Genomic DNA, 115,343 nt, shown 5'->3' on the forward strand with positions numbered 1-115,343 from the left:
GAATTTCTGCCTGTTCTTGCTGAAGGAAAAGCCCTATGTTTAGTTTTATGCCTCGGGAAAGCGGATTCTTTGATTTATTTGAGCAAGCGTCCCAAAACGTGGTGGAAGCAGGACAATGTTTGAAAAATTTAATGAAATCCTTTAACGAACCCCAAAAACAAATTCAACATATTAAGGACTTGGAGCACAAGGGAGACGGATTTACCCATGACATTGTCTTTAAATTGAATAAAACATTTATCACGCCATTGGATCGTGAAGACATCCATGAGCTTGCCAGTGCGCTTGATGATATTCTTGATGAAATTGATGCAGTGGCCGAGTTGTTCCTGGTATTTAAGATTCAACGCCCCACTCCTACGGCATTAAGGCTTTCGGAGATTCTCCATGAGTCGGTCTTGGAGGTCGGAAAGGGGATTTACCTAATGCGACAAAAAAAATGGGATATGAAGGAGTGTGGCATCCGGGTGAATACTTTGGAAAATGAAGCCGATCGGGTTCTTCGGGAAGCGATCTCGATATTGTTTGAAGAGGAGGAGGATCCCAAAACGGTGATGAAATGGAAAGAAATTTATGAGAATTTTGAGAAGGGAACCGATTCCTGTGAAGATGTGCTGAATGTCCTGGAACGCATTGCCCTGAAACACGGATAAAACACTCAAATCCTCGCCCCTCCTAAGTTATACCAGTAAATCTATCATTTGTTGGGATTTGTGGCTGATTTCAGCATCCTCCTCATTTTGGTCATCGGGCTCGCCCTCCTGTTTGATTTTTCAAATGGCTGGCATGATAGTGCCAATGCTGTGGCTACTGTCGTGTCGACTCGGGTCCTGAGCCCTGTCTCGGCTGTCCTTTTTGCCGGGGTCCTGAATGTCATCGGGGCCTTTATGTCTACCGCGGTAGCCAAGATGGTGGGGAAGGGAATTATCGATCCTGCCGCAATCAATGATGTGGTCATTATTTCGGCGTTAGGGGGAGCGATTGTTTGGAATTTTATTACCTTGCGTATGGGGTTGCCTTCCAGTTCCTCCCATGCCCTGATTGGAGCCATGGTCGGCGCAGGATTTATTCATGGTGGGGTTGAGGTTTTGCAGGGTGAAGGATTGATGAAGGTCATGGAGGCCATGGTCTCTTCTCCTTTATTAGGGTTTCTTGTGGCTTTTTTTCTCATGGTTGGATTGAGCTGGGCTTTCTTCCGGACTTCGCGAGGAAGGGCTATGAGGTTATTCCGCCGTCTTCAATTATTATCAGCCGGGTTTATGGCGTTGAGTCATGGAGCAAATGACGCACAAAAAGCGATGGGGATTATTACCTTGGCTTTGCTTTCCGCCGGACATATTCCTTCTGCTGAAGTGCCCAAATGGGTTATTATTTCCTGCGCACTTTCTATGGGGTTGGGGACGGCCCTGGGTGGGTGGAAGATCATTCGAACCCTGGGGATGCGAATCGCCAAATTAGATCCTGTCCATGGGTTTGCCGCCGAAACCGGGGCCGGCGTGGTATTGATGGTTACAGCCCATATTGGGTTACCTGTCAGCACGACTCACACGATTACCTCTTCGGTCATGGGCGTGGGGGCGGTGAATCGGTTGTCGGCGGTTCGTTGGGGAGTGACCAGACGAATTGCCTATGCGTGGATCTTTACACTTCCCGGTTCGGCGCTCTTAGCCGTTGCCTTTTACCTCCTGCTGGCCGCATTCCTCTAGTTGTCCTGTGTTTCGTCATTCTCTGTGATTTTCAAGAATCTGTTGCCGCCTCGCATCAGGAAGCTGTTGTCGTTCCCGTATATCCCCGTTGCTTCTTTCCTCTGTTTGCTCTCCTTTTGTAGAACGGTTGATCTGATCGTTTTTGTGGATTTACTTACATCCGATTCGGTTTAAAGAACTTGGTCGCCTGGGAGGTGGCTGTATGGTCCCTCCAATTGGGAATGGTTCCCTTCGCATCGCTCCCTTTAGTCTGACGTGTTCAAAGGTTGTCTCGCTGGGTCCCACTCAATTCATGGCATTGTAACCACAAGGAGGAGTTATGGCAGAAACCTATCAAACAGGCGCATTGCAGGTTTCCACGGCTGGGCTTGAGGAGGAAGGGTATCAAATGTATTTAGGTCAGAAGTGCCGATTGAGCGGTGTGTTGAAAGTCCAGGGGATGGCGCGGATCGATGGATTTGTCGAAGGGGAGATCTATGGAAACGATTTGATTCAAGTGGGAAAAGATGGAAAACTTGAAGCCACAGTGAAAGCTAAAGACATTGTGGCCCAAGGTCCTCTTCGAGGGGACTTCGTTGCTCTCCAGAAGATACAGTTGCTGGCTCCGGCAACATTGGAAGGGAAAATCGATGCTCCGGTTTTTCTGTTAGAAGAAGGTGTTTTTGTCAATGGACTGTTGAAAATGGGGATGGTGCGTCCTGCGGTCTCATAAGCCAGGAGTACGTATGAGCATGAACCGAGTCAAAAGCCAGGAGATCGTACGCGTATTGTTCTATTGCTCCCCCAGGTAGACGGGTGGTGAGCGTTGCTTCTGCAAAAGACCCCCTAGCGCAGTGCTCTGAGCTGCGCAGGGGCCATCCACCATTCTAAATATCCCCGACCTATTTCGACCTTTCCCTCAAAAGAAATAAGGCAGCCACCAGCCTTTTTGACGGCAAAGCCCGAGCAATTCTTTCCAAAAATCATTAATGCCGCCGTTTGTCCAAGATGGGGTTCATGCCCGACGCACATGACAACTGCATCGTGTGGGTATCCCTGTAAAATGGGAAATAGTCGCATGGGGGATTGGTCATATACCAGCTCGGGACAAAGCTGAATGGTTGCCTTGATCTGCAGAGTCTTCTTGGTAATCTCAGCGGTTTGTTGCGTACGGATTAACGGACTGCACAACAGATGTGTGGGCTTCATTCCAATTCGTTTGAGTCCTGCAGCGACTTGTTCGGTTTTGGCAATACCTTCTTTGGTAAGAGGGCGTTCCCCTTCAGAGCGGTCCCATTCTTCTGGATTAACAGCAATGCCATGGCGAAGTAGAAGACAATTCATGTAAGTCTCTCCTTTTTCTGACCGCTATAAGAACAACCATTCCTCTTGGCGGATTTGAAAATAACCTGCACACTATAGCGGGCTAAGAAGAATTTATAAAATTCTGAGTATTGGGTCCGGGCCTAGGCTACCCTAATAAGCAACACCCAGGGAATATTTCATTTCAACCAATGCAGTGCGACGACCGTTGCAATGGAAAGGATCAAAGGCATTCCATTGAAATCTTCCTCATAAGCCATGTGGTTAGAATATCCAGAAGCCGAGGCCATTGAGTAGCCTTGGAGCATTTTCCCTCAGTATGGTAATCGCGTGCAAAGTACAAAGAAGCGCAATCGGGTATCGATGTGGCGGAGACCAGCTATCATCCCCGTCGCTTGCGGCCAAAACTACTCGCGTGAGCGAGTACATTCATAAGAGTCATACGGTAAGGTTTTACAGTGTCACCTGGTTTTTCAGACCAATTATCGTCGGGCGATCTTTGATCCGACAGTCGATGAGGGATTACAGGAATGATTCACAGGAAGGTCCTTCTGAGGGTGTATCTTGTACGACATGCTGAAGCAAAGAAAAATGTGGTGTACGTACCCTGGACTTCAGAGAAAGAGCTGGACACGCTGACAGTTGAAGGGCAAAGACAGGCGGTCGCAATAGGAAAATTTCTCATGAATAAAGGCATTGTTGCCATTCTGAGTTCTTCTGCGGGTCGAACGCGTGAGACCGCTAAAGCTATAGGCCAGGTCATTGGATTGAAGGAAGGTTATGAGATTGATCCGGCTTTTGGCTCTTTGCGTGGGGGAGAAAGTCAGGATGGGAATCAGATTTCATGGGCCTCTCGATAGAAGCAATGGGACAGGATCCCCGTCCTGAAGGAGGAGGGTCTCTATCAGATGGAGAATTCCGTGCTAATGATAGCTTAAATACACTGGTTGGAAATTCCCTGATAAGTTTGTCGTGATTGTTTCGCATGGCTTATGTGTGCGGAATTGCTTGGGTATATAGCAATTACCCCGATGCCGAAACGATATGTTACCCACGATGTTCCAACCGGATCTGTCGGCGGATTCATCATGACAAATATAGGGTTGCTTATCATCGAAGAAGGGAGACAAGGCGTAGAATTAGTCCCACTACAACTTCCTGGTCACAGACGTGGTTTTCCATGATCGTTTTGTAATTTTGCGATCCTCGCTGAAAGTCAAACCCTTCCGATATCTTGGGTATTGCCGTATCTTTCATATGCTCCAAGTCCCATCTTCGAAGCAAAAGAATTAACGCAGGGCAAAATGAGTCACGTTGGCAGGGTTGCAGTTTTGACCCTCCCCCTGCTTGTCGGTGAATCGTTGAGACTTCATGTCCTCCTCATCCGGATAAGCGGATGGTAAAAATACCAACTGGCCAGTCACATTAATAGTATACCAATAAGATCAATTTGTTCCCCGATTTTCCCTTCAGATTCTCCTTCATCTACTCCGCCGCCTTTTTCTTCTCCTTCAGTCTGATTCAATCCGGAAAATTCAAACATTGCCAACCTTACGGCAGGCTGAAATCACCGTTCAGCCTTCCTTCAGGATGTACACAGTACAATTTTGAAAAGTGTATCGGAACTTGTGACCACCGATGTGTCATTGGCAATCATGATACTCGTTCATGAACAGTTGTTGGGTTCAAAAATCCGGAACAAGTAGGTTTTGGTGGGACCCCATCCGTTGCCGCACCAAGTTGAATCCTGGACTGGATTCAATTTCAGCACGAATCCAATGTCTTTCCGGCGGATTGGTAATACGCATTGGCCCTGATCCGTCGATTGTGAACATCTAATGCAGGGAGAAATTTTGCTCCAATTGGGAGACAAAAAAATGGGAGTGAGTGGGCAGAGGAAAGACCGGTTTTCCATTGAGTCAACGGCTTACTGGGACTCGTCGCTTTCGAACAACAATAAATATGGGTAAAGCGTGGACTGACCGGACTGTCTGTCGTTTTCATGCTGGGAAGAAAAATTTGCGAACGGTTCGTTGGCTGATCATTACAGGACTCTTCGTGATGGTGGGGGGAGGACCGGGAGAGCTTCTTGCGGCGGAGCCTTTGTGCCTGAACGAACCGAAGGAAGATCTTCAATGCATACCCGGTCCCAAAACCCTGGAGGAGCGTTTGGAAACATTGGAACAGAAGCAACGGGATTCCGACCGTCTTCGGGAATTGGATCGACAACGTGAAGATCGGTTGGCGAAAGAAGCGCTAGTGGTGGGAGCCGATCAGAATGGCGTTTTCTTACGTTCGGCAAATCGTGCCTTTGAACTGCGATTCGCGGGATATGCCCAAGTGGATGGTCGGTTCTTTTTTGGTGACACGACCCAATCGAATGTCACCAATACGTTCGAAGTCCGGCGTTTTAGACCTATTCTTCGAGGGACCCTGTATCGTTACATCAGTTTCAAGCTGATGCCGGATTTCGGCCAGGGGCAAGTGAGGCTGATGGATGGGTATATAGGCTTTGATTATTGGCCGGCACTTCGCTTGCGTGCGGGAAAATTCAAGCCTCCTGTAAGTTTGGAAAGGCTTCAGTCCAGTGCCGACATCATGTTTATCGAGCGTGGTTTGACGGAGAATCTCGTTCCAAATCGCGACATCGGGGTGCAACTCTATGGGGATTTGATTGAAAACCGTCTGGCATATCAGGTTGGCGTCTTCAATGGTGTGAGGGACGACACATCCAGCACAGGTGGTTCGATCACAGGTTTCGACTCGAACAACGATAAGGACTACATGGTACGTCTGTTTGCCAAGCCCTTCCTGGGTACCGACGTGGAATGGTTGCAGGGATTACAGGCGGGAGTGAGCGGTACTTGGGGCCGGGATAATTTTACTCCATCAAATTTCCGCACCCCTGCCACCGGAAGCGATAGCATCACTTTTTTCCGGTATCGGGGCGGGGTGAGGGCCTCTGGTGTCCGGTATCGGCTGTCGCCGCAAGCGTATTATGCCTGGGGACCCTTGGGAGTACTCGGGGAATATGTTTTGAATGCCCAGGACCTTCGAACCTCAGGGGGAACCGAAAAACGGTTAACCAATCGGGCCTGGCAGGTGGCAGTGTCCTATGTCTTGACCGGCGAGAACGCATCTTTTAATGGGGTGCAGCCCCGGCGACCATTCAACCCGCCTCAAGGCGCCTGGGGAGCCGTGGAATTTGCGGCCCGATATCAGGAATTACTGGTGGACCGGAAGGCCTTTCCGGTGTTTGCCGATTCTGCTGCCAGCGCGAGAAAAGCCAGGGTCTGGACGGTGGGAATCAATTGGCACCTGGCCCGTCGGATTAAGGTCATGTTGAATTTTGAACATGGTATTTTCGATGGTGGGGCTCCAAACAATAAAAACTTTGAGCAGGAAAACGCCCTGTTCACCCGATTCCAGGTGGGTTGGTAGTCTTTCGAAGATGATGTTGAGAGATCGCACCGCAGACCATAGTATTTCCTGAAGAACAAAACTCATACGAGCGGAATTTTGTCTCACCCTACCGGGATTGATGAAATTTGTTCTTCTGTCCTTTGGTGTATTTGGCCTTTTCTTCTGGAATAAGAAAGTCAGGGAGATGGTGCTGGGTCAATATTTGCCGACCGGAGCCCAGACCTAAAGACTGGACTCATCTGGTCATCCTGAACCTGGAAAAGATATCGAATCCATCGCCAGAAAAGTCCGTTGCGAATCCTGAGAAGTGACATTTCCGATTTTCGTACTATACTACTCCTGTCCCCTTTCCATAAGTCTTACGCCTAATGTGAAATCCTCCCGCCGTGCGCATGGCATGCCATCTTTTCGCCCAACTTTGAATTCTTGTGAGAAGGATACCTTGGGAAAAAAGCAGGTTTCCCCAATCATCGGTCCATCTGGAATTTTGTCGTTCTGTTTCGTATGGAAATCCAAACACCCGAGCTAACCCTGGTCATTTTATAAGCGTAATTTATAATTGACATTTGTATGTTTAAAAATTACATTATGCTGAATTTCATGCGAAGAACCGTCTCATCTTTCTGGTCATTCCGATGCATGAAGGGAATGTGGAATGTATGGAGAAAGGGGCGAGTCACGTGAAGGTCTGGATGTTGACTGCATTAGGAATGGCCTTGGTGATTTCTTGCACGGTGGTTTTGGCGGCGGAACCGACGACTTCACATCCCACTTCCATAGCTAGTGAAAAAGGGGAAGCGTTTGGGGATTTTTTTAAAGAGGTTAAAGAACGAGCAGAAACACAGAACGGAAAAAACTGGAAGGAAACGGCTGATGCTTCGCTCATCCAGGACAAAGAGACTCAATGGGATCGGTATCTGAAGGCGGCCATGGGCCTGCCGGATTTTGTTGATTTGGGAATTGAAAACCGGACCCGATTCGAAAGTGTCAGTCATCCCTGGCGATCCACTGCAAAAATTGGGGGGGGACGAACGGATTCCCAGCTGGCCCTCAGGACTAGGGTGCGCTTTGGACTGGGAAATGGTCCTCTCCGGTTCCTCTTTGAAGGTCAGGATTCTCGTGAGTACGGAGCGCAGACTGGAGGCTTTGTGAATAACACCACGGTCGATGAATGGGACATTTTACAATTGTTCGGGTCATTGACCGTGGACGATGTGTTAGGAAGCGGATTGCGAACGGACTTGCATTTCGGCCGCATGACCCTGGATTTGGGAAGCCGTCGGTATGTCGCCCGCAATGACTTCCGAAATACCCAGAATGCCTTCGACGGCCTGCATTGGCAAATTGGGAAAGCCGATACTTGGCGATTCCGCACCTTTATTACCGAACCGGTTATTCGTGAGGAGGTCAAACTCGACGAGCAGAATAAAAAATTTTTATTTTGGGGCGCATATGTGGAAAACCTTCAGATCTCCTGGATGAATATCAATATCTTTTATTACGGATTAAACGATCAACGACAACAAAATAAGAATTTTCATCGTACGTATGGGACGTATGGATTTCGCCTATTCAAGGATTCTGCCATTGGTGAATTCGATTATGAATTAGAGGGGGCCGTTCAAGTGGGACAATTAGGGCAGGTCGATCATTTTGCCTATAATCCCAATGCCCAAGTTGGATATACGTTTAATGTGCCCTGGACTCCTCAATTTTTGGTGCAATATACCTATGCCAGCGGAACTCGCACGCCGGGAGGAAGTCAGAACGGAACGTTTGATCCTCTGTTTGGGGCTCGGCGTTGGGATTTGATGGCGACGGGAATTTTCGGACCATTTCTCCGGTCCAACATCAGTTCCCCCGGTTGGAGGTTGGTTGCTAAGCCTGTCAATAACGTAACCATGCAAATCAAGCAGCGATTCTGGTATTTGGCTCAAGGCGGTGCCGTGAATGGGGGGATCCTTTTACAAGATCCCTCAGGAGGGGCAGGAAACTATTTGGGGCATGATATTGAATTACGTGCGACGTGGACCGTCAGCCAAAACCTTGAATTTGATGCCGGGTATGACCATTGGTTTAAAGGATCGTATTTTAAGCGGCTGCCCGCTTCGGCGAATCTGCCTCAAGGCGGGGACAAGGATACGGATTATTTTTATCTTTCCATGCGCATCAGATTGTGAAACGGCTCTAAACCCTTAATCAGGGTCAGCCTGTTCTCTAGACTGAGCCCCTTGGCGACATCTATTGAATTGGGAGGTGTATGATGTTTCTCCGCGTCCATGCTTTTATCCTCATGTTCTTTTTTTATGTTTGTGTCACGACGGCCGCCGCCGAGGAAGTCAGGGTGGCCGTTGCCGCGAATTTTTTGGCGACTCTTAACGAAATTATCACGAGTTTTCAGAAAGACATGGGGCACACGATACTGGTCAGTTCCGGATCGAGCGGAAAACTCTATGCACAAATCAAAAACGGTGCACCGTTCGATGTCTTGTTTTCAGCAGATGCCGAGCGTCCACAATTGTTGGAAAGAGAAGGTTTGGCCGTTAAGGGAAGCCGATTTGTTTACTCTGTGGGGCGTCTGACTTTATGGAGTTCGGATTCGAACCTGGTTCAAGGGGAGGCACATCATCTCCTCTCAGGTGGGCACTTCGATCATCTGGCCATTGCCAATCCGAAGACGGCGCCCTATGGCAGGGCTGCGGAACAAACACTCAAGAAGATGGGCCTCTGGGATTCCCTCAAGGCTCGGATCGTTCAGGGGGAAAACATCGGACAGGCTTTTCAATTCGTGTATTCAAAGAACGCCCAACTTGGTTTCGTCGCCCTTTCCCAAGTAGTGGATCCAAAAATCAACGGAAGCGGCAGCCGGTGGGATGTGCCAACTTCTTTTCACGATTCACTCGAACAGGAAGCGGTCCTGTTAACAACTGGACAAAATCATGCAGGTGCCAGAGCCTTTTTGGATTATGTCAAAGGGGAGAAAAGCCGGGCCATTATTGAGCGATTTGGCTATGGACTGCCATAATCGACCACATATCGACCAATGAGAAAAGATCTTCCATTCCAAAGGTGATAATGCTACATAGGAAGCCATGACATTATCTGAGGTGGATTTAGGACCTCTCTGGTTGACCTTGCGCCTGGCCGGAGTGACGGTGATCGTGCTTCTGATCATTGGAACGCCGCTTGCCTGGTGGCTTGCACATACCCGATCCCGAGCCAGGACGGCCATTGAGGCAATTGTCGCCATGCCTCTCGTATTGCCCCCCACCGTGCTCGGATTTTATTTACTTGTCTTATTGGGTCCGCATGGATGGATCGGGAGCGCCTCGCAGGCGGTAACCGGATCGGCGCTTTCGTTCACCTTTACCGGACTCGTCATTGCTTCTGCCTTGTATTCGCTCCCTTTCGTCGTTCAACCCTTGCATGGTGCCTTTGAGTCAATCGGGAGAAAGCCGTTAGAGGCGGCCTGGTCTCTCAGAGCCTCAAAGCTCGACACATTTCTGACCATTGTTTCCCCCATGGCCTCTCGCGGCTATCTCACGGCGATTGTCCTTGGATTCGCACATACCCTTGGCGAGTTTGGTGTGGTCTTGATGGTGGGAGGGAATATTCCAGGGAGAACGAAGGTACTCTCCATTGCCATATACGACCATGTGGAAGTGTTGGAATATACCCAGGCTCATGTCCTGTCCGCAGGGCTTCTTGTCTTTTCATTTCTGGTCCTTCTTATGGTCTATACGGTGAACCGCCGCTTGCCTATCCACGTCTCATGAGTGAGTTGACAGCCAGATTCGAGGTAGCTTTTCCCTCATTCCACCTGCAGGTGAAGGCCAGTGTCCCCGCCGAGGGGATCACGGTCGTATTCGGTCCTTCCGGATGCGGTAAGACCACCTTCTTGCGCTGTCTCGCCGGATTGGAACGATCGCCGACCGGCTTTCTCGCCTTGGGAGAGCACGTCTGGCAGGATGAGTCCAACAATAATTTTCTTCCACTTTCCCAACGTCCGGTTGGTTACGTCTTTCAAGAGCCTCGCTTGTTCCCTCATTTGAGCGTTCGATCAAACTTGCTGTACGGATGGAAACGGATACCGGAATCGCAGCGTCGTATTTCACTCGATCAGGTCGTCGAGATCCTGGGTTTAGACTCGTTGTTGGAACGCAGGCCAACCCATCTGTCTGGCGGAGAACAGCAACGAGTGGCCATTGGCCGCGCTTTATTAACCAGCCCGCGCCTGCTCCTCATGGACGAACCGCTCAGCTCCCTTGATGTTCAACGAAAGCGGGAAATCATAACATTTATCCAACGGCTGGATAAGGAATTCAGGATACCCATTATCTATGTGAGTCATGCGCTGCATGAAGTGGTGCAACTCGCCAGGACTCTCATCCTGCTGAAGGAGGGGAGCGTGGCCGCAATCGGACCTCTTGCTGAAGTGTTTTCTCAAGTAGGCAGTCGTCGCGTCATCCCGGACAGCCACATTGGTGCAGTCATTGACACTCGTGTAGCGGAGCATGATGTGGAATTCGGGCTTACCACTCTCAATTTTTCCGGCGGTCAATTGTCAGTGCCCCATCAACATTCATCCATAGGAGAATCATTGCGAGTACAAATTCTTGCCCGGGATGTCAGTCTTGTGGCAAGCCCTCCGGCATTCCAAACCAGTGTGCTGAATGTGTTAGAGGCGACGGTTCTGGAAATCGGCCCCATCGAGTCTGGTCAACCCTTTGTCGATATCAAATTGGATATTGGTTGTCCCTTGCTGGCCACCATTACCCGAAAATCATTAACGGCTCTCCAACTCCATCCCGGTCAAAAAGTCCACGCCCAAATCAAAGCAGTGGCCCTCACTCACGATTCCCTGGAATAAATGTGCACTCCAGAGAAAACGTTCTATCAAAGCTAGTGCTGATGACCATGGGGCATGGCCTGGGGGTGAATACGCTCTCCGCGGAAGTGGAGGTCCGAGCCGATGTCTTTGACCACACCGAGGGATTTTAATACGGATAGTGGACGCACTCTTTGCCGTGGGAGTGGCACCCAGGAAATTTGGTTAGAGGTATCATCCGAGGTCTTCCTTAACCTGTCCGTAAAAACTGCGGTAGTCACATGCCAGCTTTTTGTATGCAGCGCCCAAAACGTAGGATGACCTTCAATCGCCGAGTTTAATGTCGATTGCCGGCTTAAATATTTCAACGATACGAGCACTCATGCCGGTTTTATTGAGTGCAGATCCATCGGAAAGTCGATTGACACGTGAAGCGGCATTTGGTCAGAATGGTTTCTTTTCAGCGCTTGCTGTATAGCTACCCCTGCGGATCTCCGAGGTGAGATATGGGAAAACCCAGAGTATCATCATCTTCCGTTCGTGGCTCTCTGCCTACCATCATGAATGGAGGCCACCTGGAGTAATGTCATTTTCAGACCTCTCATTTTTCTCTTCGTAGCCAGGATAAGAGAGACCCTATGGAGCTCACCAATGACCGAGACAGGTTTCGCGGCGGAGTCTCACGTGAGGGCCACCGACCGATTCGGTTAGCCGGTTCGGTGCTTGGCGCGCAACGTCATGTCTGTGCCTTCTTTCACAACCCTGCCGAACAGTATCGGATACTGCTTCCGTTCATTAAGGAGGGATTCGAGTGCGGCGACCGTGCTTTCCATGTCGTCGATCCCAAGTTGCGGGAGGAACACCTTCGGCGATTGGAGTCCGCCGGCATCGCCGTGACGGCGACGCAGCATCTCCGCCAACTCGAGGTAGCAACGGTGGAGGAGACCTTTCTGCGTGGTGGGCGGTTCAACCCCGAGGCTTTGCTCGGCCTCATTCAGGAAACGCTCAAAACCGGAGCCGCGCTTGGCTTCCCACTCACTCGATTTGTCGCCAACGTCGCGGAGAGAATCCTTGAGGACGGGTCCAACGCCGATGAGTGGATCAAGTGTGAGTCACGGCTGAACTCAATCTTGCCTCAGTACGACGACCCCCTCATCTGCGTGTATGATCTTGCCAAGTTTGGCGGAGACCTCGTCGTCGACATGCTGCGGACGCATCCGATGGTCATCATCGGCGGTCTCCTTCAGGAGAATCCATTCTTCGTTCCCCCTGATGAGTTTCTTGGGCAGCTACGGGAACGCGGTGCCACGCAGATGAGTTGAGGCCCTTCATTTATCCGATAGGCAATGGAGACAAAGCAAACAACTGATGAGATCAAGGACCTCAAGGCCTGTCTCAATGACCTGATCGCGGTTCTCGCCCTTCCCGCCATCTGGGGAAACCACGAGCCATCCAAGATTGTGAGTACCTTGCTCGAAGCGTTAGTAAGCATGCTGCGCCTGGACTTCGCCTATGTTCGGTTAGCCGATACATTTGGCCGCGGCGCGCCGATCGAGATGGCCCGACTCACTCCACCCGGAAATTTAATGCTTCGGCCGCAAGAGATCGGTCAAGCGCTTACCCCCTGGTTGGGGGATGGTCCACACACATCGCCTATCGTTGTGCCGAATCCGATTGGACAAGGTGCAATCTCGATCTCGGTATTCCGGCTGGGGGTTCAGGATGAACTCGGGGTATTAGTGGCTGGCTCCTGTCGAGGTAATTTCGCGACGGAGATTGAAAAACTCCTGATGCGAGTGACCGCGAACCAGGCCGCGATCGGGCTGCAAGAGGCAAGACTATTAAGCGAACAGAGGCGAGTCGCAGAGGAACTTGATCAAAGAGTCGCGCGACGGACTAAAGACCTTGCGGCGGCGAACGAAGAGTTAAAGAAAGAGATCGTCGAGCGCAAGCGGGCGGAAGAAAAGCTGCGGCAAGACGAAAGGGAGCTTCGGCGCATAACCGATGCGATACCTCAAGCCATCGGTGTCTTGGGGTTGGATGGGATGCCTCTTTACGTCAATCAAGTCCTGCTGGACTACACGGGTCTCACCCTGGAGGACCTAAAGGCCGATGATTTTCGCACGCGACTCTTTCATCCCGAAGATCTCGAAAGAGTGCAGGAAAAGCGTCAAAATGCATTAGCCCATGGAGCCCCCTTTGACCTGGAGTTACGCGCGCGCCGCAAGGACGGGCAGTACCGTTGGTTTTTATTCCGTTACAACCCCTTGCGGGATGATGAGGGACTCATCATTCGCTGGTACGCCACGGGAATCGACATTGAGGAGCGCAAGCAAGCTGAAGAGAGCATCCGAAACGAGAACATGGCGTTACGTGAAGAAATCGATGGGGCTTCGATGTTCGAAGAGATCGTCGGGTCCTCCGAAGTGCTGCGTAAAGTTTTGCGGCAATTGGCGAAGGTCGCGCCGGTGGATTCGACGGTGCTCATTCTCGGAGAGACCGGGACGGGCAAGGAGCTGATCGCTCGCGCGATTCACAAGCGGTCGAACCGTTCGTCCCGGGCATTTATTCGCGTGAATTGTGCGTCGATCCCTTCTTCACTTATTGCCTCCGAGCTATTCGGACACGAGAAAGGTGCTTTCACCGGCGCGCTCCAGCGACGGCTAGGGCGTTTTGAGTCCGCCAATGGCGGGACGATTTTCCTGGATGAAATTGGTGAGCTGCCTGCGGAAACACAGATCGCGCTGTTGCGAGTGCTCCAAGAGCGGGAAATTGAACGAGTCGGAAGTAGCCAGCCGATTTCCGTGGATGTGCGAGTTGTGGCTGCAACTAACCGCGACTTGAAAGCGGCTATGGCTGCGGGTAGTTTCCGTCAGGATCTCTTTTACCGGCTGAATGTGTTTCCAATCCAGATGCCATCGCTTCGCGAACGGGTGGATGACATTCCCTTGCTCGTCGAATACCTGATCGAACGTTATGCCCAAAAAGCCGGAAAGAAGATCAGACACATCCGGAAGCAGACGGTAGAGTTGTTTCAGGCTTACGACTGGCCCGGCAACATTCGGGAGCTACAGAATGTCATCGAACGCGCTGTCGTGCTGTGCGATGGCGATACATTTGCCGTTGACGAGACCTGGCTGAAGGGGGAACAGGATCAACAAGCTGGTCCCGCCGTTCCTTTGGCAGCCTCGATTGCCGGACGCGAACGAGACATGATCGAGGCCGCTCTGGCGCAGTCTCGGGGCCTAGTATCAGGCCCAACCGGCGCAGCAGCGAAGCTGGGAATTCCGCGACAGACGCTCGACTCGAAAATCAAGAGCCTGGGAATTGACAAGCAGCGTTTCACCCGTCGATCCACCTAACCCCTTTCGTTGCTTCCGGACTAGTCTTCTTCAGACTGAGTCCCTTCTCACCCTCTCCTACACAAACGGACCGATTCAATCACACCGATAACGCTCCTGCTTGCCGATATTTCAGCAAATGCTGAAAATTCGTCAACTGCTGCCGCGCTAATCGCAAAAAATTCAAGCGGTTATCATTGGCATCCTCCTTGCGATACCACTTTACCGTACAGATCATAAATAGCGCCGATGACAATAAGGATTGAAAAAACTGCAGACAGACACAAGACGATCATCCGCCTAAGCGGTCGGCTGCAATCTGAGCACCTGGAGGAATTGAGGATGCAGGTCGATGGCGAGCCGTTGCCCATCGCGTTGGACCTTGAGGGTGTGACGCTCGTGGATATTGAGGCCGTTCGATTCCTGAATACTTGCAAGAAAGGGGGCGTGGAACTTCTCCATTGCCGGCCTTACATATGGGAATGGATGATTCGTGAAAATGCCAGAGAAGAATAAAGGACTGGGTTTCGATAGCGAAAATCACATACACCGGAGGGCCCCATGTAAAAAGCAAAGAAGAAGGACGGTTCAACACAATTCTGAGCATGTTTCGGAGATCACTTGTCCGCATTAGCGGCGATCACACAATAGGAGGTTCATCATGACGAATGGAAAGTCAATTACGAAGAACAGGAAACTCGTGTTGGTGTTGCTAGGTCTTATGACCGGCACATCGATGGCTCAGGCGGCTGAAGTCACGCCGCTCATGGCGAAAGATCTGCCGGAAATTCCCGGCAGGGAAGTGTTGATGATCACAGTGCAAAAGGCTCCCGGCGGGTCTGACCCGATCCACCGACACAACGCACATGGATTTATCTACGTGCTGGAAGGCTCCATTGTGATGCAAGTGGAGGGTGGGAAAGAAGTGACGCTGACACCAGGACAGACCTGGTACGAAAGTCCCAGCGATGTTCACGTCGTGAGTCGGAACGCAAGCAGCATCAAGCCGGCAAAATTCCTGGTGTTCTTGGTCAAGGACAAGGGCGCCCCAGTACTCGTGCCAGTCAAGTGACTGTCGGAACGATCCAGAGAGCAATCAAATGAGAAGGACGGTTCAACACAACATTGAGTAGGTTTCAGAAGTCACTCGTCCGGACTACGGGCGATCACACAACAGGAGGTTCATCATGTCGAACGGAAGGTCAAGAATGAAAATCGTGGTTATAGGCGGCAGCGGGCTTATCGGGTCAAAGCTTGTCACGAAACTCGGTGAACACGGTTACCAGGCTGTGGCGGCGTCACCCAATTCCGGCGTCAACACCCTCACCAGCGAGGGACTGGCCGAAGTCCTGGAAGGCGCTTCGGTTGTCGTCGATGTCTCGAATTCGCCATCCTTCGAGGAGAAAGCGGTGATGGAGTTTTTCACCACGTCAACCCGCAACCTTCTCACCTATGAAGCTGCCGCAGGGGTAAACCATCACGTGGCGTTGTCGGTCGTGGGCACCGAGCGGCTGTCCGAGAGCGGCTACTTTCGCGCGAAGATCGTTCAGGAGAAGCTTATCAAGCGATCCTCGATCCCCTACTCGATCGTTCAGGCGACACAGTTTTTCGAATTTCTCAAAAGCATTGCCGACATTTCCTCCGACGGCGACACGGTGCGTTTGCCACCTGTGCTCTTCCAGCCCATGGCAGCGGACGATGTCGCGAGTGCCGTGGGAAGGATCGCGGTAGGTCAGCCGGTAAACGGCATCGTGGAAATTGGGGGTCCGGAGGAGTTTCGGTTGGATGAACTAGTACGGCGGCGTTTGGCCACGCTCGAAGATCTCCGCGAGGTCATCCCTGATCCCAAAGCTCTATACTCTGGGGCCAAAATCAGCGAGAGAACACTGGTTCCGGGCAATACCGCTCGACTCGGCAAGACCAGCTTCGAAACCTGGCTCACTCATTCCCCAGCACGCCCAGATGTCGCAGCCACCCGTTAGCGAGGACAGGGGCGCTCCGGTCCTCATGCCAGTCAAGTGACTGTCGGAACGGCCCATGTAGAAATCGAATGAGGAGAGGGGTTCATATATTGAGTTCGTTTGATTTCTTACGGCCTGCGAGAAAAATGGGGTCCGAACTTTTCCAGGAGTTATTTAGGTATGGAAATGAATGATTTGTGAAAAGGCCAGAGAAGATTAAGCATTGAAGTTACGAGAACCACAATATTCGGACACACAAAAATGAGGGAAAGTCCAATGCCATCTATTACTGCCGTTAGGGATAAATTCAAAAAGGATATGGAGATCTCGCTCCGCAACGTGCTGCTCGGTGAGACCGCTGCCCTGACCTCGACGGCACTGCCAGCGGTGAAGGTTGCCGTCAGCGCTAAGGCTGCGACTTCATTCTCCCCCAACCGGACGCAAAGGAGAGAATCTATGAGTACGCTCACTACCAAAGATGGGGTCGAGATCTTCTACAAGGACTGGGGATCCAAAAAGGCGCAACCCATCGTCTTTCATCATGGCTGGCCGCTTAGCGCCGACGATTGGGACATCCAGATGCTCTACTTCCTGGGAAAAGGGTATCGCGTTATTGCGCATGACCGGCGTGGCCATGGCCGCTCAAGCCAGGTCACCGATGGTCACGACATGGACCACTACGCCGCGGACATCGCTGCCGTGGTCGAGCATCTCGATTTACGCAAGGCTGTCCATATTGGCCACTCCACCGGTGGCGGCGAGGCGACGCACTATGTCGCCCGCCATGGCAAGGGCCGCGTCGAAAAGCTGGCGCTCATAGGTGCTGTGCCGCCGATTATGGTGAAGACGACCTCCAACCCAGGCGGTTTGCCAATCGAGGTCTTTGACGATCTTCGGCGACGGCTCGCCGAAGGTCGGGCACAGTTCTATCGTGATTTCGCGAGCGGTCCCTTCTACGGATACAACAGGCCGGGCGCGAAAATATCTGAGGCCGTGATCGAGGACTGGTGGCGCCAGGGTATGATGGGGGGAGCGAAGGCGCATTACGACGGTATTGAGGCATTCTCGGAGACCGATTTCACCGAAGACCTTAGACTCATCGAGGTGCCGACGCTCGTCATGCATGGCGACGACGACCAGATTGTACCAATCGCCGATTCTGCACTGCTGTCGGCAAAACTCCTCAAGAAGGGCAGCTTGAAGGTCTACGAGAAATTCCCGCATGGCATGTGCACGACGCATGCCGAAGTCATCAATGTCGACCTTCTCGCCTTCATCAAGGGGTGAACGGACACGCTGCCAGCAAGGTCACAATTAACCTTCAGTGGAAGGGAACAGATCAATGAACCGGATTGAAATAACGTTTCCAGAATCCACGATTTTTCTCACGGATCCATTAGGCAAAGATGGCGAACAACTTGAGAGCTTGGGCAAAAGAAATCATAGGGCTCTTGGGACGTTGATCGATCGCCACATTGATCGCTTCCTTTCAAGACTTCTGGGACTGGCCAAGATGTTTGTCTCAAATGAAACGGAAGCAGAAGAAGTCGTCCAGGAGATGTGGGAACAAATCTTGGAAGATGTTGAGCAGGTTGAAAGTCGATCATGCCTGGAGATCTTGCTTTTCCATATCCTCACGAAACGGAGCCAAACTTCACATGGTCAGGAAAGGGTGGGGAAATTCCCAATACATTTATGAACGATGAAAAATAACATGTGAGGGTCGAGCCAAATACGGCGAAGGAAACTAAGGGAAACTGCATGGACTATGATCGTGGCCGGTTCCTACTAGTGCCAGGTCGATTGTCATATTTTCAGGAGACGAAATTTCATGGTGATGACTGGTGGTGCAGCTGTTTGAAAATACGTTTAACGTAAGGCGCTGCTGAACTCGAGAAATTGGCAGTCAGGATTTTAAATAGAAAAAAGCTTCCTGACACATTGAACAACTGACGAAGGCATGACGAGTGGCGTAATCCAAGACTCGTCAAGGGGTGGATAATCATGAAGACTTTTGAAATGTCGTTTTTTGAACCTGTAGGCGTCAACTCGTGTGGGACACAAGCCTGGGGCATAATCCCGGACCTCCGTGAGATGACCCAAAACATAGGTCCTGAGAAAAAAATAGCTGTGACCTGCGAAGAATTTGAACTGATTGAGTCCCTCCGCAAGAAGGATGAACCGGCATTTGCCACCTTGGTTGAACGCTATCATGGTGGGCTACTTCGGTTCGCCCAAACCCTTGTGTCAAATCAAGCCGTGGCGAAAGAGGTGGTTCAAGAGACCTGGATGGCCGTCCTGGAAGGTATTCATCGTTTTGAAGGTCGATCATCCCTAAAAACGTGGATTTTTCGAATCCTTCATAATATTGCCAAGACAAAAGGGAAACGGGAACACCGGTATGTGTCATTTTGCGATGTCGATGGTTCAACAGACAAAGAAATAAATAGCGCGTTGGCATCAGAACGGTTTTACACTTCTGGCGACTTAACCGGTCGCCGGGGTTTTCCGTCCGTCATATGGGATGAGAACACGCCCGAACGGTCACTCGTATCAAAACAAAGTCTGGGCCAGATTTACGAGGCGCTTCAGGCCCTTCCTCCTAACCAGCGGCAGGTCATCATTCTTCGTGATATCGAAGGCGTTAATGCGGAAGAAATTTGTCAAATTCTGAATATAACCTTAACCAACCAACGAGTGCTCTTGCATCGAGCTCGGGCGAAGATTCGATTGGCTTTGAACCCTTACCTTCAGGGACATTCCCCCAAGAGCCCGGCTCCCGCTGTTTGGGCGTCTTTGGTACCGAATGAAAAACCGGGAATCTCGTTATAATAAATAATTTCCAAAATAATAATGCTCCCTATAACGAATTTTCTCTTGGACGGGCTAATGGACAAATACTTTAATGAAATAAACAAATTTCCGGTTCGTGGGTTCACTCACAAAATTCATGGTTTTATGAAGTTTATGCATGTGGAGGCTCTATGAGTTTTTGGCTCCTACCTTTACTTTTTATGGAATCCGCTCTCTTTTTGCTCACAGCCCTCTCCTTGGCTATCTGGGTCTACCTCTGTTTTGGGCATGGCCGCTTTTGGTATGCGGATCAGCGACTCGGTAGGGATCAGCCGATTTCTCACCAAATTACGTCATGGCCCACTGTCGTCATAGTTGTTCCCGCTCGGAATGAAGCGGATGTCATTGAACGAACGTTGCGTTCTCTTTTAGAGCAGGACTACCCAGGTGAATTCCATGTGGTGATGGTGGATGATCAAAGTGATGATGGTACCGGCGACCTTGCACGAGAGCTTGCTACGCAACATCCAGGGGGAACGCACCTCACTGTGAAGGACGCCGAAGATCGCCCCGCTGGCTGGCTGGGAAAAGTGTGGGCCCTTCACATCGGATTACGGTATGCCGAGAAGGAGTGGCCTGATGCCAACTATCGATATTTGACGGATGCTGACATTGAGCATAGCCGGGGAAACCTGCGCGAGCTGGTTTCCAAAGCCGAATGCGAAGGGCTGGATCTTGTGTCCCTCATGGTCCGATTGCACTGTCAACATGCCTGGGAGAAGGTCCTGATTCCAGCATTTGTGTATTTCTTTCAAAAGCTCTATCCCTTTCCCCTCATCAATGATCATAATTCACCTGTCGGAGGCGCAGCTGGAGGGTGCATTCTTGTGAGGAATCATGCCCTGAAACAGGTAGGAGGGATAGGAATCATTCGCGCCGAAGTTATTGATGATTGCGCGTTGGGGGCAGCAATCAAGAGGGTAGGAAAGATCTGGGTAGGTCTAACGGATTCGGAGCACAGCATTCGTCCCTATGCAGGGCTTGCTGATATCTGGGGAATGGTGAAACGCACGGCCTATACCCAACTGAGATATTCCCCTTTGAGGCTTGTGGGTACCGTCGTGGGCCTGGTTCTTGTCTATCTCCTCCCACCGCTTGTGGTTTTGTCTTGGCCCCTTCACGGAAGTGTTCTGGCGGGAGGATTGGCGGTCTTCGCCTGGCTCATCATGATGTATACATTTCAACCCACCTTGCGTCTATACGCACTGGTTCCGACCTATGGCATGGTGTTGCCCGTGGCGGCCTCGCTCTATCTGGGCATGACGATAGACTCAGCTTGGCGACATTGGTTGAAGATCGGAGGACAATGGAAAGGACGGACGGGAATTGGTTGCACTAATTGAGCCTTGGCCGCCATTCAGTCCCGTAGTGATCAGCTCACTCAGAACGGCAGTGGCCCCGCTCTTGTTGGTGATGGCCCCAAGAAACTGCACAACCGGATTCGTGGAGACACGCCCCGAAAGTTAGCATGATGAAACCAACTCTGAAAAGAGCGCTTCTTGAGAAGATGGCCTTTTCGAAAACACGTACCATCTTTCAAATCGGAAGTGGTTTTGGCTTCGATCAAAGGCGAACAGACGGTGGCAGAACGGGTACAGAGGTTTGATGTTCACCCAAATCAAATAAAGGAGCCATAGGATGAAACGATTTGAAAACAAGACCGTGCTCGTCACGGGTGGCAATAGTGGCATCGGCCTGGCAACCGCGCTGGCGTTTGAGAAAGAAGGTGCCCGCGTCGTATTCACGGGGCGCGATCAGTCTACCTTGGATAAAGCGGCAGCCCGGTTTGGCGAAAATGTCATTGCAGTGCGGAGCGATGCCGGTAGCATCACAGACGGGATCAAGCTGGCAAGGTTCCTCCAGCAACAGGAGGTGAAGCTCGACGCCGTATTTATCAATGCGGGGATCGCCAGGCTTGCCCCGTTCGATGCAACTGAAGAAGAAATGTGGGATGCGACTTTCAATACCAATGTGAAAGGTCCGTATTTCTTCATCAAGGCTCTGTTGCCACTTCTGAACCCGGAAGCGGCTATCGTGCTCAACGGTTCGATCAACGCTCACATCGGCATGCCCAATACGAGCGTATATGCCGCCAGCAAGGCCGCATTAATCTCGTTGGCGAAGACACTATCCTCCGAGCTCTTGAGTCGGGGCGTCCGTGTCAATGTGGTAAGCCCTGGTCCCGTCACGACACCGATCTATGGCCGATTCGGTCTCCCTGCGGAGCAGCTTTCCGAGGTCGCGGCAAGCATCCAGGGTCAGATTCCGCTCAAGCGTTTCGGTACGCCCGACGAGATTGCGAGTGCTGTCCTGTACCTTGCTTCGGCCGCTTCGGCGTTCATCGTTGGCACCGAGCTGGTGGCCGATGGTGGTATGAGCCAACTCTGATGTTTCCGAATGTTTCTTCAAAACCCACGGGAACTTGCAGAAAGGAAAATGGGAACAATGAGAATTCTGAAAGAACGAAAACACATCAAGGAGTGCGGCCAAATAAAAGGACGGCAAATTTGCCTACGAACTTTTCTCCAAGGATACCGGGGAAAGACGAATTCCATACTAGGGCTGACTAGTTATTCATCGGCGATGAAATATTAGAATTCATCGATAGCCACAGGGTGCAGGAGGTCGCGAACTGACACGATCCCGACAATGTCCTCCCGGTGAGTGACGGCCAGGTGCCGGGTGCCGGATCGATCCATCAAGTCTGCCGCTTCGAAAATCGGTGCGTCTTGATCAATGGTGATCACGGGAGCCGTCATAATAGTTTCGACGGTGGTTTGGTCTGGCGACCGACGGGTCGAGACCACTTTCCGGACAATATCAGCTTCAGTGACGATGCCCACAATATGCCCCTGTTGTTCGACAAACACGCAACCGATGCGGCGAATCCGCATTAGGGTAGCTGCTAGGGACACGAGGTCTCCGCAATTCACTGAGGCAAGATCCTGTTTCATGAGTTCTTCGACTCGAATCATAGTTGGGCTCCTTTTGTTAGTGAATTATAGATTGAGAGTTCCGAATCCTCTCGTCCTGGTTGAAGTCGGCGTCTAAGCCACAAGCGAAAATTTTCCTTTCGGGCCTTTCCCATGCAAAATCGGATAGCAGTGGCGTGGGCGCCGGGAGAGATGGAGAAGAGTATGAATACCGTAAATGAGTGGCTGAAGGAGTATGAGTACTCCCACTATCATGATCATGAATTTCATTGTGTGTCTCCTGCTGGACTGGTTGTGTCATCGTTTCTTGATGCTCTGAGTAGCATGACATGGTGGTGTTACCATGGGGTTTCCGAATCGTTAGCTGTTCGTAACATTTCATGATGTTGTGGTGAACTGGTGCAATTGGATCTTAGGAATTCAGGGGGGGGAACCCGTCACATTTTCCGTTTCTTTAAAAAATATTTCAGGGATGTGGCCGATTGAAAAGTGATGAGTCAAATTTTCAATCCGCCGGGAAGTGTTGGGAATTGCCCTCCAACTCGATCGAGGTTAGTGAGATTTTTGAGCTTGAGGCCATTCCTGGGTATTTTCGCCTCGCGTCGGAGACCATTGGACGGCCACGACCCGGATGATGGCCAATACCACTAATATTCCACCCAAGATCATCCACTGTTCCAGATGGGCTTCCGAAAACCATTTCGAGATAATTTCGGTAAGCATGACCACGAGAATCGTATCGACAATAAACGTGACCTTCACCCGCCCTTCGGAAAAATAGGTCACGGTTGTTTTGAAGACCTCCACGATGGCCAGTATGATCAACGTGTCCACGATGAGTTGACGAAAGACCTGTTCGAGGGGTTCTGTGAAAAGAGCTTCTAAATTCAAGAAAATCCTCAAGACGCCTCCAGCGAGTCCTACGAGGATGGTGACAATTAATAAGCTCAGGACGGCTTTGATACCTTTCATCCAGAAATGGGTCAGGTCGGCCTCTAACGCTTTGGCCAGCCAGGCGGATGACTGTTGAAAGGAGCTGTTGAACATGGAGGAATCGTTCGACTGCATCGTGGCTTTCATGGTTTTATAATTCATCCTTTGCAACAGGAGCTAATAAATCACGAACAGAAAGCATGCCGGACACATGGGACTCATTGCCTACCACCAAATGTCTCGTGTAAGCCGCCTTCATGATCCCGGCAGCCTCAGAAATCGACTCTGATTCATCAATGGAGACAATGGGACTACTCATGATATTTCCGACTTGGATATACTCTGAAGGGAAATGAAATGCCACGACCTTTCTCACGATATCGCTTTCCGTCACAATTCCCACTAACTCTTCTCCGTGTTTCACTAACAGGCTGCCAATTTTGCGAATTCGCATCAGGTTGGCCGCGATTGATACCGCTTGGGTGAACTCAACACAGGCCAGTTCTCTGGTCATTAACTGTTCAACTCGTACCATATTTCTCTCCTTTGTTAATATGAAGGTTCATGATGGAATGTACTGGATTGGTATTAAACCTACGTCGCAAGTATATGACGTACGTGTAACATTTTTTCTCCTCCACTCCTTTTGTGGTGGACGTCTAGGGTAGAATGACTCGGAAAAGCAGGGGTATGATCATGGTTGATGGGAGGAATATCTGTATGAAACGATCTGCAGGGTTGATGGGGTTTATAGTCGTGGGAGGGATTTTTCTGGGAGGATGTCAGGGGCCACAATTTCAAACATTGAAAATTTCAGATAGTCCCAATCGTGTGGTGGCCTTACAGGCTATGCCGGATGCCTTTGGCGGAAAAGGCTATGATCACCCGGTGGTGTTCACGAAAGAAGAAATGATGCAAATCATGCAAGGAATCCGGGCAGAAAAAAGCGGTCTGTACAGCGCTTCATCCTCCGGTAGTTCCCGGGCACATCCGGTTTTTAGCCCATCAGAGATTGATTTTTTTGCACCCTTGATTGTCAAAGGGTTGAGTCAAGCCACTCCGGAGGAGATGGTGACCTTCTTTGAAACTGCCGAAATTGAAACGGACGATCTAGAAAAGTATTTTCAACTCACCACCTCGGGTGGGTTCTATGTCGCTGGTGGAAAACTGTATGTTGTCGTGAGTAACTTTTCCGTGAAAACTCCGCTCTGGCAGGATGCGCAGAAGTCGAGTTATGACGTAAACTCTGTTCGCACCAATGCTCTTGAGCAATTAAAACCTCAGCCCGGTCTGCTCGTGTTTGAGCCACGAGAGTTCATGTCGGAGTCGTCCGGTGGGGAAGACATCGGGAGTTTCTTGAAAGGAAAACCCTGGCATGTGGCCATTGGATATCGTGAGTTTCTAGGCCATTCATTGTCCCCCAAGACACCGCTGAACAAACGGGAATCCAATTAAGGTCTTCCCTCCAACCTGACGTCCCTCTGCGGTGACGGAAGCCTTCTCAATGATTCTGAGGTCTGGAGGGGATTTGAATGTGGTGTGCGTCTCATTCTTCATAACAGTTCGCTGATTTTGGGACGGGGGCCTTGCAAAGGAAGACCGGTGACCATTAAATATATTTCTTCAGCAATGTCGGTCACATGATCGCCGGCGCGTTCCAACCCTTTGGCGATAAATAATAATTGAGTCCCGTCACCGATGTTCCTGGATTCCTGGCTCATCATGCGGAGCAGGTGCTCAAACAGGTTGGCATAGACGGTGTCCAATTCGGCGTCATCCGTCCAAGCAACATTGGCCAACGGGGCATTATGGTGAATATAGGACTCCGTGACCTGGGACAACATGGATTGGATGCGTTTCCCCATCCATAGAAATTCTTCAGCAAATTCGGCAGAGATGGGCCGTGCCAAATGCCGGCTGCGTTTGGCGGTATTTTTTGCGTAATCACCGATCCGTTCCAAATGAATCGCGATGCGAGAAGCCGCCAGAATAGCTCGCAGGTCGTCCGCCATCGCCTGTTGACGGGCAAGAGTGCGGGTCGTATGGGTATTGATTTTTTCTTGCAGGGCATCTGCAATACGGTCGTTGGCAATAACCTGCTCCGCCAAGTCGGCATTGTTCTCCACCAAGGCGGTCAGCGCACGGTGCAGTTGCTCCGACACGTGATTTGAGAGAGCCACAATCTCCTGTCGAAGGGTGTTCAAATCTTCGTCAAAAATTCGTAGGGTGTGTTGATTGTTCATGATGATCCTTTCGAAATCGGTGTTCCGCCGGTTTATCCAAACCGGCCGGTGATATAATCCCGCGTCAGCGTTTCTTGCGGCGTGGTAAACAGTTCTCCTGTTGGAGCGAATTCAATGAGTTTGCCCAGATGCATGTAGGCGGTAAAGTCCGAAATCCGGGCCGCCTGCTGCATGTTGTGGGTGACAATGATCACCGTGAACCGATGGCGAATTTCTGTAATCAGATCTTCAACTTTGGCGGTGGCAATGGGGTCCAATGCCGAGGTGGGTTCATCCAGTAAGAGGATTTCAGGTTGTGGGGCCAGGGCCCTGGCGATACATAATCGTTGCTGCTGTCCGCCTGAGAGGCCGTAGGCCGATTGTGAAAGGCGATCCTTCACTTCCTCCCACAAGGCCGCATCCCGCAAGGCCTGTTCCACACGGTCGCTCAACAGTTTTTTGTTCTGAACGCCCTGAATCCGAAGGCCGGCCGCTACATTTTCAAAGATGGATTTGGGAAAAGGATTGGGTTTTTGGAACACCATCCCGATTCGAAGTCTGACCATGAAGGGATCAAGGTCGATGAGGTTGTGGTTTTCAGGGAAAAGACGAATCTCTCCGCTATACCGATTTCCGGGATACAGATCATGCATACGATTAAACGATCGAAGGAGGGTGCTTTTCCCGCATCCGGATGGTCCGATCAACGCGGTGACTTTCCGATTGGCAATTGACAAGGTGATTTCCTTCAAGGCTTGGGTTTCACCATACCAAAAACTGAGTTTCCGAACTTCCGCCGCCAGCGATTCCCGTTCGGTGTTGGTTGTGGGGGAGGCGTTGAGCGACATGAGTGTGACTTGCTGGTCATGAGAAATTTTCTGTGTCATATGCGTGGTTCCTTGGTTCGGCTAAGAGGGCATCCAATATTCATCTGGGACATCATGGATGGCTAACGAACCTGGCGTCGTAAATGAAAGCGCAACCAGATCGCCACTCCATTCATCGCCAGCGTCATCAGCATCAGAATGACTCCGGCCGCCGCGGCATTAATATGGAATTCTGCCTGGGGTCGTGAGACCCAATTGAACATCTGAATAGGCATGATGGTAAATGGGCTTTCGAGCCATTCAAAATTGATAAAAGGCGGGCTGGCCTGAAAAGGGGGGGCGGGTAAAAAGGCGATAAAGGTTAAGGCCCCGATGGTGATGACCGGTGCGGCTTCTCCTATCGCTCGAGCCAAACCCACGATGGTTCCGGTCAAAATGCCAGCCCGCGCAGCGGGCAGCACGTACAGGCGAACGGTCTGCCACTTGTCAGCACCCAACCCATATGCGGCTTCCCGCAAATCAAGGGGAATTCCACGAATGGCTTCACGGGTGGATACAATAATTACCGGCAAAATCAGTAATGCGAGTACCAGGCCAGCCGTGAGGATCGTCTCTCCGAGCCCGAACCCATGGATGAACAGACCAAGCGCTAACAACCCGTAGATAATGGAAGGCACTCCGGCTAGATTGCTGACGTTGATTTCAATGAAATCCGTGATCCAGTTGCGCGCAGCATATTCCTCCAAGTACACCCCTGCTCCAACCCCCAGCGGTATCGCAATGCAGGCAGTGACGAGCATGACCAGGATTGTGCCGACCCAAGCGGAAAGGATCCCTGCTTGAAGAGGATGGCGCGAGGGGAAGTTGAGATAAAAATCGGGGTTCATGAGTCTGGGCCATCCGCCCACGATCAGGTCGATGACCACTGCCGCCAATAAGCTCATGGCGACGATCAGTACCGAAATGCCGATGCCCGCCATGACCAGATCTGTTCGACGGTTGGCACTAACAATGCGGGCCAAGTCAGGAGTAAACGTTTGGGACACGTCGGCTTTAATCATTAGTACACCTCCTTAAAGCGCCGCCGGAGATAGAAACCGATCAAATTGAAGGTGAGCGTGATGACAAACAACACGATTCCAGCCGCAAACACGGATTGGTAGGCAATGGAGTCATGAGGCAAATCTCCCATGGCCATTTGTACGATATAGGCCGTGATCGTTGCTGCTCCTTCCGTGGGATTGAAAGAAAAATTGGGGTTTTGGCCGGCAGCGATGGCGACGACCATCGTTTCGCCCACGGCTCGTGACATGCCCAGAATGAATGCGGCGGTGATGCCGGAAAATGCGGCAGGGACCACGACCCGCATGGCAACCCGGAAGCGGGAGTATCCCAAGGCGTATCCCGCTTCCCGCAGACCAGGGGGGACTGCCCGCATGGCATCTTCGCTGACCGAGGCTGTGTAGGGAAGAATCATGATTCCCATGACGATGCCGGGACCGAGCATGTTAAACCCTTCCAAGCCGGGGATGAAGGTTTGCAGAAGCGGGGTGAAAAAGAGAAGGGTGAAATATCCGTAGACCACTGTCGGCACCCCTTCGAGCAACTCAAGAAAGGGTTTGACCGTCTCGCGAACCTCCCTTCGAGCATATTCGCTGAGGTAAATAGCCAAGGCCAGTCCCGCCGGAATAGAGACGGCTAGCGCAATCCCTGCTACGGTAACCGTCGCCGAGACCAGAGTCATCACCCCGAAGCGGGCATTCTCAAAAACGGGAGTCCATTGGGTGTCTGTCAGAAAGTCCAGGAGAGATATCTGGGCAAAGAACCCCATGGACTCCGTGACCAGGACATACACGATTCCTAACGTGACAAACACGGAAGTCGCGGCTGCGACCAAAAGGCACCCCCCGGCTAAAGAGCCCCATAAGGCACGGCGGCGGAGGAACCCTTTGCTGGCGCGTAAGGGAGATCCTGAAGAGGCAGAGAGGCTTGAGGAAGGTGGTAACGTTGGCATGCTTTCAACTCCAGATAAAATTCTATGTTCCAGGGGCGGCTGGCCACCCCTGGAGAGGACCGATCCGATTGTCCAGGTTCCCTCTACTGAGGAACCCTGGCCAGCAGGTCTTCGATTCCGACGCCGACTTCAGCCCCATGGAAAACCGTCCCCGTGAGTCGTTTGGTAAACTTGTCCAGAGCCATCGTGTAGGCTTTTGAGGGCAACGGCACGTATCCGACTTCCCTCACGAGCGTTTGGGCATGGTCGTTGTTCAAATAAAACTCGATGAATCGTTTGACGTGTGGTTTTTTGTCGGCGGCATCCTTATTGACGTAAATAAAAATGGGACGCGATAGGGGTTGGTACGTGGCATTTTTGGCATTATCCACAGAAGGGCCCACGGGTTTCCCGCCTTTCCATGAAATCGGTACGGCTTTTAATTTTCCCTTATTTTCCTCGTAATAGGCCAAGCCGAAAAATCCCATGGCATTAATGTCATTGCTGACTCCTTGAACCAGGACGTTGTCATCCTCACTAGCGGTAAAATCCCCGCGAGAACTTTTTCCCTCCACAATGGCCTCAACAAAATAATCGTAGGTCCCGGAATCAGTCCCAGCCCCGAACAGTTTCAAGGGTCGATCCGGGAAGCTGCTTCGAATTTGATTCCAATTCGTCACTTTGTCCTGGGCTCCAGGTTCCCAGGCGGTTTTCAATTCCTCCACGGTCAAATGATCCGCCCAGTCGTTTTTAGGATTTACGACGACTGTTAAGGCGTCCAAGGCGATTGGTAACTCGATATAGCCGATGTTGTGTTCTTTGCACGATTTAATTTCTGACTCCTTTATCGGACGGGAAGCGTCGGCGATATCCGTTTCACCTCGACAGAATTTTTTAAAGCCGCCGCCTGTGCCGGAAATGCCTACTGTCACCATTGTTTTCCCTCGTTCGGCTTTTTGAAATTCTTCAGCCATCGCCTCGGTAATCGGAAAGACCGTGCTTGAGCCGTCAATTTTGACCAACTCGCGGGCGGACACGGTGGAAATCGACGCGGTGATGGTCAGAGCGAAGGTCGCCATAACAAGGTGGATTGGGATTTTCATGCGAAACCTCCGTATGATTAAGTGTGAGAATGGTAATTGGAGTAGTATGAAATAATTTCTTGAAAGATGAATCATCCGACTATCTCAGGATAAGATGACACGTCTATGACATTCTCATTACCATCAGGTTAAATGTTACTGGCGGAAGACATGCCATTTATTCGATCTCAACTTTTTCCCATGTACCTTCTAGAAGGCTGATTCAGGGAGATCCCGCCGGGTCTTCCATTCCGTTGGCGTACCCAATGGAAGAACAGGCCTCTTCGGATGACAGCCGATAGAGGCCTGTTCGTGGGACGTGAGGAGTACCTTTACGTCCCGATACATTTAGAATGACACATCCCATTGCAAACGGACCCGCTGTTCATGCTGATTTTGCCCTGCGGGTTGGGACAGCGTGAGCCAGGACCCATCGAGAGTAATTTTGTTTTTATGTCCTGCGAAAAACCAGTTGATGGCAGTGGTGTATTCCTGCCGTCGATCATTTGGGGTTGAGACGTTGGGGTCGACAAATGCATAACGAAAGGCGACCTCCAGGGGTTTGGGGACTGCCGGAATGAGACCATGGGGGAAATAACCGATTTGTGAGTAACTTCCCATCATGTTGGTCTTATGGCCCGGCGCACCCTCTGGATAGCTGTTGTCCTTAACCTCTTTCCAATGGTATTCATGTTGAATCGATAGCCCCCGCCATTTGAACGCGAATTCCTCCACCATGCCCTGCACCCGGTATTGTCCGGCTTTCGCGTTGGAGTCCGAGGTGTAGGGTACCCCGGCCGAATTGTCTTCCGGCAATGTTCCGCAACCACTCGAGGACCATCTGGTGCATTTGCCGACAGTGGTATAGGCCCCGAAGGCCACGCTTCCCGTGGGCTGCTCGTGAAACTCCACGTCGCTTTGTGACCATTTCAGATCGCGTCCGAGGAAATTCCATTGATACCGTCCGAAGTACATCATGTTGGCGTCGTCGTTGGCTTCTCCCCGACCGGATCCTGTAAAGACACCGGCATAATATCGTGAGTCAAAGGCCGTACCAGGGGCCACATGGCCATACAGCATGGCCCCAACCTGGCGGTCGATGGTAAAGATTTCATTGACGATTGATCGTTCCACGAACTGCTGGGTGCCGGAAGAGTCTCTTCGTTCGCGGTTATAGTCGACTTTCCATTGTCCAAGTTGCAGAGAAAGAAACTTGAACTTTTCCAGACTGATCCGCCAGTCGATTAATCTAGTCGATCCAGGTGACCCGCCGGAATTGGAAGTGGATTGCAGATCTAACTCGAAATAGTACTTGATCCAGGGTTGATAGCCATGACCACCGATTTTCATTCGAACGCGGCGAAGTTCAAGGGTACTCTCGGGACCCGCATTGAAATCAGCGGCGGATATCGGATCTCCGCTTGTGGGATACGTATAGCGCCCTTGGAACCGCCACTGAATTTGTGTCGCAAATTTTCCATCGATTGTTGAGAATTCAAAGCCTTTCGATCCCCAGCCGACTTTGACTGGAAATTGAGCATCAAGCGCTTTTTGTTGTTCCACCGCTTTTTTCTCTTCTGCCGCCTCAATTCTGATCCAATCTTCTTTGGTGAGCACCTTCTTCTCACGCAAGACATCGATCAGTTCATCACTCGCCCAGGCACTTGTCTGCAACACGATGCCCAGGCAGACGAGTCCCGTTAGTAATGTAAAAACCTTCATGAATACGGCCTCCCTTTGATTGATAAACTATGTGTGGTAAACGAGAAGAATGTGCGTGCATCTTGAGAAAGAGACTAGCCCACAGGGATTACGATTCTGTTAACAGAAGGTCAAACCGATGTAAAAACGGGGGGATCCAAGGAGAAGAGAGTCTGATCTAACCGCGAATTCCGGAAATGTAGGCGGCGGTTAATTCCTCTTTTGGGGATTCAAATATCTGCTGAGCGGAACCATGTTCAACCAATTGTCCGATTCCTTCCAATGACCAGAAAACGGCCACATGATCGGCTAATCGGCGGGCTTGGGCTAGGTTATGTGTGACGATGAGAATGGTGTACGAACCCTGCAAGCTGGCAATTAAATCTTCGATGATTCCGCTTGAGATTGGATCTAAGGCACTGCAGGGCTCATCAAGCAGAAGGACATCCGGTCTTAATACGAGTGCTCTTGCGAGGCAGAGCCTTTGTTGTTGTCCTCCTGAGAGGGCTTGAGCGGGATGGTCGAGCCGGTCTTTGACTTCATGCCAGAGACCAACTTGCTGCAGGACGTTTTCAATGGCCGATTGCAATAGTGTGCGGTCATGCGTTCCGTGTTCACGGAGAGGGAGTTCCAGATTTTTACGGATGGAAAAAGGAAAAACGGTGGGTTTTTGGAAAATCATTCCCACGTTACGGCGCAATTGAAGGAGATCGGTTGTAGGGGCAAGGATATCCAATTCATTCATCTGCAGGTGCCCCGAGACCTGGCATCCGGGAATCAAATCCGTCAAGCGGTTCAGGCTCATAAGAAAACTTGTTTTTCCGCAACCTGACGGCCCCACTAATGCGGTAATACACCCCCGATTAATTTCAAGTGTGACATTCCGAAGTACCTGAAGATGGTGATAGGCGATCGAAAGGTTGTTCGCGCGAATATGAGCGTCAGGCTCACAGCAGGGTTCGGTGGATTGATAGGGGAGCCATGCTCTGAACCCGGCCCGTTTGTCGGGATCAGGAATTATGTGGGAAGTTGGTTGGATAAGGTCCATCGTGAAGCAATCCAGGAAGAAGAAAGGTTAATTATGAACAAGAGGCTCACCAGGACAAGAGCCGTGGCATAGGCATGGGGGTTCCCCCCGGCCACATTCATGGATAGATCATAAATGTGCACCGCGAGCGATCGTCCTGAATCCATTAAAGACTCCGGCATTCGGTCCACGTACCCACTGGTAAAAATTAAGCCGCAGTTTCGGCTATTGCCCGTCCCAGCCCAAGGATGCCGCCGACCAACAGTCCGGGGATGGCCGCCGGGAGGAGAATCGTTCGAATGGTGGTCGACTTTGAAAGGCCAAGGGCTGCTGCGGATAATCGCTGTTCACGCGAAATAACCCGAAAACTTTCTTCCACCGTGCGAATCAGGATAGGTAACACCATGCAGGCCAATGTGAGACCTCCCGACAGAATGGAAAATCCGAATCCCAGGACTTGGCAAAACAGGGCATTGCCAAACAGGCCAAAGACAATGGAGGGCACACCTGCGAGGACATCCAGTGACCCACGAATGAGTCGGCCAAGCGCATGATCGTGACGGGTGTATTCCGAAAGAAACAATGCTGTTCCCAACCCCATAGGCACGGCCACTCCCATGCATACTCCGACGAGTAAGAAAGTGGATATGAGGATGGGGCCGATTCCGCCCTCCCGCCCGGCATTCAGGGGAGCAGAGAACACGAAGTTGAATGACAGGTGGTTCCACCCGTTCCAGAGTAAATCACCCATTAACCAGATAAACGGAATGGAGACCATGGTGGCCGCCGTCCATATGATCACGGTGAGGCAGTATTCCTGGACGTGGTTACTTTGTCGCGACATAGGTGTTCCGATGGCGTAAGCCCTCTGCCATGCTGACAAATAGCACAACGACTCCCATGAGGAAGAGTCCACTCAAGAACAATGCCGCCCGATGATCGCCCAACGCATACCCCATTTCCAGGGCAATGTTGGCGGTCAGGGTTCTGACCGGATCAAACAGACGGGAAGGAGTTTGTACGACGTTTCCACAGACCATTAGAACGGCCATGGTTTCTCCGAGGGCACGTGCCAATCCCAATAGGATGCCGGTAAAAATGCCAACCTTGGTTGTGGGAAGAATCACATGCCAAATCATCGACCATCGACTGAATCCTAAGGCGGAGGCGCTATGGATATAGGCGAGGGGAACATGAGCAATGCTGGTATGGGCCACTAACATGATGGTGGGCATGATCATAAACGCCAGGATGAGAATGCCGGCAAGCAGGCTTGGGCCGGGAGGATGCCAGCGGCCGATCATCGGAACCAGAACCACGAGACCCCAAAAGCCGAAGACGACCGAAGGAATCCCGGCCAGGAGTTCGACCATGCGGCGGAACCATCGGCTAAGAAGAGGGGGCGCATAAAAATGACAGAAAAGCGCTGAGAGAATTGCGAGCGGGGAGGCAAGAAGAACGGCACCGGTGGACGCGAAGATGGTTCCCCAGACCATAGAAGTCAGGCGATACGAGTTATCGGTAGGATACCAGTCAGGATCGCTGAAAAACCGTGTGAGCCCAATATGGTGAAGGGCGGGCCAGGATTCATGAAAGAGAAATGCGATGACCAGAAGCAAGAGTCCTCCTGCCGTCAACGTAAGACATCTCACACTCCCTGAGAGCAGATCATCATTCTTGGAGTGGGGCGAAATATTGTTGGAGGATGAGATCATGGTTTTGAGATGACTGCGCGAAATCAATAAAGGTTTTAATGAGTCCTGCGGGAGGAGAATTTGTGACAAGGGTTAGTGGACGAGAGAGAGGAAACGTGCCTTTCCTGACTGTCTCGATCGTGGCCGGAATGTGTTGCAGCGGTAACAATCGGATGGGTATGCCATGGGTCGCATCATACTGGGCCGTGCCAATGGAGACATATCCGATAGCGTGAGGGTTGCCGGCTACTGTCTTAATGCCTTGTTCGTTATCCCCAATCACGACATGGGCGTGGATATCCCGATTCTTGAGATTGAAATACTGAAGAAACAGTTCGAGTGTCGAGCGCCCTTCGGCTTTATTGACGACCAATGTAGGTGCCTCATTTCCGCCGGCTGTTTTCCAATTTGTGATTGTTCCGGTGTACATGTCTCTGATCTGAGCATCCGTCAAAAACTTTACGGGATTATCACGGTGTAGGATGATGGTAATGCCGTCATGGGCAATGATGGATCCAAATAGATGAGCTTCCTGAGGTTTCAGAGTCCGGGAGGCCATGCCGATATCCGCCAGGCCGGTCACTGCGTCTGCAATGCCGCGAGAGGAGCCTCCGGTTTGAACGTCTACCCGATTACCCGGATGGAGGGTCTCAAAGCGTTTGCCGATTTCGGATACCAACGGAGCCATGGTGCTGGAGCCGGAGATGATCAGTCTTGTGTCTTCTGCCCGGGCGATTGGATATTCCCACGGCGGGAATGTCCATAAAAAATGGCTAATCAGGATAACTTTTAGTACGAAAAAAAAAGACGAAAAAACCATAAGGTGCAACAGGATTTTTGAAAGGGTAAAGAACGACGCGTTAATCGAAGGAAATTTTGCAGCACCCCAGATTGATGGCCTTGCCCGCCGTAGAATCTGCGACGCTTTCCGGTAATTGGTAAATCATGGTTTTCCCTTCCCGAGAGGATTCCACTAAGCCTGCGTCGCGAAGGATGGCCAAATGGTGGGACAATAAACTCTGTTCAACCTCCAACTCACCCATGAGTTCTCCGACATTTTTCGGCCCTGACATGAGTGATTCAAGCACGCCGAGGCGGGTTGGGTCCGATAACACTTTCAATTTTTCCGCACAAGCGGGGGATGTAATCTTTGTTTTCATGGGGTGGAATGAAAATTTTTGAATGTAAAAACCTATTTAATATGATTATGTATTCATATGAATGGAATTTAATATGGACCATTATTGTGAGTCAAGGTTTCATGGATGCAGTCGTACAGTATTTTGGATAGCTTGGATATATTAGGTTTTCTAACGAAGGTAGCTACGATTTATACACTCAAAACGATAAATTCCAGCAGGGAGTCCTCAAATAAAAGTTAACGTATTTGTAACATGCGAGACATAATACCGACACAATACGTAGGTAGGCTCTATCCTCAATAATAGAAAATGTGAGAATGAGGGAAGGCTTCTTTCAATTTTTGTGAAAATGGTGGCATGAGAGACAATAAGGCATATTAATCCTTACTACGAGGGGCGAACATGAAATTGATAAGACTCAAGGTCCTTAAATCCAGTGTTTTGTTGGGCGTAATGTTGGTTGGGACACCTGTTATGGGAGAACACGATCTGTTTCCCCCTATCGATCAACAGATTCCTCATTACGCTTCACAAAGTGACGTATCAGGGAAGATCAACATAGTGGGCTCCAATACCATGGACCCAATTCTGAAGAAATGGAAAGACCAGTTGGGAAAAGTTCAACCTCATTTGGTCATTACCCTGGACACGGAGGGTTCCAAAGTCGGATTTGAGTCGTTAATGAGTGGGAAAACCCACATGGCGGCCATGTCCCGTCCGCTGAAAAATGAGGAAATCGAGCTATTCACCAAACGGCTAGGGTACGCACCTACTACGGTACCCGTTGCCGTGGATGCATTTGCCGTCTTTGTGCATAAGGATAACCCGCTCGACCAAATCACCTTTCAACAATTAGATGCGGTGTTTTCCTCCGAAAGGCGACGAGGGGCTCAGGAGTCTCTGGACCATTGGGGCCAATTGGGCCTTTCCGGCAGCTGGAAACAAGCGCCTATCCTTGCGCAAATTCGGGATTCCAATTCAGGAACCGGACAGTTTTTCAGAGAATTAGTCTTGATGGGCGGAAAAGATAAAGAGTCGGTTGCGGTTCAACCAGGCGCCGCGTCGGTTGTCCATGCCGTTATGAATGATCCTTATGCCATAGGGTATAGTGGAATCGGCTATCGCACCGATTCCGTCAAACCCCTGCGTGTGGCTACCGAGGAAGGGAAGTCTTTTGTCGAGCCGACATTTGAATCCGCGAGCAATGGATCCTATCCACTTCGTCGGGTGCTCTATCTGTATGTGAATCATTCCCCACAAGCACAGGATTCTCCTCTCCTGTCGGAGATTATCAAGTTTGCGGTAAGTCAGGAAGGCCAACAGGTTGTTGCCAAATCAGGCTTTTTCCCGTTACCCACCAAAGATTTGGTTGCCTTGTACGCCGACTGGTCTGAGCCGGTTACTTCCGCAGCCACCAATGGGAACCCCAAGGAAATCCGATAATCTCTTCCAGAATTAGAGGGTCGGAACAAGCCTCGATTGTTCCTCAAATTTGCAAGGCAAATCAGAGGTGGAGCTGTTTTCAGCGATTCTGTCTTACGAGGCGGAAACGCTAAAGTTTTGGATATTGTTCTGACAGGCCCGGCGTCTGTGGTTCATGCAATAAAGCATGATCCTATTGCTGGAGGATTAAGCGGAATTGGCTATCGCACGAATTCTCTTAGACACTGCGGCGGGAATTAACGAATCGACCACTGACATTCTCCGGATTGATAATCAGGATTATACGAGTGAAGGATGTGGAGCGGGGCTGACGTCCACGGACACGGCGAGGGTATGGTGTCCGCCTCCAACCATGAAGCCATTAATCGGACTGACATCTCCATAATCCCTTCCCCAGGCCAAGGTGATGTGTTCATCGCCGGGAATGATATTGTTGGTGGGATCAAAGTCGACCCACCCGAGGCCGGGACTCCATGCGGCTAACCAGGCATGTGAGGCATCGGCACCTACCAGTTTCTCCTGTCCTTCAGGTGGATGCGTCAAAAGGTATCCACTAATATACCGTGCGGGCACACCAAGGCTGCGGAGTGCGGCGATTTCCAAATGCGCAAAGTCCTGGCACACCCCTTTTCGTGAGGTGAGGACATCTTGAACCGGTGTGGAAACTTCCGTCACACCTCCTTCGTACGTGAATTCCTGAAAAATTCGGCTGGTTAAATCCATGACTCCGGCCAGAAGGGGGCGTCCGGCTGGAAAACACTCACGAACAAAATCATATGTGGCATCGTCCATGGTGATGTACGGGGAGTCATACATAAATTGTTGGGCTTCCAGATTCGGCGTGTCCAACGGATTCTGGAGTTGTTGGACGACTTGATCCCAGGGCGGACTTTGATCCAATGGGATCGGATCAGGCTTCATGACATCCACTAAGGTTTTGGCTTCGACGATCAATTCGGGATGGGGCGTTTGAATGGTCAAATGGGTGATCGGGTTCCCAAAATAGTCTATGCCATCTGAACGGACAGATGGCGTCGGGTCAAACCTCATCGTCGATCGGAGGCAATGTTGTCGGGGATGGGACCGGGGAGTGAGACGCAACACATGATGAGAAATGGCAACAGGCTGTGTATAGGCAAAAGTTGTCCGGTGAGTGACCTGATATTTCACGGAATGCCCTCAAGCCATTGAGGCCCGGAAATGCGTTGAGCCAATGAATGACTGAAAAAGGTATGAGCCACGACATCGGAGAGTTGATGCACGTGTTGATCCAGTTGTTTGAGGAGGCGTTCCAGATTGACTCGCACTCCGGTTTTTGTCGTGGATTGAGCGAGTTCCATCATGTCGGCCAGTCGAATATCCGTCCACCCACGTGTGGTAATCCTTAGTGCCGGGTTGATGGAAGCAGCGGCTTCTTCTCGAGGCAACGCGTTGATGTGTGCCTCGATCGTTGATAATTGGAAAATAATTGAACGGGGGTTGGTGTCATCGGCCAATAGTAAATCCAAGACCGCTGCAAGTTTGGCTTCGGCCTTATATCGGGTTCGGTAGGTAATGGAGGCGTCGGCTAATTCCAGAAGCAGATTGAGGGCGCCGGTGGTTTCCGGTGTTCCTCGTGATGCCAAATGACGGATGAGTTTGGATAAATGTCTCACGCGTTCCAGGCGCCGTCCCATTTCCAAAAAACGCCAGGCATAACTGCGAGTCATATTTTCCATAACCATCCCATTCAACGCGGCCAGATGTTGTATCATCCGGCTCAGTAGGCGAATGGCATCGTCGATGCTTTGTCCTTTGGTCTGGGCCCATTCCTTCGGCACGCCGGTGAGTTCCATTAAAATATTCCAGGTGTCGAGAGACAACCGGTGGCGGACCAGTTCTGCGGTGCGTCGCACATTCTGGAGAATGGTTGCCAGGCCGTCCGGCGTATCCGGGTCAAATAAAATCGTTCGGAGTTCCGCCTCCACCGCACCGGCTCCACCTTCTACCGCGCGTTTGGCCCGACGGGGGGATAAATGTTTTTGCATCACGAGTAGGGAAACCAAACGATTCAGGGTCTCGGGGTCATCTCCGATTCCCGCCTCTCCGCTCATGCGTAAGACCAGGCTTCGTAATAAACGGATCGCGCCCTCGGCGCGTTCCGTGTAACGTCCCAGCCAGAAAAGATTGTCAGCGGTTCGACTGGGTAGATCCCGTCCTCCTCGCCGAAGTTGAAGCGTATGATGGGGAAGTGTGACGGCTGCCGGGATATCAAGAGGACCATTCGATTTCACCCAGGTGTCTTTACTGAAATCACCGGGCTCATGCCAGTGACCACGGGGATCTGATTGAACCGATACGCGAGCCAGTCCCCCAGGCATGACGGTATAGCCGTCCTTTGTGGCTGTCAGATAAATGCGGACGGTCATGGGGGCGGGTTTGAGTTCATCCTGAGACGTCCAAAATGGAGTCGTGGATGGGGAAACGATTTCACGTCCCACGTACTCATGCCCACGCCGGGCAATGGCTTGAGCCAGGGCTTTACGGTCTTGCTCATTCAGGTCAGGCCCGAAGGAAGACAGACGGTCGTGGGTGAGGCCCCGCTTGGGGGTCAATACGCGACGAATTAACAAATGATCCATATTGTCAAGCACGTAGGCCCGCTCGTTGGCTTGTCCACACCACCAGGTGGCGACACTGGGAATTTTAAGCCCTTCACCAAAAAAGAATTTGGATAACGTCGGCAGAAAGCTTAAGAGGACTTCGCTTTCGATCAATCCGCTCCCGAGCGCGTTGGCCATCGTGACATGTCCGGCTCGAATGGCTTGAAGTAACCCAGGGACACCTGTGCTGGATTCCGTCATCAATTCGAGGGGATCGCACAAGTCGGAATAAATCCGCCGCAAGACCAGATCAACGGGTTTGAGACCATCGACCGTTTTCAGGAACAGCCGTTCATCACGTACGGTCATGTCCGACCCTTCGACGATCGGGTATCCCAGATACCGGGCCAGGTACGCATGTTCAAAATACGCCATGTTTTCTGGGCCTGGTGAGAGCACGACCGCCATGGGATCTTCCCGTTGGGAAAACTGGCGAAAGCTCTCGCTGAAGGTCTGGAAAAAGGAAGAGAGTCGTTGGACCTGTGTCCGGGCAAATAGATTGGGTAACGACCTGGAGACGATAATACGATTTTCGAGGGCGAATCCGGCACCGGTGGGCGCTTCGGTGCGATCCCGCAAGACCCACCAATTTCCGTCCGGCGCTCGCGCCACATCGAACGCCAGGAAATGTAAGTAGGTGCCTCCCGCCACCGGTACGCCGTGACAGGGCTGCAAAAACTGGGGATTTCCAAACACGACAGCAGGGGGTAAGGTTCCATTTTTCAGCAATTGTTGCGGACCATACAAATCACTCAAGATATGGTTGAGGAGGCGGGCTCGTTGAATCAGCCCTGATTCGAGGTGTTGCCATTCCTCTTGGCTGATCAACAGGGGAAATAAGTCTAGTTGCCAGGGTCTGTCAGATTGTCGTCCATTCTGACCGGCAAGATACGTCATGCCGTCATCCTTCAACATTCGTGCGGCAGTTTCGTGAGCCTGACGGCGCTGGGTGGCGTCCAGGCTCCCGAACTGTTTCAACAGATTCTGCCAATGCGAACGGACGGACCCGTCAGACGCCACGAGTTCATCAAAGGTATCCGGTTGAGGCGGGTACATCGTTGAGGGCTGGGAAAGGGAATCCGGTGGTTCGGGAGAAAGGGAGGCCGCCATGGAATCCATCAGAGTGTTGTTCTTCGAAAGACGATCAAAATTACCTTACCGTTTCCTGAATACACTGTCTAGGTTACGTGATTACGCCGGCCAACGGAGGTCGAGGGTACAAGGAAATTCCGGGCGAGAAGTATCTGGTGGTTCGGCATAGGGTCCCGCGGTATGACCAAAGGCATGAAACCTGGCCAACCGGCGGCTTTCGGCTTCATAGGCGTTGACGGGGAAATGTTCAAAATTCCGTCCGCCCGGATGAACCACATGGTAGGTGCACCCGGCAACCGCCCGTTGGGCCCATTGATCGTAAATGTCAAAAGTCAGCGGGGCGTCAATTCCGATTTTGGGATGTAAACAGTTTGGAGGCTGCCAGGCCCGGTACCGGACGCCGCCGACCGCCTCTCCTTGCCGTCCGGTTGGTGTCATCGGTACGCGTTTGCCATTGCAGGCGATGATATAACGGTTTTCTGTTGACCCGGACAGCTTGATCTGTAGCCGTTCGACCGAAGAATCCACATATCGCACAGTGCCTCCAGGGGCTCCTTGTTCTCCCATCACATGCCATGGTTCCAGAGCCTGTCGAACTTCCATGACCAGACTGCCATAGTTGATCGAACCAAAGAGCGGAAAACGAAACTCCAGGTGAGGCGCGAACCAGTCTTCATGCAGTTCGTACCCGGCGCGGTTCATCTCTTGGATGACCTCATGGAGATCCTGAGCGAGGAAATGTGGGAGCATGAAGCGATCATGGAGTTGGGTGCCCCATCGAACAAGGTTTCCCTGGTCCGGAGATTTCCAAAAACGGGCGACGAGCGCAAGGAGGAGAACCTGTTGAGCCAGACTCATGCGTTCATGGGGCGGCATCTCGAAGGCCCGGAATTCCACCAAACCGAGTCGACCGGTCGGGCCATCAGGGGAATAGAGTTTGTCGATACAAATTTCCGTGCGATGCGTATTCCCTGTGACATCAATGAGCAAATTTCGAAAGATCCGATCAACCAACCACGGAAGTGGGGGCGCATCGACGTTGGGGGGAGGAACCTGGGCAAATCCCAGTTCCAGTTCATACAAGGAATCATGCCGGGCTTCATCGATGCGGGGAGCCTGACTGGTCGGGCCGATGAAGAGACCGGAAAAAACATAGGAGAGGGAAGGGTGACGTTGCCAGTAGGCGATCAGGCTCCGGAGGAGGTCTGGCCGACGCAGAAAGGGGCTGTCGGCAGGGGTGCTGCCTCCCATGACCACATGATTGCCTCCCCCGGTTCCCGTGTGTCGTCCATCCAACATGAACTTTTCCGTGCCTAATCGGCAGAGCCTCGCTTCTTCATAGATGGCCGTGGTAATCGCGACCATGTCCGCCCAATTTTTCGCGGGGTGGATATTGACCTCGAGCACTCCAGGATCAGGAGTGATTTTCAAAACGTTGATACGAGGGTCATAGGGGGGCGTGTAGCCTTCCAAGTGAATTGGCTGGTTTAATTCCGCAGCGGTGTCCTTAACGACGGCGACCAGATCAAGATAATCTTCAGCCGATTCCAGAGGCGGCATGAACACGCAGAGGTGCCCGTTACGAGGTTCCACCGTGAGAGATGCGCGAACCACACCTCCTGCGCCGACCCCGCTTTTTTGTCCCATGATCACTTGAGCCGGTTCATGTGGCCCCCCTTCTCCCTGTAGTTTCTGAAGCCGGCGTTCCTGAAGGGAGGATTCCTGAATCGGATCGGGTAGGGGCCCTCGGATGTCAAATGGGTCCGTCGGAATGATATAGGGATAATCTTTGGGATCAATAACCGGTAATGACGGGAGGGGCAATCGAAAACCGATTGGCGAGTCACCCGGGACCAAAAACAAGTGCTGACTGCGTGTGGTCCATGCTGCGGTGACCCAGCGACGAGGGCCGTCCTTGGCATTCCATCGTTGCAATGGCAGGACATAGCCTGCCGGTTTACCCAGACCGCGTTCATATACTTTGGCGAGTCGGGCACGAGCCATGGGGTCGTCGAGATTATTGGTGGCCGGTTCGAGGTTTTCCGGCAGCTTTCGTTCCTGACCGATGAAATGCCAGGGATCTTCATAGACGGGTTGAATGGTTTTGGTACCCACTTCTACCCGATTGGCGATTCCCTGAATGAAGTGATTGGCATCATCGGCTGAAATGTTTGAGGCTTGATTTTCCTCGGCGAAGAACTGGTCTTCCTGCCAGATCGGTTTACCATCCTGTCGCCAATAGAGACTGAATGCCCAGCGTGGCAACGGTTCGCCGGGATACCATTTCCCCTGGCCAAAGTGCAGAAGTCCGCCCGGAGCGAAGCGCTCCCTCAAGTGTTTGATCAGTTTAGCCGCCAACGGGCGTTTCGTATCGCCGACGGCCTCCGTATTCCATTCAGGAGCATCGGGATGATCAATGGAGATAAAGGTGGGTTCCCCGCCAATGGTGAGCCGGACATCATTGGCCGCCATTTCCTGATCCAACCGTTGTCCAAATGTGTCGATGGCTTGCCATTGTTCCTCGGTGTAGGGCTTGGTGACCCGTGGCGTCTCAACAATACGAGTGACCGACATCTCATGGGAAAATGTCGTTTCGCAAATATCCATAACCCCGCTAATGGGCGCGGCGGTCAGCGGATGGGGCGTGCAGGCAAGCGGAATGTGCCCTTCTCCGGCCAACAGGCCGGACGTGGCATCAAGTCCCACCCATCCGGCTCCAGGCAGATAGGCCTCGACCCAGGCGTGAAGGTCTGTGAAGTCATGATCGGCACCAGATGGACCATCCAACGATTTCACATCGGCGACAAGCTGAATCAAATAGCCAGAGACAAATCGACTGGCAATTCCAAGGTGGCGAAGAATCTGCACGAGGAGCCAACCGGTGTCCCGGCACGATCCACGGCCAAGTTCAAGCGTCTCATCAGGGGTTTGCACGCCGGGTTCCATGCGGACGACGTAGTCGATTTGAGACTTGAGTTGCTGATTGAGACTCATGAGAAAGGGAACGGTCGGATCTTCGTGTGGCGCGGTGAATGATCGCAGCCATTCCTGCAATCGAGGGCCAGGTGGTTCTTTGGCCAAATACGGCAGCAGGTCTTCTTTGACCATAGGATCATAGGTGAAGGGAAGTGTCTCGGCGTCAGGCTCCAGAAAAAAATCAAAGGGGTTATAGACGACCATGTCGGCCACAAGGTCGACTTCCACATGAAATTCCCAAACCTTTTCAGGGTAAATAATCCGTGCAAGATAGTTACCGTGAGGATCCTGTTGCCAGTTCAGAAAATACCCGGTGGGCTCAATCTTGAGTGCGTAACTCAGTATGGGCGTCCGGCTATGGGGAGCCGGCCGCAGCCGGATGACGTGAGGCCCCATCTGAACGAGCCGATCGTAGCGATAATGAGTTTGGTGATTGAGTGCGACGTGGAGTGCCATGAAGAATTAAGAGCCGATTGAATACCTGTGTTGGTGATAAGGAAAGCGGAAGAATGCAATAGCCATCTTCACGTGAACCGATTGAGGAATCTTAGCACCCTCCCTAATCGTTTTGCATCATCCAACTTGATGAGACTGTGTAATCACCAATCCAACACAAGCGTGGCATGAGCATTTTTCTCCTGTTGAAATTGCCCTTGTCCCGGCCGGCTATGGTACACTCTTTTCCGTAAATTCCGGCGAGAACGTTTTTTTGCCAAGAGGCCACTGATCAAAGGATAGGGTTGTGAAATCGTTATTTGACCGCTATCAGATGAAATCAGGTTTCGATGAAATGTTTGAGTCGTCCGGCGTTCCGCGTCGTCATTATCGGCGTCTCGTCGAACGGTTACGGAATTTCTCTTCGAAAGATCTGGAATTGAAACGGCGTCAGGCCGATCAGGCCTTTTTGCGGCAGGGGATCACCTTTACCGTCTATGGCGATCTCCAACAAACCGAGAAGATTTTTCCCTTTGATCTGATGCCACGGATCATCCCTGATCTCGAATGGCGAGTCATTGAAGAGGGGATTCGCCAACGCGTCATGGCCTTGAATATGTTTTTAGTGGACTTGTATGGCGATCAACGGATTCTGAACGATCAGGTGGTACCTCGCGAACTCATAGAAAGTTCCGTACATTTCCAAAAAGATCTGGTGGGTTTTTGCCCGCCCAAAGAGGTGTTCATCCATGTATCGGGGATCGATTTAATTCGGAACCATGAAGGCAGCTATTACGTGCTTGAGGATAATCTCCGGACACCTTCAGGTGTGTCGTACGTGCTGGAAAACCGACTGGTCATGAAGCAACTGTTTCCCAACTTGTTTGCCGACATGCAAGTCCGGCCGGTGGATCAATATCCGACGCAGCTCCTGGAGAATCTCAAGTGGCTGGCTCCCCTTGGCAAGGAAAATCCCACCGTCGTCCTTCTGACTCCCGGTGTGTTTAACTCCGCCTACTTTGAGCATTGCTTTTTGTCTTTACAAATGGGAATTCAAATGGTGGAAGGCCGGGATCTTGTCGTGGAATCTGATGATAAGGTGTATATGAAGACCACTCAAGGTCTCGAGCAGGTGGATGTGATTTATCGCCGGGTGGATGATGCCTTCCTCGATCCGGAAGTTTTTCGCAAGGATTCCGTGCTAGGTGTTCCCGGCCTGGTCCGGGCCTATCGGGCAGGAAATGTGGGCCTGGCCAATGGCATTGGCAACGGGATCGCGGACGATAAGGCGGTCTATACCTTCGTACCGAAGATGATCGACTACTATTTAAGCGAGAAACCGATTCTGCAGAATGTCCCGACCTATTTGTGCGGGAATCCTGAAGACCGGAAGTATGTGTTGGATCATCTCGAGTCGTTGGTCGTCAAAGCCGTGGGGGAGTCAGGCGGGTATGGGATGTTGATGGGACCCAGTTCGACCAAAGCCGAGCAGGAAGAGTTTCGGAAGAAAATCGAAACCGATCCACGCAGCTACATTGCCCAGCCGGTGGTGACCCTCTCGCACCATCCCTGTATCGTGGATGGAGAAGAGAACATGCGATTGGTCGGGCGCCATATCGATCTCCGGCCGTTTGTGCTCTGGGGGGAGGAAATTTCCTTGTCCTTGGGAGGGTTGACCCGTGTGGCCTTAAAGGAAGGCTCCCTGGTGGTGAATTCTTCCCAAGGCGGAGGAAGTAAGGACACGTGGGTTCTCTATGGGGATGAATAGACCATGTTGAGTCGAACGGCAGAATCGTTTTTCTGGATCGGGCGCTCGGTGGAGCGGGCTGAATATACCGCCAGGTTCGTGAATGTGCATTTTCATTTGCTCACCGAAATCGCAACTCAAGAAGACCAGGCCAATATCTGGACTCGATATTTAGAGGATACCGGGGAACTTGAGGCCTATACCAAAATTTTTGGGGAAGTGCAGACTCGGCCGGTCATGGAATTTGTTACCCTCTGCCGTGACAATCCGAATTCGCTGACCAATCTGATTGCAGCCGCGAGAAATAGCGCCCGCGGAATCCAGGATCAGTTGTCCAGCGAAGTCTGGCATTTTATGAATGATTTTTATCTCAGCCTCAAGGGAAAGACCGAACTTGATCTGTGGTCGGATACACACGATTTGCTCAGGTATGTACGGAATACCTGCTACACATTGGACGGGGTTGTCGGCAGCACGATGGTACATGATGAGGGATGGAACTTTTACCGGTTGGGTCTGAACATTGAGCGGGGTGGTCGGACGGCTCGACTCATTGATATTCCTGTTCTCAGTGATCCCACGACGGAACCCAGGAGAATTTCCGAATATCATCAGTGTTTAGCCGCGTTAAAATCAGCCAGCGCCTTCGAGGCCTATCGGAAGTTTTACTCGGCACAGTTGGTGCCGAAACGCATCGTGGAGTTTCTCCTCTTTCATGATAAATTTCCTCGATCCGTCCGATACACGACGGGACAAATCAGTAAAGTCGTGGAACGGTTAGCCGGAAGTAGTCGGCGGGCCGAAACCCGTCAGGCGATCAGATTAAGTGGGGCCTTGGCGGCGGATCTGGAATTTGGCAGCTTGCAAGAGGTCTATTCCACAGGTTTATCACTTTTTCTGGGCCAGATGCTTGAGAATTTTGACCAGCTTTCAAACTTGATCGCGTTGGCATTTTTCCGCACCAGTGGCTATTCGACTTCCTCCCAATCCCAATCCCAAACCCAATCAGTGTGAGACTCAACAGTGGGAGAGGACAACGTCCCTGTGGGATGTGTCATTACTAACTGTCTGGAGCATAATCTTCCAGGCTTATTCATAGGAGGTCATCATGAAACAAAAGTTCTTGTTCGTTCTTACGCTTCTCGTCGCCTGTCTGGCTGTCTCAATCAGCCCTGCCCTGGCCGACATCGATGATGGATCGAAGATTACAATCACGTCGCCGAAGGATGGAGCTGTGGTGGGGGACACTTTTGAACTTACGTACGAACTTGTCAAAGGTACCCAGGCCGCGCATGGCCATGTCTATCTGGACGGTGAACCCCAAAAGGAATTCTCAGGCACATTCGAGGGCCTGAGCAAAGGCAAGCACGAAATCAAGGTGCAGGCCGCGACCCACGATCATGACCACCTCGCGGCAAGCGACAGCATCTCGGTGACGGTCCAGTAACCGGCAAACTGTTGCGGGGAGGCCTGGGTCTCCCTGCAAGCAACCGTTCGACCCAGACGTTGCGATGTGACTCGACGAGGAGCGGGGGGGCCGGTCAAAGGAGGAATGCCAGGCCGCACGGTATGCTCTTTTCACATAATCTGACGCACTGATTTGGGTGCCGGATCCGATTGCTGGACTCCTGAGCAGAATGTCGTGGCCATGGGAAATGGATGGACCCCTGATCGGCTCCTGAACGTTTTTAATATGCCACGGTATTTTTCTCATGATTCACGGATCAGTGACTGCTGCTAACCGGCCTGCCGAAGCTCCGGCGCAGGCACCGCAGCATTATTCAATCCTTCCGGATACTCTCCTCAGTTCTGACTTGTCCTCTTTGCTTCACTGGGGTAAGCTTTCCCGTTTCCTTGACAAGGCCTTGCCATCTCAATAACCAGGCGAATAGCCAATCACCGGTATTCGGATTGACCGATCAGCATCTCAACCGATCATGTCTGAATTAGCTATCCTCCTGATTATCCCTCCTTTGACTCAACTCAATACGCCGTATCCATCTACGGCCTATTTGACAGGGTTTTTGCGGTCACAAGGGTATCGCACGCACCAGGCTGACGTTGGCATTGAGATGGTGTTGGCCCTGTTCTCACGTGGGGGCTTGAGCCGGGTCTTTGCCGAACTCAGGAAGACTCCACTTGAGGAACTTCCTGGTGAAGCACGACAAATGCTGAGCTTGGAACGCGCATATGTCGAGACAATTAATCCGGTGATTAGTTTTTTGCAGGGACGAAATCCCACCCTCGCTTCGCGCATCTGTCAGGGCATCTTCCTTCCAGAAGGTCCACGCTTTGCCTCGAAGCATTCAGATGACCAAGAAGGAATACATCGTTCACATAATCAGGCCGACCATGCCAAGCATCTGGCAACCTTGTATCTCGAAGATCTTGCCGACCTTGTTCAGGCGACCATTACGCCTCACTTTGCATTGAGTCGCTATGCCGAATCCATTGCCATGCAGGCGAATTCCTATGATCGCCTTGAAGAAGCCTTGGGCCAACCCATGAGTCTCACAGATGAGTGGATGGTCGAAGCGCTCTGGCAGCATGTGGACCGGCATCAACCCGCTGTCGTCGGATTTTCGGTGCCGTTTCCCGGCAATCTGTATGGCGCACTTCGAATGGGTCAACAATTGCGGGACAAAAAGCCGGAAATCAAAGTGGTGCTGGGGGGAGGGTATCCCAATACGGAGTTGCGCAGGCTGCAGGAACCTCGACTGTTTGAAGTCGTCGATTTCGTGACGCTTGACGATGGAGAGCGGCCCTTCCTCTGTTTGTTGGAATACTTGGAGGGAAAACGACGAGAGTCCGATCTGTGCCGGACGTTTCTTCGTTCGGGGCGGCATGTCGTCTGGCAGAATGGAGCCAGCGAGCCGGACGTTTCGCAGGTTGAAGTGGGAACCCCAACCTACGACGGATTACCTCTCAATCAGTATATTTCCGTGCTGGATACCTTGAATCCTATGCATCGGCTCTGGTCCGATGGGCATTGGAATAAATTAACGGTGGCGCATGGGTGTTATTGGAAGCAATGTACGTTCTGTGATGTGGGACTGGATTATATTGGCCGGTACGAAGTCTCACCGGGCGAATTGTTGGTGGATCGTATCGAAGCCCTGATCGCGGAAACGGGAAGTCGCGGGTTTCACTTTGTAGATGAGGCCGCTCCACCAGCGGGTTTGAAAAATCTGGCACTGTCTCTGCTTGAACGGGACGTCACTATTTCCTGGTGGGGAAACGTCCGGTTCGAACCGGCATTCACGCCGGACCTCTGCCGTCTGCTGGCCGCCTCCGGTTGCATTGCGTTGAGTGCCGGCTTGGAGGCGGCATGCGATCGTCTGCTGGCTTTGGTCAAAAAGGGCATTACCGTCGACCAAACCGTTCAAGTCGTTCAGGCTTGTCATGAAGCAGGCATTTTGGTGCATGCCTATCTAATGTATGGGATTCCCAGCGAAACGATCGGTGAAACCATTGAAAGCCTCGAACGTGTGCGTCAATTATTTGCTCATGATCTCATACAATCAGCCTTCTGGCATCGATTTACCACCACTGCCCACAGTCCCATCGGCATCAATCCCCAAGCCTATGGCATTCAGCTCGTCGGACCGGCATTCGGAGGGTTTGCGGAAAATGATCTGGTTCATGTGGATGCTCTGGCGTCTATGCCGGAATGGATCGGAGAGGGGTTGCGAGCGGCCCTTTGGCATTACAAAGAAGGGTTGGAATTGACCAGGGATGTCAGGGAATGGTTTCCGGAGCGGGTCCCGAAACCGAAGGTCAAACGCACCTGGGTCCAGCAGGTCTTGGAGAGCGAACAGCGGGAAGACCATTCCAGGTTAGAGCGAAAATTTGTCTGGATCGGCGGGCAGCCTGATGTTGATCGGGGAAATGGCGAGCAATACAGAATCATGTTGTCGAACCGAACCACGGATGAAGAAGTGAGGTTAAAGGGAGGCCAGGGCGAATGGTTACTCAATCTCATCGAACGCGCCGTGCCGGTTCATCAAACAGGGGGACATCGGTATCCCATTTATAAGGAAGTGCGAGCAGGTTTCCCGTTTGGCGGCCCCAAAGGATTCGATAAATGGTGGCAGTCCGCCTCCGCCATTAAAGCCAGAGCGGTCGGTCTCCTGTTGGTCTAAGCTGGATTAAAGCTCCTCTGTCATTTCCGACATCATTCACCGGAATCCATCGTTAGGTTTGTCCTCACCTTCCGGTTACTACCCAGGGTCCATCTGCCAGAAGATTCTGGAGAGAGTACAAGCCCGTTGATATGACTGGGCTTGATCCTGGGCCGCCATTTCCTTTCAGGCCCCTCACGAGGTATAACGTAGGAGCCACATTTGACGTTTTCATAGATTCATTTATCACAAAGGAGTATGACCAATGACCACAGCACAATATCCACGCAGTCCAAAAGAACAAGTCGGCGGGCTTTGCCATCTCGGACGGCTCATCGATAAAATCCGTATGCGCAATGCGGGACAAATTCAAGATTACAATTATTTGACGGCGGGGTTCGACAAATACCTACTGGACAAACTGGAAATTCAAGGAGCCGATATTGAAAAGCGGGTGCTGCAAGGTGGTATGGATGGGGAGATTGCCGACTGGGTGAAGTCCAACGGGAAAAGCCTGAGTGAAGAAGAAAAGGCCGAATGGAACAACATGGTCCTCACGTTCGGACCAAAGGCTGAAATGGCTCAGAAAGCATTCGATAGAAATAAAGCGGCCTTGGCTGAAAAGCGTGGGGTTTCAGTGGAGGAACTCTCACACATCACAACCTGGACCGGCCTCATTGACCACGACGAAGACCGGATGTAGCCATTGGCTTAATATCTGGCAGGAAAAATCGGTGCGGCTGGAGAAACACGGGTTCGGGGTTAGAGCGGGACTTTGGGCCCACCGGAAATATCCTGGTAGGAGAGAATATGGCGGTGACCTTTTCCGTCGTCCTGGATGATCAGTTCCAGAGGCAAATCTTTCGAAAGGTTTAACAGTTTTTCCCACTGTTCGGAATCCCGTGGGTGGACCGCTAAGGTGGCATCCCCGGGAACGAACTTCCATCCGGTTTCGAACAACGGTCTTGCATCCGATCGTTCTTTCCAATTCAACCAGAGTGTTTCACGGTCTTTTTCGATATAACGCACGGTGCCCCGGACACCCGTGGGTTCAGAAAAATTGGTAACCCCTTTTATGAAAGTATCCATTGGGTGAGGTTCAGTTTCGAGCTGAGCATGAGCGATGATGGGTGTGAGGCCCAATCCCATGCATGCGGCAAAGCTTAAGGGAAGGAGACCAGCAAATGGTGAGAAGCGTCGTGTCGTCATGGGAAACCTAACAGGTAAGTGGAAAAATGACATTCTCGATTGTTTATTTTAATCAGAAGCAGAGACGATTCACAAATGCCGGACTTTTGTGTTTGGCTTGAACTGGGATTTGCTCGAACGCGAAGAAGGTAAGATTTAGTAAGAAACGATGCTTGGTCATTTTTGATTATGGAATACCAATATGAAATTCAGTGTAGAGTTGAAGCGCTTGCTCAAATTGCAATGACATCTATTTCCGCGACATCCTCTTTTCTCCTAGATGAGATTTATTTTTCTCTTTGGGGTAGGGGGCCGTTTAACGGTAGTAATTTCTGGTTAGCCAAGGTAATTGTTAAGGCAGGAAATAAAAATGAGGCATTTGATTGCTTTAATAAAAAAATGGCAAGAGTGATACCTCAAATAGCTTTTATTTCTCAATGCTACACTGAGTTTGCTTGTCAGCCTTTTTTGGTGAAGAGATTGGATAAAAATTTTGCCTTTTTTAGATATGTCCAAGAGTCCCAAGGGGTAGGCTTGATGTTCGGAGATAGGGAGAAAAAGGCATTGGAAATACTTCTCATGGATAAGGTAATCCCTGGTGCATTTTATTCCTATTGGAATGATGCAGTTAATACCTTTGGTTATTCCTCTAAAATCCTTTTGCTTTGTGCTGCGTTGGATGCATTGGGTAAAGCCGGTTTATCCAGAGAAGATAAGAAATACAAGGAGAAATTTTACCAGAAAATCGAAGAAATTATTGGCCTAGAACTAAAGAAGGACTTGTGGGGAACCAAAGTGGATCCCAATTCTGGTTTGCGACAAAGATTGGTACATGGAGACTATCTGGGCCAAAATGATGTTGAGAAGAATTATGCCGACCTGTTGCACAAAAGGATTATTAAGTATTTTAACGAGACAATATTAAAAGGAAAGTTGTTGGAAGAGGATGTTGTTGACCCTCCAAGAAATATTTTTGGTAACAAGGAAGCGTACCAAAATTATATTAGATCTCAGGGAAATAAATCTTTGGATTTAAGAGAGGTTCTATCCGAATTAGAAAAATTTGGAATAAATTCTTTAGAAAATTATGAATGGGTGGATAATACTAAATTAACTGAAAACTATTGAGTGTACGTTGCGAGTTTTCTTCCCTAGTATGGAACGAATTTAATTGATTTGGTAAGGATCGAAAAATCTTAATTGATGAAAAGTTCCTTATGTTACTACCCACCCATACGCATGGTGGCTTGGGGAGGGGCCTTCTTCCCGGTAGGCCATTTTGATGTGGCTGAGATAATCCTTTGGTACTTCCTTTCGTTTGGCTTCGACATCTACCTTAAACAGTTTGGCCGCATTGAGACCAAAGACCTTGGCTTTGAGATCTTTGGTCAAGGCAGGATAGTGGAATTTTTCCTGGAGTTCTTCGGGAATTTGAAACCGCCGGAAGGCTTCGATCTGCCATTGGGGCGTGCCATACCAAATCGAATCCGTTCCCCAGAGAAGATGATCTTCACCGAACGCCAGGAGAATTTGTCCCAGCAGGTGGGCGCAGACGACGGGTTCGGTGATGACGAGTTGACCGAATGTGGATCCCAATTCCATGTAGATATTCTTCAGCTTCGGTTGCTTGTGTTTTAAACGGCAGAATTCGCTGGTCCAGGGAATCTCCCCTTTTTTGGCTTCATCAAGATTGATGCGAGATGTGCCTAAAAATCCGGAATGGTAAATCAGGAAATTTAATTTGGGGAAATCTTGTGCGGCCTGGAGAATATCGCGGGGATGGTTGTAATCGGGCACCGGGCCGAGCGGCAGGCCTTTGTGCGTGCAAATATTATTGATGTTTAGGGCCTGCGCTTTTTCAAGCATGGGGTAGGCGATCTTTTCATCGCTTAGCCACCAGCCATGTTCGAAGCCTTTCGGCGGGGAGCCGGTATAACATTTCCAGGCATCGACCTTGAACGTCTCCGCTTGCTGATCCATGTAATCAAGATCGACCTTGCCTAATTGGGGCATGACCAGCCCATGGGCGAGCATGCGTTGGGAAGCGGTGAGACGATTAATTGCATCACGGATGTGCGTCATTTCTTTGGGCGGGACGACGGCTTCCCATGGATAGGGGCCGGGCGGAGTGCTGATGAGCCCGATAGAAGTGTCGCTGTCCAGAAAGACTTCTTTGATGTAGTTTCCCAAGCTCAGGTCCTCCATTGTTCCACTATCCCCGGAGAGCTTGGGATTCAGGCCCATTTCTTTGGCACGGCGCCGCAATCCCAGAAGTCCGTCTTTCCAGCCCGGCTGGTTGAAGGATGAACTGACGTAGTGGGTTTGGACATCGAAGATGAAGGGGAGGTTCCCTTTGCGAGCCTGAACCGCTTGGGGTTCCGCCGCTTCAACGTCCAGCACATCAAAGAATTTTCCAAATACCTGGTTCATGGCCAGAAAAGCCAGCGCCATTCCACCGGTGGTTTTAAGAAAATCTCGCCGGTTTATGCCGAGGCGGCTGCTCAGCCGTGTGCTGCTTTGGTGGATCAGCCACTCAACCTGGCTTTGTTTGATGGACTGTGGGGGCGGAAGAAATTCTTCGCTGGAGACCACCTGTGTGGGAACCGGTGAGGCGGAGGTATATCCTTGCCGGATATGGCTGGCTGTTCGACGGCTCATAGGCCAATTGTGCGCGATTCACTCTACTGAGGGCAACATTGGAAGAGCAGGGTGAACAGCGCTCCAGGAATTATTTTGAACCGAATTCAAACATCTTTATTAACGGCTTTTGCTCGTGTTCAATCATGTCATAGTCCGTTGATTTGCCGGACTTATATCGAGGGAAGAGCTCAATGGTTCGTCGGGAGGATGAGGTTTCCGGCTCCGCGGATTGTGGCGTTCGCCAGCCCACGGGAGGAGGAGGTGGTGGTAATCGCCAGTCCCGTTTCTCTTCTTGTGGAATTCTCCATCGGTTCGATTCGAGGAGATTTTCCGAGAGAGGAGATCGGTAGGAGTCTTCATCAGGAAGCGACAGTTGGGTGCTGGGCTTTTCAAGGGCGGCCGCTGCGAGCAGTGCCGGAAGGAGGAGAAGCATGCCCATCAAGCCTAAGGAGAAAGAGGGCTGTCCCTCTACAAGGAACCGTTCTGCCCTAGTCATGGGTTCGTGGCCACATCTTTTCTCCACTCAATTCCCTCAAACCAATATTTGTGAACGGAGCTTAACCAGGTATCGGCGTTATGGCTGATAATCCATGCGTTGAGGAAATGTACAAAGTCGGGATCTCCCTTGCGAACGGCAAAGGCCTCTTTGGTCTCGAGCAGTGGTTTGGACAAGGGTTCATCAACGGTCTGAGGATGATCCAGGGCAATAAACGTGGTAATGGGTTCGTGCTCGATGTACCCATGGACCTTTCCGCCCGTGACAGCCTCTATGGCCTCCTCACTGGAAGAAAATGTTTTGATGGTGGCCTCCGGGAACACGCGATGGGCAAGGTCCTCGCCAACCGATCCGGTCACCGCAGAAATGATCACTTCCGATCGATTGAGGTCTTCTGGGCCATCAAAAGCTTTTGTTAATGGAATATTCGTGACTAATCCGATCCCGGATGAGTCATAGGGCTGGCTGAAATTGACTTTCAAGGCTCGTTGAGGGGTAATCACGATGCCTGCAGCGATAATATCGATTTCCCCTTTCAGAAGGGCCGGTATAATATCCTCCCATTTAAAGGGATGGAATTCGGGTTTCACGCCAAGGTCCTTGGCCAATTGTCTGGCCACGTCAATTTCAAATCCGACCAATTCACCATCCTTATTCTTGAATGTCCAAGGGGTAAACAGTGCGATGCCTACCCGTAATGTTCCTTTCTCCAGAACTCTTTGCAATGCGCCGGATTGGCCGCCAGGAGATGGGCTTAAACGGGATTTTGATGCGACCTCTGCTTGGGCCGTTGACAGAAGGACAAAGCCTCCGAAGAGGACTGCTGTGAAACAATTGAGTAGGATGCGAAAGAATCGTTGGTGTGTGTGCATGATGACCGCCATGGTTGTGGTTCGCGTTTATGAAAGAAGGCACTGTACCATAGGGCTTCTATCCCTGAAAGTAGGGGGATAGTCCTTGAATGGTAACAAAAAAAAGAGGATTGATTGCGGGAGAGAGCTATGAAATGTAGAGGGTTGATAAGCTTGATCATTTTGTTGGCGATACTCTGTTCGGTCAATGCGGTTGCGGCCGAGCCTGTCTTGCAACCTTGGCCGAAGAACCTTTGGTACTGGAGTGATCACGGAGAACCCTTGCTGTTGTTAGGGGGGAGTGATGACGACAGTCTGTTTCAATGGCCGGAAAAAGATCTTCTTGCGCAGCTTGATCGATTGGTGTCCGCTGGTGGCAATGTCATCCGGAACACGATGAGCAGCCGACAGGATCGAGGTTTTGAGGTCTTTCCGTTTCAACAGCTGAATGATGGCCAGTATGATTTAGAGCAGTGGAATGACGAGTACTGGACGCGCTTCGAACGGATGCTGCGAGAAACGGCCAAGCGCGGCATCATCGTGCAGATCGAGGTTTGGGACCCTTGGGACTACATGGGCGACACCTGGCATATTCAGCCGTATAACCCACGCAATAATATTAACTACACGATCGAAAAATCGGAATTGGCAGAACGCTATCCCGAACCACCCTATCTCAACACACAACCGTTCTTCTTTACGACGCCAAGGCAGCGAAACAACCGTGTGGTACTGCAGTACCAGCAACGATTTGTCGATAAGATGCTGGATTATACCCTGCGATTCGGTCATGTGCTCTATTGCATGGACAACGAAACCACTGGCGATGAAGAATGGAGCCGTTACTGGGCGACATACCTCAAACATCGCGCGGACAAGGAGGACAGAATGATCTTTGTCACCGAGATGTGGGGGAATAAGGATATTACCGCCGAGATTCATAGGCGAACGTTCGATCATCCGGAGGTGTACGATTTCGTCGATGTTTCGCAAAACAATCACCAGAGCGGACAAAAGCATTGGGACCAATTTCTTCATGTCCGGAATTACCTGTCCAAGAATCCGCGACCGATCAATTTAACAAAGACCTATGGCGCGACCGGTCAGCGATTCGGCACCGACCAGGACGGGATCGAACGGTTCTGGCGGAATCTGTTGGGCGGGGCGGCGTCTATTCGTTTCCATCGTCCCACGGCAGGACTGGGACTACATGACAAGGCCGTGGCCAGTATTCGCGGGGCCAGAAAGCTGGAGTCGCAGATTCCTTTGTGGACGCTGGAACCCGCGGACGACCTGCTCACCGGTCACAAGCCGAATCACGCCTATCTGTCAGCCCGCAGGGGCAGCGCCTTCGCCTTGTACCTACCGGTTGGCGGTGGAGTGCGAATCGATGTGTCCAGCGCGGAAGAGCCGTTGGTGGTCCGTTGGATTGAAATTGCTACAGGAGACTGGGGACCCGAGCAACAGATTCAAGGCGGCGGGAAGATTTACCTGACGTCTCCAGGGTCTGGGAATTGGGCGGCGGCAATCACCGGGCAACATTCAGCGGGGACTGACTAAGCAGCACACTGTGTCCTGAGCGTAGGTCATCGTTCCAGGCAATGTCGCACACGTGTGGGGCAAGATATACAGCTATTTCGAAGGAGACAATAGGCATGAAACCGGCATTAGCGATATTGGGGACGGGCTCTGATGTGGGAAAAAGTCTGGTCACGGCAGGCTTGTGTCGGCTGTTACATCGGGCGGGAGTCAGGGTGGCGCCCTTTAAAGCACAGAACATGTCGTTGAATTCCTATGTCACGCCGGATGGAGGAGAGATGGGGCGAGCCCAAGTGCTTCAGGCTCAAGCCTGCGGGTTGGCTCCGCATGTGGACATGAATCCGATTTTGTTGAAGCCGGAAGCCGACGCCAAATCTCAAGTGATTGTTCAAGGAAAAGTATGGCGAAGTCAGAATGCCCGGGATTATTTTGATCGAAAATCGGAGCTGATTGAATTTGTGAGGGCGAGTTATGACCGGCTATGCAAGCAGTATGATGTGATGGTGTTGGAAGGGGCAGGGAGTGCCGCAGAAATGAATTTGCGGGATCGTGATATTGTGAATTGGCCGATGGTCGAGATGGCTGATGCGGCGGTGGTGTTGGTGGCCGATATTGATCGGGGTGGCGTGTTTGCGCAGGTCATCGGGACCATGAATTTGTTAGCCCCGGAAGAACGGCAGCGGGTGATCGGGGTCGTCATTAATAAGTTTCGGGGGGATCTGACGTTGTTTGAAGATGGTGTCACATTTATAGAAAAACACACGGGAGTCCCGGTGTTCGGCGTATTACCGTATTTGCGGAATCTGGAATTGGATCAGGAGGACAGCGTGGATATTGATCGATTCCGTAAGACGCTTTTTGAAGACGATACCGTCAATATCGCCGTCGTGTTGCTGCCACATATGAGTAACTTTACGGATTTCAATCGACTGGCTGCGGAACCGGATGTGGCGCTTCGCTATGTGACTTCACCCCGGGAACTTCAGGGGGCGGATGCTATTGTTCTGCCGGGAAGTAAAACGACGATTGCCGATTTGGAGTATCTCCGGAAGGTTGGATTCGAAGAAGCGCTTAAGACACATGTCCAACGTGGGAGCGAGCTTATGGGTGTATGTGGTGGATTCCAGATGCTAGGGAAAGAGATCACGGATCCACAGCATGTTGAAACGGGTGGCTCGTCGAAAGGATTCGGGTTACTGGAAGTCGAGACGGAATTGCTTGCTCACAAGAAAACGGTGCAAGTCCGTGCCTGCTCCTTACCGGAGTCCTGGGGGCATGAATGTCCGGTTGAGGGGTATGAAATTCATATGGGGGCCACGAGGGGTGCGAACGACATTCCATCCTGCTTTGGCATTTCTCCTAACCAGGAGAAATTTTCCTTGGAAAAGGAAGACGTACGATTGGACGGGGCGATGAGTCCGGACGGGCGTGTTTGGGGGACTTACATTCATGGGGTTTTTGATCAACCGGAATTTCGCCGTCGATGGTTAAATCGAATGCGAATCCGTAAAGACCTCGCGCCGCTTGATTTGGAAATATCAGCGAAGGTTTCCCAGCGAATGTCGCAGGCATTGGATCGTTGGGCTGACCATCTAAAAACCCACCTTGATGTGGATCGTATTTTCTCGACATTGGGATTAGGTGGTTCCGTCCCAGACTGAAACCAAAAATTGAAATGAAGAGGCCTCGAATTTTCCAGGAGCCTGCCATGTTTTGATCATATATGAGGGGGTGTAAGAAAAAGGGATGAGGGACGATCAGAAGTTTTTATGGAATACTGCGGAGCCGGGGATGGGCGATCATAAATCCGCCTGGTCCAGACGGCCACGGGAATGGTGGGCATTGGCCAAGGAGGTGTGGGCCGCCTCATGCGAGGACGATGTCTTTGGGCGGGCTGCGCAGCTCGGGTTCTATTTTTTATTGGCCTTATTTCCCGCCATGTTGGGAGTGACGGCGCTCATTGGTATGTTGCCCAGACAGGTGGTCGTGCCTAATGTTATGCCCTACGCCAGGGAAATTCTTCCCGCTGAATCCTTGATCCTTGTTGAGCGCTATGTTGATCAGATGATCCAGGGAAGTGGGGGGGGATTGTTTTCTTTGAGTCTCCTTGGTTCTCTTTGGGCGGCTTCCTGGGGCATGATGGCGATTATTAATACACTCAATGCTGTCTACGGGGTGAAAGAAACTCGCCCGCTTTGGAAAGCCGGCCTGACGGCGGTGTTGCTGACAATAGGGGCTGCGGTCTTTTTCATCACCTCGTTAATCTTGATCTTAGCGGGTGAAGAGGTGAGCCAATGGGTTACAGAGTTGACCGGGTTGGAGTGGTGGGCGACGATTGCCTGGCCCCTGTTGCAGTGGCCGGTCATCGTTCTTTTCATGCTGATGGCTATTAACCTGGTCTATTATTGGGCGCCGAACAGTGATCATGCATGGCAGTGGGTCAAGCCGGGATCCGTGCTTGCCGTGTTTCTCTGGATTATTCTTTCCCTGGGGCTTAAATTTTATGTGGAGAATTTCATCAATTACAACGCAGTCTATGGACCCATTACGGGAGTGATTATCCTGATGATGTGGCTGTATGTGGGCGGGTTGACTCTTTTGCTAGGAGGAGAGCTGAATTTCATTCTCAAACGTCCTCACATCATGGATGGATCTGATTCGTCAGAAGTGTGAATGGTGAATCTGTGCATTTTTGCATGAAACCTGTGCCGCGTCTCCGTTGCCAATTTCACAAGGGAATGTCCTGATACCGCATGAGCTGAGGAGCTTCGTTTGTGGTGTGGGTGGGTTGCGAAGGCCGGTTGGGGGAGGGATCTTTTAGAATAGGCAATCCTATGCCGGCCAACAATCACTGAAAAGCCATTTCTTGACAAAGCGGCCACGTCCCTCCTACATTCTTCAAAAACACACACGGAAAGAATGATGGGAAGCGGGTGAAATTCCCGCGTGGTCCCGCCGCTGTAACTGAGGACGAACCCCGCAAGAGCCACTGTCCGGATTTGATTGTAATATTCGGATGGGAAGGCGCGGAAAGTAGGTTATTTACTCAGGAGCCAGAATACCTCATTCCTTCCAAGACCAATGTTCCCTCGTGGGCTGGGGAAGTGGTGAGGATGAAGAATCGGGTGCAATCCTCAAGGTTGAGTAAGCCTTGGGGATTTTTTATTTTGAGCAGTTGCGTTCGCCAGGTGATCTGCGGAATCGTGGCTTGGTGGGTGATCTTCCCATGCGGATTTCCTGGCGTGATGGTTTTGGCCTTTGACGGAGAGATGATGAAACGGCGCCAACAGGGTATTTTGACCGGCATGCCCTTCATGGCTAATGTGGCTCCCCGCACCTTTGTGGACGATCTTGGACGGAAACTCTATCTGGCCAATCCCCCTACGCGCATTGTTTCATTGGCTCCCAGTGTGACCGAAATTCTTTTTGCCATCGGATTGAATGAGGAAATTGTCGGGGTCACCGAATTTTGCGATTTCCCTCCCGAAGCATTGGCTAAGCCGAAGGTAGGATATGCCACCCCTAATCTTGAGACGATTCTGGGACTTCAACCGCAATTGGTGTTGGCTCCAAGGTCTTTCCTGCGTGCCGACCTCATCACCAAATTGGAACAATTAAAGATTCCTATCTTTATCCTTGAGGCGCATACGGTGGAAGACATTCTTGCGCACATTCAGTTGTTGGGGCGGATGGTCGGTCATTCTGAAGAAGCGAATGCCCAAGCGGCCCTTATGCGAAAACAACTCGCCAGTTTGTCGAGCCGGTTGGTGGATCTGCCTCGCCCCACATTATTGTATATTTTGAATTCCTCACCACTGATTACGGTCGGGCCCGGGAGTTTTATTCATCGACTGATTGAGTTGGCGGGTGGCAGAAATGCTGCTGAGCACGCTGTGGCGCCTTATCCGCGTCTGACCATGGAAGAAGTCTTACGACAAAATCCTGATATTCTGTTGTTTCCGGTGGGGCGACAGGAAGGGATTTCTCAGGTGGAACAGGATTCATGGAAACGGTGGACGACATTGGCAGCGGTGCAACACGGCAAGCTGGTTCAAGTTGATAGCGATCTTCTCAATCGTCCCGGTCCACGGATTCTTGAAGGGCTGAAGCATTTGGTGAAAATTCTGCATCCGGAAGTGAGTCAGGATAACCTTCCCAATTGAGTGATCTTGTGAAGAATCATCGAGATCCGGGAATGGGATATACCTTTCCGGTCGGATCCGGAACATTTCACTATTGTGCTCACTGAATTTAAAAAATAAACCTTGTTTGTGGACCCCATGGCAAAAGTTCCGCCACTGACCATTTCCCCATCGACAACAGGTTCGACGGAATGGGTACATTCTCCTCCCACTATGCCAATGCCGGTTCCCTCTTTGCCGACACTCACGATCCGTCGGTGGTGTGTGTGGGTGGGCATATCGATCATGTTGGCGGTAGCAGCTCTGTGGGCATGTCTTGGATTTGGGACCGAGTCCATTGCTGTCTCCAGGATCTGGTCCATTCTGCTTGGGGCATTGATGGGAAGAGAGCCCGTGACGATTGGGATGGATCCGGCATCAGTCATTCTGCTTCAGGTGCGGTTGCCCCGGCTGATATTGGCATTTTTCGTTGGCGGGAGTTTGGCCATGGTTGGGGTCGCGCTCCAGGCCTTGTTGCGCAATCCCCTGGCTGATCCGTTTATCATCGGCATTTCCAGCGGCGCGGCGCTAGGCGCCGCCATTGCTATCTTGTTTGGCGTGGGGATTTCCGTTTGGAGTGTGTCGGCCTTGCCCGTGTGTGCCTTTGCGGGAGCCCTTCTGTCTTTGTTGATTATGTATCGTATTTCATCGGCTGGCACTGGTTTTTCGATCTACACCCTGTTATTAGCCGGTGTGGTGTTGAATGCGATTTTTTCCGCGTTCATTATGTTCCTGACCAGTGTGGCTGATCCCAATCGGGCGTTCGGGATGTATGCCTGGTTGATGGGATCGTTAACCGGCCCGGATTTCCACACGCTTGGCGTTCTGGCTCTGTATTTAGGGGTGGGTTTGATTGTGTTGGGGACACAAGCCCAGTCATTAAATCTCTTGACCCTTGGCGAAGAAACGGCCCGATCGTTGGGGGTTGAAGTTGAGCGGGTTAAACAATTGGTGTTTGTCGCGTCAGCACTGTTGACGGGGGCGGTCGTGAGTTTTAGCGGAATCATCGGATTTGTCGGCCTGATCGTGCCGCATGCCGTCCGCCTGGTCTTGTGTGCAGATCATCGACTCTTACTCCCGGTTGCCGGATTTGTGGGAGGCATCTTTCTGATGTTGGCGGATACGGTAGCACGAACCGTCTTAAGTCCCGCTGAATTTCCTGTGGGTGTGGTCACGGCGTTGGTGGGGGGACCCGTATTTTTGTTTCTGCTGATGAATCGGAATATGCGGGTGGGGATGAGATGATGGATTCGGATCCTGTTATTGCCGTGCCGGCCTATGGGCTTCGAGATGTGACGTTTCGCTATGCCACGTCTTCCCGCGACACATCCGAGTCGGTGCTGAAAAACCTCACTTGCACGATTGATTCGGGGAAGATTCTTGGCATTCTTGGTCCGAATGGATCCGGCAAAAGTACCTTACTTAAGCTTCTGGCCCGTGTCCTGCGTCAGGGGTCCGGCACCATTGAGTTGTTCGGAAATTCCTTTTCACTCCTGTCGCAGGCTGATGTGGCCAGGCGCGTGGCGTTGGTTCCTCAAGAGACCATGCAGATTTTCCCCTTTACCATCGCAGAAATGGTGCTGATGGGACGATTTCCTCATCATCGGGGTTGGGGTGGCTGGCATTGGGAGGATTCCGACGACTGGCGAATCGCGCATCAGGCGATGGAAGACCTGGATGTCACTCGCCTGGGGTCCAGGCTGGTTACGGATGTGTCAGGAGGGGAACGTCAGCGGGCAGTGATTGCCCGTGCCCTTACTCAGGAGCCACAGATATTGCTCTTGGATGAACCAACCGCTTTTTTAGATTTGCACCATCAGTTGGATATTGCGCGAATTCTTCGGCGGCTGAATAGGGAGCGTGGCCTTACGGTGATTCTGGTGTCTCATGATTTGAATCTGGCCAGTCAATACTGTGATCGCCTGATGTTGTTACACCATGGACGGATTGTGGAGGTTGGATCTCCTTTAGAAGTTCTGCGTCCTGACCTGTTGGAATCGGTGTACGGGTGCCCGGTTCTGGTAGATGGTCATCCTCAATCCGGGTTACCCCGAGTGTCGTTGCCGGTGTGAGGGAGTCAAGCCATGAAGTGTCTTGAGGTGTGTGGGTATCGGTATTAACCATTTAACAAAGGAGTAGGGTTATTTAGAGGGAAATCGACGGTTGTGACGGGGAAGCTGGTGTAAATCCAGCACGGTGCCGCCACTGTAAGCGGGGAGTAATTCTGCAAGAATCCATTGTGGACCTGGTGTCCATGAGAAGGCGCAGAAACGCGAAGATCCGCAAGTCAGGATACCCGACAATCAGTCTCTTCCATAAAACCCCTTCGTGCGAAAGGGAGGTGGATCATGTTTTCAGGAATTTTGCGTTCATGTTTTCTCGTCGTATGTTTTCGAATTTTTGGATTGATCGTCATATCTCTATTCTTTCCAATCATGGTTGCGGCAGCAGATCCTCAAGATTCCGAACCTATCGTGGAGTTTGAGCCTATGGTGGTGACGGCTACGAAAACACCCGTTCCTCTTAGTCAAGTCACGAGCGCAGTGGAAGTCATAACAGAAGAGAGCATGCAGCGTCGGCACAGTCGAACCCTTGTGGATGCCATCAGTTTGAGCCAAGGTGTGTCGACGTTTTCCTCTGGTGGGCCAGGGACGAATAATACCGTGAGGATTCGCGGAGGGAGTTCGGCTCAAACGTTAGTACTGATTGATGGTGCCATTGTGAACAGTGCGACACTCGGGGAGTTTAATTTTGGTACCGTGACCACGGACAATATCGAATCCGTGACCGTCCTGCGTGGGGCGCAGAGCATGCTGTGGGGTTCTGATGCTGCCGGTGGGGTGGTCGACATTCGAACCAAGCGCGGTACGGGTGAGCCGGTTGCCAGAATCTTTTCAGAGTATGGGTCCTATAATTCGATTCGAGAAGGAGGGAGTTTTGCCGGACAAATGGGACCGGTCGACTTTTCTGCCACCTTAACGCGTTGGGATATGACCAAATTTTCTTCGGTCAATTACCGGCGTGGGGCAACTGAACGGGATGCGTTTCGCAATTGGCAGGCGTCTTCGTTGTTAGGGGTGAAGGGGCCGTGGGACGGGCGGTTGGAATTGGCGTTCCGCTGGATCAATAACGACATCGATCTCGATAGTCCCAGTACATTCGGCGGTCCTTTCGATGTGTTCAAAGCGAAATCCGCGAATGAACAATTTATTTATAGCGGGAGTTATCATCAACCGATTACTGACTGGTGGGATCAGAAGGTTACCTTCGCCCATGCCCAGGAAAGGTTAATCACTCAGGCCGGGGATAACCAACGTAGCATTACCACAGGGCTGGAGAGTACACCTGGAGCGTTTGGCAATTCAGATATTCGAACCAAAAGTAATCGGATTGAATGGCAGAGTAATTTTAAAATCGGGAAGCCTCTCCTTTTGACCGTTGGTTATCAATACAGAGAACAAATTGGAGAAAATAAAGGCACCTTTTCTGAAAAAACGCTTTCAAGCAATGCCGGATTTGCACAGCTCCAATTGAATTTGTTTGACCGGTTTTTTGCCACCGGGGGATTCCGACAGGATTCCTATAATACATTTGGCGATGCGACGACCTATCGTGTAACGGGGGCGTATCTGCTCAAAGAAACCGGCACGAAACTTCGGACCAGTTATGCCACCGGATTTCGAGCTCCATCGATTAATGAACTATTTTTCCCGAATTTTGGGAACCCGAATCTCAAGCCGGAAAAAAGTCAGAGCTTCGATATTGGGATCGATCAAACGTTTTGGGACAAGCGCGTTACCTTGAGTGCAGGATATTTCTGGAACCGCTATCGCCAACTTATTGTCACGGCGTTTGACCCTGCAGGCTGTGCGCCTTTCTCACCTTTTGGGTTTTGTGCACAGAACATCGGGTCGGCGAAAAGTCAGGGGTGGGAGGGGAGCGCTAAGCTCGTCCTGGCTGAAGGGCTTCCATATATGAAGTTGCTGGATCTTCAGGGGCAGTATACCTATACGATCACGAGGGACCTGGAGACAGGGTCCCGGCTGCCGCGCTGGCCGGTTCATCAGGGGAGTGTTGTGTTGACCTATCAACCCATTGCTCCTTTGAGTATGACCACCACGTTCCGCTATGTGGGTTCTCGGTTTAACACGACCGGCGATCAACAGCCACTCCCGGATTTTTATCTCATCAATTTCTCGGCTTCGTATGACATTACGTCCTCCCTGCAGGGGTATGTCCGCGTGGATAATATTCTGAACCGGCATTATGAAGAAGTGCTGTATTTTGGCACGCCGGTGCGATCGGTGTTCGGTGGCATTCGAGTGACGTTTGACCTACCGGTATCAAAGACCTCCAGCGCGAGTGAAAAATCATGAGTTTTCCGAGGCTCGTCATTGCGGGCACGCATAGTGGAGTCGGCAAAACGACGGTGACGCTAGCGTTACTGTCCGCGTTTCGCGCCCAGGGTCGCACGATTCAACCGTTTAAAGTCGGGCCGGATTTTCTGGATCCGGGGCATCATCAGTTGGCCAGTGGCAGGGAATCCCGGAACCTTGATGGGTGGATGCTCGGGGCGGTATTGAACCGAACGATTTTTCAAGAAGCGGCTCACGGTGCCGACCTCTCGATTATTGAAGGCATGATGGGTCTCTTTGATGGAAGTTCCCCGGTCAAAGAAACGGGGAGCACGGCTGAATTGGCGCACCAACTGAACGCGCCGATCCTCCTGGTCGTGGATGGGAGTGCCATGGCCCGTTCGGCAGCCGCGATGGTCTATGGCTATGCACAATTCGACCCTTCGTTGAATGTCGCCGGTGTGATTTTTAACCGGGTTAATAGTGAAGGCCATTACCTGTTATTAAAGGAGGCGGTCGAACAGGAAACCCGTATTCCGGTTGTAGGCTACCTCGCTACTGATTCGGAGGTGACTATTCCTGACCGGCATTTGGGATTACGGACGGCTTTGGAGGGTTCGGGGACTGAATTGTATGCCAAGCTCGGTCAACTGGCATCCGCAACAATCGATTTGGATCGCGTTGAACAGTTAGCTCAGGCCAGTCCTGAAATGCTCGTCACGAATTCTGGCATGCCGGCTAAGGCTTCCAGTCCGGTGAATCAAGCGGTAAGAATCGCAGTGGCGTTTGATCCGGCTTTTTGTTTTTACTATCCAGAAAATCTCCAACTTCTTGAAAAGGCGGGTGGAGAGTTGGTCCGGTTTTCTCCCATGAAGGATTCGTCACTTCCCGATGTGGATCTGGTGTATCTGGGAGGAGGATATCCGGAGATCTACGCCGAGGTGTTACAACGGAACAGCACTATGCGTCAGTCCATTCAGGCTTTTGCGGCAAGGGGTGGAGTGGTCTATGCGGAATGTGGCGGATTGATGTATCTGGCCAACACTCTCAGAGATTTTGATGGAACCGAGTACGACATGGCGGGGGTGATCCCGGCTGAAACGGCGATGAGCCGGACAACGATGACTTTGGGGTATCGTGAGTTGGCTGTGACTCGCGGAGGACCTATCGGGGACGAGGGAGTGCGGATTCGTGGGCATGAGTTCCATTATTCGACGCTTTCACCCAAAGGAAATCTGGAATATCTCGGGCATCTCACGGATGCGCAAGGACGGGACCGGGGAGGGGATGGCATTACAGTAGGGAATGTCATCGCTCTGTATACACATTTGCATTTTTCCAGTCACCCTCATGTCCCTGCGGCTTTGGTCGAAGCGGCAAGGGGTGAAGCGGGGATGAGAAAGGGTAGGCGATGAGCGATCAAAGTCATCAGGCTCGCATGGAGCGGTTAAAAGCCAGTGTGGATCAACGAATTGCCGCGGCACAGGAAGAAAAAGGTCTATTAATGGTCCACACCGGTGCAGGCAAAGGCAAAACCACGGCAGCATTGGGCATGGCCATCAGATGTCTCGGACATGGTATGAACGTGGCAGTTGTGCAATTTATCAAAGGGGCCATTGATACGGCAGAAGAGCGCATCTTGAAAAGCTTCGGCAGCCAGGTGGTCTTTCTTCGAATGGGTGAAGGGTATACCTGGGAAACCCAGGATCGTGAACGGGATGCACAGGTAGCTCAAGATGCGTGGACAGAAGTAGAAAAGCTTCTTCAAGATCCATCCTTTGGCATGGTCATTCTGGATGAACTGAATATCGCGATCCATCATGAATATGTCTCGCTTGAACAGGTGCTGAAGGCGGTGGATCAACGTCCTTCCGGACTTCATGTGGTCATTACCGGGCGGGGTGCGAAACCGGAGCTCATTGAAGCCGCTGACCTGGTTTCGGAAATGAAAATGATTAAGCATCCCTTTCGCAAAGGCATCAAGGCTCAAAAAGGAGTCGAATTTTGAAACAGAGTATCTCTCAAAGCGTGGGGGCCTTTTCCGCTGAAGAGCGTGAGGCCGTCTATCGTGCGATATTTGAACGACGAGATGTCCGCAAAAATTTCCTTCCCGATCAGATTCCAGAAGAAACCCTTCGTCGAATCCTGTTGGCCGCGCATCACGCTGGATCCGTTGGCTATATGCAGCCTTGGGATTTTTTGATCATTCAGGATTCGGACACCAAGCATGCGGTGAAAAACCTTTTTGTGCAAGCCAATGATGCGGCAGCCTTGCAGTATAAGGGAGAGGAATCAAGTCGGTATCGAGGGCTGAAGCTTGAAGGGATTCAAGAAGCCCCTATCAATATCTGTGTGACCTGCACTCGTGATCGTGGTGGCCCGTCAGTCCTCGGTCGTGCGACCGTTCCCGAGACGGATTTGTATAGTACGTGCTGCGCGATTCAAAACCTCTGGCTTTCGGCACGAGCCGAAGGTATCGGGGTGGGTTGGGTGTCAATTCTGAATTATGATTCTTTAAAAAGAGTCTTAGACATTCCTCAAACGGTTTGTATTATTGCCTATTTGTGTGTCGGCTATGTGTCCGGTTTTGCTCATCAACCGGATCTTGAAAAAGCAGGATGGCGCAAACGATTGCCACTTGAGGAACTCGTGCATTATGAGAAATGGGGAAAGCGCAGTCGCGATGAATCCGATTCTTCCGGCCCCGACCCCACATCTCAATAAGGCTTCTGCCGTAACCAGAGAATTTGGAGGAAAAGTTGGTGAAGACGGTGCCCTCTCCACTTCAGATCGATCTACAATATCACTGTCTGATTGTCCGGTTTCCGGGGAATTTTAATTGTCTGAGTTGGGCGCCTTGGAATGGTGGGGACGCTTACGTCTCCGCGGTCGCGAATGTCCAGGTGGGCCTTCACGGATCCTCTACTTCGGCCACCCTGGCGGAGGATTTTGGGGTTCTGTTCAAAGCACATTCTCTCATTCCCGAAGAGACCATCGGATTAATGACGGCTGCGAACGTGAGTGCGTTTACCGACTGTTTTCTGAATTCATCAGGTGCCTGGGTGCATGTGCTCGTGACTGTCGGACTATCCAATGCCCGCTCCGTTTTAGACGATGCCGATGTTGAGCTGGGTTATCGATGCGATTCGGTCGGAACCGTGAATGTGGTGATGGCGACCAATGCTCTTCCGACTATTGCCGGACGTATTCAAGCGGTACATATCGCTTCCTCGGCCAAAGCTGCCGCGTTTCGAGATAACGGTGTCACCAGTCGCAAGTCCGATCGTCCGGCCGATTTAACCGGGACCGATTGTCTTGTGGTAGGGGCCAGCGGTGAAATTAAAGAAGATCATTGTGGTCTTCACACGGTTCTTGGGGAAATGATGGGCCGGGCTGTGTATGCATCGGTGGCACAAGGCATTACGCAATACAGGAGGTCTTAAGCCTTGAGCTGGTTTGATGATTAACGATACGATGGTGGCAATATTCTCTTAGTCCCTGGACAACTGAAGACCAAACGGATTATTCAACTTTTTTCTGGAGATTTAGACAATGCGGATATCCAAAGTGTATACCCGTACAGGTGATGCGGGGAAAACCCGATTGGCTGGAGGACAGGAAGTCTGGAAAGATTCCGTTCGGGTGGAAGCCTATGGCACGGTGGACGAATTAAATTCCATGCTTGGCTTGGCTCGTGTGTCGAATGGACAGGCCGGAACGAGTGCTGAGGTTTCTGAGGATATGGGAAAGATTTTGAAGTGGACGCAAAATAAATTATTTGATTTGGGTGGTATTCTCGCTACAGCTCCGGGAGAATCCTTCCCGAATATGCCAACCGTGACTCCGGAAGATGTGGCCCACTTGGAACATCTTATTGATGAGTGCCAAAAGGATCTGGCGCCCTTGAAAGAATTTATTTTGCCCGGTGGGGGAGAACTCGCCGCGTTGCTGCATGTCGCCCGTACCATTTGTCGTCGTGCCGAACGGTTGTGTGTCACGCTGTCGAGGGAAGAACCGATCGAGCGCGAATTGGTTGTTTTTCTCAATCGGCTTAGTGATGCGTTATTTGTGTTTGCCCGGTGGGTGACGAACAAACAGGGAGAAGCAGAATTCCTGTGGGAGAGAGAACAGCCAATTTTACCAAAGAGCTAGCAGGGTTCTATTTTTGTAATACGTTTTCAGAAACCATGCTGTGATGGTCCAATGGGTTGAGTTTAGTAAGAACAATTCTATGGGGTCTATTCGTCAATCTCATCTGCGTCCCTTCAGGGAGGGTCTTTCTCCACTGTCAAAGGATTCTGGTCTTCATGCGACAAAGAAAAAGGCCACAGACGCCTCTAACCTGATATTTGTCCTTGGGGGAGCACGATCGGGAAAAAGTACGTTTGCGTTACAACAGGGCAAAGCAAAATCCCCACGGGCATTCGTCGCAACAGGAGAACCGTTCGATCGGGAAATGGCGGGTCGCATACAGAAGCATCAGCGGTCGCGGGGCCGCGGGTGGGAGACCATTGAAATTCCTACCAGGATTTCCGAATGGCTGGCCGAAGAAGGGTCGAGCTATCCCAGTATTGTCGTTGATTGTTTAACGCTGTGGCTGAATAATCTCTTGCGAGATAAGGTGCGACCTTCGCAAGTCCCGACACATGTCAGGGCATTCCTTCGGTCCGCTCGGGCCTGTCGCGGTCAGGTTGTTGTGGTTAGTAATGAGTTAGGTCTCGGCTTGGTGCCCGGGGATGCGATCAGCCGGTCATTTCGAGATGTGGCGGGCCGGATGAATCAACTGGTCGCGGCTGAAGCTGATGAAGTCTATTTTTTGGTGAGTGGCCTGCCTCTCAGACTGAAGTAACCGATGAGCCATTCTTCTCCGTTCATTCAGGAAACTCTTTCGGCGATTCAACTGGTCTCAGATGCCGGTGTGCGTCGCGCTCAGTTGTCATGGGATCGTCTAACGAAACCTCAGGGCAGCCTTGGTCGGCTAGAGTCCTTAGGAACCCAGTACGTCTCGATAACCCAGTCGCTTCCCGTAAAAAATCCGGAGGCCATGGTGTTTGTCCTGGCTGCGGATCATGGGGTGGCAAGAGAAGGTGTGAGCGCCTATCCCTCATCGGTCACGGCACAAATGGTCAAAAACTTTTTACAAGGCGGGGCAGCGATCAATGTTTTGGCCCGCCAGATTGGAGCAAAGGTTCGCATCGTGGATATGGGCGTTCAAGAGGACATGGGTGCCCCATCCGGGTTGTGGGTGAGAAAGATCGGATTGGGGACCAGAAATTTTTGTGAAGGCCCTGCCATGAGTCGGGAACAAGCCGTTCAAAGTGTGGAAGATGGCATTCGTCTTGTCCAGGAAGCGCACGCTGACGGGATTCGATTAATTGGAGTCGGAGAAATGGGCATTGGGAATACCACTGTCAGCAGTGCCATTACTGCGGTGATGACCCGCCATTCTGTGGCCGACGTGACCGGGAAAGGCACAGGAGTGGATCCTTCGCAATTGGCGAAAAAAATTCAGGTGATTGAGCGGGGCATCCAACGAAATACACCCGATGCTCACGATCCTTTGGATGTGCTGGCGAAGGTTGGGGGATTTGAAATCGGCGGATTGGTGGGGATTCTTGTGGGTGCGGCGGCATGTCGGGTGCCCGTGGTTCTGGACGGGTTTATTACCGGGGTCGCTGCATTGTTGGCCGTTGCCCTGGAGCCTCATTGTCAGGCCTATATGATTCCTTCCCATGTCTCTGCGGAACCCGGGCATCGTTTGATTATGCATGCATTAGGGTTTCATCCCCTGTTGGATTTGGATCTGCGGCTCGGGGAAGGCACGGGAGCCTGTTTGGCTATCGGATTGCTTCAATCGAGTTTGGCCTGTTTGACGCAAATGGCCACATTCGAAAGCGCGGGTGTGGATGAGGCCGTACGACCGTTCCCGGAATTGGCATGAGGAGTCTATGGGCGTCGTTTTCTTTGGCGTGGCAACTGCTGACAATCATTCCTCTTCCAGGAGGTTCGGGGTCGAAGATTCCTTCAGTGACGTTCGGAGCCTCCCTTCGCTGGTTTCCTCTTGTCGGATTTCTGCTTGGCGCGAGCCTTGTCATAATCGATCGATTCTTGGCGAGCCTCTTTCCGCCCGTCGTGTTGAATATGGTGATGCTGACTCTCTACGTGCTGGTCACAGGAGGTCTCCATCTTGATGGTTGGGCTGATACGATTGATGCCCTATCCGGGGGAAGGGATCACGAACATCGGCTCATGATTCTCCGGGATTCTCGAATAGGTGCGCTTGGGGCCACAGGCTTGATACTAATTCTTGGGCTTCGCTATGCCGGACTTCTGGCCCTGCCAGCAGGAATTCGAGAGGGCATATTGTTCTGTATGCCGGCTATTGGGCGATGGGCGATGGTGATCGGTTGCTGGGGTGTTGTCTATCCCCGATCAGAAGGGTTGGCTGCGCAGTTTATCCGGACAGTGATGCGGCGGGATGTTCTGATGGCCACAATGGTTGTGGGGTTGGGGGTGTGGGCAATGTTTGACGCGGTCACTGCGGCTATGCTGCTGATTGTTGTGTGCCTGGTGGTTCGATTGGTCGTCTGGTGGATGTCCAGGAAGTTTGGCGGGATCACGGGAGATGTGTTGGGAGCAATGAATGAGGGGGTTGAAGTGCTCTTTCTAATTTTAGGTCCGGTCCTCCTCGTGTTTTCAGAGTTTGGGAAATAATGAACAGGACAATTCATAAACGGGAGGCCGATTCCGTATGACACGAACCTATCCTAAACAGTGTGAACGTTGCGGTCGGGCCTTTGAGTGCGGACTCTCACGATGCTGGTGTAAGGATGTTCCCGTGAGTGACGCCCAATATGACAGCATCGCGAAACGTTATGATGACTGCGTTTGCCCGACTTGCCTTGCAGAATTGACCGGAAACACGTCTGACCCTTCCGTATCAAAACTCCCGGGCTAACGGTGGCGGATGACCTGACGGGGTTCAAATTTCTTGCGGTGTGCGTCGTTGATCTGATGATAGGCGATCCCCGCTGGTTGCCTCACCCTGTCCGTCTGATGGGGGTCATCATTCAAAGATATGAACGCCTGACGTTAGAGCGAATTTCGAGCACATGGGCAAAAAAATTGGCCGGGATGGGATTGGCCGTGGGGCTTCCCCTTGGAGCCTTTTTTGTAACCAAGGGTATCCTGGTATGGGCTGAACTGGTGCATGAACAATTTGGCATGGTGATATGGGTGCTGCTGGGCTCTACCACTCTTGCCGGCCGGGATTTGTGGGGTCATGCCATGCGGGTCCATCGGGAATTGAAAACGGGGTCACTCGTATCGGCTCGGGTTGAGGTCGGCCGGTTGGTAGGGCGTGACACGGTTGACCTTTCAGAAGAAGAAATTGTTCGGGCGACAGTAGAATCCGTATCTGAAAATACCTCCGATGGCATCGTGGCGCCGCTGATCTATCTCGCGTTGGGCGGACCTGCCTGTGCCATGGCCTATAAAGCCATCAGTACGTTGGACTCGATGGTTGGCTATCGTAATGATCGCTATCGTGACTTTGGCTGGGCATCGGCGCGAGCTGATGATCTTGTCAATTGGGTTCCGGCTCGGCTTACGGCGGTGGCGATGAGTATAGCTGCGGCGATTCGATTGGGTACCGGTATTTCAGCCTGGAAAATCTGTTGGCGGGATGCTCGGGATCACCCCAGTCCGAATAGTGGGTGGCCCGAAGCGGCCATGGCTGGTGCTCTTGGAGTCCAACTCGGTGGGGGTAATGTGTATGGTGGGGTGCGGGAAGCGAGGGCCAGATTGGGTGATCGGATCACGACCTGTTCAATGGCACTTATTCCTGTCGCGTTACAAGTCATGGGGATGGCCTATGGGCTATTGTTTTTGGGGATCATGGGTTGGGTGATGTGGTGACGCAGCCGGTTGTGCATGGAGGGCGGGTTCATCAGGTCGCGAAGGCGTTCCGACGATCCGTGGATTCCTTTATGGATTTTAGTGCCAGTATTAATCCCTTGGGTCCACCCGCTTCCGTGTTGAGGGCTATGCAGCAAGCCATACCCGCCTGCGGGCATTATCCCGATCCTTCCGCTGAAGGGTTGCGTAAACGACTGGCCAAAGAGCATGGAATCTCATCGGACTCGATTGCGTTGGGTAACGGGTCGTCCGAATTGATTCGGAATTTACCTCTGGCTTTATCCCTTCGGCATGGATATGTGGCAGCTCCTACGTTTATGGAGTATGAGGAATCTCTTTATTTAGCAGGTGCGCGTTGTACGCATGTCCTGGCCACCTCCGGCGAACAGTATGCTCCTCCTATGGAAGAGCTTTCGCTTCTCGTGGACGCGATTTGCTTTAGTTCTCAGAAGGCCGCGTGCAAGGATGGAGAATCGCATACGGCCGTGTTTGTTTGTAATCCGAATAGTCCGACGGGAAGAGTCGTGACGGCCCGATCCCTTCGAACGCTGTATCGGAAAATTGAAGAAGCCGGGCTTTGGATGGTAGTTGACGAGGCCTTTATCGATTTTTGCCCTTCGTATTCCCTCATCAAGGAGATTTCGACCGCCAGACGATTGCTCATTCTCAGAAGCTTTACGAAATTTTATGGAATGCCGGGAATTCGCCTTGGGTACCTGGTGGGGGCGCCGGAGACGGTTGCCAGAATACGTCGGCTACTCCCTCCGTGGTCGGTCAGCCATTTTGCGCAGGTGGCGGGTGTCGCGGCGGTAGGTGATGTCCGGTATCGGCAACGGAGTGTAAAATTTATGCGCCAGGAACGACCACGTTTTATAAGACAATTGCGGGCAGTCTCGGGGTTGCGGGTCATTCCCACCTCCGCGAATTTTGTGATGGTGGAGTTACCTTCGACATGTGTGACCGCCGGCCTTGTTGCACGACTGGCCCGACAAGGGATTCTGGTTCGGGATTGTCAGACATTCTCTGGAATGACTCAGCCGGCACTTCGGCTTGCCATCCGTCACCCACGTGATAATAATAGGGTGATTCATGCCCTAAAAAAGGCCTTGCGGGAGGGATGGGATTAGGAACGGTAGACGGAAGATCAGGCTGACTACTCCTGATTCCCATAATGGCAAGCAACCTCAGGGAGGATACCTATAGAAGCACGCAGGAATCATGTGTGCTATAACATCAATAGAAATCGGGTCCCCATAGGATCAGATCTCTCTGGTCAGGGGATGATCCCCTCTAAGTAGATAAGAGGTTTTTCAGAAAATAACAATGGATAAATGGCATGTCGACTCAATTTAAAAAGATCTTCGGATATCTTCTCGTTGTTTTCCTGGTTATAGGATTTTTTGTGCTGTATCGCTATGTGCAGCCGACAGGGTATCAGCTTCCAGATGATCCTCTTGCGATGGAGGCCTTGGAGTTGGTCAAAAAACACCGATCACGGGAGGGCTACACGCTGGACGAAGCGGTTCAATTGATGGTGGATGACTTGAAAACCAAAGGTATACCCTTTCGTGAGGGAGATTGGCAGGTAAAGGCTCAAGGTGAAGATAAATATATGGTGCGTAAGATTGTGCGGGAGAAAGGCTCCGTGGAGTGGATCGAGCGGGAATATGCCTGGAGAGTGGATAGTAAGGAAAAATCGATACGGGTGATTTCGTTAGCAGCCCAACAGTTGATGCCGTTTGAGAATTTGCCGCCACTTCCCCATGGAGATCAAATTTCCTCCCTTCCTCATAGAATGCTGAAAGTTCCTGTCCTGACCAATGTCGAAGGAAAATCTGCTAACGGTGTTCTTCTTACTTAAACCCCTCACGTTACCCACCCGAACATTTCTCCTTACCCGTCTTATTCGTGAATGGGTAGTGGGAATTGATGGTAAGAACGATATTTTTTAAATAGTTGAGTGTATCACTATACTATTCCTGCCTATTCTCAGGTGTCTGTTGGGCGACGTGGATGATGCCATCAATCACCCGTACCTCATAGCATGGTACGTTCCAGCTCGGGCTCGGGTTTTTTTGGCATACACCCGTTTTGATATGAAACTTCCATCCATGCCAGGGGCATTCGACAAAATCTCCAGCTACCGTTCCCTCCCCAAGTGGCCCTCCGGCATGTGGACAGGTATTATCCATGGCATAGATCACCCCATTGAGATTAACTAAGGCAATGCCGTGTTCATGGAGCTCAATACTTTGACAGGTGCCTGGAGGGAGATCCTGAATCTTGGCAACCGGATGAAAGTTTAAGGACATGTTCAACTCTAAACGGCCAAAACCCTTAATATATCAACTTCTTCCGGTCGCAACAATAGGCTTATGACCTCTCTTGATTCTCTGGATTGGTCGGTGATATAGGAACAGAGTTTTATCCAACCTGGCGAGATTTCTGGGGCACGTTCGTATGGAAATGACCCTGCTACTCAATGCTACCTATGAGCCATTGCGAGTCGTGCATTGGCAAAAAGCCATTAATTTGTTGTGGCAAGGAAAAGTTGAAGTCCTTGAATTTTATGATCGGGATATTCGAGGGGTGTCCATTTCCTTTAAATTGCCATCCGTGATGCGTCTCCTCAACATGGTCAAACTCCGGTCGAATCATCATGCGGTGAAATTTTCTCGCATCAATATTTTTACACGGGATCGGTATACCTGCCAATATTGCTCCACACGGTTTCGAACGGAGGAATTAACCTTTGACCATGTGGTGCCTATTGCCAAAGGCGGGAGGAAAACCTGGGAGAATATAGTGACGGCATGCTGGCGATGTAATAACCGGAAAAGCGGTCGTACTCCTAAAGAGGCAGGGATGAAGTTGCTCAAGGAGCCCGTCAAGCCTAAATGGACTCCCCGCCTGACACTCATGATCGGCATCCGCCATGCCCCGGAAAGTTGGCGGGATTATTTATATTGGAATGTGGAATTGGATGCGGATTCCTAGATTCTCTAATTCTCCTGGTTCCTGATGGTTGTTAGCAGGAACATTGTTCTATGGTTTCTGCTGAGGGACGACCAAAACGGAACTTCATGCCCTCACAAACAGCGAATTCTACACATTAGGTTGGACCCGAGCTATTGCGCGATGAGAAGGGTCCTCACTGATCTGTCCACTTTCTCACAATTCTTTGAAAATTTATACCCTAGACCCGAACAGGCAGGACGTTCAGGTTTTATCTGCCAATCCGGGTCAAGGAATTGAGGAAGCAAGCACTAAGCTAGGACACTTCGATGAGGGGAATCGGTGCTCGCTCGGCTTGTTTCCGTAGGCCACAATTAATACACCAGAAGACCAGAAGAGACATTCCCGATTCCATGTCGACTTCCCGATCAAGTAACATCGTTCCCTGGCATTTTTCACAGCGATACATAGATGAATCTCCTGTGGTTCTACCGGTCAGGCTTAAGGAGTCATCAGAATCAATATGGAAGAGACTTACCGGCGTTTGGCCAAAAATGTATGAAGACCAAAAAAATGAATGAAGCCTTGGGCACTGATTCTTCAGACGCGCTGACTCGGAGTGTGAATAAAAAACTGCATGGTACTGAATGAAGGATTTCTCAAAAAGAGGGGCAATCTACCATAGGCAAAAAGGTAAAAGCTATGGAATTCAAGAGGGCAACTGAGAATTGGTGAAACATGGTTTCACTTTTGACTTATAGCGGAAATGGAGTGAAGATTTACATATCATCTGCCGGTTGATGCGTCATGGTTTGTCAAATGTTCTAGACGGATTCCAGCGAAAGCGTATGAGATGATGATCAAAAACCGATACTGGCAGAGGAGGTTGTGAGTTTGGATCTATTGCCTAATATTCAGCCCCCTGTCCCAGCAGAGCCTGAATGGGTTTCCTGGTCTGATGAACAGCTGTTGAATCTCCGGTTGTCCGATTTAAAGATCCGTATTTCAGGAACTGAATTGGGTCAATGTGTACGCCAGCTATACCGCGAATTGAAAGATCAAGGGTTGGTGTTTCGTCCCCACATATGGTTGTCTGACGATTGGTATTCACCCGATGGCACGCCGGGTCTTGCCGTCCCGTTTTATATGGGGCATCCGCGGTTAGCGAAACTGGAACTCAATCAAATGTTGGAAGTGGAGGGCGGAACCCCGGAATGGTGTATGCGCATTCTTCGACACGAAACGGGTCATGCGATTGAGAATGCCTACCGCTTACGGCGGCGGCGCAGCCGACAACACATGTTCGGACATACTTCGGTTCCGTATCCAGATTGTTATTTGCCAAAGCCCTACAGTAAAAGTTTTGTGTTGCATCTTGATATGTGGTATGCCCAGAGTCATCCCGACGAGGATTTTGCGGAAACCTTTGCTGTCTGGCTCACCCCGCACTCACATTGGCGTGAGCGTTATGCAGGATGGCCGGCACTTAAAAAATTGGAGTATATGGACGGGCTTATGAAGGAGTTGGTGGGGGTTGCGCCCATTGTGACGACCAGGGAACAGGTGGATCCGATTCACCGTCTTCACAAAACGCTCCGGGAACATTACCAGAGCAAGCGGGAACGATACGGGCTGGACTACCCAAACTTTTATGATCGGGACTTGCGGCGTCTCTTTTCGGGGGACCCGGATCAATCGACAAATCTGTCCGCTGAAAATTTTATTAGGAAGTTCAGAAAAGAAGTCCGGCGGAAGGTTGCTGCATGGACGGGAGAGTATCAATATACCATTGATCAGGTTTTGCAGGATATGATGGCGCATTGCCGAGAACGGAACTTACGGTTAGCCGTTTCTGAAGAGCAGGCAAAAGTGGATTTTACCATTTTATTGACGGTGCAAACGATGAACTATTTGCATGGTGGACGCCATCGGGTGGTGTTATGAGAAAACTTCGTGTCATGGCCCTTATGCATCAAGATCTTGTGCCCCCCGACGATGTGGAACATGCCGATTTGGCCGAGGTCGAATGGAAAACCGAATTTGATGTGGTCTCCACTCTACGCGATCTTGGCCATGAAGTGATGGCCGTCGGCGTGAGGGACGATTTAAGCGTCATTGATAACCTGGTAACGGATTGGAAACCTCACATCGCCTTCAATCTGTTGGAAGAATTCAATGGCAATCCGGAGTTCGATCAAAATGTGGTGTCCTATTTGGAGCTCCTGGGAGTGCCTTATACCGGTTGTAATCCCAAGGGGCTCGTGCTCACTCGTGATAAAGGCTGGTCAAAAAAAATTATGGCCTACCATGGCATTCGATGCCCGGAGTTTGTGGTCTATCCTATGGGGCGGGTGATCAAGTGGGCAGAAGAGTTTCCCTTTCCGGTCATTGTCAAATCCATTAGTGAGGAAGCATCCCTCGGTATTTCTCAAGCGTCTATCGTCCATGACGAGGACAAATTAAAAGAACGTGTTGAATTTGTGCATCAGAGTGTGGGCACGAGTGTCATTGTCGAGCGGTATATTGAAGGACGGGAATTATACGTGGGTGTGTTAGGGAATCGACGTTTGCAAGCCCTGCCGGTCTGGGAACTTCACCTGAAAAATCTTCCTCCTGATGCTCTGCCGATTGCGACTGCCAGAGTGAAATGGAGCACGAAATATCAAAAAAAATATGGGATTCAATCGGGTGAGGTCGAGGGATTAAGTCTTAAGTTGGTGCGTCATATTCAACAAACGGCCAAACGGGTTTTTCATATTTTGGGCTTAAACGGCTATGCACGAATGGATTTTCGGTTAGACCCTCAGGAACATCTCTATATTCTGGAAGCCAATCCCAATGCCCAACTAGCCTATGGTGAAGATCTCGCCGAGTCGGCTGAACGAGCCGGTATTTCCTATGAAGCGCTGATTCAACGCATACTGAATATCGGGCTAAGTTGGAAACCCGAAAGCCAGCGGTAATGGGAATCCTAGGACAATATGCCCCGAGCAGGGTCGAAGGAATTGTCAGGTGGGACTTTTTGACCACTCCCTCTTGCTCTGAGATGTAGACCGTAGAATAATTTCCTTGAACCTCTGTGTTGTGTTTCTGTGAGAAAATGAACCTTGTGTGAATATTGCGTGGTTATAACACCCGGACTAGTTTGTTCCAGAGAAATGCAAGGTCATGAATTCTTTAATCCTGCTTGCCAAGTGGCAAGGGCCAACAGTGGAAAGGGGTCGGTCACCTGAATGAGATGGCTTGCCCGGTGGGAAGAGAATTACGGAAGACAACAAGCAACAACAGACTTGCCCACTACTCAATCCATTTCAAAAGCCATATACGAAGATCTGGCAAAATTTCAAAATCCACTAATAAACTTAAAAACATAATAATCCCAAGAATAACCGCACATACCAACCCAAAGAGAAGAACGCGGGCATTCCCTCGTTCCTCCGGAATCGACCAACGGCGCTTCACATCCCAATATAAGTACCAACTTCCCCATATCGAGAAGACTACTAACAGAATACTTGAACTTATATCTAGTGAATCCATCGTTTCTAACAAGATGAAGACAGCGTAGAATTTTTATGGTTGAAGCGTTGGCGTCCTCGCACTAATCATTATCTTACATGCCCTGAAAACGCCTACTTCGCGATGTTGGTGCTCCCTATTCAATCTTTAGTCCATCTTGCCCACCCAGAAGGTGAAGGCCACACTCTCTTTATGGAAAATATTCAACAGTCCCATGGAGATTGTAGACGAATTTCCTTAGTCCACTGGGCTGCATTTGGTGCCTGCAAGGGAAGGAATATTGTATGGTTGTACTCGGCGGACTATTATATTTGAGAGAAGAATATGGTCATGAGTTCTTTAATCCTGCTTGCCAAGTGGCAAGGGCCAACAAGGGAAAGTAGTGTGCGTACAAATGGTATTTCAAATAGAAAACGTTAGGGAAGCCGGTTCCTGTCATAAGTTCTTCGTCCCACCCACCCTGTTGATTCTGATGTGTAAGTAGCCATTCGATCCCCTGATGAACATTTTTTGAAGTTCGATCGCCAGCCGCTTCAAGTGCGAGTAAGCCCCAGGCTGTTTGTGAAGGTGTGCTTGATGCGGGAACAAATTCCTGCTTTTCATAGCTGGCACAGCTTTCCCCCCAACCACCATCCTGGTTTTGGATTGAGCGTACCCATGTGGCGGCACGCTGGATTGCGGAGTTTGCAGTTGGGGAACCACTTGCGCGAAGGCCGCGTACGGCGAGAAATGTTCCATAGGTATAATTTACGCCCCAGCGTCCATCCCAACTCCCGTTGGCTTGTTGGTGGCCCAAAAGAAATTGGACGGCACGGGCGATTGCCGGATGTTGGTGTGTGTAATCACGCCTGCAGAGTGCCTCCAATACCCGTCCCGTAATGTCCGGGCAGCTTGGATCAAGCATGGCATTGTGGTCTGCGAAGGGGACCTTATTCAGTAAGGCCCAATTATTATCGACATCAAAGGCAGCCCAACCTCCGTCCGAGGACTGCATCCCTAATAACCAGTTGATGGCACGCCCTTCGGCGCGAGTCTGCCGGTCAGGATCCGAGGCCTTGGCATGTTCAAGTGCCAACAGGACCATGGCGGTATCGTCGATGTCCGGGTAGAGTTCGTTCGCAAATTGGAAGGGCCATCCTCCAGGCTGTAAATCCGGACGCTTTACGGACCAATCTCCCTTGCGGCGAACCTCTTTGCTTAATAACCAGTCGGCTGCCCGCTGCATAGCCTGCGGTTCCCCAACGCCGAGTTCTCCCAATGCAAACATTGAGATGGCAGTATCCCATACCGGTGATAAGCTTGGCTGAAACTGCAGAGCACCTTCCTTTTCAAGAATGAGTCCTTCGAGTTGGCCAAGGGTTTCAATAAAGTCGGGATGGTCACGCTCATAGCCAAGAGCATCCATCGCCATGAGGGCGTACATCATCCCCGGAAAAATTGCTCCCAACCCATCCGTGAACCGCATGTGATCCAGCATCCACTTCTCTGCTTCGCGGATCGCCTTGGCGCGAATATCCTTAAATCCCCGTTTTTCCCAGATTTTTAAAATCTTATCCACTTGATGAAACATGAGAGAAAAGGGATCTTTTTTCGGAAATCGCAGCTTCCGATTGGGCACCATTAGTTCGTCAACGGTCCAATTCCCAGGCACTCTACGTTGTGCCCCGGACGCTTGAAGAATGGAAAGTGGGACGACGATGGCCCGACTCCACGATGAAATTTCATACAAGACATTCCCAGGGATAAGGACGAGTTCAGGCGGCACACTGGGAGTGTACTTTCTTGGGAAAAGACCAAACATGCTTAGATTATTTTTGGTATAGCTATTGGTTGCCTGAAGCCCACCAAGGGCAAGAATACATTCACGTGCCCGCTGCATAAGTGGTTGGTCAGGATCATGGCCGCCAACCCGAAGTGCCACGTACGCACGGGTTGTTGCATTCACCTCGGCTGGGCCCTCTGAGTAGATATTCCACCCCCCATCTGAAAGTTGGCGGTCAAGGATGGTGCGTATGGCCTCCTTCACTTTGGTCTGAATCCGAGGCTCCCACACACCGTTTTCCGGTGGATAGAGCCAGAGTAAAAGCAACACGTAGTCGGATTCCAATGTTGTGTCGGCAGTAAGATCGCCCTGCCAAAACCCTTGAGAATATTGTTTCGCCAATAGTGAACGCGCAGAAACTTGTGTGGTTTGATATGCTTGTTGTTCAAGTTCCTCTACATTCGCTTTAAAAGAAGCAAGTTCCGCGAAGGCGTCTGTAGACTGTGTGGGTATGATACTTGCGGAAGGTTCTCTCATGAGTTCTCCTGATTGTGTTTGAGATTGGATCTCCAGAACAAGCGCAGCTCGTTGCTCGCGAGTTGGTGGGGCTAATCCCATCGCATCTCTGAACCACAACCCTTCGGTAGCAAGCCGTCCAACGAGGGAGCGGGTTGGATCAACGGTATTAGCCAAAAAAATGCTTTGCCAATTTTGGTATCGCTCTCGAATGGGATCAAGGAGATTGGGGTTGATCGCAAGAGCGGCCATGAGAATTGAGGCAATTTCGTGGCCCTGCAGGGAGCGATGGCTTATAGGATTTTCGACTATATCAGTCTCAATTGCTGGCCAGGGAAGCTCTTCATCAATGGAGCTGGAGAGAAAATTCCCAACTTGTTTCCGGTCTAAATCCTGGATGAGTAACTCTATGAGCCCTGTCAGTAACTGTTCTTTCCCCTCAAAATGATAGAGTAACCCACCCTTGCTCAGTCCAGCTTCCCGAGCGACATGCTCCAGTGTCAACGCACTGGCTCCGTCCCGTCCCAACAGGTCAATAGCGGTCTCAAGAATTAAATAACGGGTTGAAGTCAGCATTGCTATGTACTGTACCGTCTAGCTGGTTTAGATTCAAATGGGAAATTTGGTAATACCCATAGAAAAGGAAAGATGACAATCATGCGATGGATTAAAGACCATGCAGCAAAATATCCACAAAATAGCAGCACACAATTGGCTCTGGCACTCCATTGAGGCGAATATCGTCTGTAAGTCAGTATTGAGTATGATGATCCAGACGAGAGGCGAGGGGCGAGATATTAATTAAAGGCCAAAAAGCGGTCACACCCGTCGATGATATTTGAGAGAATAACCAAGCCGCAAAAAGTCACTTCTTTACCATATCCGTCGGTGGAGATGTGATGTTGTTGGCATCCATAGGCGCATACAAATAACTTCAGTCCATCCTTCGCCAACTCGGAAAACCTTCGGTCTTCTAGGTTTTTGACTCCCTCATCGATGAAATATAGATAAGTATCTACCTTATTGGCCAAGGCGGTTTTGGCGAGATGATAGACGGTTTCCGCATTGGGATGTTCAGGTGAGGTTGAGAGCAGTAAGCCTAGCTTTTTATTTGCGAGGGTAGGATTGGCTATAATTGTGGTGGTGTCCATGGGTGAAATCTCTGAATAATATGGTAGTACCGACTGTTTATAGGTGGAATGAGGTCGGGTGTCAAGGGAGAATTCAAGGGGATGTTTTGCTTGACGTCGTTTTTCCTCTGTCCTTATAATTTACTGATTTTCAAGAGGTTTTTTATCTGTGGTAATTTTTGAATATGGCGAATCTTACGCATTTTAATGAATCCGGTCGGGCTCGAATGGTGGATGTCACCGACAAGCGTTCAACCGAGCGTGTAGCGGTAGCCCAAGGGAAGGTGTTTATTTTGCCGGAAACCCTTGAGAAAATTCATGAGGGTCGAATTGCGAAGGGTGATGTGCTGGCCGTAGCCCAAGTGGCCGGGGTTATGGGGGCCAAACGGACTCCCGATCTGATCCCAATGTGTCATCCTCTTCTGTTGACCGGTGTGGATGTAGATTTCAAAGAGAGTTCTCAGCCTAATTCTGATGGAAAGTACGCGATTACCATTGTCGCAACGGTGAAAACCACGGGAAACACCGGAGTGGAAATGGAAGCCATGACAGCAGTGTCCGTGGCCGCTCTGACCATTTATGATATGTGTAAGGCGGTCGATAAGGGCATGGAGTTTGGAGAAATTGCTCTTGTGTCGAAGTCAGGGGGAAAGTCTGGTACGTATGTCCGTGTTCAAAAGACAAAATAGCCGTGGGTGATGTCCGTTGTCTTTGTCTGGTCGTGGGAGTAGTAGAATTGTGAAGGTTAAATTATTCGGAATGTTAAAAACCATGATTCCTGGAGGAAAGGATTTGGAGGTCGCCATTGCCGAAGGTGGACAGGTCAGGGATCTGGTTCACTCCATTCAGGTTGAGCATCCTCAAGTTGGGGAACTACTCGATAAAAAAAAGGTATTGATATCGGTGAATCAAGAAATTGCACATTGGGACACAGTGCTTAAAGAGGCTGACGAGATAGCATTATTGCCTCCTTTTGCCGGAGGGTCCTGGGTATCATGGGCTAAGGAGAAAGGGTAATCCGATGGCCGTTGATCTTGTAGAAAGCATGTTGGTTCGGGTGCAACTGGAAAATTTTTCAATTGATGAGGAATTGGATCGGGTGCGGTCTCGATCCCGTCGGATCGGTGGCATTGCGATGTTTTTGGGCACGGCCCGTGACCACTCCAAAGGCCGAGACGTGAGTTCCATGAGTTTTGATCACTACGAAGGAATGGCGCAGAAAAAACTCAAGGAAATTCGCGAACAGGCTCTTCGGGATTTTGACATAATTGAGGCCTTGGTGCTCCATCGCTATGGGCCAATTGAAATTGGTGAGAATATTGTGCTGATCATTGTGGGGGCCGAACATCGGGCCGATGCCTTCAAGGCCTGCCAATGGTGTATTGATGAACTCAAAAAAATCACTCCCATCTGGAAGATGGAAACGACGCCGGAAGGCGAGGTGTGGGTAGAGGAACATCCATAATGGAGGCGGGTGAAGCTGTGGCTCTGCCGGATGCGGTTAGAGATAGCTTGGGGCGTCCGTTGCGATCCTTGCGGGTATCCGTGACCGATCGATGCAACTTACGGTGTCAGTACTGTATGCCCGAGGAAAATTATGTGTGGCTTCCTCGAGAAAACCTGTTGACGTTTGAAGAAATCGCCTTGCTCACGAATTTGTTTTCCGATCAGGGAATTGATCGAGTGCGTATTACCGGGGGGGAGCCCCTATTACGCAATAATGTGGCGGAACTCATTAGAATGCTTCGTCAAAACTCTCGCATCCAGGATATTGCGATGACCACCAATGGGGTGTTGTTGAGTGAACAGGCTCAGGCTCTTTTCGATGCAGGGCTCCATCGGGTCACAGTGAGTCTGGATACGTTGAAGCCAGAGCGGTTTAAGGCGTTAACTCGACGCGATACGTTGGATCGTGTTTTTGAGGGAATTGCCTCGGTGGGGCGAGTCGGATTTACAGGATTAAAGTTGGATACGGTCGCGATGAAAGGGTACAACGAAGATGAAGTTCTGCCCTTGATGGAATACGGCAAGCAGGTCAACGGAGAAGTCCGTTTTATCGAATATATGGACGTTGGCGGAGCCAATGACTGGTCAGCGGATAAGGTTCTTTCCCGGAAAGAGATTTTAAAGATGGTCGGAGATCATTATGGGAAGGTTGAACCGGTGGAGGAGGTTAGCTCGGCTCCTGCACAGCGATTTCGGCTGCCTGACGGCACGACATTTGGTATTATTTCTTCCACCACAGTACCTTTCTGTTCGACCTGTGACAGGAGTCGGTTAACGGCTGATGGGATGTGGTATTTATGCTTGTATGCCAAAACAGGTCTTGACCTTCGCAAGCTTCTTCGGATGGAACGACCACGAGAAGATATTCTTTCCATCATTCAGTCTGTCTGGGAATCTCGAAAAGATCGTGGGGCGGAAGAACGAAAAGAGCTTGAACAGGTCAGCGGTCGTGGCCGGTACATTGACATTGAGCGGTTGCGCCAGGATCCACATCTGGAAATGCATGCAAGGGGTGGTTGACCCTCGTGTCTTCTCCCTGTTTCTCCTGTCCGCACTCTGCTGATACTCTGGAATCGTCTTCGGTGTAGGCACCTTCTCCGGGGGATTCTTGCCGGTTTAACCTCCCTATGGTAAGGTCGTATCGTGACTGAAGACTGTGTCGAAGTACAGATTTCTTGTTGTGTTCTTTCCCTTCCTTTCTCGAATTTTCTTTTTCACCGCCAGAACTACATGTGGATTCGCGTGCATTGTGTTCATGAGAGAAGCTTAAGGGTAGACTGATCTATGGGATGGTTTAAACGGAATAAAAACACGGATACCGAAGGCACGTCCATTAAAATCGTGGAAGGGATGTGGGTCAAATGCGCAGTCTGTCGCACCATTATTTTTAAACGCGAAGTTGAACGAAATTTAAAAGTCTGTCCGAAATGCCAATACCATTTTCCCCTGTCGGTGGGTGAGCGGTTGGAGTTGATCGTCGATCCCGGTTCATTCGAGGAATGGGATGGAGAGTTAGTCCCGGGGGATCCTTTACAGTTTATTGATACGCTGCCGTACCGTAAGCGCATTCAAAAGGCTCAGGAAAAAACGGGAAAAAAAGAAGCAATCTTGACCGGGCGATGCCAAATTGGCGGGAAGCCCGTTGCCCTTGGAATTTTTGATTTTTCATTTATGGGTGGCAGTATGGGATCGGTGGTTGGCGAGAAAATCTGCCGAGCAATCGATCAGGCGTTGATCGGCCATATGCCATTTTTGTTGGTCACCACCTCCGGTGGGGCACGGATGCAGGAGGGGACCTTGTCACTCATGCAAATGGCGAAAACGGCATCAGCCTTGGCGAAATTGCAAGAGGCTCGACTTCCCTTTGTTGTCCTGCTAACGGATCCGACATTTGGAGGGGTCACCGCCAGTGTCGCGATGTTAGGGGATATCATTCTGGCTGAACCGAAGGCACTGATCGGGTTTGCCGGCCCACGGGTTATTGAACAAACGATCAAAGAACATTTGCCGGAAGGCTTCCAACGTGCTGAGTTTTTGTTGGAGCATGGCATGGTTGATCATATCGTGGAACGGAAAATCCTCAAGGCGACCCTGGAAACGTTGCTTGCGCATTGTGTGACCACAGTCTCTTCCTCTTCGGTGTAGCCGCCGAATGGTCCGATTCACCTTGTACCCCTGTGGATCTCAACAGGCTTGACGAAAGACCCGATAATGGTGAGAGCCATACACTGTAGTTATTATTGATACGAAATCTCCTTCCCTTAATTGTCTCCCGCCTAGTTTTGATTCCTGTGGCTACGTATCTAGAAACGCTCGAATTTCTCTTTTCCTTGCACCGATTTGGTATCAAGCTGGGATTGGAGTCCATTACCGATATTCTTGACCGGTTGGACAATCCTCAGCACCGGTACGCCACGGTTCATGTGGCCGGCACGAACGGGAAGGGGTCCTCATCGGCCATGGTGGCTGCGATTCTTCAAGCAAGCGGATATCGGGTCGGACTATATACCTCACCGCATTTAATTGATTTCCGCGAGCGCATTCGGGTTCAGGGAGCAGATATTTCTGAAGAGGCTGTCTGTGGCTTGATTGCGCAGATTCGGCATGCTGCCAATTCCCTCACCACACTCACTTTCTTTGAATTCACCACCGCACTGGCCTTTTTGCATTTTAGAAATGAGCAGGTAGACATTGCTGTAGTAGAAGTTGGCATGGGGGGACGCTTTGATGCGACTAATGTATTAAACCCCACCGGTGTCCTGATTACCGGAATTAGCTTCGATCATGAAGCGTATTTAGGGGACTCTCTTCAGAAGATTGCGCAGGAGAAGGCCGGGATCATTAAGCAAAAGGCTCCGATCGTGTTGGGTCCGATGCCGGAGGGTATTGCCCAGATATTTGAAACTCAGGCCCGTAAGTGGTCAGCGCCAATTTTTCGGATGGGAAAGGAGTTTTCCTTCCTGGAAACCAGTGCGACAACTTTTACCTATCAAGGGCTGGGATGGACGATTCCGGAAATACAGGCCAATTTGCTCGGCCGTCATCAGATGGTCAATGCCACGAATGCCCTGGCGGTATTGGAGACGGGCGTTGATGGCACCTTCCCTGTTTCGCAGATGGCGATCCGGATTGGGTTGCAGAGTGTCAAATGGAGGGGTCGGTTAGAGGTTGTGGATCGCAATCCCCTTTTAATTGTGGATGGCGCTCACAATCTTGCCGGTGCTCAGGTGTTATTTGACTTTCTCTACTCACAAATTCATGATGGCGCGGGACGAAAACTCATTTTGGTCGTCGGGATGATGCGTGACAAAAACCTGCAAGGATTTCTGCGCGTTTTTCTTCCTCTTGTTGACCACCTGATTCTCACCCAGCCACGGATGGAAAGAGCGGCATCGGTGGATGAGCTCAAGCGCCTGGTCGATCGCGAAGATTTGGTTCCGTGTCTACTTGCCGATTCATGGGAGGCTGTTTGTCAAGCCAAGGAAATGGCGAATCCATCAGACGTCATTTGTGTCACTGGTTCGTTATTTTTGGTTGGGGAGGTACTCAATCGGCTCACTCGGCCGGGTTCCCCAACGTGACTGGTGCGGGCCTGGGTGTAGACCGGCGTGTTCTCTCTCGCCGATCTCATGGGTTGTTGGTCGGTGTATTCATTCTTCTTGCGATGTCGGCAACGGGAGAAACGACGTTCGGACAAGCCGATTCCGACCCTGTGGAATCCGAGGGACTCTCCGCAGATACCTCGTCTCAGGAGGAGCCTGCCGAATCAACTTCAGAGGGATCCCCCGTCGCCATTAATGCCGACCGGATTGAATATAGTCGTGATCGGGAAGAATATCACGCTATCGGTGCCGTGGATGTTAGGCGTGGTCCCATTCATCTTAATTCGGATGAGGCCACGCTTCAAAGACTCACGGGGCGTCTAACAGCGCGCGGAAATGTGCATTTACAGGATGCCCAGACGGATATCTGGTCGGAAACGCTTCAGCTGAATCTCAATACCGAAGCGGGTGTGATTACCAATGGACAAATTTTTTGGAAGGAACAGAATTCCTTTGTCACGGGGCGACGGCTTCAGCGATTTTCCGAAACCCATTATCGGGTCAAGGAGGGCTCTTTTACCAACTGTGATGTCCAGAACGGCGAGATTCCGGCATGGCGATTTAAGTTTCATGATATGGATTTGGAATATGAGGACAGTTTGTTTGGAAAAGGCGTGTGGTTCAATGTGAACGATGTGCCGGTGATCCCGCTTCCCACCTTTCGATATCCGCTTGGCGCTTCTCGAAAAAGCGGATTCTTGTTTCCGACAACCGGGTACAATACGAATTTCGGGTACCAGTATCGGCAGGGGTATTTCTGGGCCATTAATCCCAGTAGCGATTTAACCGTTTCCCCGCAGATATTAACGGAGCGTGGAGGAGGTGCGGATCTGCAATATCGCTATGTGTGGAATCGGCTCACAAAGGGAGAATGGTTGATACGCTCGCTCTATGATACCGAGCAAAGTCGTGGGCGAGCCGAAGTTCGGGGGGCTCATGTTCAGCAATTCAATCCCGATTTATCTTTACGCATGCGGGCCAACTTTTCAAGTGATCGCACGGTTCTGCAAAATTTCAGCAGTTCCGGGACTCAACGGGCTTTACCCAGTCAAGAATCGAATCTCACCATTTTGCAACGACTTGATCATGGAGCGCTGTATTTTTCGGGTCAATATATTCAACCGTTAGCCACGGGCGGGAATTCGACTTTTCAGCGGTTACCTGAAGTCGGGCATCGCTTCGTGAATCCCAGTGTCTTGGGCAGTCCCATATCGCTGACAGCGGAAACGACCGCGGTGCAATTTTACAGGCAGACGGGGTTCAATGTTGGTCGTCTCGACGTGTTGCCGGGGCTTTCGATGGAAGGACTCCATCTGGGGCACACCTTGGGATTTCGTCCTCAAGTTAAATTTCGTGAAGTGGGCTATACCCGGGGAATCACCGAGAAATCATTCCAACATCGTGAAACCTTTTGGGTAGGCGCTGAATTATTTTCGAATATGTCGAAACGGTTTTCCATCGGCGAGGGGGATTGGATCCGACATTCTATTCAACCGAATGTGATTTATGAGTATGTGCCACAGACGAAACAAGCGGAATTCGTTCAGATCGATGCGGTAGATGATTTAATTCAAAAGAGTCTGGTCACCTATTCCTTGAAAAATCGTCTGAGCCAAATTGGTGGCACGGAATCTAATTCCTGGTTGGATCTGTTATTTGCCCAAAGTTATCATGTGGCCAATCCGTCGCCCTTGGCCTCCAAATTTTCGGATATCTGGACACGGGGGCAATTTCATTCACCAGTGAATTCCTCAGCATTCATCTCGGCATTCGATCTGAGAGTGGATGCCTTCTACGATCCGAACAGGAAATATTTTTCTCAGATGAACACCGACGTATTCATTCAAAGTCGACAGGCGTGGTATGTGACCGTTGGGCAACGGTACGCGAGAGAAGGGTCGAGAGTCCGTCGGGGAGATATTTGGAACCCCGTGTCGTTTAATGAAGTCCTAGCTCCGGCCCAGGAAATCCTCTATTTGACGACCGGGGGTGGATTGCGGTTGCCGTATGGTGTGACCTTGGGCACCAAATGGTATCATGACTTCCGGACAGGGGAAACGGCTGAATTGGATGTGGTGGGATTGTACCAAAATCCTTGCCGATGTTTTTCGCTTGGGCTCACCTATACGAAGCTTCCTGACCGTTCTCAAATTGAATGGCTCGTTAGCTTGACTGGGTTGTGGGGGACCCAAGGGCATGGAACACAATTAATGAAGTTAATTTTGGGCCCCATCATGGGCGGAGAGCGTGGAGTTCCCTGGGACTACCGGTAACGGTCATGCGGATTATGCCTGTCCATTGGTGCATTGTACCGGTGATGATTTTATGGGGATTGGCCGGCTGGCCGCTTCATGTTTGGTCGCAAGAAGTTGTCACCGATCAGGTGACCATCACGTCAGCAAGGGGACAACTGTTTGGTATCACTTCCGGCGAAGGTATTGCCAAAACGGTATTAGCTTCTGGAGAAGACGTGCTGGTAGTTGAAACCAAAGGCGTGACGGGATATGTCCAGACCACCACCAGGTTGCTGGGGTTTTCAGGTCGGTTACAACGGTGGGTGGAGTTGAATCTTTCCTCGGCGGAGGAGGTGGTTTCTGCGACGGTCACTCCCAGAATGATTATCGTTCAAGGTCGACAGGCGGCCTATGGTTTTCAAAGTGATCTTGGTCGTTGGAAACGAGACTCTTGGGGAGCTGGAGAGTTGTTGGTGGAGAGTATCGTGAATGACCACGTGGCTGTTTTCCTTACCAACCGACGGGCATTGGGATTTTCTGCGTTGACCGGAGGATTTTTCCCGCAAGACCTTCCATCCGGCAATGCGATTGTCCAGACGGAAGCCAATGCTAACGTTGTGGTCATCCACCTGTCAGGATTGATGTTGGTTTTCCGGTCCGGCTTAGCGATTTGGACGGTGTTGCCTTGATTAATTAGAGGAAAGATTGCTCGCCATTTGCGGGTGTTTGGTCACGCCTGGATAATCCACTCCAATAGGGGTGTTCGAACAATAGTGGGTCCACCAGTCAATGACTTCCTGCAAAAAAGGATCTTCCGGGCCTGTCGCAAATAGGTGACCATAGAGGTAACCCGTTTGGGTATCAAAGAGCATGAAAATCGGCATGGGTGCAGGCTGTGGAATATGTGGCGTGTCCATGAGTAGTTGAGACCGATCCTCAGAGGTTCCTTCTGTTTTTGCCTACGTATTCTTATCGGAACCTATTTTATTTTTCTTAAATAGGCCTTTTGCTCAAACGGCTCTGACCGTTTTTTTTGACTCAAGGCCGATTCAAGGGTTTCAGGGAGATCGGAGAGGGGACTCAGCAACGATTGGGGCAAATTAGAAGACAACCCTTGACCTTCCCCGTCAAATGGGGTAGCTATGTTCCTTCACCGCACAACCGGGTCAACGGGATGTGCGTTTATATGGGTTGAGAGGGAGGCCATTCATGGATGTGTTTGATTCGGCTGAATCAGGTATCACGAAGCAGGTTGCCAGGATCCTGCTGGTTGAAGATGAGGTAGATGTGCGGGAGTCCCTCAAGTTGCAGCTTGAGGATGAAGGGCATCAGGTTGTGGACACGGAATCAGGAAGCGATGCCTTGGCTCTCGCCGAGTCCTCCCTGTTCGATATTGTCTTGACCGATGTGATGATCCCCGACATCAACGGAATTGAGTTGGTTCAGCGCATTATGCAGCTCCCGAATCATCCTGTGACGGTCGTCATGACAGGATATGGGTCGGTAGAGATGGCGGTGAAAGCCATTAAGGCCGGCGCCTTTGATTTCCTCTCTAAACCATTTTCCATGGATGTCTTGAGCGCCACTGTTGCCAGTGCCTTAAGGGTCAAGTGTCTTCAGGACGAGAATGTCGAACTGAAGAAAACCGTCAAGGGGCAATTTAGTTTGGGAAAACTCATTAGCTCCAGTCAGGTGATGCAAGAGGTGTTTCAGTTGATTGATTGCGTGGCGGACACCGATAGTACCGTGCTGATTTTAGGGGAAAGTGGAACCGGCAAAGAATTAATTGCCCAAACCATTCATTGTCATAGCACGCGGCACCGGGGAAGCCTGATTCCTGTCAATTGCGGAGCGATCCCCGAGGCGTTATTGGAAAGTGAATTGTTCGGTCATGAAAAAGGGGCATTTACCGGAGCGGTGGCCTCACGAGTGGGACGATTTGAGCTGGCGACTGGAGGAACAATTTTCCTCGATGAAATCGGTGATCTGAGTCCTCCGCTCCAGGTCAAACTTCTTCGCGTCCTGCAGGAGCGAACGTTTGAACGAGTGGGGGGTAGTCGAACTTATAAGTCGGATGCCCGTGTCATTGCCGCCACCAATCAGGACCTTGAAACCCTGGTCGCGGCTAAACAATTTCGAGAAGATCTGTTTTATCGGTTAAATGTGGTGCCGGTTCTTGTTCCTCCTCTCCGTCAACGCGTGGAAGATATCCCGCTATTACTCCAGCATTTCATTACGATGTTCAATGATCGGCGAAAAGCGGAACTCACCGGTGTGGCTGAGGACGCGATGAGTCTCTTATGTGATTATCCCTGGCCGGGAAACGTTCGTGAACTCGGAAATATTGTTGAGCGGATTGCTATTTTAAAACGGCGGGGATTAATAGTCCCGGGAGATTTGCCGGAAAAAATCAGGCGACTTCCACCTTCCCATCTCCCCACCATGCCGGCGGCAATTCCGGTGGCCGGGATGGATCTTTCCAGAACAGTTGAGGAATTTGAAAACCGGCTGATTCTTGAGGCTCTTGAGCGAACCAATTGGGTCAAAAGTAAGGCGGCTCGTCTTTTGCAAATTAATCGCACCACTCTCATTGAAAAGTTAAAAAAGAAATCTCTGGCCGAAGTGGTCGCACAACGGGCCGCGCCATCGGAAGATCTGGCTGACGTGTAACGATACAAGACCGTTGGCCTTTCCTACCCTGTTCTAGCTTTCCCTTTCCCTTTCCAAACCAGCCTGAGGTTCTGACCATTGCGTCAACTCCTTGACGGCGGCAATTTTGTCCGCTCGTCGGTGTTTGTCTCAAACCTCCTGGTTTATCAACAAAAACCCTGTGAGTAAAATTTTCCCCCGGCAAGAATAACTCCGGTCTAATTTTTGCTGAATACGTTCAGCAGGTTGGAGCAGAAACAAAAAGTGAGGAAATTTACTTGGATTGCCCTGTCGTGTCTTATCTGGCCCAGCACGGTTATGGGAGGCCCCTGTTCTGAATTTTCCTGGTACGTTTCCAGGGATATGGTGATGCCAGAGATGATTCAACACGGACAGGATGCTATGCGGGCCGGACAACTCTTGGAAGCCCGAGACATGTTTGCTACCTATCTGAATGAACAGGAAGACGGAAAGTTTGCAGAAGGCGTTCGTTGGGTCATGGCCTCTCTTCCTGATCCTTCGGATGAACCAGGCAAAGAAAATTTTCAACGAATTAAGCGGTTACAGGCCATGAAAACAAGTCATCCGGAAAGTGTGTATGCTCCATGGGCTCTTTGTGCCATGGGGGAAGTGTATTGGGAGGCTGGATGGTTTTCAGAAGCCAGCGGGATATTCGAAGAATTCCTCCGGTCCTATCCAGAACATCCATTAGCGGGAGGAGTCATGGTTGAGGCCGGACTAGGGTATCTGAGTAATAAACAATATTTGGAGGCAGCACTGATCTTCCGGCGGGTGGTAGAAGAACCCAAGTGGAATGCCCATCGCATTAAAGGTGCATTAGGGCTGGCCGATGCCACAGCCAAGGCAAAGGCTTGGAAGCAGGCCTACTATTGGTATCGGGTGGTGGAAGCCGAAAGGCCTGAACTCATTCGCCAGTCTGCGGAGTCATCGTATCACTATGGCTTGACAGAAATTGCTGTAGGAAATCCCGCCATGGCGATATCCAGATTTTTATTGCCAGTCAATCTTCATCCGCATCAGGAAGCAGCCGGGAGAGCCCTCACCCACATATCAGAAAAATTACGAAAGGAAGGGCATGATTTTTTAGCCTTGTATTTTGCGGATCATGCCCGACAACAATTTCCGGATCAGGAACCCGGTCGACGCGGGCAGGCTGCACTCACCAGATGGATCGTGGAGTTTGTTTCCCGGGAGCATGCTAAGGAAGACTGGAACAAGGTCTACCAACGGTTAGATGATTTGGAAATATACCTCTCGCTCTCATGGGATTATGTTCTGGAAACCGCGGGTGCGTTAAGTCATGCACCTGAAAACGACGTGGCTGATGAAAGCCTGCTGTGGATGGGGCAAGCGTATCAGGCGTTAGAGGATTATTCTGATGCCGTTCAGACTTTCACCCGTCTCATTATCGCGGCCTCGTCGGATGTAAAACGTCTGGAGGGGCAGGAACGACTCGCGTCCTTGTTACAGGATCAGATTCGCTGGTTCTATGCTCGGAAAGCCTGGGTACCATTACTCAAGTTTCACGCCGACCATCGGGACGCGTTTCAGCTGGTGCCATTGGAGCGGGAGCGACTCTTGATGGTGGCGCAAGCCTATCAGCAGGTGAATCTTCCTGCAGAAGCCTTGCATTGGTATGACCAACTCATAAAGGAGTACCCCAACAGTCCGCACCGGGAAGAGATTCTTCTTCAGCAGGTTCTGGTCGCTCAGGAGCAAGGCAACGGTTCATTGATTCGAGAGGCGGGGGCATCCTACCTACAGGAGTTTCCCGAGGGCCGAGGACGAGGGCAAGTGGAGATCGCCCTCGGCATGGAAGCCTTCGCTGACAAACGGTATGTAGAAGCGATCCGGAATTTCACGTCGGCCCTACAGCATGTGGATGGAGAAGTGGGACAACGCTATGTGCTCAGGAATCGGGCACGCGCCAATCGAGCCCTCGGGCAGATGGAGTTAGTGGTTCAAGACATGCGACAGGCGGTGTCTATCGAACCTGCTCAGGCTTCCGATGTTCTCCGCTTGGGGGATGCCATGTTTGATCAAGGTGACTATGTCGAAGCCCAGAGCCTGTACGATCAAGTCCTGGCCTTGGATGTGCCAGCGGCGTTGCACATCTGGGCTAAGTATCGGTTGGCGGTCTCGTTTGAACATATGGGCAAATCCGCTGAAGCCGCGTCACTACTTGCCGAAATCAAGGAATTAAAAACCCGTTCTCCGGAATTGGAACATACGATTCGTTCAGCCGCCACGGCGGTGTTGGATGAAATGTCATTGATTGAAACGCCATCAACCAGGATACCCGATGTCCCAATTAAATCCTAAACCGATGATCGCGCTCAGTTCCAAAAAAAACGGGGACACGTCCTGGCCGACGCTCGACCCTATCACGGAGCCGACAATTTCCAGTGAAACCCTCAGTCTGGCGCTTGAGGCCAAGTATGCAGAAACGCAACGACTGCATCATCACCTTCATCGTTTGGTGAAGAGTCTTCCGTTACCCGCCTTGCTCTACAACCGGAAAGGCCGGATTGTCACTGCCAATCACAAGGCTCAAATCCTGATGGGAGAAATCGATTGGAAGAAGATGAATTGGCATATTCAGGATCTCTGGACTTCCCTGGTGTGGCCGACGGTTCCCTTTACCGATTGGAAATGGAAGGCGGGCCGGGTGTCCTGTTGGGATTGTCCGTTAGGGGGGGGGGATCAACCCTCCAGTTTGACTGTTCGTTATCTCAGATACGAAGAGGAGGTGCTCAGTGAAGGGACGGAGCAGCTTCAACGCTTGGCGGCCATAGGAGAACAGGTCGGGAGGCTGGCGCATGATATTCGCAATCCGCTCGCAAGTATTGAATGGTTTGCCACACTATTGGGCCGCGACCGTCAGTCCGGTTTGGAACGCGGGGACCTGGCGGGTCAATTACTTCAGGCCATTCGTTCATTGGATGGGCTGGTCTCGAATCTCTTAACGGCGAGCACGCCATTGAAGCGGGAACGGCAGAGTGTGAACCTCTCGAGGCTGTTGGATGATGTGGAGCTCTTAGCCATGTATTCCTTCAGAAGAAAACGGCTGACTATCCATCGGGAGAAGGAAGTGTCACATCTCGAAATCTTGGGGCATGAGCAGTTATTAAAGCAGGCCCTTTTGAATCTGCTCCTGAATGCGATTCAGGCCTCCCCGCAAGACGGTCATATTGAAATTCGTTGTCGGCTGATGTCCCTGCCGGTCACTGGAGAACCCGTCTCTCCTGGAATCAATGGCGTGGCATTAAGTATTCGAGACGAAGGATGTGGGATGTCCAAAGAAGAACTCTCCAGAGTATTTCAGCCATTTTATTCGAAGCGTCAGGGTGGGACCGGTCTTGGGCTTCCGATTGTGAAAGACATAGTCCAGGTGCATCAAGGCAGAATTGAGATAGAAAGCCAGACGGACAAAGGAACAACGGTCAAACTATTTCTTCCCCAATAAAGGAGATTGGCATGATAGACACTGAGGGTGGAGCGAGCCGGGGGATCCTGGTCGTTGAAGATGATGAGCAACTGCAATCAGCCCTGACTCACGCATTAAGCCAACATGGGTATGCCGTTACGGTTGCCAGAGATGGCTATGAGGGGTTGGAGCGAATGGAACGCGAAGCCCCATGGCTGGTGTTGACTGATCTGAATTTGCCGGGAAAAGGCGGAATGGAATTTTTACGTGAGGTTCGAAGCCAGGGCTACCATATGCCTGTGGTCGTCATGACGGCATATGGTGGAGTGGATGCAGCCGTTGAGGCTCTCAAATATGGGGCCACCGATTTCCTTCAGAAGCCGTTTCCCCTGGATCGTCTTGAAAAATTAATTGACCAGTTAAAGTATGAGCAGCCTGTCTCAGGACTGGATGTCTTGAGGGAACAGGAAAGAAACCGTCGTGAGGAACCGCGTGAAGGATTTCTGACCAGAGATCCGAAAGTGCTGCAGACGATCAGTATGTTGGAAATGGTGGCAGGGAGCCAGGCGACAATTTTGATTCAAGGGGAAAGCGGGACGGGAAAAGAAGTTCTGGCGCGGCATGTCCATCGTCATAGCCCACGTGCCTCTCAACCCTTCGTGGCCATCAATTGTGCCGCTCTGCCGGAAGGACTCTTGGAAAGTGAATTATTCGGCTATGAGAAAGGAGCCTTTACCGGTGCCCTCGCAAGACGATGCGGCAAGTTTGAACTAGCCCACCAGGGGACCTTGTTGTTGGATGAAATCGGGGAAATGAGTTTGGGGTTACAAGCCAAATTACTCAGGGTCCTTCAGGAACGTGAAGTGGATCGTCTTGGCTCACGGCAGCCGGTGCAGGTGGATGTGCGGGTGATTGCCACCACGAATCGGAATCTGGCGCAGGAAGTTCAGGCCGGGCGCTTTCGTGAGGATGTGTATTACCGGCTGAGTGTGATGCCGTTCACTATCCCCCCGTTGCGTGATCGACCTGAGGACGTGCAATTGTTGGCGGAATACTTTGCCAACCGGTCATTGCGGCGAAACCGGCGTACACCGTGTGAGATTTCTGAAGAGGCGATGTCGCATTTGAAGCGGAGGCCGTGGCGGGGAAACGTGCGGGAACTGGAGAATGTGATTGAGCGAGGCGTGTTGTTAGCCGGTAACGGCCCTTTACGGATGGAGCATTTTCAGTTTGAGGAACCCGTGTTGACGGCCAATCATGCCAGTGTGCCAAGTGGAACTATCTGGGAAATGGAACGGGAACTTATTTTAAAAACCCTGGAGCGCCATGATGGCAATCGGACCCATGCCGCCAGGACCCTGGGAATCAGCATTCGTACATTACGGAATAAATTGCGGGAATATCGACAGTTAAACGGTGGTCTTTCGTTGAGTATATAACTTGAGGCAGTCGGAGAACATCAGAATGTCTCGCTTCGATCTGTTATGAGGAATGACAGGAGTTGAGCGGAAAAATATGCCGGTGCAGGCAAAAGTTTCCTCCAGACCAGACAAGATGTAAAGCGTGAGAAGTAGGCGTAAGGGGGAAAACGTGACGGGGAAAACGTGAGGAACTCTTTTTTCTCCTTCATGTGGATTCCTTACGGATGATTTCTGGCATTGGTGTTGCTGACTTGAATGACGACGTCAAGGATTCCATGGTCAGGGAAGAAGGGATACAGGTGAAGATACAGGAGAACATGGGAACCGGAGAGGAGAAACTGCCATGATGATTTCCCCTTGGGATGAAGGTACGAGACTTTTCGAGCGTTCACTGGATGTCCGGAGCGGGATTCAGGAAACGATTGCCTCCAACATGGCCAACGAAGAAACACCTGGCTACAAGTCCAGGATCCTGCCTTTTCAGGAAACGTTTAATGCGGTTCTTCGAGGGGATGGTCCATTGGAATCAGTCGTCACCAATCCGAAGCACGTGCGCATTGGCTCAGAGGATTCCCGGATATTTCAGCACACCATTAAACAGGATGCGGGAGCCGGATTAGACGAAAATACCGTGAATTTGGAAAAAGAAATGACCCTGATGGCGGAAAATACCTTGATGTATATGGCGGTCAGTCAATTTCTAAAAGGTCGCTTCGAGGGGTGGAATGCGGCTATTGATGGAGGAAATGGCGGTAGGTGACAGCCGTTGAACTGATAGCCGTTATGACGCTGATTCCAGGAAAACAGAGCGAGGGAATCGGGAAGTTGTTGAGGATGAGAAGGATTGGAAGATCTGAAAAGGGTGTCGGAAAAAGGAGGCTGAAATGAATATTGATCGCGTGTTTGCGGTGGTGGGGTCTGCCTTAGATGCACAACGACAGCGGCTAAATATCATTGCCAGCAACCTGGCCAATGCAGAATCCACCCGAACGCCGGAAGGGGGGCCGTACATCAGGCGTGATGTGGTATTTCAGGCCTCACCGGCCGGGCAACAGTTTTTCAATGTATTTGCCAATGCCTTTGGCGATCAGTCCGGGCCATCCGGCGTTCGGGTGACGGATGTGATCCAAGACGATCGGCCGTTGAGGACCGTGTACGATCCCAGTCATCCCGATGCGGATGACCAAGGGTATTTACATCTTCCTAATGTGAATCCGATCGAGGAAATGGTGAATCTCATGTCCGCGACCCGTGCCTACGAGGCGAATTTAGCGGTAATGGAAACCGGCAAAACCATGACACTTCGTGCATTAGAAATGAGTCGTTAAGGTGTCCCAATCTTGAAGGAAGGAGGACAATGAAATGGAATATCTCCCGATAAAAAGCATTGAAGGTATTTCAGAGCCGTTTGGGGTCACGCCGCTTAAGGGACCAGCGGGCCAGGACAAGGGATTCGGCGATCTCTTGAAAAACGCGGTGGAGTCGGTCAATACCATGCAACATGAGGCCGGGCGTTTAGAGGAAGCCGTTGCCCATGGAGAAAACGTGAATATTCATCAAGCGGTCATTGCCGGGGAAAAAGCCGGTTTATCGTTCAAGCTTTTGATGCAAGTGAGAAATAAGGTGATTGATGCATACCAGGAAGTGATGCGGATGCAAGTGTAAGGGAGTATTGAGTTGCCGATGATGACGATCATGGGGGAGGTTGGAATGAACGAGACCCCGCACCGGTCTCATCGGGTACGAATCATTAGTGTCAGAATGACACCCACATTTTTATCCAAAGAGTTGAGCGGAACCCGTTAATTTAATGGACAGTCTCCTCGGTAATTTTCAAGCCTTAACCCTGACCCAGCGGATCGGCGTGGTCGTGGTGGTGGCGTTAGCCCTGGCGACTATTCCAATGTTGATGATGGTCGGTAAGTCTCCGGAATTGGTGACCCTGTTCTCTCAGCTCAATCCTGACGATACGCGAGCGATTATTCAGGAGCTTGGGAAGCAAGGTGCCGTCTATGAGGTGGGTGACAGCGGGAATTCAATTAAAGTTCCGGCGGAACGGGTGCATGAATTGCGACTGCAGTTGGCCTCCTTGGGACTTCCTGAGTCGGCTGGTGTGGGATTTGAAATATTCGATCGCACCGGATTGGGCGCGACCCCTTTTACGCAGCAAATGAATTACCGGCGAGCGCTTCAGGGAGAGCTGGCTCGGACCATCGGTCAATTATCTCAAGTTGAGCGGGTACGCGTGCATCTGGTGATGCCGGAGAAACGTCTGTTTGCGACGGAACAAAAACCGGCTCAGGCGGCGGTTGTGTTGACTCTCAAACGCGGGGCTCCTCTTGGAGGCTCTCAAGTCCAGGGAATCGTGCATTTAGTAGCCAGTAGTGTCGAAGGATTGGAGCCCAGCCAGGTGACGGTCGTGGACAATCATGGTCAGGTCTTGAGTCAGAACTCTGCGGATAGTGATGCTCAACTGACGGCCTCCCAAATTGAAACCCAACGACGGGTGGAACGGGACCTTGAGCAACGGGTGCAGACCATGTTGGACCAGGTCCTGGGCCGAGACAAATCCGTGATTCGGGTCACTGCGCCGTTGGAGTTTCGGCAAGTCGAAATTACCGAAGAAAGTTTTGATCCCAATAGCCAGGTGGTGCGAAGTGAAAACCGTAGTCAGGAAAAGGTGTTGGAATCCGGTTCGAGCAGAGGAGGGCCTGGTGTTCCCGGTGTCAGGAGTAATGTGCCAAGCGAGCTCAAGGCAGGAAATGGAGCAGAGCAAAAGGAAGCCAAACGAAAAAATGAAACATTGAATTATGAAGTCAATCGTAAAGTGAGCAAAATTATTGAGCCGACCGGTGCCATTAAACGATTAAGTGTGGCGGTCTTAGTGGATGGGACCTATGAAGGGGCTCCGGGCGCTGAGGGACCAGCAGCTGAGAATGCGGCCGAAAAGAAATATGTGCCACGGCCGGAACAGGAAATACAGAATCTGGTTCAAATTGTGAAAAAAGCCGTCGGATTCTCCGAAGAACGCGGAGATCAAATTGAAGTCATCAATGTCCCATTTGAATCGCCCACTATCCTTGAGGGTGAGGAAAGTATGACGGCGGGGGTTCAATCGTTCCTGGCCGTCTGGGGTGGATTCCTCAAACCGATACTCTTTTTCTTCCTTGGGGCCATGGTGTTGTGGTTTGTCGTTCGACCGATGGCGTTGAATCTTACCAAGCCCGCAGCGGCAGCGGTCGTCCTCCCACAGAAAGGATTGCCTGCCACCGTCACCGAGTATGAAGCGGAAATTTCAGAAACCCCTCAGGAGCAAGCCATTAAGCTTGCAGCAGACAATCCAGCTTCCGCCGCTCAAGTAATTCGAACCTGGATAAAAGAAGAACAAGGAGAAAAGGTCTAATCCGTGAATAGTCAATTATCCGGATATGAAAAAGCGGCTATTTTATTACTCGCAATCGGGGAAAGCGCCGCGGTCGAGGTCTTGAAAGTGTTAGACCAAAAAGATATCCGGGCAATTGGCGCGTATCTGGGCGCGTTGGTGAATGTCGGGCAGGACGAACATCGAATGGTGCTTAAAGAGTTTCGGGAATTGGCCGGAACATCCGGTCTGTCGGTTGAAGGAAAAGCCTACCTCTCAAAAATCCTGAATGCGGCCTTGGGCAAGGATAAAGCTCGTCGAATCCTGAGTTCCCTGAACACCTCGGAGAATGCCGGATTTGAAACCTTAAAATCCCTTGATGCGGCTTCGATTGCGAATTTATTGGCGGGTGAACATCCTCAAACGGGCGCCTTGATCCTGGCTAACTTAGAGTCCGATCACGCGGCTCAGATTTTGTCATTGCTCCCCGCACATAAGCGGGATGCCATCGTCTACCGGTTAGCCACCACGGAAGAAGTCTCGCCCAATATGCTGGATGAATTGAATTCCGTGCTTCAGGAGGAATTGCGTCTGGGATCGTCGAAAAATGCGGTGGCCATAGGTGGGACCGGTCTGGTCGCCGAAATCCTGAATTCGGTGAAACGCAATGTGGAAGGGGAAATCCTGACGGCCCTGGAAGGCAAAAATCCGGAGATTGCCGAAGAAATTCGTGGAAAGATGTTTGTGTTCGAAGATCTGGAAAATATTGATGACCGTGGGATGCAGGAAGTGCTGCGAGAAGTGAGCAAAGAAGAATTGCTTCTCGCCCTGAAACCGATCGATGGTCCGCTCAGGGACAAATTCTTCAGGAATATGTCCAGTCGCGCGGCGGAATCCCTCAAGGAAGATATGGAAACTCGAGGACCGGTCAAGCTGAGTGATGTGGAAGCCTCTCAGCAGAACATTATTAAAACCGTTCAACGCCTGGCCGGTGAAGGCCGTGTAGCCTTGGGAGGAAAAGGTGAGGAGCAGATGGTCTAAGGTGCGCTCGCTTATGGAACAGGATGACACGGTCAAATGTTTTCAGATGGTTGAATTAGTTCACAAAAGTGCGAAGCAACGCGCCGAAGAGGCCCAACCGCATGATTGTACCGAACTTCAACGTGACGCGTTTGAGCGGGGGAGGCAGGACGGGATTGCCGAGGGACGTGCCCAGTGCAAAGCTCAGGTAGAGGAGGAAGTCAAAAAGGCCATTCGGTTGGCTAACCAGATTGGTCGGGCCAGGCTGCTCGCGTTAGAAGAACATGAACGCGATATTGTGGAGGTCGCATTGGCCATTTCCCGAAAAATCCTGTTACGGGAATGTGAGATCGATAAAGAACTTGTCGTTCGGCAAGTGCGCCAGGTTCTTGGACTGCTCCCCGACAAAACGTTGGTGACGCTGAAAGTCCATCCACAAGATTTCACGACCTTAGAGCCCCTACAGCACACCTTACGACCGGAATGGGCGGATGGTGATCATCTCGTGCTTGAAGCCTACGAAGACGTGGATCCGGGTGGATGCGTGGTTGAACAGGCCGGTCTACTTTTCGATGCCAGGCTGACTCAACAACTGGCTCTTGTGGCCAATGAATTCGGATTGGAAACACCGCAGGCATGAACCTCGCCACCATTCAACAACGTTTGGACGACATTACTCCTGTGACAATTACGGGGCGGGTGGTCAAAGCCGTGGGCTTGACTCTGGAGGGAACAGGCCTGGGAGCTTCGGTTGGTCAGCGATGTCATATCTTCAGCACACGAGGGAAGTCCATGATGGAGGGCGAAGTCATCGGGTTTCGTGAGCAACGTGTGGTGGTCATGCCGTTCGGAGCTGTTCGCGGCATCGCTGCCGGAAATCTCATACGCTACGATCCGACCTCTCCACGATTATTGGTCGGGCCTCAAATGTTGGGACGAGTCCTGGATGGACTCGGGAACCCATTAGATGAAAAGGGTCCGCTCTCCCGTAGCCGTCGCTATGCCCTCTATGCACCTGCGCCTGCTCCCATGCTCCGGGAGCGAATTCGTACGCCAATGGATTTAGGCGTACGAGCCATCAATGCCCTTTTGACCTGCGGGGTCGGGCAAAAACTCGGAATTTTTGCGGGGAGCGGAGTCGGGAAAAGTGTCTTGATGGGAACCATGTGCCGTCACACGTCTGCGGATGTGAATGTGATCGCGCTGGTGGGTGAGCGAGGACGGGAGGTGAGGGAATTTCTGGAACGGGATTTAGGGCGGGAGGGACTCCGGCGTTCTGTGGTCGTGGTCGCCACATCCGATCAATCTCCGTTAGTCCGGGTCCGGGCGGCTTTTGTCGCGACAGCCATAGCTGAATTTTTCCGGGATCAGGGCAATCAGGTCCTCCTCCTGGTCGATTCCTTAACCCGCTTGGCTCATGCGCAACGGGAGGTGGGACTGGCTGCCGGAGAACCACCTACCACCAAAGGGTATCCCCCTTCGGTCTTTACGCTCTTTCCTCAAGTTCTGGAGCGGGTGGGCCCGATGGGCACAGGATCAATTACCGGTCTATATACCGTGCTCGTTGACGGAGACGATTTAAATGATCCCATTGCCGATTCCATCCGGTCCATTTTAGACGGGCATATTGTGTTGTCCCGGCGCTTGGCGATGCAAGGACATTTTCCCGCGATTGATGTCCTGCAAAGTGTGAGTCGGGTAATGTCGGATATTACCTCGACCGTCCATCAGGATGCTGCCAGGTTCCTGGTGCAGATGATGGCGGAATATCGCAATGCCGAAGATCTGATCAATCTAGGAGCCTATCAATTAGGGTCAAATCCTCGGCTTGATGCGGCGATCAACATGAAAGGGCCGATCGATTCCTTTCTCCGGCAAACCAGGGAGGAGGGGGTGGGAATACCAGAAAGTTGCCAAAGTCTAGAAGCCTTGGCACAACAGGGCCGGCGTCTTCTTGAGAGAAAGGGAAAGACCCCATGAATTGGACTACATTACTTCGATTTCGCAAGCAAGTGGAAGATCTCGCTCGTGAAGAAGTCGTCCTGGCCGAGTGGGAAAAAAGTCAGATCTCCTCGAAGCGTGATGACCTTATGGTGGAAATGGAAGCGGTGGCCACTGAATTAGAACAGCGTATACGAGCGGGTATCGACAACATGATTGCCGAGCAACGCTATCAGTGGATGGATCGGATCAGCATAGCCATAGAACAACAGAGCCAACATATTCAGGAGGTGGAAGATAAGCTGGCTGATTTACGGGCCACATTAAAAAAAGCCCACCATGCCAGACGCGTAGTGGAATTGGTGATTGCTAAAAAGGAAGAAGAGGTCATGCAGAAAATCGCGACACAGGAACAACAGATTCAGGAGGATGTGACGGCTCATGCCTATGCCATCTCTCACCTTGAAGAAATGACCCAGTAGGGGGCAGGAAATATGTCAATTTTTTCACCTTTCCATCAGCATATTCGTAATCGAGAGCATAGACCAAACACTGGAATGTTCAAAAAGGCCGTTTCAGCATGGCTCCAGGCGTTTTGGGCGGGCGAAGCATACGGAGGAGTATGTGAGCACGGCCGAGTGGCAAGAACGCGGGTGTCGGCATTTTCCATCACTCCGGAGGGGAACAATGTTGCCTAGTCGATCACTCATTGTCTGGTGGGTGTTGGCCTTGATTTTGTGGGCCACCACGGTCGGGTCTGTTCAGGAAATGCCGGAGGTAGGAAAGACGAATTCATTTGAAAATCAATTAGTTGAAGATGAAAGGGTGGAGGAGGCGCCTAGTGCAGAAAGCACATTATTGGAACAACTGCAAGCGCGTTTGAAAGTGGTGGAAGAGCGGGAACGTGCTTTGCAACAACGTGAAGAGCGGCTCACCGCACTCCAGCAAGACATAGAGGCGTTGGCGGCACGACAAACCAAAGAGGGGAAACGGTTAGTGGGTGAGGCATCCTCGCTCGCAGAAGAACAACGTCGATATGTGGAACAGGATCCGGCGTTAATCCATTTAATCAAAATTTATGAATCCATGGATCCCGAAGAAGCGGCCTTGCGAATCGCAGAAATGCGAGAAGGGTTAGCCTTGGATATTTTGGCATCGATCAAAGATAAAAAAGCCGCCGGAGTGTTAGCGGGAGTTGAACCGGTGAAAGCGGCACGATTATCTGAAGGCCTCCGGCGATATCGGGACATTAAATTGAACCAAGCCAATTAACCCAAGACTCAGAATTAAACGATGATCAATGCCCTTCCATTCTTTTTCGGACCTTCGGAGAGTCCTCCTCACGTAACCGGTCAAACGGGTGGACTTGGCCTGGATCAGGCGAAGACCACGGAGAATTCTTCCAATCATCTATTTGCCAAAATTTTTCGCGATCACTCGGGGCCGGACTCTTTTCAGAACGGTGTATCCAACACGACGTCTGGAAAAGATGGGGGAAAAGTGTCGAATTTTGAGTTGCCTCTTGGCACGACGGCTGTGTCAGGTGACAATCTCTTGGCTCTTTATCTGGCGGGGGTCTTTGCTGAGGATGGACAGCGGGTACCGGAAGAAGGGGATGGACAACGGATTACCGAAGAAGCTGATGTAGGAAAAATCTCATCGATTCCCTTGGCGGCAGAAGGCCTGAATGGAAGTCGCTCAGGCCTGGCCGTGAGCCAAAAGGCGTTGTTCGGACTCTTGCCCGGGAATGTGCCTCAGGACGGGCCGGTTTCCGGTGTGGTGGTTTCGCCTCACGCATTCCTCAACGGAGTACGTGGAGGCCAGACAGGTTTGCCGCTTGTCATGGGGAATTCACCAAATCAGATAGCATCCGTTGGGAACATACTCGTCGATCCGAGTGGAACTGACCTCATTGCCAAGGTCGATCCTCAACAGGTTCTTCGAAATCCCCTAGCATCGGTTGCTGGGGAGGCTGTGACAGAGCCTCACACGAATCAGGGGAAACCCGGGGAACCTTTTTCAAGCCTTGTTCAGGGTCCCGGGCCTCGTCCTTCGCAAGATTCTCTCTCCCCGATGGGGCTTCCGCAGGAGTCACTCAAGCCTGTATCCAATCCAGTCAACCAGATGCTCCAGGTTCCCAAACCATTTGAAGACACGCCGGCAGGTATCGCCGATGTTGGTCAGTTGAATCAGAATCGATTGAAATATGTCAGTGGGGTTTCGTCCGTGCTGAGTGAGTCTACGGCGAACGGGAAAGAATCCTCGGTCGGAATTCCCGTGGACCTTCTTGCTGATGCCAAGGTGTCTTTGACTGGCGTTGGTTCCAGGGACGTTCTTGAGGCAACAGGAAAAGCCGAGGGAGTCGATTCCAACGCCGGACAGGGGCTCAATCATGGCATGGGCAATCCAACCCATTCTCAGTCCGGCTTTCAGCAGTCCTCGTCTTCTTCCTCACCCGGACCGACTGTCCGGATGCCGGAAGAGCCTGTTTCGAATCTTTCTGGTCCGGCGCTTCAACGCCTCCAAATGGAGGTGCAACTTTCGGAAACCAATCGAGTGCAGATTGATGTTGGCGTGCAGCACCGGCAGGTCTATGCCAGTTTGTTGATGGATCAAGCTACCTTGAAAAATCTTGCTGTTCAATTTGTTCCACAATTGGAAGAACAACTCACTCAGGGCGATATGGAGTTGCAGGAATTTTCCGCAGAAGTTCGTGATCAGCACGGTGAACGGGAGTCAAGCACACGGTCGGATGGGGCAGGAACGCAAACGAGCCAACGAGGGACGACATTCCTCCATCAGACACCAGGGTCGCTTTCCCATGTCGGCATGCGGGTGGACGAACAGGGTCTGCACTTGGTGGCGTGAAGAAAATGGTAGCGCGCAGGGTGAGGGTAAAAACATCAGTAGTAAGGGGTAAGGAATCAGGAATTATGAGAAGGCGATCAAATACGACGTTCGTTTCACGCCTGATGACTCCTGCTTCATTAATTACCGGAAAATGAGTTGCCGGTGAGCTGAGGGTCTCTCAGTCTTTAATTACAAATGATGCCCTCGCGTAAAAATGGTCGAAAAAACAGGAGCTCATAATTATGGAAGTGACGCCGACACAAGCAGGAACGAATGCCACGGCCACAGGGAGCGCCAATGTGCAGGCGGCGGTTTCGGCACTCGGATCAGATGTGTTTCTTCGCTTGCTCGTCACGCAGTTGCAGAGCCAGGATCCCACCAACCCGGTTCAAAATGAGGAATTTGTGGCGCAGTTAGCGCAGTTCACCACGTTAGAGCAAGCCACGAGTACCAATAAACTCCTGGAAAAATTGATCGGCCAGGATACACAACGGACACAATTGGATCTGGTGAATTTGATTGGACGGACGGTCGTTGCGCAGGGTGATACCGTCAGTATTGCGGAGGATGAACAGCCCACCCTGGCCTATGCCTTAAGTGGAGAGGCCAGGTCAGTCATCATTAAAGTGGTTGACTCGGGCAAGCAAGTGGTTCGGACTATAGAATCGACAGATATTCAAAAAGCCGGGGCCAATCAGGTCCAATGGGATGGGCTGAATGATTCGGGAGACCGGGTGCCGGAAGGAGTCTATCAGTTCATCGTGAAAGCCGTAGACGCTAATGAACAGCCTGTTCCGAATTTCACATTCGCTCGGGAACGGGTCATGACAATTGCATTTGGAACAGAGAGTCCGGTGGTCCTGCAAAGTGGAAAAACCTTACACACCGAGGACATTCTCTCCATACTTTGAGGTGGGTAATTTTAGGGGAAACATCATCAGGTAGGTCAATCGAGAAACAAGGAGTAGACGCCAATGGGAATTACCTCAGCTTTTTTTGCCGCTACCAGTGGGATAAACGCGACCAGTCGAGCGCTTAGTGAAATCGGTAACAACATCGCCAATGCGCAGACGATCGGCTATAAAAGCCGGTCGGTCTCATTCGGAGATCTCTTCGGAGCCACGATTGGTGGTGGAGGGACCAGCACGGCCTTAGTGGAAGGTCGTGGGGTGCGAGTGCTGGGGATCGACCCGAGCTTTACGCAAGGGTCTCTTCAGACGACGTCCAATGCCCTGGACCTGGCCATTGATGGAGACGGATTTTTTCGGGTGAGTGATGCAACCGGAAATATTTTCTACTCCCGTGCCGGCCAGTTTGATGTTGATTCGCAAGGAAACCTCGTGAACCCCGCGGGGCTGAGATTACAGGGTGACCAAGCAGACGATACAGGGCTTTTAAGCGGGACTGTTGGGAACATCAGTTTGACCACCAGTACTCAACCTGGAAGACTCACATCCGAAATTGCGATGTCAGGCCGTCTGGCCGCAAATGCTCCCATTAATGCCTACACCATCGCACAGGTGCTTGATCCTCAATCAAATAAGGGCCTATTCCCTGGTAATGCCCCAGTCCGGGTATTTGACTCCCAGGGAGTCGGGCATGATTTGCAAATATACTTTGCCAAAACGGCCGCCAATGTTTGGGAGTATAGTGTGTTGGCTCAGGAAGGAGAAATTGACCTCTCAACCCTTCCCGCCGCCAACGTTGATACCAATACGCATAATGCTTTGGTCGCAGACGGGACATTAACTTACACTGACGAAGGATTTTTAAATTTAGAATCCACTGTTAACTATTATAATACCGCGGGATCAGGTTTAGGAGGTGGTATCGATTTTTTAGGAAAAGCACCAAATCAACCTATTGCATTTGATTTTGGGACCAGCATTACAGAAGGTGGAGCCGGCACGAATGGATTGTTACAACAGGGCACCTCTTTGAATAATAATGCGTTAGTGCTTGACACTTTATCTCAAGACGGGTTTGGACCGGGATCACTCGCGGGAACGTCTATTGGTGAAGACGGAATCATCACGGGGCGCTTCGATAATGGGACCACCAGGACGTTGGGACAGGTGCGCTTAACCCGATTTATCAACCCGGATGGACTGCAACCGATTGGACGGAATTTGTTTATTCAATCCGGTGATTCCGGCACTCCCTTGGACGGGGTGCCAGGCACGGGTGCCTTTGGCAAAGTATCGGCCAGCACCCTCGAAGCCTCCAATGTGGATTTGGGTGAAGAGTTAGTCAATATGATTACCATGCAGCGTGGCTTCCAGGCGAATTCACGAATCATCACCACCACCAACGATCTGCTCGGAGAACTGGTAAATCTGGCCCGTTAGATTTTAAACTTGGATGTGACTCATCAAGCCCCCAGGCAGGTATTCCTGTCTGGGGGTTTTTTTTCTAATGGATTGTTAAAAAAACTTGCCTCAGGAACCCAGAGGCGGAAGGTAAAAATCTGTTCCTTTCCCTTGCCTCCTTAGGCCTCATAGCTCACCTTCCATAATTGAACCTGTCAAAGCCTCCCCCGAAATGCCAGGAAAATGACGTAATGGTTCGTCTCATCTTGTTGCCGGGCAAATGAGATGCAGGCAGGGCCACGGAATAAAACTATGCGAATTCAGTACGTTACAGGATTAGCTTCAGGCTGCTTACGTAGAAAATTGGAGTGGCACAAAGGTTGCTGATTTGGAAAGAGGAATGTGATGACCCACAAAAATTTCTAGCGTGTGAGGTTGATGTATGGCTGAAGACGATGCCAAAGAGGAAGCTGCCGTTAAAGCTGGGGCAGGGAAAAAAATGATCCTAATCATTATCGCAGGCGTTCTTCTTCTGGGCGGAGGAGGAGGTGCAGCCTGGTATTTCATGGGAGGCACAGAGGAAAAACCGGCGGAGCACGATGAGCATGCCAAAGCCGAGACTGGTCATGAAGAGCCCGGGCCGGTGATGGAACTAGAACCTTTTCTTCTGAATTTAGCCGATCGTGAAGAGCTTCGATTTTTAAAAGTGAGTATCAAGCTTGAGTTGGACCGGGCTGAAGAAAAAACGGATTATCAGAATAAAATTCCGGCCATTCGTGATGCGCTGTTGGTGTTGCTGAGTAGTAAAGAATCGCAATTACTTAGAACGGTGAACGGGAAGCGGCGGGTTCGAGAAGAAATTATGACGCGAGTCAACGGCGTCATGAGTAAAGGGAAGGTCGCCAATGTATATTTTACTGATTTTATTATTCAGTAGGGCGTGGGGAGAAAGAAGTAAGCGTTCAGGGTCCGGGAGTTAGAAAGAGGAGAGAAGAGACAGCAGGGCTGTTTCTTTGTACCACGTCCGAACATGGAAAAAATTCTTAGTCAGGATGAAGTTGATGCCCTTCTTCGGGGGGTTTCCGATGGGGGCGTTGAGACGGAGCCTGAAGATCCGGTAGATGCCGGACTACACGACGGACCGGTTTCGTATGATTTGGGGAATCAGGAATGGGTCGTCCGCGGGCGAATGCCGACCCTGGATGTGATCCACCAACAATTCTCGCGTGGTTTTCGCATCTCTCTGAGCGATGTGCTTCGTAAAACTGCTGAGGTTACGGTCACCAACCAAACGGTGATGAAGTTCGGGGAGTTCACCAAACGTCTTCCCGTCCCGGCCTATCTCCAGATTATTTCCATGGACCCTCTTCGCGGCTTAGCGATGATCGCCACGGATGCGGCGACGGTGTATTTGCTTGTGGATCATTTTTTCGGGGGTGCCGGACAGACTCATGTGAAGCCAGAAGGGCAGGATTTTACCATCATAGAGCAGCGCGTGATGAAAAAGGTCATGCTGATGGGGTTGGGGAATCTCCAAAAAGCCTGGGATCCTGTCCAAAAACTCCTCATCAATGCGGTTCGGGTAGAAATGAATCCTCAGTTGGCTGCCATTGTGTTGCCGGCGGATATCGTGATTGTGGTCACGTTAGGCATCGAATTAGGGAATTCGGTTGGAGATCTCCATCTCTGTCTTCCCTATACGATGTTGGAGCCGATCCGGGAACGTCTACAGGTGAGTTTTCAGGGAGACTCGTTTGAAACGGATTATGGTTGGGTGAAACGATTTTCGGCCAGGCTGAAGGAGGCTTATGTCACGATGTCTGTCTGTTTGGGAGAAACGGAAATCTCGGTGGAGGAATTGATGCAATTTTCACCCGGCGATGTGATCGGGCTGAATCAAGGAACCACGCAACTGTTAACGGCCAGAGTGGAAGGAGTCCCGAAATTTCTTGGTTCTCCGGGAACCACCAAAGGCATGCAATCATTTCAGATTAAGGACATCATCCTGGCGAGAGAGTAAGGGCCGGTGAACACGATGAGGAGCCGGCCAGTCACTGACCGTGGAAACCTGGAGATAAACGATGAGTGAAGAAGACAACATAGACATGGATACATTTGATGCTGAGAAAGAAATGATGGAGGCGTTAGCCCAGGAAGCGTCGGCGAAGGAACAGAGCGCTACGGCAAAAAAACAGGAGGTGGCGGCGAGTAGCAGTAGCCAGGCGCCAGAATTGATGACGTCCCACGATCCGAATTTAAATCGCATCTTAGATATTCCCTTGGTGCTTTCGGCACAACTGGGCAACACACGCATACTGATTAAGGACCTGTTGCAGTTAGGACCTGGATCCATTGTGGAATTAGATAAACTCGCGGGTGAACCGTTGGAAGTGTTGGTGAATGAACGGTTAGTCGCACGTGGTGAGGTGGTGATGGTGAATGAGAAATTCGGCATCCGTCTCACGGACGTGATTAGCCCTTCTGAGCGGGTGAATAAACTTCGATAGGGACATGAGGTGTAAGGATGAACACGTGAAGGGGCGATGAGGCCGTTTCACGCATCACGACTGACGCATCACGAAACAATATGGATCTCACACATGAAGCGCTCAAAATGGCGGGTACCTTGGCCCTGGTGGTCCTGGTTCTTCTTGGAGGATTAGCCTGGGTTCGGCGTACATTCGGAGAATTGCCCGCGAAGAATGGTGAGCCGGTGATGCGCATTTTGGGCGGACTTCGGGTCGGGACGGGAAAGCACATCATGCTCGTGGAAGTGGCCGGAGAAGTGTTGGTGTTGGGAACGACGGCCAGGGAGATGACGCTGCTGACGACCATAGCGGAGGCCGATCGGATTGATCGGCTCCGCTCCATTACGAATCCGCTTGTCGGACCGTTAGGCGCTTGGTTGAGTCAGTGGACGCGGCAGGCATTTGGGAAATCCGAAATGGGATCGGTGACATCCAAACCGCTCATCCGATTGGCCCAAGGCCTCGCAAGGTTGAGGGGAGAGGGAAAGTCGTGATCAACGCCTATTGCGGGTTTCGTAAACGACGTGATTTTCGGGGACTGCTTGTCCTGAGTCTGGTCATGGGACCATCGACTTCGGCCCTTGCCCAGGTCACGAAGGATCCGGCGATCAGTTTACAGGTGTCCGGATTGGACGGGACCGAACCCTGGACCTTCGGGCTTCGCATTCTCTTTCTTCTGACGGCCTTAACGCTTGCGCCTGCCCTGTTGATGTTGGTGACGGCATTTACACGCGTGGTGATTGTTCTGGGTCTTCTTCGGCAGGCGTTGGGGACCATGCATGCTCCACCGAATCAAGTGATGATTGGATTGGCCATGTTTTTGACCCTGTTTATTATGATGCCGGTCTGGGAACAAATTCGGGTTGAGGCGCTTAATCCCCTATTGGAACAAACGGTGACTCAGGAAGTGGCGCTTGAACGGGCCAAAATTCCACTAAGAATGTTTATGCTGAAACAAGTGCGCGAAAAGGATTTAACCTTGTTTGTGGAGATGGCCAAAGTTCCTCATCCTCAGACGCCCGATGATGTGCCGCTCCATGTCCTGGTGCCGGCGTTTGTCACGAGTGAATTGCGGACCGCATTTCAAATCGGTTTCCTGATCTATGTGCCTTTTCTCGTGATCGATATGATTGTCGCCAGCATATTAATGTCCATGGGTATGATGATGTTGCCACCGATCATGATCTCGTTGCCGTTTAAGTTGGTGCTGTTTGTGTTGGCGGATGGATGGTTTTTGGTCGTGGGAGCATTGATGAATAGTTTTCAATAGGAAAGGCCGCAGGACGTGAAGCGTATAGCGTGGGGAGTGATCGGATGCCGTCATTGTCTTTCTTCTGTCTGTCCCCTACGGCTTTATCTTCATGCCTAACTTTCCAAATTTCATGGCCAGTCTGAAAGGGTTATAGAGATGACAACGGAAAGTGTCTTGAGCATCGGTCAGGAGGCGATTCAAACCATACTGCTTGTGGCTGGTCCAATGTTGGGGCTCAGTTTAGTGGTAGGACTCTGCGTGAGTGCGTTCCAAGCCATGACCCAAATCAATGAAATGACCCTCACGTTTTTGCCAAAGGTTGCCACCATGTTTGTGGTGCTCTTGGTCACCTTTCCCTGGATGGTGGAAATTCTTGTGGGATTCATGACAGGGGTATGGGCAAGGATACCCGAGTTTGCCCAATGATAGAGGGAGTCAACCTACGACATGTGTGAGAAAGATGTCCGGTAACCGGTGTTTCAATGGGATTTTGCGATTCAGCAAGTGTGGCAATTCGTGGTGGTGCTCGTCCGAACAGCCGTCATTCTGTCGGCCTTACCGTTGCTGGGGGGGCAATCGGTTCCGAACCGCATCAAAGTCGGAATGGCGGTCATTATCTCCATCCTGTTGATGCCCGTCGTGACGTTTACCCTCCCTCCCAATTGGTTGGAACCTGCCAATCTGGTGATCGCGTTGGGTGCCGAATTGCTCGTCGGATTGGTCTTAGGTTTGGCATTGCGTTTACTTATGACCGCGGTGGAACTGGCTGGGAGTGTGATGGGTTTTCAGGTGGGGTTTGCCATGGCCGGAGTTTTGGATCCTGTCACGCAAGTGGAAACACCGGTGTTTGGTCAATTACTGACCATTCTGGCAACCCTTCTGTACTTTCAAGTCGATGGACATCATTTGGTGTTGTCGGCGTTGGGCAGTAGTTTTCAGTTGATTCCCCCCTTCGGCGCTCATTTAAGCGCCCCTCTGTTGAGCGATGTAACCGGAGTCATGCAACGAACCTACGATACGGGATTGAAGCTGGCCTTTCCGGTCATGGCCGCAACATTTCTGGTCCATGCCATCATGGGGATTCTTGGCCGGCTGGTTCCTCAGATGAACGTTATGCTCACCAGTTTTCCCATTACGATTTCTGTTGGATTGTTGGTGTTAGGACTGGGTTTGCCCTTCATCGCCTTAGTCTTTCAAGACTGGATTGTCGGCATGGAGACGGTCTTGTGGGATTTAGTTCAGGACTTAGGAAATGGCTGAGAATAAAGACGGGGCGGATAAATCAGAGCAACCGAGCCCGAAACGCTTAGCCGAGGCCCGTCGCAAAGGCCAAGTGCCGATGACCAGGGAATTGCCCTCCTTGTTTGTTTTGTTGGGAGGGGTCGGGATGATTTCTCTCTGGGCTCCTCACGCGTTTGTCCAGTTTTTTGATCACTACCGACAGTGGTTGGCGCAGGCCGGAACCCTCCAATTAGATGCTCAGTCCACACATGTATTGTTGTTTAATATCGCCTATCAAGCCTTTGTTCCTCTCATCCCCTTCGGACTCCTGGTTGGTGTGTTTGCGTTTCTCGCTATTGTGTTGCAAACCGGGCCGCTTTGGATTGAAAAAGCCTTGCAACCCAAACCGTCGAAATTGAATCCCTCTAATGGGTTGAAGCGTATTTTTTCGTGGAAAGGGGTCGTCGACCTTTTGAAATCATTGCTGAAGCTGGCAGGCGTGAGTGGGATTGCCTATCTGATTCTGTCTCATAACATGCTCGCGATTCTTCAACTTCCCCTCCTTGAGCTAACCGAGGCGGTTGGTGGTGTGTGGGGGATCCTGCAATACATTGTGTGGTCGGTCGGAGGGGCCTTGCTCCTGTTGGCTATCATCGATCTGATCTATCAGCGCTGGCAGCATACCGAAGATCACAAAATGACCAAACAGGAAGTGAAAGATGAGTCGAAGGATGTGGAAGGTGATCCGCAGATTCGATCCCGCCGCCTCAGTTTGCAACGGGAACGTGCCAGACAGCGCATGTTACAGGCTGTGCCCAAAGCCGATGTGGTGATTACCAACCCAACCCACGTGGCTGTGGCGCTCAGGTACGAAAGGGGAAAAATGGACGCTCCGGTGGTGGTGGCCAAAGGCGCAGGGTTTATGGCGGACAAGATTAAGCAGATTGCGCGGCATGCGGGGGTTCCCATTGTTGAAAACCGCAGTCTGGCCCGCGGGTTGTATAAAGCCGTGAAAATCGGCCAGGAAGTGCCCGGGGCATTATATCAGGCGGCGGCTGAGGTGCTGGCCTATGTGTATCGCTTGAAGAAAATGCATGAGGGACCGTGACGCGTAAGGTCTAACGCATGAGGGGGAGAATCGAAAAAGGAAATATCGGCATGCCCCCTCACACTTCACACCTGCCGTCTCATGACGTGTAGGAGAGGCATATGAAAATAGAGTACCAACGAATGCTGCAACGGTAACCGATCAGGGCACACATGGCGTTTGATTCTCAAAAATTACGTGACGAACTCACTCCCGCGCATTATGGGGATGTCCTCTTGCCGGTCGGGGTGGTGGGGATGCTCCTCCTCATGCTGTTGCCCCTTCCCTCGTTTCTTCTGGACCTCTTTTTATCCTTTAGTATTACCCTGGCTGTCTTAATTTTGCTCGTGACCATGCATGCCGGGCGTCCCGCGGAATTTTCCGTCTTCCCGTCGGTGGTATTGCTCACCACCTTATTCCGGCTTGCGTTGAATATTGCTT

General features: G+C 51.1%; 113 protein-coding genes, 2 pseudogenes and 2 riboswitches (1 of these 117 only partly in view). Of the genes and pseudogenes, 86 read left to right on the top strand and 29 right to left on the bottom strand.

The window, feature by feature from the left end; translation table 11 throughout:
• The first annotated feature begins 35 nt into the window (after window positions 1–35).
• From PJI16_17470 to PJI16_17480, 3 genes are all read left to right on the top strand, one after another.
• Window positions 36–653 carry a DUF47 family protein gene (locus PJI16_17470; protein MDT3779356.1) on the top strand — a complete coding sequence of 206 codons (618 nt, stop codon included), beginning with the start codon at window positions 36–38 and terminating at the stop codon, window positions 651–653.
• Between the two features lie 60 nt (window positions 654–713).
• Entirely contained in the window at window positions 714–1,706 is a 993-nt protein-coding gene (locus PJI16_17475) for an inorganic phosphate transporter (GenBank protein MDT3779357.1), read from the top strand.
• Between the two features lie 319 nt (window positions 1,707–2,025).
• Window positions 2,026–2,418 (top strand): polymer-forming cytoskeletal protein, encoded by a 393-nt coding sequence (locus PJI16_17480; GenBank protein ID MDT3779358.1) that lies wholly within the window; start codon window positions 2,026–2,028, stop codon window positions 2,416–2,418.
• Window positions 2,419–2,531: 113 nt separating this feature from the next.
• Here PJI16_17480 and sixA read toward each other — a convergent pair whose 3' ends face one another.
• Entirely contained in the window at window positions 2,532–3,029 is a 498-nt protein-coding gene (gene sixA, locus PJI16_17485) for a phosphohistidine phosphatase SixA (protein MDT3779359.1), read from the bottom strand.
• A gap of 536 nt (window positions 3,030–3,565) precedes the next feature.
• Here sixA and PJI16_17490 point away from each other — a divergent pair.
• Entirely contained in the window at window positions 3,566–3,868 is a 303-nt protein-coding gene (locus PJI16_17490; GenBank protein ID MDT3779360.1) for a histidine phosphatase family protein, read from the top strand.
• A gap of 560 nt (window positions 3,869–4,428) precedes the next feature.
• Here the strand turns inward: PJI16_17490 and PJI16_17495 are convergent.
• Window positions 4,429–4,551 carry a hypothetical protein gene (locus PJI16_17495; protein ID MDT3779361.1) on the bottom strand — a complete coding sequence of 41 codons (123 nt, stop codon included), beginning with the start codon at window positions 4,549–4,551 and terminating at the stop codon, window positions 4,429–4,431.
• Between the two features lie 476 nt (window positions 4,552–5,027).
• On the opposite strand from PJI16_17495, the gene PJI16_17500 reads away from it, so the two are divergent.
• The 7 genes from PJI16_17500 to PJI16_17530 all read left to right on the top strand — a co-directional run bounded on the left by PJI16_17500 (window position 5,028) and on the right by PJI16_17530 (window position 14,621).
• A complete protein-coding gene (locus tag PJI16_17500) occupies window positions 5,028–6,449 on the top strand; it encodes a porin (protein ID MDT3779362.1) in 1,422 nt (473 codons plus the stop codon).
• A 641-nt stretch (window positions 6,450–7,090) separates the two neighbouring features.
• Window positions 7,091–8,611: an alginate export family protein gene (locus tag PJI16_17505; GenBank protein ID MDT3779363.1), complete on the top strand. Its 1,521-nt coding sequence runs from the start codon at window positions 7,091–7,093 to the stop codon at window positions 8,609–8,611.
• 83 nt (window positions 8,612–8,694) lie between these two features.
• A complete protein-coding gene (gene modA / locus PJI16_17510) occupies window positions 8,695–9,456 on the top strand; it encodes a molybdate ABC transporter substrate-binding protein (GenBank protein MDT3779364.1) in 762 nt (253 codons plus the stop codon).
• Between the two features lie 67 nt (window positions 9,457–9,523).
• On the top strand, window positions 9,524–10,207 hold the full coding sequence (gene modB, locus PJI16_17515; protein MDT3779365.1) for a molybdate ABC transporter permease subunit: 684 nt from the start codon (window positions 9,524–9,526) through the stop codon (window positions 10,205–10,207).
• Complete coding sequence (gene modC, locus PJI16_17520; GenBank protein MDT3779366.1) at window positions 10,204–11,301, top strand: molybdenum ABC transporter ATP-binding protein; 1,098 nt, start codon at window positions 10,204–10,206, stop codon at window positions 11,299–11,301. Before modB ends, modC begins: the two co-directional genes overlap by 4 nt.
• A 596-nt stretch (window positions 11,302–11,897) precedes the next feature.
• Complete coding sequence (locus PJI16_17525) at window positions 11,898–12,581, top strand: MEDS domain-containing protein (GenBank protein MDT3779367.1); 684 nt, start codon at window positions 11,898–11,900, stop codon at window positions 12,579–12,581.
• Window positions 12,582–12,845: 264 nt separating this feature from the next.
• Window positions 12,846–14,621, top strand: coding sequence for a sigma 54-interacting transcriptional regulator (locus tag PJI16_17530; GenBank protein MDT3779368.1), 1,776 nt, complete (start codon window positions 12,846–12,848; stop codon window positions 14,619–14,621).
• Between the two features lie 79 nt (window positions 14,622–14,700).
• Here PJI16_17530 and PJI16_17535 read toward each other — a convergent pair whose 3' ends face one another.
• The gene (locus PJI16_17535; GenBank protein MDT3779369.1) at window positions 14,701–14,838 is read right to left on the bottom strand and encodes a hypothetical protein; all 138 of its coding nucleotides are present in this window, start codon (window positions 14,836–14,838) and stop codon (window positions 14,701–14,703) included.
• Window positions 14,839–14,942: 104 nt separating this feature from the next.
• Here PJI16_17535 and PJI16_17540 point away from each other — a divergent pair, with 104 nt between their 5' ends.
• From PJI16_17540 to PJI16_17580, 9 genes and pseudogenes are all read left to right on the top strand, one after another.
• On the top strand, window positions 14,943–15,116 hold the full coding sequence (locus PJI16_17540; protein ID MDT3779370.1) for a hypothetical protein: 174 nt from the start codon (window positions 14,943–14,945) through the stop codon (window positions 15,114–15,116).
• A 205-nt stretch (window positions 15,117–15,321) separates the two neighbouring features.
• Window positions 15,322–15,672, top strand: a complete 351-nt coding sequence (locus tag PJI16_17545; protein MDT3779371.1) for a cupin domain-containing protein — start codon at window positions 15,322–15,324, stop codon at window positions 15,670–15,672.
• Window positions 15,673–15,808: 136 nt separating this feature from the next.
• Window positions 15,809–16,582 carry an SDR family oxidoreductase gene (locus PJI16_17550; GenBank protein MDT3779372.1) on the top strand — a complete coding sequence of 258 codons (774 nt, stop codon included), beginning with the start codon at window positions 15,809–15,811 and terminating at the stop codon, window positions 16,580–16,582.
• 435 nt (window positions 16,583–17,017) lie between these two features.
• Window positions 17,018–17,848: an alpha/beta hydrolase gene (locus PJI16_17555; GenBank protein ID MDT3779373.1), complete on the top strand. Its 831-nt coding sequence runs from the start codon at window positions 17,018–17,020 to the stop codon at window positions 17,846–17,848.
• Window positions 17,849–17,903: 55 nt separating this feature from the next.
• Window positions 17,904–18,260 carry a sigma factor gene (locus PJI16_17560; GenBank protein MDT3779374.1) on the top strand — a complete coding sequence of 119 codons (357 nt, stop codon included), beginning with the start codon at window positions 17,904–17,906 and terminating at the stop codon, window positions 18,258–18,260.
• 305 nt (window positions 18,261–18,565) lie between these two features.
• Complete coding sequence (locus PJI16_17565) at window positions 18,566–19,393, top strand: sigma-70 family RNA polymerase sigma factor (GenBank protein ID MDT3779375.1); 828 nt, start codon at window positions 18,566–18,568, stop codon at window positions 19,391–19,393.
• Window positions 19,394–19,545: 152 nt separating this feature from the next.
• A complete protein-coding gene (locus PJI16_17570; protein MDT3779376.1) occupies window positions 19,546–20,757 on the top strand; it encodes a glycosyltransferase in 1,212 nt (403 codons plus the stop codon).
• A 156-nt stretch (window positions 20,758–20,913) separates the two neighbouring features.
• A pseudogene (locus PJI16_17575) lies at window positions 20,914–21,039 on the top strand (IS3 family transposase).
• 13 nt (window positions 21,040–21,052) lie between these two features.
• The gene (locus PJI16_17580; GenBank protein ID MDT3779377.1) at window positions 21,053–21,802 is read left to right on the top strand and encodes an SDR family oxidoreductase; all 750 of its coding nucleotides are present in this window, start codon (window positions 21,053–21,055) and stop codon (window positions 21,800–21,802) included.
• Window positions 21,803–22,005: 203 nt separating this feature from the next.
• Here PJI16_17580 and PJI16_17585 read toward each other — a convergent pair whose 3' ends face one another.
• Window positions 22,006–22,389: a CBS domain-containing protein gene (locus PJI16_17585; protein MDT3779378.1), complete on the bottom strand. Its 384-nt coding sequence runs from the start codon at window positions 22,387–22,389 to the stop codon at window positions 22,006–22,008.
• 162 nt (window positions 22,390–22,551) lie between these two features.
• On the opposite strand from PJI16_17585, the gene PJI16_17590 reads away from it, so the two are divergent.
• Window positions 22,552–22,731, top strand: coding sequence for a hypothetical protein (locus PJI16_17590; protein ID MDT3779379.1), 180 nt, complete (start codon window positions 22,552–22,554; stop codon window positions 22,729–22,731).
• A 168-nt stretch (window positions 22,732–22,899) separates the two neighbouring features.
• On the opposite strand, the gene PJI16_17595 is transcribed toward PJI16_17590, so the two are convergent.
• Together PJI16_17595 and PJI16_17600 are read right to left on the bottom strand one after the other, a co-directional pair.
• Entirely contained in the window at window positions 22,900–23,427 is a 528-nt protein-coding gene (locus PJI16_17595) for a phosphate-starvation-inducible PsiE family protein (GenBank protein ID MDT3779380.1), read from the bottom strand.
• A gap of 4 nt (window positions 23,428–23,431) precedes the next feature.
• Window positions 23,432–23,815: a CBS domain-containing protein gene (locus tag PJI16_17600; GenBank protein MDT3779381.1), complete on the bottom strand. Its 384-nt coding sequence runs from the start codon at window positions 23,813–23,815 to the stop codon at window positions 23,432–23,434.
• Window positions 23,816–24,000: 185 nt separating this feature from the next.
• Here PJI16_17600 and PJI16_17605 point away from each other — a divergent pair, with 185 nt between their 5' ends.
• Window positions 24,001–24,735 carry a hypothetical protein gene (locus tag PJI16_17605; protein MDT3779382.1) on the top strand — a complete coding sequence of 245 codons (735 nt, stop codon included), beginning with the start codon at window positions 24,001–24,003 and terminating at the stop codon, window positions 24,733–24,735.
• 98 nt (window positions 24,736–24,833) lie between these two features.
• Here PJI16_17605 and phoU read toward each other — a convergent pair whose 3' ends face one another.
• The 11 genes and pseudogenes from phoU to PJI16_17660 form a co-directional block, all read right to left on the bottom strand.
• Entirely contained in the window at window positions 24,834–25,523 is a 690-nt protein-coding gene (gene phoU / locus PJI16_17610; GenBank protein MDT3779383.1) for a phosphate signaling complex protein PhoU, read from the bottom strand.
• A gap of 32 nt (window positions 25,524–25,555) precedes the next feature.
• Complete coding sequence (pstB, locus tag PJI16_17615) at window positions 25,556–26,350, bottom strand: phosphate ABC transporter ATP-binding protein PstB (GenBank protein ID MDT3779384.1); 795 nt, start codon at window positions 26,348–26,350, stop codon at window positions 25,556–25,558.
• Between the two features lie 101 nt (window positions 26,351–26,451).
• On the bottom strand, window positions 26,452–27,390 hold the full coding sequence (gene pstA, locus PJI16_17620; GenBank protein MDT3779385.1) for a phosphate ABC transporter permease PstA: 939 nt from the start codon (window positions 27,388–27,390) through the stop codon (window positions 26,452–26,454).
• The gene (gene pstC / locus PJI16_17625; protein ID MDT3779386.1) at window positions 27,390–28,343 is read right to left on the bottom strand and encodes a phosphate ABC transporter permease subunit PstC; all 954 of its coding nucleotides are present in this window, start codon (window positions 28,341–28,343) and stop codon (window positions 27,390–27,392) included. Before pstC (PJI16_17625) ends, pstA (PJI16_17620) begins: the two co-directional genes overlap by 1 nt.
• Window positions 28,344–28,426: 83 nt before the next feature.
• Window positions 28,427–29,425 carry a PstS family phosphate ABC transporter substrate-binding protein gene (locus PJI16_17630; GenBank protein ID MDT3779387.1) on the bottom strand — a complete coding sequence of 333 codons (999 nt, stop codon included), beginning with the start codon at window positions 29,423–29,425 and terminating at the stop codon, window positions 28,427–28,429.
• Between the two features lie 327 nt (window positions 29,426–29,752).
• The gene (locus PJI16_17635) at window positions 29,753–31,126 is read right to left on the bottom strand and encodes a porin (protein MDT3779388.1); all 1,374 of its coding nucleotides are present in this window, start codon (window positions 31,124–31,126) and stop codon (window positions 29,753–29,755) included.
• 157 nt (window positions 31,127–31,283) lie between these two features.
• On the bottom strand, window positions 31,284–32,153 hold the full coding sequence (locus PJI16_17640; protein ID MDT3779389.1) for a phosphate ABC transporter ATP-binding protein: 870 nt from the start codon (window positions 32,151–32,153) through the stop codon (window positions 31,284–31,286).
• Window positions 32,123–32,976 (bottom strand): annotated as a pseudogene (gene pstA, locus PJI16_17645) (phosphate ABC transporter permease PstA). The gene PJI16_17640 and the pseudogene pstA (PJI16_17645) overlap by 31 nt, the downstream one beginning before the upstream one ends.
• Window positions 32,960–33,751 carry a phosphate ABC transporter permease subunit PstC gene (gene pstC / locus PJI16_17650; GenBank protein MDT3779390.1) on the bottom strand — a complete coding sequence of 264 codons (792 nt, stop codon included), beginning with the start codon at window positions 33,749–33,751 and terminating at the stop codon, window positions 32,960–32,962. The pseudogene pstA (PJI16_17645) and the gene pstC (PJI16_17650) overlap by 17 nt, the downstream one beginning before the upstream one ends.
• A 52-nt stretch (window positions 33,752–33,803) precedes the next feature.
• Window positions 33,804–34,562, bottom strand: coding sequence for a phosphate ABC transporter substrate-binding protein (locus PJI16_17655; protein ID MDT3779391.1), 759 nt, complete (start codon window positions 34,560–34,562; stop codon window positions 33,804–33,806).
• Window positions 34,563–34,686: 124 nt separating this feature from the next.
• A complete protein-coding gene (locus tag PJI16_17660; protein MDT3779392.1) occupies window positions 34,687–34,986 on the bottom strand; it encodes a metalloregulator ArsR/SmtB family transcription factor in 300 nt (99 codons plus the stop codon).
• Between the two features lie 384 nt (window positions 34,987–35,370).
• Here PJI16_17660 and PJI16_17665 point away from each other — a divergent pair, with 384 nt between their 5' ends.
• Window positions 35,371–36,411 carry a PstS family phosphate ABC transporter substrate-binding protein gene (locus PJI16_17665; protein MDT3779393.1) on the top strand — a complete coding sequence of 347 codons (1,041 nt, stop codon included), beginning with the start codon at window positions 35,371–35,373 and terminating at the stop codon, window positions 36,409–36,411.
• 279 nt (window positions 36,412–36,690) lie between these two features.
• On the opposite strand, the gene PJI16_17670 is transcribed toward PJI16_17665, so the two are convergent.
• The 3 genes from PJI16_17670 to PJI16_17680 all read right to left on the bottom strand — a co-directional run bounded on the left by PJI16_17670 (window position 36,691) and on the right by PJI16_17680 (window position 43,577).
• Window positions 36,691–37,581 carry a transglutaminase family protein gene (locus tag PJI16_17670; GenBank protein MDT3779394.1) on the bottom strand — a complete coding sequence of 297 codons (891 nt, stop codon included), beginning with the start codon at window positions 37,579–37,581 and terminating at the stop codon, window positions 36,691–36,693.
• Complete coding sequence (locus tag PJI16_17675; GenBank protein MDT3779395.1) at window positions 37,578–40,172, bottom strand: circularly permuted type 2 ATP-grasp protein; 2,595 nt, start codon at window positions 40,170–40,172, stop codon at window positions 37,578–37,580. The genes PJI16_17670 and PJI16_17675 overlap by 4 nt, the downstream gene beginning before the upstream one ends.
• 72 nt (window positions 40,173–40,244) lie before the next feature.
• Window positions 40,245–43,577 (bottom strand): transglutaminase family protein, encoded by a 3,333-nt coding sequence (locus PJI16_17680; protein MDT3779396.1) that lies wholly within the window; start codon window positions 43,575–43,577, stop codon window positions 40,245–40,247.
• Between the two features lie 313 nt (window positions 43,578–43,890).
• Between PJI16_17680 and PJI16_17685 the strand changes: the two genes are divergently transcribed.
• The 5 genes from PJI16_17685 to PJI16_17705 all read left to right on the top strand — a co-directional run bounded on the left by PJI16_17685 (window position 43,891) and on the right by PJI16_17705 (window position 50,127).
• Window positions 43,891–45,324: a circularly permuted type 2 ATP-grasp protein gene (locus PJI16_17685; GenBank protein ID MDT3779397.1), complete on the top strand. Its 1,434-nt coding sequence runs from the start codon at window positions 43,891–43,893 to the stop codon at window positions 45,322–45,324.
• A 3-nt stretch (window positions 45,325–45,327) separates the two neighbouring features.
• On the top strand, window positions 45,328–46,317 hold the full coding sequence (locus tag PJI16_17690; protein MDT3779398.1) for an alpha-E domain-containing protein: 990 nt from the start codon (window positions 45,328–45,330) through the stop codon (window positions 46,315–46,317).
• Window positions 46,318–46,411: 94 nt separating this feature from the next.
• Window positions 46,412–46,750, top strand: coding sequence for a hypothetical protein (locus PJI16_17695; GenBank protein MDT3779399.1), 339 nt, complete (start codon window positions 46,412–46,414; stop codon window positions 46,748–46,750).
• Window positions 46,751–47,240: 490 nt separating this feature from the next.
• Window positions 47,241–49,445 (top strand): radical SAM protein, encoded by a 2,205-nt coding sequence (locus PJI16_17700; GenBank protein ID MDT3779400.1) that lies wholly within the window; start codon window positions 47,241–47,243, stop codon window positions 49,443–49,445.
• A 244-nt stretch (window positions 49,446–49,689) separates the two neighbouring features.
• Complete coding sequence (locus PJI16_17705; GenBank protein ID MDT3779401.1) at window positions 49,690–50,127, top strand: DUF5069 domain-containing protein; 438 nt, start codon at window positions 49,690–49,692, stop codon at window positions 50,125–50,127.
• 59 nt (window positions 50,128–50,186) lie between these two features.
• Here the strand turns inward: PJI16_17705 and PJI16_17710 are convergent, their stop codons facing one another.
• Window positions 50,187–50,633 carry a hypothetical protein gene (locus PJI16_17710; protein MDT3779402.1) on the bottom strand — a complete coding sequence of 149 codons (447 nt, stop codon included), beginning with the start codon at window positions 50,631–50,633 and terminating at the stop codon, window positions 50,187–50,189.
• Window positions 50,634–50,801: 168 nt separating this feature from the next.
• On the opposite strand from PJI16_17710, the gene PJI16_17715 reads away from it, so the two are divergent.
• The gene (locus PJI16_17715; GenBank protein MDT3779403.1) at window positions 50,802–51,740 is read left to right on the top strand and encodes a hypothetical protein; all 939 of its coding nucleotides are present in this window, start codon (window positions 50,802–50,804) and stop codon (window positions 51,738–51,740) included.
• 87 nt (window positions 51,741–51,827) lie between these two features.
• Here PJI16_17715 and PJI16_17720 read toward each other — a convergent pair whose 3' ends face one another.
• From PJI16_17720 to PJI16_17730, 3 genes are all read right to left on the bottom strand, one after another.
• Window positions 51,828–53,270, bottom strand: coding sequence for an amidohydrolase family protein (locus PJI16_17720; protein MDT3779404.1), 1,443 nt, complete (start codon window positions 53,268–53,270; stop codon window positions 51,828–51,830).
• A gap of 70 nt (window positions 53,271–53,340) precedes the next feature.
• On the bottom strand, window positions 53,341–53,748 hold the full coding sequence (locus tag PJI16_17725; protein MDT3779405.1) for a hypothetical protein: 408 nt from the start codon (window positions 53,746–53,748) through the stop codon (window positions 53,341–53,343).
• Window positions 53,745–54,620: a transporter substrate-binding domain-containing protein gene (locus PJI16_17730; protein ID MDT3779406.1), complete on the bottom strand. Its 876-nt coding sequence runs from the start codon at window positions 54,618–54,620 to the stop codon at window positions 53,745–53,747. The genes PJI16_17725 and PJI16_17730 overlap by 4 nt, the downstream gene beginning before the upstream one ends.
• Window positions 54,621–54,749: 129 nt before the next feature.
• On the opposite strand from PJI16_17730, the gene PJI16_17735 reads away from it, so the two are divergent.
• From PJI16_17735 to PJI16_17825, 19 genes are all read left to right on the top strand, one after another.
• On the top strand, window positions 54,750–56,159 hold the full coding sequence (locus PJI16_17735) for a hypothetical protein (protein MDT3779407.1): 1,410 nt from the start codon (window positions 54,750–54,752) through the stop codon (window positions 56,157–56,159).
• 95 nt (window positions 56,160–56,254) lie between these two features.
• Entirely contained in the window at window positions 56,255–57,799 is a 1,545-nt protein-coding gene (locus PJI16_17740; protein MDT3779408.1) for a cobyric acid synthase, read from the top strand.
• 85 nt (window positions 57,800–57,884) lie between these two features.
• The gene (locus tag PJI16_17745; protein MDT3779409.1) at window positions 57,885–58,811 is read left to right on the top strand and encodes a YihY/virulence factor BrkB family protein; all 927 of its coding nucleotides are present in this window, start codon (window positions 57,885–57,887) and stop codon (window positions 58,809–58,811) included.
• Window positions 58,812–59,062: 251 nt separating this feature from the next.
• Window positions 59,063–59,201: riboswitch (cobalamin riboswitch) on the top strand.
• A gap of 50 nt (window positions 59,202–59,251) precedes the next feature.
• On the top strand, window positions 59,252–60,301 hold the full coding sequence (locus PJI16_17750; GenBank protein MDT3779410.1) for a cobalamin-binding protein: 1,050 nt from the start codon (window positions 59,252–59,254) through the stop codon (window positions 60,299–60,301).
• A 117-nt stretch (window positions 60,302–60,418) separates the two neighbouring features.
• Window positions 60,419–61,564, top strand: coding sequence for an iron ABC transporter permease (locus PJI16_17755; GenBank protein MDT3779411.1), 1,146 nt, complete (start codon window positions 60,419–60,421; stop codon window positions 61,562–61,564).
• A complete protein-coding gene (locus PJI16_17760) occupies window positions 61,561–62,391 on the top strand; it encodes an ABC transporter ATP-binding protein (protein MDT3779412.1) in 831 nt (276 codons plus the stop codon). Before PJI16_17755 ends, PJI16_17760 begins: the two co-directional genes overlap by 4 nt.
• 53 nt (window positions 62,392–62,444) lie before the next feature.
• Window positions 62,445–62,638, top strand: a riboswitch (cobalamin riboswitch).
• 29 nt (window positions 62,639–62,667) lie between these two features.
• Window positions 62,668–64,695: a TonB-dependent receptor gene (locus PJI16_17765; GenBank protein MDT3779413.1), complete on the top strand. Its 2,028-nt coding sequence runs from the start codon at window positions 62,668–62,670 to the stop codon at window positions 64,693–64,695.
• Entirely contained in the window at window positions 64,692–66,089 is a 1,398-nt protein-coding gene (locus PJI16_17770) for a cobyrinate a,c-diamide synthase (protein ID MDT3779414.1), read from the top strand. Before PJI16_17765 ends, PJI16_17770 begins: the two co-directional genes overlap by 4 nt.
• A complete protein-coding gene (gene cobO, locus PJI16_17775) occupies window positions 66,086–66,682 on the top strand; it encodes a cob(I)yrinic acid a,c-diamide adenosyltransferase (GenBank protein ID MDT3779415.1) in 597 nt (198 codons plus the stop codon). The genes PJI16_17770 and cobO overlap by 4 nt, the downstream gene beginning before the upstream one ends.
• On the top strand, window positions 66,679–67,398 hold the full coding sequence (bluB, locus tag PJI16_17780) for a 5,6-dimethylbenzimidazole synthase (GenBank protein MDT3779416.1): 720 nt from the start codon (window positions 66,679–66,681) through the stop codon (window positions 67,396–67,398). The genes cobO and bluB overlap by 4 nt, the downstream gene beginning before the upstream one ends.
• A gap of 38 nt (window positions 67,399–67,436) precedes the next feature.
• Entirely contained in the window at window positions 67,437–68,117 is a 681-nt protein-coding gene (locus tag PJI16_17785; GenBank protein MDT3779417.1) for an adenosylcobinamide amidohydrolase, read from the top strand.
• A 109-nt stretch (window positions 68,118–68,226) separates the two neighbouring features.
• A complete protein-coding gene (locus PJI16_17790; protein MDT3779418.1) occupies window positions 68,227–68,826 on the top strand; it encodes a cob(I)yrinic acid a,c-diamide adenosyltransferase in 600 nt (199 codons plus the stop codon).
• Window positions 68,827–68,905: 79 nt separating this feature from the next.
• On the top strand, window positions 68,906–69,523 hold the full coding sequence (gene cobU, locus PJI16_17795) for a bifunctional adenosylcobinamide kinase/adenosylcobinamide-phosphate guanylyltransferase (protein ID MDT3779419.1): 618 nt from the start codon (window positions 68,906–68,908) through the stop codon (window positions 69,521–69,523).
• A gap of 3 nt (window positions 69,524–69,526) precedes the next feature.
• On the top strand, window positions 69,527–70,615 hold the full coding sequence (cobT, locus tag PJI16_17800) for a nicotinate-nucleotide--dimethylbenzimidazole phosphoribosyltransferase (protein MDT3779420.1): 1,089 nt from the start codon (window positions 69,527–69,529) through the stop codon (window positions 70,613–70,615).
• Window positions 70,612–71,388 (top strand): adenosylcobinamide-GDP ribazoletransferase, encoded by a 777-nt coding sequence (gene cobS, locus PJI16_17805; GenBank protein ID MDT3779421.1) that lies wholly within the window; start codon window positions 70,612–70,614, stop codon window positions 71,386–71,388. Before cobT ends, cobS begins: the two co-directional genes overlap by 4 nt.
• A 37-nt stretch (window positions 71,389–71,425) precedes the next feature.
• A complete protein-coding gene (locus PJI16_17810) occupies window positions 71,426–71,632 on the top strand; it encodes a cysteine-rich CWC family protein (GenBank protein ID MDT3779422.1) in 207 nt (68 codons plus the stop codon).
• 2 nt (window positions 71,633–71,634) lie between these two features.
• On the top strand, window positions 71,635–72,591 hold the full coding sequence (cbiB, locus tag PJI16_17815) for an adenosylcobinamide-phosphate synthase CbiB (GenBank protein ID MDT3779423.1): 957 nt from the start codon (window positions 71,635–71,637) through the stop codon (window positions 72,589–72,591).
• The gene (gene cobD, locus PJI16_17820) at window positions 72,585–73,718 is read left to right on the top strand and encodes a threonine-phosphate decarboxylase CobD (GenBank protein MDT3779424.1); all 1,134 of its coding nucleotides are present in this window, start codon (window positions 72,585–72,587) and stop codon (window positions 73,716–73,718) included. The genes cbiB and cobD overlap by 7 nt, the downstream gene beginning before the upstream one ends.
• A 209-nt stretch (window positions 73,719–73,927) precedes the next feature.
• Entirely contained in the window at window positions 73,928–74,452 is a 525-nt protein-coding gene (locus tag PJI16_17825; protein MDT3779425.1) for a hypothetical protein, read from the top strand.
• Window positions 74,453–74,564: 112 nt separating this feature from the next.
• On the opposite strand, the gene PJI16_17830 is transcribed toward PJI16_17825, so the two are convergent.
• On the bottom strand, window positions 74,565–74,903 hold the full coding sequence (locus tag PJI16_17830) for a Rieske 2Fe-2S domain-containing protein (GenBank protein ID MDT3779426.1): 339 nt from the start codon (window positions 74,901–74,903) through the stop codon (window positions 74,565–74,567).
• A 148-nt stretch (window positions 74,904–75,051) separates the two neighbouring features.
• Here PJI16_17830 and PJI16_17835 point away from each other — a divergent pair, with 148 nt between their 5' ends.
• Complete coding sequence (locus PJI16_17835; GenBank protein ID MDT3779427.1) at window positions 75,052–75,588, top strand: HNH endonuclease; 537 nt, start codon at window positions 75,052–75,054, stop codon at window positions 75,586–75,588.
• Window positions 75,589–75,862: 274 nt separating this feature from the next.
• Here PJI16_17835 and PJI16_17840 read toward each other — a convergent pair whose 3' ends face one another.
• Entirely contained in the window at window positions 75,863–76,015 is a 153-nt protein-coding gene (locus PJI16_17840; GenBank protein MDT3779428.1) for a hypothetical protein, read from the bottom strand.
• Between the two features lie 425 nt (window positions 76,016–76,440).
• Between PJI16_17840 and PJI16_17845 the strand changes: the two genes are divergently transcribed.
• On the top strand, window positions 76,441–77,490 hold the full coding sequence (locus PJI16_17845; GenBank protein MDT3779429.1) for a hypothetical protein: 1,050 nt from the start codon (window positions 76,441–76,443) through the stop codon (window positions 77,488–77,490).
• Window positions 77,487–78,509, top strand: a complete 1,023-nt coding sequence (locus PJI16_17850; GenBank protein ID MDT3779430.1) for an ATP-grasp domain-containing protein — start codon at window positions 77,487–77,489, stop codon at window positions 78,507–78,509. Before PJI16_17845 ends, PJI16_17850 begins: the two co-directional genes overlap by 4 nt.
• Before the next feature lie 884 nt (window positions 78,510–79,393).
• Here the strand turns inward: PJI16_17850 and shc are convergent.
• Both shc and PJI16_17860 read right to left on the bottom strand, forming a co-directional pair.
• Window positions 79,394–81,919, bottom strand: coding sequence for a squalene--hopene cyclase (shc, locus tag PJI16_17855; GenBank protein ID MDT3779431.1), 2,526 nt, complete (start codon window positions 81,917–81,919; stop codon window positions 79,394–79,396).
• A 221-nt stretch (window positions 81,920–82,140) separates the two neighbouring features.
• Window positions 82,141–82,494, bottom strand: coding sequence for a DsrE family protein (locus PJI16_17860; GenBank protein ID MDT3779432.1), 354 nt, complete (start codon window positions 82,492–82,494; stop codon window positions 82,141–82,143).
• Between the two features lie 164 nt (window positions 82,495–82,658).
• Between PJI16_17860 and moaC the strand changes: the two genes are divergently transcribed.
• From moaC to PJI16_17900, 8 genes are all read left to right on the top strand, one after another.
• On the top strand, window positions 82,659–83,162 hold the full coding sequence (gene moaC / locus PJI16_17865) for a cyclic pyranopterin monophosphate synthase MoaC (protein MDT3779433.1): 504 nt from the start codon (window positions 82,659–82,661) through the stop codon (window positions 83,160–83,162).
• A gap of 49 nt (window positions 83,163–83,211) precedes the next feature.
• Window positions 83,212–83,490 carry a MoaD/ThiS family protein gene (locus tag PJI16_17870; protein ID MDT3779434.1) on the top strand — a complete coding sequence of 93 codons (279 nt, stop codon included), beginning with the start codon at window positions 83,212–83,214 and terminating at the stop codon, window positions 83,488–83,490.
• A gap of 4 nt (window positions 83,491–83,494) precedes the next feature.
• On the top strand, window positions 83,495–83,938 hold the full coding sequence (locus PJI16_17875; GenBank protein MDT3779435.1) for a molybdenum cofactor biosynthesis protein MoaE: 444 nt from the start codon (window positions 83,495–83,497) through the stop codon (window positions 83,936–83,938).
• Window positions 83,938–84,999, top strand: coding sequence for a GTP 3',8-cyclase MoaA (gene moaA / locus PJI16_17880; protein ID MDT3779436.1), 1,062 nt, complete (start codon window positions 83,938–83,940; stop codon window positions 84,997–84,999). Before PJI16_17875 ends, moaA begins: the two co-directional genes overlap by 1 nt.
• A gap of 264 nt (window positions 85,000–85,263) precedes the next feature.
• Window positions 85,264–86,124 (top strand): acetyl-CoA carboxylase, carboxyltransferase subunit beta, encoded by an 861-nt coding sequence (gene accD, locus PJI16_17885; GenBank protein ID MDT3779437.1) that lies wholly within the window; start codon window positions 85,264–85,266, stop codon window positions 86,122–86,124.
• A 146-nt stretch (window positions 86,125–86,270) separates the two neighbouring features.
• Window positions 86,271–87,560 (top strand): bifunctional folylpolyglutamate synthase/dihydrofolate synthase, encoded by a 1,290-nt coding sequence (locus PJI16_17890; GenBank protein ID MDT3779438.1) that lies wholly within the window; start codon window positions 86,271–86,273, stop codon window positions 87,558–87,560.
• Window positions 87,557–89,854: an LPS assembly protein LptD gene (lptD, locus tag PJI16_17895; GenBank protein MDT3779439.1), complete on the top strand. Its 2,298-nt coding sequence runs from the start codon at window positions 87,557–87,559 to the stop codon at window positions 89,852–89,854. The genes PJI16_17890 and lptD overlap by 4 nt, the downstream gene beginning before the upstream one ends.
• Before the next feature lie 5 nt (window positions 89,855–89,859).
• Window positions 89,860–90,504 carry a hypothetical protein gene (locus tag PJI16_17900; GenBank protein MDT3779440.1) on the top strand — a complete coding sequence of 215 codons (645 nt, stop codon included), beginning with the start codon at window positions 89,860–89,862 and terminating at the stop codon, window positions 90,502–90,504.
• Here PJI16_17900 and PJI16_17905 read toward each other — a convergent pair whose 3' ends face one another.
• Window positions 90,505–90,732, bottom strand: a complete 228-nt coding sequence (locus tag PJI16_17905; GenBank protein ID MDT3779441.1) for a hypothetical protein — start codon at window positions 90,730–90,732, stop codon at window positions 90,505–90,507.
• Window positions 90,733–91,024: 292 nt separating this feature from the next.
• On the opposite strand from PJI16_17905, the gene PJI16_17910 reads away from it, so the two are divergent.
• The 27 genes from PJI16_17910 to flhA form a co-directional block, all read left to right on the top strand.
• Window positions 91,025–92,485, top strand: a complete 1,461-nt coding sequence (locus tag PJI16_17910) for a sigma-54 dependent transcriptional regulator (GenBank protein MDT3779442.1) — start codon at window positions 91,025–91,027, stop codon at window positions 92,483–92,485.
• Between the two features lie 348 nt (window positions 92,486–92,833).
• Entirely contained in the window at window positions 92,834–94,807 is a 1,974-nt protein-coding gene (locus PJI16_17915) for a tetratricopeptide repeat protein (protein MDT3779443.1), read from the top strand.
• On the top strand, window positions 94,788–95,951 hold the full coding sequence (locus PJI16_17920; protein ID MDT3779444.1) for an ATP-binding protein: 1,164 nt from the start codon (window positions 94,788–94,790) through the stop codon (window positions 95,949–95,951). The genes PJI16_17915 and PJI16_17920 overlap by 20 nt, the downstream gene beginning before the upstream one ends.
• An 11-nt stretch (window positions 95,952–95,962) precedes the next feature.
• Window positions 95,963–97,351 (top strand): sigma-54 dependent transcriptional regulator, encoded by a 1,389-nt coding sequence (locus tag PJI16_17925; GenBank protein MDT3779445.1) that lies wholly within the window; start codon window positions 95,963–95,965, stop codon window positions 97,349–97,351.
• Window positions 97,352–97,676: 325 nt separating this feature from the next.
• Entirely contained in the window at window positions 97,677–98,093 is a 417-nt protein-coding gene (gene flgB, locus PJI16_17930) for a flagellar basal body rod protein FlgB (GenBank protein MDT3779446.1), read from the top strand.
• The gene (locus PJI16_17935) at window positions 98,090–98,221 is read left to right on the top strand and encodes a hypothetical protein (protein MDT3779447.1); all 132 of its coding nucleotides are present in this window, start codon (window positions 98,090–98,092) and stop codon (window positions 98,219–98,221) included. The genes flgB and PJI16_17935 overlap by 4 nt, the downstream gene beginning before the upstream one ends.
• The gene (gene flgC, locus PJI16_17940) at window positions 98,218–98,661 is read left to right on the top strand and encodes a flagellar basal body rod protein FlgC (GenBank protein ID MDT3779448.1); all 444 of its coding nucleotides are present in this window, start codon (window positions 98,218–98,220) and stop codon (window positions 98,659–98,661) included. The genes PJI16_17935 and flgC overlap by 4 nt, the downstream gene beginning before the upstream one ends.
• A gap of 34 nt (window positions 98,662–98,695) precedes the next feature.
• The gene (gene fliE / locus PJI16_17945; GenBank protein ID MDT3779449.1) at window positions 98,696–98,998 is read left to right on the top strand and encodes a flagellar hook-basal body complex protein FliE; all 303 of its coding nucleotides are present in this window, start codon (window positions 98,696–98,698) and stop codon (window positions 98,996–98,998) included.
• Between the two features lie 18 nt (window positions 98,999–99,016).
• Window positions 99,017–99,139, top strand: a complete 123-nt coding sequence (locus PJI16_17950; GenBank protein ID MDT3779450.1) for a hypothetical protein — start codon at window positions 99,017–99,019, stop codon at window positions 99,137–99,139.
• 4 nt (window positions 99,140–99,143) lie between these two features.
• On the top strand, window positions 99,144–100,736 hold the full coding sequence (gene fliF, locus PJI16_17955) for a flagellar basal-body MS-ring/collar protein FliF (GenBank protein ID MDT3779451.1): 1,593 nt from the start codon (window positions 99,144–99,146) through the stop codon (window positions 100,734–100,736).
• Between the two features lie 3 nt (window positions 100,737–100,739).
• Window positions 100,740–101,735, top strand: a complete 996-nt coding sequence (gene fliG, locus PJI16_17960; GenBank protein MDT3779452.1) for a flagellar motor switch protein FliG — start codon at window positions 100,740–100,742, stop codon at window positions 101,733–101,735.
• 13 nt (window positions 101,736–101,748) lie between these two features.
• Window positions 101,749–102,354, top strand: a complete 606-nt coding sequence (locus PJI16_17965) for a FliH/SctL family protein (protein MDT3779453.1) — start codon at window positions 101,749–101,751, stop codon at window positions 102,352–102,354.
• Entirely contained in the window at window positions 102,351–103,694 is a 1,344-nt protein-coding gene (locus PJI16_17970) for a FliI/YscN family ATPase (protein MDT3779454.1), read from the top strand. The genes PJI16_17965 and PJI16_17970 overlap by 4 nt, the downstream gene beginning before the upstream one ends.
• Window positions 103,691–104,137, top strand: a complete 447-nt coding sequence (locus tag PJI16_17975) for a hypothetical protein (protein ID MDT3779455.1) — start codon at window positions 103,691–103,693, stop codon at window positions 104,135–104,137. The genes PJI16_17970 and PJI16_17975 overlap by 4 nt, the downstream gene beginning before the upstream one ends.
• A 205-nt stretch (window positions 104,138–104,342) precedes the next feature.
• Window positions 104,343–104,927, top strand: coding sequence for a hypothetical protein (locus tag PJI16_17980; GenBank protein ID MDT3779456.1), 585 nt, complete (start codon window positions 104,343–104,345; stop codon window positions 104,925–104,927).
• Window positions 104,928–104,948: 21 nt separating this feature from the next.
• Entirely contained in the window at window positions 104,949–106,523 is a 1,575-nt protein-coding gene (locus PJI16_17985; GenBank protein MDT3779457.1) for a hypothetical protein, read from the top strand.
• Between the two features lie 224 nt (window positions 106,524–106,747).
• Window positions 106,748–107,416: a flagellar hook capping FlgD N-terminal domain-containing protein gene (locus PJI16_17990; protein MDT3779458.1), complete on the top strand. Its 669-nt coding sequence runs from the start codon at window positions 106,748–106,750 to the stop codon at window positions 107,414–107,416.
• A gap of 63 nt (window positions 107,417–107,479) precedes the next feature.
• Window positions 107,480–108,853 carry a flagellar hook protein FlgE gene (locus PJI16_17995; protein MDT3779459.1) on the top strand — a complete coding sequence of 458 codons (1,374 nt, stop codon included), beginning with the start codon at window positions 107,480–107,482 and terminating at the stop codon, window positions 108,851–108,853.
• A gap of 403 nt (window positions 108,854–109,256) precedes the next feature.
• Complete coding sequence (locus PJI16_18000) at window positions 109,257–109,751, top strand: flagellar basal body-associated FliL family protein (GenBank protein MDT3779460.1); 495 nt, start codon at window positions 109,257–109,259, stop codon at window positions 109,749–109,751.
• Window positions 109,752–109,844: 93 nt separating this feature from the next.
• Entirely contained in the window at window positions 109,845–110,834 is a 990-nt protein-coding gene (fliM, locus tag PJI16_18005) for a flagellar motor switch protein FliM (protein ID MDT3779461.1), read from the top strand.
• A 61-nt stretch (window positions 110,835–110,895) separates the two neighbouring features.
• Window positions 110,896–111,321: a flagellar motor switch protein FliN gene (fliN, locus tag PJI16_18010; GenBank protein ID MDT3779462.1), complete on the top strand. Its 426-nt coding sequence runs from the start codon at window positions 110,896–110,898 to the stop codon at window positions 111,319–111,321.
• A gap of 80 nt (window positions 111,322–111,401) precedes the next feature.
• Entirely contained in the window at window positions 111,402–111,836 is a 435-nt protein-coding gene (gene fliO, locus PJI16_18015; GenBank protein ID MDT3779463.1) for a flagellar biosynthetic protein FliO, read from the top strand.
• The gene (fliP, locus tag PJI16_18020; GenBank protein ID MDT3779464.1) at window positions 111,833–112,612 is read left to right on the top strand and encodes a flagellar type III secretion system pore protein FliP; all 780 of its coding nucleotides are present in this window, start codon (window positions 111,833–111,835) and stop codon (window positions 112,610–112,612) included. The genes fliO and fliP overlap by 4 nt, the downstream gene beginning before the upstream one ends.
• A 138-nt stretch (window positions 112,613–112,750) precedes the next feature.
• Window positions 112,751–113,020 carry a flagellar biosynthesis protein FliQ gene (gene fliQ / locus PJI16_18025; GenBank protein ID MDT3779465.1) on the top strand — a complete coding sequence of 90 codons (270 nt, stop codon included), beginning with the start codon at window positions 112,751–112,753 and terminating at the stop codon, window positions 113,018–113,020.
• A gap of 48 nt (window positions 113,021–113,068) precedes the next feature.
• Window positions 113,069–113,854 (top strand): flagellar biosynthetic protein FliR, encoded by a 786-nt coding sequence (gene fliR / locus PJI16_18030; GenBank protein MDT3779466.1) that lies wholly within the window; start codon window positions 113,069–113,071, stop codon window positions 113,852–113,854.
• Window positions 113,847–114,923: a flagellar biosynthesis protein FlhB gene (gene flhB, locus PJI16_18035; protein MDT3779467.1), complete on the top strand. Its 1,077-nt coding sequence runs from the start codon at window positions 113,847–113,849 to the stop codon at window positions 114,921–114,923. Before fliR ends, flhB begins: the two co-directional genes overlap by 8 nt.
• Before the next feature lie 152 nt (window positions 114,924–115,075).
• Window positions 115,076–115,343 carry the beginning of a flagellar biosynthesis protein FlhA gene (gene flhA, locus PJI16_18040; GenBank protein MDT3779468.1) on the top strand. 1,838 nt of this gene lie beyond the right edge of the window, so only the first 268 of its 2,106 coding nucleotides appear in the window; the start codon lies at window positions 115,076–115,078; its stop codon lies beyond the right edge, outside the window.

This window comes from Nitrospira sp. MA-1 (assembly GCA_032139905.1).
In the GTDB taxonomy this organism is placed as follows: domain Bacteria; phylum Nitrospirota; class Nitrospiria; order Nitrospirales; family UBA8639; genus Nitrospira_E.

Bases quoted from the DNA above. Each gene is read 5' to 3' on its own strand.
- PJI16_17470 (MDT3779356.1), top strand. From the start codon at position 36: ATGTTTAGTTTTATGCCTCGGGAAAGCGGATTCTTTGATTTATTTGAG.
- PJI16_17480 (MDT3779358.1), top strand. From the start codon at position 2,026: ATGGCAGAAACCTATCAAACAGGCGCATTGCAGGTTTCCACGGCTGGG.
- sixA (MDT3779359.1), bottom strand. From the start codon at position 3,029: ATGAATTGTCTTCTACTTCGCCATGGCATTGCTGTTAATCCAGAAGAA.
- PJI16_17495 (MDT3779361.1), bottom strand. From the start codon at position 4,551: ATGTTTGAATTTTCCGGATTGAATCAGACTGAAGGAGAAGAAAAAGGC.
- PJI16_17505 (MDT3779363.1), top strand. From the start codon at position 7,091: ATGGAGAAAGGGGCGAGTCACGTGAAGGTCTGGATGTTGACTGCATTA.
- modA (MDT3779364.1), top strand. From the start codon at position 8,695: ATGTTTCTCCGCGTCCATGCTTTTATCCTCATGTTCTTTTTTTATGTT.
- modB (MDT3779365.1), top strand. From the start codon at position 9,524: ATGACATTATCTGAGGTGGATTTAGGACCTCTCTGGTTGACCTTGCGC.
- modC (MDT3779366.1), top strand. From the start codon at position 10,204: ATGAGTGAGTTGACAGCCAGATTCGAGGTAGCTTTTCCCTCATTCCAC.
- PJI16_17525 (MDT3779367.1), top strand. From the start codon at position 11,898: ATGGAGCTCACCAATGACCGAGACAGGTTTCGCGGCGGAGTCTCACGT.
- PJI16_17530 (MDT3779368.1), top strand. From the start codon at position 12,846: ATGCTTCGGCCGCAAGAGATCGGTCAAGCGCTTACCCCCTGGTTGGGG.
- PJI16_17535 (MDT3779369.1), bottom strand. From the start codon at position 14,838: ATGATCTGTACGGTAAAGTGGTATCGCAAGGAGGATGCCAATGATAAC.
- PJI16_17540 (MDT3779370.1), top strand. From the start codon at position 14,943: ATGCAGGTCGATGGCGAGCCGTTGCCCATCGCGTTGGACCTTGAGGGT.
- PJI16_17545 (MDT3779371.1), top strand. From the start codon at position 15,322: ATGACCGGCACATCGATGGCTCAGGCGGCTGAAGTCACGCCGCTCATG.
- PJI16_17550 (MDT3779372.1), top strand. From the start codon at position 15,809: ATGAAAATCGTGGTTATAGGCGGCAGCGGGCTTATCGGGTCAAAGCTT.
- PJI16_17555 (MDT3779373.1), top strand. From the start codon at position 17,018: ATGAGTACGCTCACTACCAAAGATGGGGTCGAGATCTTCTACAAGGAC.
- PJI16_17560 (MDT3779374.1), top strand. From the start codon at position 17,904: ATGAACCGGATTGAAATAACGTTTCCAGAATCCACGATTTTTCTCACG.
- PJI16_17565 (MDT3779375.1), top strand. From the start codon at position 18,566: ATGAAGACTTTTGAAATGTCGTTTTTTGAACCTGTAGGCGTCAACTCG.
- PJI16_17570 (MDT3779376.1), top strand. From the start codon at position 19,546: ATGAGTTTTTGGCTCCTACCTTTACTTTTTATGGAATCCGCTCTCTTT.
- PJI16_17580 (MDT3779377.1), top strand. From the start codon at position 21,053: ATGAAACGATTTGAAAACAAGACCGTGCTCGTCACGGGTGGCAATAGT.
- PJI16_17585 (MDT3779378.1), bottom strand. From the start codon at position 22,389: ATGATTCGAGTCGAAGAACTCATGAAACAGGATCTTGCCTCAGTGAAT.
- PJI16_17590 (MDT3779379.1), top strand. From the start codon at position 22,552: ATGAATACCGTAAATGAGTGGCTGAAGGAGTATGAGTACTCCCACTAT.
- PJI16_17595 (MDT3779380.1), bottom strand. From the start codon at position 23,427: ATGAAAGCCACGATGCAGTCGAACGATTCCTCCATGTTCAACAGCTCC.
- PJI16_17600 (MDT3779381.1), bottom strand. From the start codon at position 23,815: ATGGTACGAGTTGAACAGTTAATGACCAGAGAACTGGCCTGTGTTGAG.
- PJI16_17605 (MDT3779382.1), top strand. From the start codon at position 24,001: ATGAAACGATCTGCAGGGTTGATGGGGTTTATAGTCGTGGGAGGGATT.
- phoU (MDT3779383.1), bottom strand. From the start codon at position 25,523: ATGAACAATCAACACACCCTACGAATTTTTGACGAAGATTTGAACACC.
- pstB (MDT3779384.1), bottom strand. From the start codon at position 26,350: ATGTCGCTCAACGCCTCCCCCACAACCAACACCGAACGGGAATCGCTG.
- pstA (MDT3779385.1), bottom strand. From the start codon at position 27,390: ATGATTAAAGCCGACGTGTCCCAAACGTTTACTCCTGACTTGGCCCGC.
- pstC (MDT3779386.1), bottom strand. From the start codon at position 28,343: ATGCCAACGTTACCACCTTCCTCAAGCCTCTCTGCCTCTTCAGGATCT.
- PJI16_17630 (MDT3779387.1), bottom strand. From the start codon at position 29,425: ATGAAAATCCCAATCCACCTTGTTATGGCGACCTTCGCTCTGACCATC.
- PJI16_17635 (MDT3779388.1), bottom strand. From the start codon at position 31,126: ATGAAGGTTTTTACATTACTAACGGGACTCGTCTGCCTGGGCATCGTG.
- PJI16_17640 (MDT3779389.1), bottom strand. From the start codon at position 32,153: ATGGACCTTATCCAACCAACTTCCCACATAATTCCTGATCCCGACAAA.
- PJI16_17660 (MDT3779392.1), bottom strand. From the start codon at position 34,986: ATGAAAACAAAGATTACATCCCCCGCTTGTGCGGAAAAATTGAAAGTG.
- PJI16_17665 (MDT3779393.1), top strand. From the start codon at position 35,371: ATGAAATTGATAAGACTCAAGGTCCTTAAATCCAGTGTTTTGTTGGGC.
- PJI16_17675 (MDT3779395.1), bottom strand. From the start codon at position 40,172: ATGGATTCCATGGCGGCCTCCCTTTCTCCCGAACCACCGGATTCCCTT.
- PJI16_17680 (MDT3779396.1), bottom strand. From the start codon at position 43,577: ATGGCACTCCACGTCGCACTCAATCACCAAACTCATTATCGCTACGAT.
- PJI16_17685 (MDT3779397.1), top strand. From the start codon at position 43,891: ATGAAATCAGGTTTCGATGAAATGTTTGAGTCGTCCGGCGTTCCGCGT.
- PJI16_17690 (MDT3779398.1), top strand. From the start codon at position 45,328: ATGTTGAGTCGAACGGCAGAATCGTTTTTCTGGATCGGGCGCTCGGTG.
- PJI16_17695 (MDT3779399.1), top strand. From the start codon at position 46,412: ATGAAACAAAAGTTCTTGTTCGTTCTTACGCTTCTCGTCGCCTGTCTG.
- PJI16_17700 (MDT3779400.1), top strand. From the start codon at position 47,241: ATGTCTGAATTAGCTATCCTCCTGATTATCCCTCCTTTGACTCAACTC.
- PJI16_17705 (MDT3779401.1), top strand. From the start codon at position 49,690: ATGACCACAGCACAATATCCACGCAGTCCAAAAGAACAAGTCGGCGGG.
- PJI16_17710 (MDT3779402.1), bottom strand. From the start codon at position 50,633: ATGACGACACGACGCTTCTCACCATTTGCTGGTCTCCTTCCCTTAAGC.
- PJI16_17715 (MDT3779403.1), top strand. From the start codon at position 50,802: ATGGAATACCAATATGAAATTCAGTGTAGAGTTGAAGCGCTTGCTCAA.
- PJI16_17720 (MDT3779404.1), bottom strand. From the start codon at position 53,270: ATGAGCCGTCGAACAGCCAGCCATATCCGGCAAGGATATACCTCCGCC.
- PJI16_17725 (MDT3779405.1), bottom strand. From the start codon at position 53,748: ATGACTAGGGCAGAACGGTTCCTTGTAGAGGGACAGCCCTCTTTCTCC.
- PJI16_17730 (MDT3779406.1), bottom strand. From the start codon at position 54,620: ATGCACACACACCAACGATTCTTTCGCATCCTACTCAATTGTTTCACA.
- PJI16_17735 (MDT3779407.1), top strand. From the start codon at position 54,750: ATGAAATGTAGAGGGTTGATAAGCTTGATCATTTTGTTGGCGATACTC.
- PJI16_17740 (MDT3779408.1), top strand. From the start codon at position 56,255: ATGAAACCGGCATTAGCGATATTGGGGACGGGCTCTGATGTGGGAAAA.
- PJI16_17745 (MDT3779409.1), top strand. From the start codon at position 57,885: ATGAGGGACGATCAGAAGTTTTTATGGAATACTGCGGAGCCGGGGATG.
- PJI16_17750 (MDT3779410.1), top strand. From the start codon at position 59,252: ATGAAGAATCGGGTGCAATCCTCAAGGTTGAGTAAGCCTTGGGGATTT.
- PJI16_17755 (MDT3779411.1), top strand. From the start codon at position 60,419: ATGGCAAAAGTTCCGCCACTGACCATTTCCCCATCGACAACAGGTTCG.
- PJI16_17760 (MDT3779412.1), top strand. From the start codon at position 61,561: ATGATGGATTCGGATCCTGTTATTGCCGTGCCGGCCTATGGGCTTCGA.
- PJI16_17765 (MDT3779413.1), top strand. From the start codon at position 62,668: ATGTTTTCAGGAATTTTGCGTTCATGTTTTCTCGTCGTATGTTTTCGA.
- PJI16_17770 (MDT3779414.1), top strand. From the start codon at position 64,692: ATGAGTTTTCCGAGGCTCGTCATTGCGGGCACGCATAGTGGAGTCGGC.
- cobO (MDT3779415.1), top strand. From the start codon at position 66,086: ATGAGCGATCAAAGTCATCAGGCTCGCATGGAGCGGTTAAAAGCCAGT.
- PJI16_17790 (MDT3779418.1), top strand. From the start codon at position 68,227: ATGCGGATATCCAAAGTGTATACCCGTACAGGTGATGCGGGGAAAACC.
- cobU (MDT3779419.1), top strand. From the start codon at position 68,906: ATGGGGTCTATTCGTCAATCTCATCTGCGTCCCTTCAGGGAGGGTCTT.
- cobT (MDT3779420.1), top strand. From the start codon at position 69,527: ATGAGCCATTCTTCTCCGTTCATTCAGGAAACTCTTTCGGCGATTCAA.
- cobS (MDT3779421.1), top strand. From the start codon at position 70,612: ATGAGGAGTCTATGGGCGTCGTTTTCTTTGGCGTGGCAACTGCTGACA.
- PJI16_17810 (MDT3779422.1), top strand. From the start codon at position 71,426: ATGACACGAACCTATCCTAAACAGTGTGAACGTTGCGGTCGGGCCTTT.
- PJI16_17825 (MDT3779425.1), top strand. From the start codon at position 73,928: ATGTCGACTCAATTTAAAAAGATCTTCGGATATCTTCTCGTTGTTTTC.
- PJI16_17830 (MDT3779426.1), bottom strand. From the start codon at position 74,903: ATGTCCTTAAACTTTCATCCGGTTGCCAAGATTCAGGATCTCCCTCCA.
- PJI16_17835 (MDT3779427.1), top strand. From the start codon at position 75,052: ATGGAAATGACCCTGCTACTCAATGCTACCTATGAGCCATTGCGAGTC.
- PJI16_17840 (MDT3779428.1), bottom strand. From the start codon at position 76,015: ATGTATCGCTGTGAAAAATGCCAGGGAACGATGTTACTTGATCGGGAA.
- PJI16_17850 (MDT3779430.1), top strand. From the start codon at position 77,487: ATGAGAAAACTTCGTGTCATGGCCCTTATGCATCAAGATCTTGTGCCC.
- shc (MDT3779431.1), bottom strand. From the start codon at position 81,919: ATGCTGACTTCAACCCGTTATTTAATTCTTGAGACCGCTATTGACCTG.
- PJI16_17860 (MDT3779432.1), bottom strand. From the start codon at position 82,494: ATGGACACCACCACAATTATAGCCAATCCTACCCTCGCAAATAAAAAG.
- moaC (MDT3779433.1), top strand. From the start codon at position 82,659: ATGGCGAATCTTACGCATTTTAATGAATCCGGTCGGGCTCGAATGGTG.
- PJI16_17875 (MDT3779435.1), top strand. From the start codon at position 83,495: ATGGCCGTTGATCTTGTAGAAAGCATGTTGGTTCGGGTGCAACTGGAA.
- moaA (MDT3779436.1), top strand. From the start codon at position 83,938: ATGGAGGCGGGTGAAGCTGTGGCTCTGCCGGATGCGGTTAGAGATAGC.
- accD (MDT3779437.1), top strand. From the start codon at position 85,264: ATGGGATGGTTTAAACGGAATAAAAACACGGATACCGAAGGCACGTCC.
- PJI16_17900 (MDT3779440.1), top strand. From the start codon at position 89,860: ATGCGGATTATGCCTGTCCATTGGTGCATTGTACCGGTGATGATTTTA.
- PJI16_17905 (MDT3779441.1), bottom strand. From the start codon at position 90,732: ATGGACACGCCACATATTCCACAGCCTGCACCCATGCCGATTTTCATG.
- PJI16_17910 (MDT3779442.1), top strand. From the start codon at position 91,025: ATGGATGTGTTTGATTCGGCTGAATCAGGTATCACGAAGCAGGTTGCC.
- PJI16_17915 (MDT3779443.1), top strand. From the start codon at position 92,834: ATGCCAGAGATGATTCAACACGGACAGGATGCTATGCGGGCCGGACAA.
- PJI16_17920 (MDT3779444.1), top strand. From the start codon at position 94,788: ATGTCCCAATTAAATCCTAAACCGATGATCGCGCTCAGTTCCAAAAAA.
- PJI16_17925 (MDT3779445.1), top strand. From the start codon at position 95,963: ATGATAGACACTGAGGGTGGAGCGAGCCGGGGGATCCTGGTCGTTGAA.
- flgB (MDT3779446.1), top strand. From the start codon at position 97,677: ATGATGATTTCCCCTTGGGATGAAGGTACGAGACTTTTCGAGCGTTCA.
- flgC (MDT3779448.1), top strand. From the start codon at position 98,218: ATGAATATTGATCGCGTGTTTGCGGTGGTGGGGTCTGCCTTAGATGCA.
- fliE (MDT3779449.1), top strand. From the start codon at position 98,696: ATGGAATATCTCCCGATAAAAAGCATTGAAGGTATTTCAGAGCCGTTT.
- PJI16_17950 (MDT3779450.1), top strand. From the start codon at position 99,017: ATGATGACGATCATGGGGGAGGTTGGAATGAACGAGACCCCGCACCGG.
- fliF (MDT3779451.1), top strand. From the start codon at position 99,144: ATGGACAGTCTCCTCGGTAATTTTCAAGCCTTAACCCTGACCCAGCGG.
- PJI16_17965 (MDT3779453.1), top strand. From the start codon at position 101,749: ATGGAACAGGATGACACGGTCAAATGTTTTCAGATGGTTGAATTAGTT.
- PJI16_17970 (MDT3779454.1), top strand. From the start codon at position 102,351: ATGAACCTCGCCACCATTCAACAACGTTTGGACGACATTACTCCTGTG.
- PJI16_17975 (MDT3779455.1), top strand. From the start codon at position 103,691: ATGAATTGGACTACATTACTTCGATTTCGCAAGCAAGTGGAAGATCTC.
- PJI16_17980 (MDT3779456.1), top strand. From the start codon at position 104,343: ATGTTGCCTAGTCGATCACTCATTGTCTGGTGGGTGTTGGCCTTGATT.
- PJI16_17985 (MDT3779457.1), top strand. From the start codon at position 104,949: ATGATCAATGCCCTTCCATTCTTTTTCGGACCTTCGGAGAGTCCTCCT.
- PJI16_17990 (MDT3779458.1), top strand. From the start codon at position 106,748: ATGGAAGTGACGCCGACACAAGCAGGAACGAATGCCACGGCCACAGGG.
- PJI16_17995 (MDT3779459.1), top strand. From the start codon at position 107,480: ATGGGAATTACCTCAGCTTTTTTTGCCGCTACCAGTGGGATAAACGCG.
- PJI16_18000 (MDT3779460.1), top strand. From the start codon at position 109,257: ATGGCTGAAGACGATGCCAAAGAGGAAGCTGCCGTTAAAGCTGGGGCA.
- fliM (MDT3779461.1), top strand. From the start codon at position 109,845: ATGGAAAAAATTCTTAGTCAGGATGAAGTTGATGCCCTTCTTCGGGGG.
- fliN (MDT3779462.1), top strand. From the start codon at position 110,896: ATGAGTGAAGAAGACAACATAGACATGGATACATTTGATGCTGAGAAA.
- fliO (MDT3779463.1), top strand. From the start codon at position 111,402: ATGGATCTCACACATGAAGCGCTCAAAATGGCGGGTACCTTGGCCCTG.
- fliQ (MDT3779465.1), top strand. From the start codon at position 112,751: ATGACAACGGAAAGTGTCTTGAGCATCGGTCAGGAGGCGATTCAAACC.
- flhB (MDT3779467.1), top strand. From the start codon at position 113,847: ATGGCTGAGAATAAAGACGGGGCGGATAAATCAGAGCAACCGAGCCCG.